This is a genomic window from Rhodovulum sp. DZ06, assembly GCF_050586345.1.
GTDB lineage: Bacteria > Pseudomonadota > Alphaproteobacteria > Rhodobacterales > Rhodobacteraceae > JBOCEF01.
On sequence record NZ_JBOCEF010000010.1, the window covers coordinates 1 to 105,450 of the forward strand.

Sequence of the window (105,450 nt, forward strand, 5' to 3'; positions counted from 1 at the left end):
CCCGCGCTCCCCACCCGAGCGCCTTCGCGGCCAATGGCTTACCGCAACCTCCCGAAAGCCTATCGGAGTCGCCACCCCGCCTGCCTGGAAAATTGTTTCCCCTCGGCCGGTCAGGCGAATTCCCGCTTGCCTGACCCAGCTCATCGCCTCCTGCCTGGCAGCCGGAGCAATGCGCGCAGACCGCGCGCGGTTGGCAGAATTCAACGCTGCCCCCTGCACCGAAGCGCCGTTCCCATGCGCGCAACCCCACCAGGCCGCCCCCTTCGCCCTGAACGGCTTCCGCCCATGCCGGTCGCCGCGCTGCGTGCAGCGACGCCGCTACGGGCTTCGGCCGGGCTGCCCGCCGCGGCGTGATCCGCCGTCCGAGCGGCGCCGTCACTCGGAGAAGCAGCGCTCGATCCAACGGGTGAACAGGGCGATGGCCCGGCTGCGCCGCCGCTCGGGCAAGGTCAGCAGCGTGTAACGAAGACCCGGGACCGCCGCGCCCTCGCGCCAGGGGGCCAGCAGCCCGCGCCCGGCCAGGTCGGAGGCGAGGACGTCGCTCAGGAACGCCAGCCCCTGCCCCGCGATGGCGCAGTGCACGGCGTGATGCTCCTGGTCGAACCACCGGATCTGCGGCGCGGCGCCCGGCGCGAACGCCTCCAGCCAGTCCTCCGGCGCGACCGGCGCGCGGCCGGTCCGCCGCCAGGCGGTGGCCAGCACCGTCGCCGCGCCCAGGTCGCCCGTCCGCGCGACCAGCTCCGGCGCGCCGTAGAGCCCGAAGCCCTCGCGGCGCAGCGGGGCGGCGTGCAGGCCCGCGCCCTCCTCCGCGCCGTAGCGGATCGCGAGATCGATCCGGCGGTCGCGATGCAGATCCACCGGCTCGACCCCCGCGTCGACCTGGATCCGGATCTCCGGATGGGCGTCCTGGAAACCCTGCAGCCGGGGCGCGAGCCACAGCGCGGCGAAGGCCGGCGTGGTCGCGATGCGCAGCGCGTGCGCCTCGGTCTCGACCTCCTCCAGCGCCGCCTCGATCTCGCCGAACGCCGCCGTCAGGCGCAGGGCGAGGCGCCGGCCCGCCTCGGTCAGGCGCACCGCGCGCACGTCGCGCGTGAAGAGCGGGACGCCCAGGGCCTGCTCCAGCCCGCGGACGTGGTGGGACACCGCCGTCGGGGTGACGGAGAGCCGCTCGGCCGCCTCCTTGAAGCTGCCGAGCCGGGCGGCGGCCTCGAAGGCGCGCAGGGCGGGAAGGGAGGGCATCGCGCGTTTCATGCCGTTTTGTACATGAGCCATGCTTGCGTTGGAAAGCGGGAGCCGCGGCGGGGCGGCATTCCGTCCGCCCATTTTGCAGGGGTTCAAGGCGAGCCTTCCGCCGCGCCCGCAGCCGGACAGATGAATTTTCCGCATCCATGGATGCGATATCCGCTTTTGCGGTCGCTCCGGCCCGTCCGTACATCTGCCCTGCGACCCGACCCCTCCCGCCACCCCCCCACTCAACGACGGAGACCACAGCCATGACCACCCTTCTGCATATCGACGCCAGCGCCCGCCCCGGCCGGTCCGACGCGGCGCGCCACGGCTCTCACACCCGCCGCCTGAGCGCCCGGTTCGTCGAGGCCTGGGCCCAGGCGCGCCCCGATGACCAGGTCATCCGCCGGGATGTCGGCCTGGCCCCGCCGGCGCCGGTCACCGGCGACTGGATCCACGCCGCTTTCACGCCGCCCGAAGCGCGCGAGCCCTGGATGGCCGACGCCCTGGCTGAAAGCGACCGGCTGGTGGACGAGCTGCTGGAAGCCGACGTGATCGTCGCCGGGGTCCCGATGTACAACTTCAGCGTCCCCGCCCAGTTCAAGGCCTGGATCGACAATATCGTCCGCGTCGGGCGCACCTTCGGCTTCGACCGCAGCCGCGACGGCGCGCCCTACTGGCCGATGGTCCCCGCGGGCAAGACGCTGGTGATCCTCTCCTCCCGCGGCGATTTCGGCTACGGGCCGGGCGAGCGACTGGCCGCCCAGAACCATGTCGAGGCGTCGATCCGAACCGCCTTCGCCTATATCGGCGTCACCGAGGTGCACGAGATCGCGGCCGAATACGACGAGTTCGCGGACGCCCGCCTCGAGGCGTCGCTGCGCGCGGCGGAAGACGAGGCGGTGCGGCTCGCCCGGGCCCTCGCCGCCGCAAGCGCGGGCCGCGGCGCCCCGGCGGCGGCCTGAGCGGATGGCGAGGACGCCTGTCGCCGCCCCCGTGATCGAAGATGCGGCGCGGCTGGAGGCGCTGCTGCGCCGCGCCGTCGCGCTCGCCGCGCGCAACGCCGCCGAAGGGGGCGCCCCTTTCGGCGCGCTGGTGGCGGCCCCCGACGGGACGATCCTGGGCGAGGGGGTCAACACGGTCCGGCGCGATCACGACCCGCTCGCCCATGCCGAGGTCGAGGCCCTGCGCGACGCCGGGCGGCGGCGGCGGTCGAGCGACCTGTCGGGGCTGATCCTGGTCGCCTCGGCCGAGCCCTGCGTGCTGTGCCGGGCGGCGGCCCGCGTCGCCGGGATCGGGGAGATCCGATACGCCGTCGACAGGGACGCCGCGGCGGCGCGGGGCTACGACTACCGGGACGGGTACGCCCTGCTCGCCCCGGCGGCCGAGGACATGCGGCCCACCTGCCGCCACCATCCGGTCCCGGGCGCCGAGGCGGCGCTCGGGGCCGCGCCCAAGGCGGCGTCCATGGCGGCGTCCATGGCGGCGGATCGACCCATCCGGCGGGGCCGGGGCGGCTGAGACCGGCCCCGGCCCCGCCCGGGCGGCGGCGGCTCAGGCGGCCTCCGCCAGCGCCAGCGCCCCGGCCGCGGCGGTCAGCTGCGCCAGCACCGCCCGGTCGGTGACCCGCCCCGCCCCCGCGTCGAACACCTCGTGGAAGCGGGCGACGGAGACCGCGGCCCGCAGGTCCGCGCCGAAGACCCCCGCCGAGCCCTTGGCCGCCTCCAGCACGGACCCGCCGCCGCCGGGGCCGGGCGAGGCCGCGAGATACACCGCCGGCTTGTCCTGGAACACCTTCCGCTCGATCCGGCTCGCCCAGTCGAACAGGTTCTTCCAGGCGGCGGTGTAGGAGCCGTTGTGCTCGGCGAAGGACACGACCAGCGCGTCCGCGGCGGCGATCCGCGCAAGGAACGCCCGGGCCGCAGGGGGCTGCCCGATCTCGGCCTCGAGGTCTTCGCTGAAGAGCGGCGGCTGGAACGCCCGCAGGTCCAGAAGCTCGACCTCCGCGCCGGGAACCAGCGACGCGGCGAAGCCCGCAAGGGCCCGGTTGATGGAGGCGCCGCTGGTGCTGGCGCCGAAGGCGAGGATCTTCATGGCTGTTCTCCCGTCCGGAATGGATAAGGCTCAGTCGAGCGCGCCGAGCGCGCCCGCCGCGTGGGCGGCGGTCACCGCGGCCAGCTGCGCCTCGTCGCGCATCGCGAAGGGGCCCTTCTGCACGAAGGCTTCGCGCAGGGGCGCGCCGGACAGCAGCGCGACCTGCCCGCCCCCGTCGCTGCGCAGGCGCACCTTTCGCGCGCCATGGACGGCGAGCGCGGCGGCGCCGGTCAGCTCGTGGCGGGCGCCGTCGATCTCCACCTCCGCCGCGCCGCGGATCGCGTGCAGCCAGGCCGCCGCGCCGGGCGCGAGGGCATGGGCGAAGCCGCCGCCCGCCTCCAGCGCGATGTCGAGGATGGTGAAGTCCGGCGCGGGGGGCGCGGCGCCGACGACCCCGCCGCTGCGCCCGGTCATCACCCGCACCCGGTGGCCCGGGCCTTCGATCACCGGCATCCGCGCCGCGGGAACATGCAGCGCGGCCGGCGCGTCCAGCTTGCGCGCCGCGGGCAGGTTGACGAAGAGCTGCAGCGCATGGGTGCGCGATCCGGGCGTCGGCGCCTCGTCATGCACCGCGCCGCGGGCGGCCGTCAGCCAGTAGAGATCCCCGGGGGCCAGCACGACGTCGTTCCCCAGGCTGTCCCGGTTGCGAAACCCGCCGACGCTGTCCTCGAACAGCACGCTCACGGCCGAGAGCCCGGCATGGGCGTGGGGCGGGAAGGTCGGCGCGGTCATGGTGAAATGATCGACCATGAGCAGCGGGTCCATCAGCCCGTCGAGCCGGCGGTGGGTGAAGCTCAGCGCCTCGAACCCGGCGCCGCGGGCCATCTGCTCGCCGTGCCGGATCGCGGCGACGGCGGCGTCGGCCTGCTGGATCTGTCGTCTGGTCTGTGCGGTCATGGTCGCCTCCTGTGCTGGGAAAGAACCTACTGACGGGACGCGCGGCGCAGAATATGGTGATCTTGGAACCCTTCGTTCTGAATATGGAACGATGGGCGGCATGGGAGGCGCGGGCGATGGACCTCAATCCCGCATGGCACCTGGTGCAGGTGGTGGAGAAACAGGGCTTCTCGGCGGCGGCCCGGGCGCTGGGCGTTCCGAAGTCGCGGCTCAGCCGCCAGGTGAAGGCCCTTGAAGACAGCCTCGGCGTGCGGCTTCTGAACCGGAATTCGCGGCGCATGTCGCTGACCGAGGCGGGCGAGGCCTATTACCGCCACGCCCGGAAGGCGCTGGACTGCATGGCCTCGGCCGAGGCCGCGGCGCGCGGCGACGGGCGGGCGCTGGAGGGGGCGGCGACCCTGTCCTGCTCGGTCGGGGTCGCGCAATTCGCGCTCGCCCCGATCCTGCCGCGCTTCCTGGCCGAGCATCCGCGGGTGGCGCTGCGGCTCCAGGCCTCGAACGCGTTCGCGGACCTGGTCGGCGACGGCGTCGACCTGGCCTTGCGGGGGCATTTGAAGCTGTTGCCGGATTCGGGGCTGATCCAGCGGCGCATCGCGACCGTCCCCTGGGGTCTTTACGGCGCGCCGGCGCTTGCGCAGCGCCTCGGGCCCGGGGCGACGCCGGCGGATCTCGAGGGCCTGCCGGGTCTCGCGCTCGGCTGGCGGCCCGGGGGCGATGCGTGGTCGTTGCAGGGGCCGGACGGGACCGGCGCCTCGGCGCCCTACGCGGCGCGGATGCGCAGCGACGACATGGTCAGCCTGAAGCAGGCCGCCGCCGCGGGGCTCGGGGTCGCGGCGCTGCCGCGCTATGTCTGCGCAGAGGATGTCGCGGCGGGGCGGCTGGGCCGGATCCTGCCGGACTGGACCGCCGGGACGCCGGAGATCAGCCTCCTGATGCATGAGCGGCGGGGAAATCCGCCTCAGGTCGACGCCCTGGCGGGGTTCCTGGTTCGCGAGTTGCCGGGGGTCATGGCGGGGGGCGGCTGAGACCGACGTTGCGCGCGTGCTGGTCGGCGACGGCGGCGGGCGGCCCTTTGCGGACCTTTGCGCCGGGCGGAGCGAATGTCCGCGCTGCACCTTTTGAATCCCTCTGTTTGCTCTCAATGCCACCGCGTCGCAATCGGCCTAATTTTCCGCAGAAATGCAAAGTACAAATTATTGGCCAGATATTTAAATTAATTCCTCAAAGCGTTCGCTGATCATGTTTGGTCTGAGCTTTTTCGCGCCCAAGACAGAACTTCCTGCGGCGTAAATTCCATTAGATCTTTAATTAAATCACCTGAAATGACTGCATAGAAATCACTGCTGGGGGCTTCGGAGGAGAATCCGAGCTGTTTTATGCATTTAACAACTGCATCCCCACGATTTCGGGCATCCTTTCCCCAAACGCTAACAGCTCGTCGCTTCCGAGCTTCTTCAGCCCGTTCTCCGGGCCGTTGTGTGCTCGCCAAATAATTCCAAATAGCATCCCGCAGATACCTATCGGTGTCCAGATTCCGAATCAATTCAGCATCTAGGTCTTCAATGAAGTGGTGGGCGGCATTTATCAAGGATGCCACTTCTTTAAATGTCACTGGCCTGGCGGCCTTGTAGCCTTCAAGAAGAACTTTGGAACTAAGTCCGCTAAAGCGCTCAGATAGCTCAGCGCTCCTGTCCTCCAAGACAGATACGTGCCCCTTGGACACCTCGAAGCTGGCTTCCGAGTGAGCACTTTTATTTCGCCATGAGATCATTAAGAAAATAATCGCCATCGGAAGGCGATCGAGCTCTGCATACTTGCCTTCTACAGCTAAAATTTTTTGGAAAATGCTTGTTCCGGCGCTATCTAGGTCACCTCGGAGCTTCGAGCATTGTATCAGCGCCGGCTTTCGCACTGACTCGCGAAGATATACGTCAATCGCGTCGACTGCCCTAATAAGCGCCATGTCCAGCACAAGCCTGCGACTGCGCTTTGCTGAAGCCGCAAAATTCTTTGGAGACCATGCGACTCTTAATTCAGGCGGCGCTTCCCAAATGCATCCGCGCTGCACCGCTTCGAGTCCAACCAGCGCAGTAATGATTAGATGGTTTGCATTTCCAAGGAGGGACTTAAACGCCTTCTTTGAGCGACTTTTGGAAATGTAGAGCGTCATGATTGATTCCGAATTTGGCGTGCCGGCGCGAATCGAACGCACATCATCCGCTCTAAGGAAGCCAAAGCTTTATAAAGGCGGATGCTCTACCATTTGAGCTACGAGCACTTAGCCTTGGTCTCATGGCCGTTAAGGATTTGTCAACCGCAATTTTGTCAGAGACGGGTCTCAGCGGGGGAGGCATGGCTTTTGACGATTTGGTGAATATTGAGTGGGATCTGACTCGCTGCCTGCAGGGCGCAGCGCCCTGTTGGGGTTCGTTGCGTGCGCAGCGAATGACCGCATTCCGCCCGAAGCGGACCTCCGTTCTGGACGCAGCGAACGACCGCTCTAAGCCCATCCTGCCCCCCCCCCGCTCATGTCACGGCCCCGAGCACACCTTCTCTCTCCAGCGCGTCGGAAGGCGGGTGGCCTCCCGCGGCGAAGGTCGCCACGCGGCCGCTACGCCGCCGCCAGGTGGCGCTTCAGGAACGGCCCGATTTCGGCCATCGCCTGCCCGACCGGCTCCGGCCTGTCGTAGAGATCGTCGTGCGACCCGTCCTCCAGCTCCACCATGCGCCGGTCGGCCGAGGCGGTGGCGCGTCCGTAGATCTCCGAGCCGTCCCGGCAGGCGCCGAACGCGCCGACCTTGCGGCCGATCACCACCATCATCGGCTGGGTCATCAGCATCTCGGCGTAGGCGAACGCGTCCCATGAGAGGGCCTTCTGCGCGTGAGAGAACAGCATCCGCGTCGCGCCGCCCGGCTGCGCGCCGCGCCGGGTCTTGCAGTGCTCCGTCGCCTCGGCGACGTCGCGGTCGGTCAGCCCGGCGGCCTCGGCGGGGCTTGCGGGCAGCAGCTCGTCGACACGGAGCGCGCCGCCGCGCGCCTCGGCGGTGCGCTGCGCCGCCATCGCCTGCAGGGCGCCGAGCGGATCGAAGCCGCTGAAGCTCTCGCGGAACAGGCGGCCGAGATTGACCGGGGCGATCCCGACCACGGCCTTGATCCGCTTCTCGGTCAGCGCAGCGTTCAGCGCGTAGCCGCCGCCGCCGCAGATGCCGAGCACGCCGATCCGGCCGGCGTCGACACAGGGAAGCGTGACGGCGTGGTCGATGACCCGGCCGACGTCCTCGACCCGTTGCGACGGGTCCTCGACCCAGCGGGGGCGCCGCCGGATTCGCCCTGGAACCTGCCGTCATGGGCGATGGTGACGAAGCCTTCCTGCCCCGGCGCCGCGCCGTACACGGCGCTGGAGGTCTGCTCCCAGCAGCTGCCGAACGGGTGGACGCTGACGATGGTCGGCCAGGCCCCGGTCTCGTCGACCTCCGGCGGGAACAGGACCAGGGCGGACATGTCCCAGGCCATGTCGGCGTTGCGGAAGGCCGCTTTCCGCGTGGCGGCGGTCATGGCGGTCGCTCCCGGTCGGGGGTGAATGGGGAAGGGGCGCGCCCCGCCCGGCATCGGGCGGGACGCGGGGCGGGTTCAGTCGCCCAGGTGGCGGTGGAAGAAGGGCGCGAGCTTCGCGACCGCCTCGGCCACGCAGACCTCGCCGTCGTAGAACTGCATGTGGTCAGCGCCCTCGACGACGTGCAGGTCCTTCTCGGCGCTGGCGGCGCGGGCGAAGAGGTCGTCGGACATCCACTTGCTGCCCGCCTCGGCGCCCGCCACGATCTGCAGCGGCTGGGTCAGGAACGTCTCGGCCATGGCGCAGGCGTCACAGGCGACGATCTGGTCCAGGCTGCGGGCGGTGGCGAAGCCGGGGGCGGCGGCGCACTGGGCGCGCTGGGTGTGGTGGTGCTCCCAGGCCTGCCGCAGCTCCTCGTTCGGGGCGTCCTCCTCCTTCATCGGGGCGAGCGGCATGGTCGCCGTCGGCGCGCCGGAGGCGTCGGAGGTGCGGGCGGCCGAGCCCGCCTCCAGCAGCGGGATCGCGTCCCCGGACTTCACCTCGCCGGTCCAGCCGTTGCGGAACATCGCGCCGATGTTGACCGCGCTGACCGTGCCCACCGCCTTGATGCGGCGATCCACGATGGCGGCGTCGGCGGTGCAGCCGGCGCCGGCGCAGACGCCCATGGCGCCGATGCGGTCATTGTCGACGAAGGGCAGCGTGGTGAGGTGGTCGATGACCGCGCTGACATCCTCGGTGCGGATGTGGGGGGGGGCCAGCCGGCGCAGCGCGCCGCCGCTCTCGCCCTGGCAGGAGGCGTCGCAGGCGATGGTCGCGAAGCCCGCCTCGGCCAGCCGGGCCGCGCAGGTCCCGGCGGTCTGCTCCTTCACCCCGCCGCCGGGGTGGGAGACGACGACGGCCGGGCAGGTCCGGGTCTCGTCGAAGCCGTCGGGGAAATCGATCACCGCGGAGATCTCGATCGCGGGGCTGTTCGCGTTGGTGAAGCTGATCTTCGGCATCGTGCCGTCTTCCATCCGGGGCTGCGCAGCGCCTGCGCCCGGGCCTGACGCCAGGATGGACCCCGGGGCGGCGCTTGATGATCTGCTCAATCCTGCGTTCGCCTGTAAGCAGGATGATCAATGAGACGCGAGGACCTGGCCGACCTGTCGGCGCTGGTGACGGCGGCGGAGGAGCGCAGCTTCACGAAGGCGGCGCGGCGGCTGGGCGTGTCCCAGTCGGCGCTGAGCCGGATCGTGCGGCGGCTGGAGGACCGCCTGGGCGTGCGGCTGCTGGCGCGCACCACCCGCTCCGTCGCCCCGACCGAGGCGGGCGCGCGGCTGGTCGCGCGCGTCGCGCCGATGCTGCGCGACATCGGCGAGAGTCTCGAGGAACCGGGCGAGCTGAGCGAGCGGCCATCGGGCCTGATCCGCATCACCGCCGTGGAACATGCGGCCCGGACGGTCCTGACGCCCGTGGTCTCCGCCTTCGTCGAAGAGCATCCCGAGGTGACGGTCGAGGTTGCGGTCGACTATGGCCTGACCGACATCGTGGCGGAGCGGTTCGACGCGGCGCTCAGACGGCGGGCCGACGGCTGACGCTCCGGGTTGGGGCGATGCCCGGGGGCGGCGAATTCAAACCCGCTCGGCCCGGATCATTCGGCCGTCCGCGCCGAGAGATGATTGGACCGATGCGATCCGTCGAAACGGTCCCGCGCCGGTCCGGCGGCGCAGGGCGCCGTCCCGCCCGCAGCCGCCGCCAGGAGCTTGCCCGGGATGGGACCAGCCATGGGCGGAGGCGCCCAGTGCGTCCCGGCTCCCAATCCATCGCCCTGGAAGCCTCGAGAGCGAAGCGGCTCACGGATTGGCGCGCATCCCGCGCGGATCACGCGCCACGGGGGAATTCCAGCCTTCGTTTCAACCACGTGCCGCCCGCACCGCACGCCCCGCCAAGGGGGCAGGTCATGGGGTCGAATCCTCTCGGGTGCGCCATTCCCCTTCGCAGCGCAGGCGCCGCGCCCGCCCGGGCGCGCGGGTCCTCGCCATCCGGGCGCGCGCCCGGTGGGCTGAACGACGGGTGAATACAATCCAGGGAGTCCGGCGCGGTTTATTGCACAACCGAAATGCGTTACCCTCCCTGTTCTTCACGGGCCACGCGCCAATGCTCCGAACCGGGGCGAAGGCGCCTCTGGGGATCGGCCCGCTTCTGGGGAGAAGACATGTACAGAACCACAGCCTGCGCCGCGATCGGCGCCTGCCTCGCCACCGCCGCCGCCGCGGCGCCGGTGACCTATACCGACCGCGCCGCCTTCGAGACCGCGGTCGCCGCGATCGCGGGGCATACCCAGGTCGATGAAAGCTATGAGGGCCCCGCGCTCGGCACGGTGATCCCCGATGGCGGGACGGTCGGGGGCATCACCCACAACTACGCGCTGTTCGGCGGCGCCGCCGGCGAGCTGGTGATCGCGGATCACCCCACCAGCACCGGTGCGCAGTCGGTCGGCTTCACCCTCGACGGCGGCGCCACGGCGGCCTTCCTGGGCTCCGGCGACGTGATCGATTTCAGCTTCGGGCCCAGCTTCGCCTTCGGCATCGACATCCAGATGCCGAACGATTTCGACGTGTTCGCGGACGAGATCTCGGTGAGCGCCGCGGGCGTGACGCTGAACAGTTTCGAGTCGCAGGGCCTGGGCAGCGGGACCGACGCTTTCGACGAGGCTTTCTTCGGCATCATCGACACGGCTTCGGCCTTCACCTCGGCCTCGCTGTCCTTCCCGGGCTTCGCCGGGGTGGTCTACAGCTTCGACAACGTCTCGATCACCGCGGTGGACGACACGCCGCCGCCCTCGGACGTGCCGCTGCCCGCCGCGGCGCCGCTGGCGCTGCTGGGGCTGGGGGCGCTCGGCCTCGTGGGGCGTCGCCGCCGGGGCTGAGGCCCAGTGGCAGGATCGGGCGCAGGATCGGAGCTCTGGACGGACCAGGGAGGGGCGCGCCGCCGCGGCGCGCCCCTTTTGCGCGGCCGCCCCCTTGGCCGCGCCGGCCCGCCGGGCTTGACCGCGGGCGGCGGGCCACGCCCTGATGGCCGCCATGACGCCGCCGTTCCGCATCATCGAGACCGAGGCCTGCATCGCCGAGGGCATGGCCCACCTGCGCCGCGTGGAGCCGCGCTTCGCCGCGATCGAGGCGGCGGTGCAGGCGGCGGGGCTGGAGATACCGCTGCGCCGCCGCCCGGACGGGTTCGCGGCGCTGCTCTCCGCCGTCGTCTCGCAGCAGATCAGCGTGGCGGCGGCGGCGGGGATCTGGGCGCGCCTCGAGGCGGCGGGCGCGGATGATCCCGCCCGGCTGCTGGCGATGGAGGAGGAGGCGCTGCGGGGCTGCGGCCTCTCGCGCCCCAAGGTGCGGTACGCGCGGGCGCTGGCGGCGGCGGGGATCGACTGGGACGGGCTGCGCGCGGCGCCGGAGGAGGCGGTGCGGGCGGCGCTGACCGCCGTGCCGGGGATCGGGGCGTGGACGGCCGAGATCTACCTGATGTTCTCCCTCGGGCGCGCGGATGTGTTCGCGCCGGGGGACCTTGCGCTGCAGGAAAGCGCGCGGGCGGCGTTCGGGTTGCCCGAACGCCCGAAACCGAAGGATTTCGCGCGGATGGCCGAGGCGTGGGCGCCCTGGCGGGCGGTGGCGGCGCGGGCGCTCTGGGCGTATTACCGGGTGCTGAAGGGGCGCGAGGGCCTGGGCTGAGCGCGGGCGGCGGCGCGCCGCCCTCCGGCCCGCGAACGGGGGCCCCGCCCCCCTGAGCGGACGGATCCGCCCCCGGGCGCCCCAGGGGAGGTGCGGGCGGCCTCGGGGGGCGTGAAGCCCCCGCTCGGACGCCCGCGCCGCCTGCCCCGATGCCGCGCGCCCGCCTGCCCCCGGCGCGCAGGCAGGCGGCGGCCCGGCGGCGGCCCGCCCCGCGCCTGCCGGGGGTTTCGCCGCGCCCCGGCGCGCGCTACCCATGTCCCCGACCCAAGCCGCAGCGCAGGAGGACGCCGCACCATGACCACCCTTTCCGGCCCGACCCGCGACGCCCAGTCCGGCGACGCCCAGTCCCTCGTGATCTTCCTGCATGGCTACGGCGCCGACGGGAACGACCTGATCGGCATCGGCGACGTCCTGGCCGAGCACATGCCCAACACCATGTTCATGGCCCCCAACGCGCCCGAGCGCAGCGTGATGAACCCGATGGGCTACCAGTGGTTCCCGATCCCGCGGCTCGACGGGTCCACCGAGGCGCAGATGCAGGCGGGCTTCGACGCCGCCGTCACCTCGCTCAACGATTTCCTCGACCAGGCCGAGGCCGAGACCGGCATTCCCCCGGCGCAGACCTGCCTCGTCGGCTTCTCGCAGGGCACGATGATGTCCCTGCACGTCGCCCCGCGGCGCGAGACGCCCTATGCCGGGATCGTCGGCTTCTCGGGCCGCCTGCTGGTCCCCGAGCGGCTGGAGGAAGAGGTGAAGGTGCGCCCGCCGGTGCTGCTGGTGCATGGCGACATGGACGACATGGTGCCGCCCTCGGACATGCCCAAAGCGGCCGAGGCGCTGACCGGGGCGGGGTTCCAGGTGGCGACGCACGTGTCGCGCGGGGTCGGCCACGGCATCGCGCCGGACGGGCTGGGCCTGGCGCTGCGCTTCATGCAGGACCGTCTGGGCTGAGCGCCCGGGCGGGGCGCAGCCCCCGCCGCCGCTGGCGAGACCGGATTGGGGGGGTGCAGGGCCGCGGGGCCCTGCGCCCCCTTTCCCTTTCGCGCGGCCCGCTTCCCTTGCGCGCGCCCCGATGCGCCCCCGCGCGCGCAGGCCCGCGCCGGCGCGCGCCCGGGCGCCCGCCCCGCCGCCGCCGCCCGGGAAAACCGCGCGCCCTGTCGCGAAACCGTCGTCGAACCCGGGCAGGATCGCTGCAATTCGCTGCGACCCCCACGATCATGGGAGTTGCCGTCTCGTTAACGCGAGATATAGTGGACTCATCTGGGACGGGTTCGTCCCGTCCCGCGCCGGTCAAACGTCGCCAAGGGACGGGAAGCATGCACGCCCATCACGACCCTTACGCCAGCAATTTCGTCCGGTCTCCCGCCCGATTGCGGGAGCACCCGGCGCTGGTGTTGAACGCGGATTACCGTCCGCTGTCCTATTTTCCCCTGTCGCTCTGGCCCTGGCAGGAGGCGGTGAAGGCCGTCTTCCTCGACCGGGTGTCCATCGTCGCCGAATACGACGCCGTCGCGCGCTCGCCCTCGGCCGAGTTCCGCCTGCCCTCGGTGGTGGTGCTGCGCGACTACGTGAAGCCCGGCCGGATGGCCGCCTTCACCCGGTTCAACCTGTTCCTGCGGGACGGGTTCTCCTGCCAGTATTGCGGGGCGAAGGGGGACATGACCTTCGACCACGTGATCCCGCGCGCCCGCGGCGGGCGCACGACCTGGGAGAACGTGGTGGCCGCCTGCGGACCCTGCAACCTGCGCAAGGGGTCCAAGACCCTGGCGCAGGCGGGGATGCGGCTGCGCCATCCGCCGCGCAGGCCGGGGGCGGAGGAGCTGCGCAACGCCGGCCGCCGCTTCCCGCCGAACCACCTTCACGAAAGCTGGATGGACTTCCTCTACTGGGACGCCCCGCTGGACCCGTGACCCTTCCGACCGCCCGCGTGCGGTCGTTTTTTTTGGGAGAGGGCGGCGCGATCCGGCCCGGAGAGGACCGCGCGGGGGCGCGCCGCTCCGCACGGGGACGCGCCCCCGCGCGCGCCATGGGTCGCCGCCGCGCCGGCGCCGCCGCCGCCACGGGCGCGCCGCAGACCGGCGCGGCGCGGGCGGGCGAGCGGGGGCTTCATGCCCCCCGAGGCCGCCCGCTCCCGGCGCGGACCTGCTATTCAGTGCGCGTGGCCCTGCGCGTGCGGATCGCGCCCCGAGGCGATGGCGAGGTGGTGCGGCTGGTGATGCGCGCCCGTCGCCATCAGCCCCTGCAGGCCGAGCCCGCGGATCATCGCCTCGGCCCCCTCGGGCCCGGTGACCGAGAGGGTCAGCACGCCCTCTTCCATCGCGATCCCAGCCGACACGCCCAGCTCCGCCTCGACCATCGGCATGTGCGCCGGGATCATCCGCCAGGCCGCGGCGCCGCCCGGCTCGTCCCGGTGGATGGTGAAGCGGGCGCCGCCGGGGATCGGCTCGGCGCGGGGCAGAAGCTCGGTCATCAGGGCGTCCATGTCGCGCAGGTGGGCGGCGAGGGCGGGGATGTCGACGCGGCGCCAGTCGGTGTCGGGATCGGCCTGGAGCAGGGCCACGATCTCGGCGATGGCGGCGAAGGCGCCCTGCCCGACCTCGAAGGGCAGCGCGCCCTCGGGCCGCCAGTCGTCGCCCTCGCCGTGGCCGCCGTGATCCATGCCGCCCCCGGCCATGCCGCCCGCATGGGCGCCATCGCCATGCATGCCCCCGGCGTGCGCGCCGTGGTGCATTCCCTCGCCGTGGCCGCCGTGCTGCATGCCCTCGACATGCTTCATGCCCGCGCCATGGCCGTCATGCGCCATGCCCTCGGCCAGGCCCGGCAGGGGCGCGGCGAGGATCGAGAGCGCGATGGCGGAAAACACAACGCCCCGGGGGGCGCGGGGGCGGCGTCTCATGGCTCTCTCCCGGTCAGGTCCGGGCGCAGCCTATCACGCCCCCTGCCGGGAACGCACGCCGCCGCGGGCCGCTCAGCGCCGCAGCGCCAACGCCCAGCAGGCCAGCAGCGCGAGAGAGATGATCCCGTTCCAGCTCGCCATCGACAGGCCCAGCAGCTCCCACGCCACCTCGTCGCAGCGCACGACGGGGGCGGCGAGGATCTCGGCCAGCAGGTCGTCGGCCGAGAGCCCGTTCCCCTGCCCGACCGAGCATTCGGTGATCCCTTCCCACCACTTGCGCTCGACGCCCGTGTGCAGCAGCGCCAGCCCGGCCGAGACCGCCATCGCCAGCGCCCCGAGCGCCGCGGCGGGGCGCAGCAGGGACGGGACCGCCAGCGCGGCGATGCCGAGGGCGATAGCGGCGGCGTGCGGCCAGCGCTGCCAGATGCACATCTCGCAGGGCGCGAGGCCCATGACGTGCTGGAAGAAGAACGCCCCGGCCAGCAGGCCGAGCGAGCCGCCGGCGGCGAGCTGCACGAGGATGTGGGGCGCGAGGCGCATGGGCGGCTCCTTGGCAGGCGTCAGGCTTGAACGGGCCTGGGCCCGAACGGGGTCAGAGCAGGAAGCGCGCCGCGGCGAACCCGCCGATCAGCAGCGCGATGGCGACGGTGGCGACGAGGCCGAAGCGGCGCTCGATGAAGTCGCGGATCGGGGCGCCGAACTTCCACAGCAGGGCGGCGACGATGAAGAAGCGCAGCCCCCGCGCCAGCACCGAGGTCGCCATGAAGGTCCAGAAATCGAGGCCGGTGACACCTGAAAAGATCGTGATGACCTTGTAGGGGAACGGCGTGACCCCGGCGATCAGCACCGCCCAGAAGCCCTGGTCGTTATAGGCGATGGCCAGCTCGTCGAACTTGCCGTCCTTGCCGTAGAATTCCAGCACCGGGCGGCCGATGCTGTCGAAGAACTCGGCCCCGATCCACCAGCCGAAGGCGCCCCCCGCGACCGAGGCGGCGGTGCAGACCGCGGCGATCAGCCAGGCCCGGGTGGGGGCGGCGATGATCATCGGGATCAGCATCACGTCCGGCGGGATCGGGAAGACCGAGCTTTCGATGAAGGCCACCGCGGCGAGGGTGAACAGCGCCCAGGGCTTCTCGGCCTGGTCGATCACCCAGTCATAGGTTCGGCGCAGCATGGGGGTCTCCGGCGCGGCTTCCGGCGCGGATGCTGCGCCGCGTCAGGTGATAACGCGGGGAAATGGACGAGGAAAGGCGCGTCGGGTCGCGGCCCGCCCCGGTAAACCCCGCCGCCCCGGTAAACGCCGTCTTCACCCTTCCCCGCCACCCTTGCGCCCGGGCCCGGTCCGGGACCGCGACGCGGCCCGGGACCCGGGCCGAGGGGAGGGACGCGGATGCCGACGATCGCCGTCTACGACTGGACCGTGGTGAGCCATAACGGAACCCTCACCCAGTCGCAGCTCGAGACCGACACCCACGCCAACGACCCCGCCGCGGCGGGCTATGACGCCGGCCGCTCCAGCTGGGTGAACATCACCTACACCTATACCGGCGCCCCGGCGACGCCGATCCAGATCACCGACGACGATTCGAGCTTCGACGACGCGGGCAATGACGCCGGCGTGCAGCAGGTCCTCGCCGCCGACGCCACCGTCAACGGCGTCACCTACGCCGCCGGAACCCCCGTCTACAACTCGTTCTCCCTGCTCCAGAGCGGCTGGATCGAGGTGTTCGTGCTGCGCATCGGCACGGTCAATGTCGGCTTCGTGCCCGCCGACGGCCTGCCCGCGCCCTGGGCCGGGGCGACCTACACCCCCACCCAGAGCCGCGACGGCGACCCGGTCTACAGCTTCGACGGGACCAGCAACTCCACCCCCTATGCCAGCGTCACCTGCTTCGCCGCGGACGTGCTGATCGCCGCCCCGAACGGCCCCTGTCCCGCGGGCGCGCTGCGGGCGGGGCGGCCGGTGCTGACCCTGGACGGCGGCCCGCGCAGGCTCCTCTGGGTCGGGCGGCGGGCGCTGGTCTTCGACGGGCCGGAGGACCGCCGCCGCCCGATCCGGTTCGAGGCCGGGGCGCTGGGGCCGGGGAGGCCGGCGCGGGCGATGCTGCTCTCGCCCCAGCACCGGCTGCTGCTGCGCGGGGGCATGGAGGATCGCGGCGCGGGCGGACATGGCGGGGACGCCCCCGAAGCGCTCGGCCCCGCGGTGGGGTTCCTGGGCCTGCCCGGCGTGTCGCGGGACCGGCGGCTGGGGGCGGTGACCTATGTCTCGCTGCTGCTGGCGCGGCACGAGGTGCTGATCGCGGAAGGGACGGCGTGCGAGAGCTTCCATCCCGGCCCGGTGGCGATGCGCAAGATGGCGGCGCGGGAGCGGGCGGAGATCCTGGCCCTGCGGCCCGACCTGGGACCCGACGGCGCGGACCCGGCGCAGGCCGCGCGCCCGCTGCTGTCGCGGCGCGAGACGGCGGAGCGGCTTGCGGCGGGGCGAAGCCCATGGTGCCCGGAGTGGGACTCGAACCCACATGGCCTTTCGGCCGGCGGATTTTGAATCCGCTGCGTCTACCAGTTCCGCCATCCGGGCGGGCGCGGCGACTATACGGGGCGCGCGGCGCCCGTCAACGCATCCCGCACCGCCCCGCCCCCGAAATCATCGCCCCCGCCACCCGGGCGCGCCCCCGAAAGCGCCCCGCAAGCCCCCGCAAAACGACCCCGGCCCGCCCCGCCGGGCGCCCATCGCGCCGCCGCCCCTTGCATCCGCCGCCGCACGGGCGTATATCCGCCGTCACATAGCGGCGATCCAGCCCCATCGGGCAGGGTCGACCGGACCGGGAGGGCGGGCCGCTAAGGCCCGCCTTTCGTGTTTTTCACGCCCCGCCATCGCAAGAGGGAATCGCCCGTGACCGACCTGGTCGCCAAGACCGCCATCGACCGCCGCCTGGCCGAGATCATCCAGCCCACCGTCGAGGGCATGGGCTTCGGCCTCGTGCGCGTCCGCCTCATGGCCGGCGCCAAGGACCACAAGACGGTGCAGGTCATGGCCGAGCGTCCCGACGGCTCCATGGGCGTCGACGACTGCGCCGAACTCAGCCGCGCCCTCTCGGCCGTCCTCGATGTCGAGGACCCGATCGAGAGCGCCTACAGCCTCGAGATCTCGTCGCCCGGCATCGACCGGCCGCTGACGACCCCCGAGGCGTTCGAGCGCTGGGCCGGCTGGAACGCGAAGATCGAGACCGCCGAGGCGATCGAGGGCCGCCGCCGCTTCAAGGGCGTGCTGGAAGGCTTCGAGGACGGCGAGGTGCTGCTGCGCATCCAGGAAGGGATCATCGGGCTGTCGATGGACCTGATCTCGGAAGCCAAGCTGATCCTGACGGATGAGCTGATCGCCGAGTCGCTCAAGGGCCGGGCCCCGGTTCCGGGCGCCCAGGGCGGCGAATTCGACGCGACCGCCTTCGACGCGGTCGAGGAAGACGACGAGGCCGCCGACGACGCGGACGGCGAGGATGGCGGCGACGCCGAGGACGACGGCGACCGCGCGGATGACGCGCCGGTCCGCCGGCACTGAGACGAGAGTACGGAGAGCGGACCATGGTCAGCGCCAACAGACTGGAGCTTCTTCAGATCGCCGACGCCGTCGCGCGCGAGAAGCTGATCGAGCCCGAGCTGGTGATCGAAGCGATGGAGGACAGCCTCGCCAAGGCCGCCCGTTCCCGCTTCGGCGCGGAATACGACATCCGCTGCAACATCGACCGCAAGACGGGCGAGCTGCACATGTCCCGCGCCCGCGAGGTGGTCGAGGAGGTGGAGAATCACTTCACCGAGATGAGCCTGCGCGACGCCCAGGCCCTGAACCCCGACGCCGAGCTGGGCGACGTGATGAGCGAGCCGGTGCCGACGCTGGAATTCGGGCGCATCGCCGCCCAGACCGCCAAGCAGGTCATCGTGCAGAAGGTCCGCGAGGCCGAGCGCGAGCGCCAGTACGACGAGTTCAAGGACCGCATCGGCCAGATCATCAACGGCTCGGTCAAGCGCGTGGAATACGGCAACGTGGTGGTCGATATCGGCCGCGGCGAGGGCATGCTGCGCCGCGACCAGCTGATCCCGCGCGAGATGTTCCGCACCGGCGACCGCATCCGCGCCTTCGTCAAGGACGTGCGCCGCGAGCAGCGCGGGCCGCAGATCTTCCTGAGCCGCACCGCGCCGGAATTCATGGCCGAGCTGTTCAAGATGGAAGTGCCGGAGATCTACGACGGCGTCATCGAGATCAAGGGCGTGGCCCGCGATCCCGGCTCGCGCGCCAAGATCGCCGTCATCTCCTATGACGGCGCCATCGACCCGGTCGGCGCCTGCGTCGGCATGCGCGGCTCCCGCGTCCAGGCCGTGGTGCAGGAGCTGGGCGGCGAGAAGATCGACATCATCCCGTGGAACGAGGACGCGGCGACCTTCATCGTCAACGCGCTGCAGCCCGCGGAAGTCGCCAAGGTCGTCATGGACGAGGACGCCCGCCGCATCGAGGTCGTGGTGCCGGACGAGCAGCTCTCGCTCGCCATCGGCCGCCGCGGCCAGAACGTGCGCCTCGCCTCGCAGCTGACCGGCTGGGACATCGACATCCTGACCGAGGAAGAGGAATCCGCCCGCCGCCAGGCCGAGTTCGCCGAGCGTTCGAAGATGTTCATGGACACCATGAATGTCGACGAGATGGTCGCGCAGCTGCTGGTGTCGGAAGGCTTCACCACCCTCGAGGAAGTCGCCTATGTCGAGGCCGACGAGCTGATGGCCATCGACGGCGTCGACGGGGACATCGCCGAGGACCTTCAGGCCCGCGCCCGCGAATCGCTCGACGAGATGAACGCCAAGGCGCTGGAGGAGGCGAAGGCCCTCGGGGCCGAGGCCGACCTGATCGAGTTCGAGGGCCTGACCCCGCAGATGATCCTGGCCCTGGCCAAGGACGGCGTGCTGACCCTCCACGATTTCGCCACCTGCGCGGACTGGGAGCTGGCCGGCGGCTGGACCCAGCTCGAGGGCAAGCGGATCAAGGAAGACGGCCTGCTCGAGGCCTTCGACATGTCCCTGGACGAGGCCCAGAGCCTGATCATGACCGCCCGCGTCATCGTCGGCCTGGTCGATCCGTCCGAGGTGGTGTTCGAGGGCGAAGAGGAAGAGGGCTATCTCGAGGGCGAAGAGGGCGAGGACCGCGAAGAGGCGTATGCCGACGGCGGCGCCCTGGCCGACGAGGTGTTCGGAACCTCCGCCGCCCCGGCCGACGACGACGCGGCCGATGCGCTCGCCGATCTCGGCGAGGCCGCGGCCGAAGAGGATGATTCCGACGCGGAAGAGACCCCGCGCGGCTGACCGGTTTCCGGGCCCCCGCAAGGGGTCCCGGACGCCGCCCCGCCCCCGGCTTTTCGGGGCGGATGACGAATGGACGGCGTGGACGGACGGCACATGGCCCGAGGCGGACGGACGAAGGACAGGGACGAGCCCGAGCGGCGCTGCATCGTCAGCGGCGAGAGCGGTCCCACCGAACCGATGATCCGCTTCGTGCTGTCGCCCGACGGCGTCGTCACCCCCGACCTGGCGGAGAAGCTGCCGGGACGGGGGATCTGGGTGACCGCTTCGCGCGAGGCGCTGGAGACTGCGGCGAAGAAACGCCTCTTCTCCCGCGCCGCCAGGGCGCAGGCGGTGGTTCCCGAGGATCTGGTTGATCTGACGGAGCGCCTGCTGACCCGGCGGGCGGTGGACGCGGTGGCGATGGCCCGCAAGGCGGGACTTGCAGTCACCGGGTTCGAAAAGGTAAAGGCCCGGCTGAAACAGGGCCCCGTGGGCGCGCTCGTCGCCGCCTCGGACGGCTCGGACCAGGGCCAGGCAAGGCTCAGAGGCCTCGCTGGGGACGCAACGATCATCCGTTGCCTCACAAGCGAGGAATTGGGTTTGGCTTTCGGCCGGGAATTTGTGATACACGCCGCTCTGGACGAAGGCGGCGCGACCCGGCGCGTGTTGCGCGAGGTGAACCGGCTCTCCGGTTTCAGGCCTTGTGCGGCGGATGACGCGCGGAATGATGCGGACCCCGAAGGGATCGGGGTGAGGAACGGTATATGAGCGATACGGACGGCGACAACAAATCCGGCGGAAACCAGCGCGGCGGCCGAGGCGGCGGCGGCGGGGGTCCGACCCGGGTGCGCCAGAGCTTCAGTCACGGCCGCACCAAGACGGTGGTGGTCGAACAGAAGCGTCGGCGCGTCGCGACGCCGAAACCCGCGGCGGCCGCCCCTGCGGCGCGCCCCGCCGAGGGCGAGCGCCGCGAAGAGGCGGCCCAGGCGCCGCAGCGCCGCGCCCCCAAGGGCAAGGTGCTGAGCCCGGTTTCCCGCGAGGAAGCCGAGCGCCGCGCGCGCCTGATCGCGGCCCAGAAGGCCGCGGACGCGGCGGCCGAGAAGGCCGCGGCCGAGAAATCGCGCGCCGAGGCGGCCGAGGGCGACGCCCCCGCAGCCGCCGCGCCGGAGGCCCCCGCGGCCCCCGCGCCCGAGGCTGCGCCGGCCCCCGCGGCCGAGTCGGCCCCTGAAAAGGCGCCCGAACCCAAGGTCGAGGCGAAGCCCGAGCCCGCCCCGGCGGCGCCCGCCGCCCCGGCTGCGCCCGGGCCCAGGATCATCGCCCGCGCCGCGGACGTGAAGAAGGCGAAGGCCGAGGCCGAGGCGGCGAAGCCCGCCCCCGCCCCCGCCGCCGAGAAACCCGCCCGTCCCGCGCGCGCCGAGAAACCGGCCGCGGGCGGCCGCGGCGCGCCCGCCGGGCGCGGCGCTGCGGGCGGCCGCGGCCGCGCCGCCGCCGCGGGCGGCGCCAACCAGAACCTGAGCCGCGAGGAAGTCGAGCGCCGCAAGCGCGCGCTCGAGCTGGCCAAGCGGTCCGAGGGCGCCCGCCGCGCCCGCGAGGAGGCCGAGGCCAAGGCCCGCGCCGACGAGCTGGAGCGCCTGCGCACCGAGAAGGAAGAGCGCGAGCGCAAGGAGAAGGAGGCGCAGATCCGCCGCGAGCGCGAGGAGGCCGAAGCGGCCCAGCGCGCCGAGGAGGAGAAGCGCAAGAAGGCCGCCGAGGCCGCGCGTGAGAAGCGTGCGCGTCCCGCCGCCTCCCCGCGCTCCGACGCCGCCGACCCGACCCTCGCCCCGCCCGAGCCGGGCGCGGGCGACGACCGCGCCGCGCGCCGCCGTCCCGCGGCGGCCCCGGCCGCCGACGACCGCAAGCCGCGCACCGGCCGCAACGATCGCGGCCCGGGCGGCGGCGGCGGCCGGCGCACCGGCAAGCTGACCATCTCGCGCGCCACCTCCGGCGACGAGGGCGGCCGCCAGCGGTCCATGGCCTCCATGCGCCGCCGTGCGGAGCGTGACCGGCGCAAGTCGGGCGGCAACCAGGAGCCGCGAGAGAAGGTGACGCGCGACGTGAACGTGCCCGACGCGATCACGGTGCAGGAGCTCGCCAACCGCATGGCCGAGCGCGCCGCCGAGGTGGTGAAGGCCCTGTTCAAGAGCGGCATGATGGTCACCATCAACGACACGCTCGACTCCGAAACCGCCGAGCTGGTGGTCGAGGAGTTCGGCCACCGCGTCGTGCGCGTCTCCGAATCGGATGTCGAGAACGTCATCGAGACCACCGAGGACAAGCCCGAGGACCTCAAGCCCCGCGCCCCGGTGGTGACGATCATGGGCCACGTGGACCACGGCAAGACCTCGGTCCTCGACGCCCTGCGCAAGGCCAACGTCGTCGCCGGCGAGGCGGGCGGGATCACCCAGCATATCGGCGCCTACCAGGTGAAGACCGAGGGCGGCGCGCTGGTGACCTTCCTCGACACTCCCGGCCACGCCGCCTTCACCTCGATGCGCGCCCGCGGCGCGCAGGTGACGGACGTCGTCGTGCTGGTCGTGGCCGCCGACGATTCGGTGATGCCGCAGACGATCGAGGCGATCCACCACGCGAAAGCGGCGAACGTGCCGATGATCGTGGCGATCAACAAGTGCGACAAGCCGGCCGCCGACCCGAACAAGGTCCGCACCGAGCTGCTGCAGCACGAGGTGATCGTGGAGGAGATGTCGGGCGACGTGCTCGACGTCGAGGTGTCGGCCAAGACCGGCCAGGGCCTCGATCTTCTGCTCGAGAACATCGCGATGCAGGCGGAGCTGCTGGAGCTTAAGGCCAACCCCGACCGCGCCGCCGAGGGCGCCGTGATCGAGGCGAAGCTGGATGTCGGCCGCGGCCCCGTGGCCACCGTGCTGGTGCAGCGCGGCACCCTCAAGCGCGGCGACATCTTCGTCGTGGGCGAGCAGTGGGGCCGCGTGCGCGCGCTGGTCAACGACCAGGGCGAGCGCGTGGAAGAAGCGGGCCCGTCGGTTCCGGTCGAGGTTCTCGGCCTGCAGGGCACGCCCGAGGCCGGCGACGTTCTGAACGTCGTCGAGAGCGAGGGCCGCGCCCGCGAGATCGCCGAGTACCGCCAGCGCAAGGCCAAGGAAAAGCAGGCCGCCGCGGGGTCCCGGACCACGCTCGACCAGCTGCTGGCCCAGGCCAAGGCGGACGAGAACGTGTCCGAGCTGCCGATCGTCGTGAAGGCGGACGTGCAGGGCTCGAACGAGGCGATCGTCCAGGCGATGGAGAAGATCGGCAACGACGAGGTGCGGGTCCGCGTGCTCCACTCCGGCGTCGGCGCGATCACCGAATCGGACGTCACGCTGGCCGAGGCCTCCAAGGCCCCGATCATCGGCTTCAACGTCCGCGCCAACGCCCCGGCCCGCGAATCGGCCAACCAGAAGGGCGTGGAGATCCGGTACTACTCGGTGATCTACGACCTGGTGGACGACGTGAAGTCGGCGGCCGCCGGCCTGCTGAGCCCCGAGGTCCGCGAAACCTTCATCGGCTACGCGAAGATCAAGGAGGTCTTCAAGGTCACCGGCGTCGGCAAGGTCGCGGGCTGCGAGGTCTCCGACGGCGTGGCGCGCCGTGCCGCGGGCGTCCGCCTGCTGCGCGACGACGTCGTGATCCACGAGGGCAAGCTCAAGACGCTCAAGCGCTTCAAGGACGAGGTGTCCGAGGTGCGCATGGGCCAGGAATGCGGCATGGCCTTCGAGAACTACGACGACATCCGCCCCGGCGACGTCATCGAGATCTTCACCACCGAGGAGATCGAGCGCACGCTCTGATCCGCCCGGACGGCGAAACGATCACGCGGGCCGCCCGGCGACGGGCGGCCCGTTCCCATTCACTCCCAGGGAACGACCGAGATGGGCAAGAACAAGTTCGGCGGCGCCTCCGGCCCGTCCCAGCGCCAGTTGAAAGTGGGCGAGGAGATCCGGCGCGCGCTTTCCGGCGCGCTGCTGCGCGGCGACATCCATGACGACACGCTTGCGCGCCTGTCGATCACCGTGTCCGAGGTGCGCGTGTCGCCCGACCTGCGCAACGCCACCGCCTTCGTGCTGCCGCTCGGCGGCTTCGAGGCGGAGGAGGCTCTCGCCGCCCTCAAGCGCAACAAGGGCGAGCTGCGCCGCGCCATCGCGAAGGAGGTGCGGCTGAAGTATTCACCGGATCTTAGCTTCATTCGCGATGATGCGTATGACCGGATGGACGAAGCGCGGCGCCTGCTGAATTCCGACGTGGTGCGCGCCGATGTCGAAGGCCGGGACGGGAGCGACGGGGCGTCCTCGCCCGAGGGGACGAAAGACGACTGACGACGGCCGTGCGGATGCGCGGGCCGGGGGCGCGCCCCCCTGCCCTGCGCCGCGGGTCGTCGGCTGAGCCCGGAGGCCCGACCGCATGACCCATTCCGCCCGCCCCGCGCCCCCGTTCGACGCCGGGCTCCGCCCCTCGCCGTTGCAGGAGGCGCTCGGCTCCGACGCCGTCCGCATGGCCGCCGCGACGCCCGAGGCGTCGGAGATGCAGGTCCCCGGCCTCGCCGCCATCGCCGCCGCGCTGCGGGGCCTGCGCGGCGAGGCCCCGGCCCCCGCCGCCGCCCCGCCCGAGGGGCCGCCCCCCGCGCAGGACCGGCGCGCCAGCGCCGCCGACCTGCCGCGCGACCTGCCCGCGCTGCTGCTGACCGCCCGCCGCGCGCCGGTCTACGCGCTGCCGATCGCCAAGTGCGGCTGCACCTGGCTCAAGAACCTGCTGTGGCTGCTGGACAACCCGCGCCCGCATCCGCACCCGCTCGACATCCACCGCACCCAGGACCGGGACCTGTTGCGCGCGGTCCATGTCACGCCGCTCCAGGTCGCGGCCTCGCCCTACGGCTTCGTGCTGGTGCGCGACCCGGCGGACCGGCTGCTGTCGCTCTATTTCGACAAGGTGCATTCGGACCGCGCCTTCCCCTGGCTGCGCGAGCGGCTCGGGGCCCGCGGCGCGCCGGTCCACGCGGACCCGGACGACGTCGAGGCGCATGGCGCGGTGTTCGACGCGCTGATCGAGGAGGCGGCGGCCTCGATCGCCAGGGCCCCCGGCGCGATGAAGCTGAACCCGCACTGGCGCCCGCAGGCGGCGCGGCTGCACCGGGCGCGGGCGCTGCGGCTGCTGCGCATCCCGGTGCCGGCGGCGGAGAAGATGGTGGGCGACCTGCTGGAACCCGCGATCCCCGAGATCCGCGAGATCCTCGCCCGGGTGCCGGTGCGCAACGCCGCGCCGCGCCCGGCGCCGCGCGACGCGGTGCTGACCCCCGCCCGCCGCGCCGCCATCGACGCCATTTACCCGCGCGACCGCGAATTGTATGACCACGCGCTCGAAGCGGCGCGGACGAGGTTCGGCGTCGCCTGACATTGGCGGAGGCATGAGATGGCGCGGCGCAAGAAGGGCGACCCGGTCGACGGGTGGCTGCTGGTGGACAAACCGCTCCACGTCACCTCGACCCAGGTCGTCGCCAAGGCCCGCTGGGGGCTGAAGGCGCAGAAGGCGGGGCATTCGGGCACGCTCGACCCGCTTGCCACCGGCGTGGTCGCCGTCGCCCTGGGCGAGGCGACCAAGACCGTGCCTTACGTCACCGACGCGCTGAAGGCGTATCGCTTCACCGTGCGCTGGGGCGGGCGGACCTCGACCGACGACCTGGAGGGCGAGGTGGTGGAGACGTCGGACCTGCGCCCGACCGGGGACGAGATCCGCGCCGCCCTGCCCCGCTTCACCGGCGAGATCGAGCAGGTCCCCCCCGCCTATTCCGCGATCAAGGTCGACGGCAGGCGGGCCTATGACCTCGCCCGCGCGGGCGAGGCGGTGGCGCTGAAATCCCGCCCCCTCTGGGTCGAGAAGCTGGAGCTGCTGGACATGCCGGACGCCGACCATGCCGCATTCGAGCTGGTCTGCGGCAAGGGCGGCTACGTGCGCTCCATCGCGCGGGACCTCGGGGACGCGCTCGGCTGCCTCGGGCATGTCACCGCGCTGCGGCGAATCTGGTCGGGGCCGTTCGAGCTGTCGGACTGCCTGAGCTGGGAGGAGCTGGAGACCCTGCGCGAATCGCGGGACCCGAAAGCGCGGCTTCTGCCGGTCGCCGCGGGGCTGCATGACCTGCAGGAGCACCGGGTCGACGCGGACGCGGCGGCGCGCCTGCGGCAGGGGCGGGACGTGGCCGCGACGGCGGCGGGCGCGGGGGACGATCCGCGCGATGAAACGGCCGAAGGGGCGGATGAGGACGCGGTCTGGGCCTCTCACGACGGGGAACCGGTCGCCATCGGCACGCTGCGCGCCGGGCGCATCCATCCGGTGCGCGTGTTTCCGGCCCGGACCGCGCCGGATCATTCGTAAAGGAACCGTGCAGAATCCGCTGCACCGCGGCGCCCTCTCGTTGACTTTCGCGGAACGCCAGAGTCATACTGCACAGGCATTGAGCCCAATTTTGGGGAAAGGACACTCTATGACCTTTTACAGGACTGCCATCTTTGGGGTGGTTGGCGGCCTCCTGATCGCGGGAACGTCTGCGGCGAGTCCGATCGTCGGCTATGGCGTGCCGAACGATGCGATTCTGAACGGGACCGTCGTCGATTTCGAATCGGTGGCGACGGATGTTTTTCCGACGTCCTTCCCGGCCAGCACGAACCCGGGCGATCCGCCGGGGTCCAATCCGAACTACATCGACCCGCGCGTGGGCGCGCGCACGTCCCAGACCATCGGCGACCTGACCATTTCCGGTTCGGACACGCTGAACGGCGGGGCCGCCTCGGCGCTGTACTTCACGCCTGAAGTCACGCTGGTGAAAGCCTACAACCCGGTCGACCCGACGGACTTCACCTTCGTCGACTACACCGGCCCCGAGGACTTCAACGTCTCGGGCGTCTCGATGCAGAACTGGGCCAAGCGCGTCGTCAACCAGGCGACGGGCGAGTACCAGGACTTCCAGCCGAATTACACCAACGAGTTCCGGTTCGATTTCGCGACCACCATGAACACGTTCGGGTTCAACTTCGGCGCGAACGACGCGAACTGGATCCTGCGCGCCTACGACTCGGACGACAACCTGCTCGAGGAGCTGGAGATCGGCTACGTGGCGATCGGCGAGGTGTCCGACGGCCAGTTCTACGGCATCTACGCCGAGAACATGGCCTACGTGACCCTGACCGACACCTTCGTGAACGCGATCGGCGCCGGCGGCGTCTGCGACACCGGCGTCGAGATCTGCGGCGACTGGGTGATGATCGACAACATCACCTACGGCAATGACGGCCTGCGCGGCGCGGTCGTCCCGGTCCCGGCCGCGATGCCGCTGATGCTGGCGGGCCTCGCCGGGTTCGCGGTGGCGAGCCGCCGCAAGCGCGCCTGATCGGGCCGCGCCAGCGCTGAAACGGACCACGCCGCGCCCCGACCCCGGGCGCGGCGTTTTCCTTTGCCGAAGAACCGCCCGCCGGGGCGGTTTTTGCTTTTCATCCCCCCCGATCCCGTGCATATGACGCCTTCGCGCCCTGCGACCGTGCTGGACGACATCCCGGCCCGGCCGCGCTGCGCGCGCGCCCTGGCGGCGCGTCTTCAACACCCAAGCCGAAGGAGGCCCCCGATGTCGATCACTGCCGAACGCAAGGAAGCGCTCATCAAAGAGCACGCGACCAAAGACGGCGACACCGGTTCCCCCGAAGTGCAGATCGCGATCCTGACCGAGCGGATCACGAACCTGACCGAGCACTTCAAGAGCCACAAGAAGGACAACCACAGCCGCCGCGGGCTGCTGAAGATGGTCGCCCAGCGCCGCAAGCTGCTGGATTACGTCAAGGCCCGCGACGAGGCCCGGTACAAGACCATCATCACCAAGCTCGGCATCCGCCGCTGATCCGTCCCGCGGGGGCGCGTCCGACACCGGACGCGCCCCCGCCCACGTTTCGGGGGGCCGCTGACGCCCCCCGGCCGCGCCGGGCCCAGCCCGCCGCACACCCGGGGGTCCGCCCCCGCCGCGCCCCGCCCCCGAGGGGCGGCGCGCCGACCAGGCCGGCTCCCGCCCCGAAAGGGCGCCCGGCCGCACGACCGCAGCGTTTCCTCCCCCCGGCCCCGGGGTTGAAGCCAAGGCGATACGCATCAGGGGCCCGTCTCCGGCGAGAGACGCGACACGCGGCCGAGGCCAGGGGGCCCGTCCGTGCCGAAAGGGAAAACGCATGTTCGACATCGTCAAGAAATCCATCCAGTGGGGCGGCCGCGAGCTGACGCTGGAAACGGGCCGCGTCGCCCGCCAGGCCGACGGCGCCGTCATCGCCACCTATGGCGAGACCTCGGTGCTGGCCGCCGTGACCTTCCAGAAGGCCCCCAAGCCGGGCCTCGACTTCTTCCCGCTCACCGTCCACTATCAGGAGAAGTACTACGCCGCGGGCAAGATCCCCGGCGGCTTCTTCAAGCGTGAGGCGCGCCCGACCGAAAAAGAGACGCTGACCTCGCGCCTCATCGACCGGCCGATCCGCCCGCTCTTCGTCAAGGGCTTCCAGAACGAGACCCAGGTGGTCTGCACCGTTCTGTCCCATGACCTCGAGAACGATCCCGACATCGTCGCCATGGTCGCCGCCTCGGCCGCGCTGACCATCTCCGGCGCGCCGTTCCTCGGCCCGATCGGCGCCGCGCGCGTGGGCTACGTGGACGGCGAATACGTCCTGAACCCCGACGTCGCCGACATGCAGAAGCTCTGCGAGAACCCCGAGCAGAAGCTGAACCTCGTCGTCGCCGGCACCAAGGACGCGGTGATGATGGTGGAATCGGAGGCCTATGAGCTCTCCGAGGAAGAGATGCTCGGCGCCGTCACCTTCGGCCACGCCCAGATGCAGCCGGTGATCGACATGATCATCGGTCTCGCGGAAGAGGCGGCGAAGGAGCCGTTCGAGTTCGACGTTCCGGACAACTCGGCCCTCTACGCCGCCGTCAAGGAAGCGGGCGTCGAGCAGATGCGCGCCGCCTTCGCGATCCGCGACAAGCTGGAGCGCCAGGCCGCCGTGGCCGCCGCGCGCGACGCCATCGCCGCCGCCCTGACGGAGGAGCAGCGCGAGGACGAGAAGGCCCTGAAGTCCTGCTTCAAGGCGCTGGAGTCCGAAGTGCTGCGCGGCGACGTGATCGCCACCGGCAAGCGCATCGACGGCCGCGACCTCGCGACCGTGCGCCCGATCGTGTCGGAAGTGTCGGTCCTGCCGCGCACCCACGGCTCGTCCCTGTTCACCCGCGGCGAGACCCAGGGCCTGGTGGTCACCACCCTCGGCACCGGCGATGACGAGCAGATCATCGACGCGCTCGAAGGCGAATGGCGCGAGCGGTTCCTGCTGCACTACAACTTCCCGCCCTACTCGGTCGGCGAAGCGGGCCGCATGGGCCCTCCGGGACGCCGCGAAGTGGGCCACGGCAAGCTGGCGTGGCGCGCGCTGCAGGCCGTCCTGCCCGCCGCCACCGACTTCCCCTACACCATCCGCCTGGTGTCCGAGATCACCGAGTCCAACGGCTCGTCCTCCATGGCCACCGTCTGCGGCTCCTCGCTGGCGATGATGGATGCGGGCGTGCCGCTGAAGGCCCCGGTGGCCGGCGTCGCCATGGGCCTGATCCTGCAGGATGACGGCCAGTTCGCGGTCCTGACCGACATCCTGGGCGACGAGGATCACCTCGGCGACATGGACTTCAAGGTCGCGGGCACCGAGGCGGGCGTCACCTCGCTGCAGATGGACATCAAGGTCGCGGGCATCACCCCCGAGATCATGAAGCAGGCTCTGGCCCAGGCCAAGGACGGCCGTCTGCACATCCTGGGCGAGATGGCCAAGGCGCTGACCGCCGGCCGCCAGGAATTCTCGGCCCATGCCCCGCGCATCGAGACCATGCAGATCAACCCCGACAAGATCCGCGAAGTGATCGGCTCGGGCGGCAAGGTCATCCGCGGCATCGTCGAGGAGTCGGGCGCCAAGGTCGACATCAACGACGACGGCCTGATCAAGCTGGCCTCGCCGGACGCGGCCTGCATCGAGAAGGCGCGCGAGCTGATCAACTCGATCGTGGCCGAGCCCGAGCAGGGCAAGGTCTACACCGGCAAGGTCGTGAAGATCATGGACTTCGGCGCCTTCGTGAACTTCTTCGGCAAGCGCGACGGCCTCGTCCACGTCTCCCAGATGACCAACGAGCGCGGCGCCAACCCGCGCGACCTGGTCAAGGAAGGCCAGGAAGTGAAGGTCAAGCTGCTGGGCTTCGACGATCGCGGCAAGGTGCGCCTGTCGATGAAGGTCGTGGACCAGGCCACCGGCCAGGAAATCGCCTGATCCACGCCCGGATCGCGATGATGAAGGGGCCCCGGCGACGCCGGGGCCCTTTTGCGTTTCGGGGGCCGCGGCGCTCTCACGCGCTCGTGCAGGCGCGCGCACTTGCGCCGATGCGCGCGCGCGGCCTATCAGCGGCGCTTCCCCCGCGCGCCGAGAGGAGCCCGCCGTGACGACCGTTCAACCCGTGCTGCACATGATGTGCGGCAAGATCGCCGCCGGGAAATCCACCCTCTGCGCCCGCCTCGCCGCCGATGGCGCGGTGGTGATCGCCGAGGATGACTGGCTCGCCGCCCTTCATGCCGGAGAGCTGACAAGCGTCGCCGACTACGTGCGCCGCTCCGCCCGCCTGCGCGCCGCGATGGGGCCGCATGTCGTGGCGCTGCTGCGGGCGGGGGTGAGCGTGGCGCTCGACTTCCCCGCCAACACGCCGCGGACCCGGGCCTGGATGCGCGGCATCGTGGACGAGGCGGGCTGCGCCCACGCGCTGCATGTCCTCGACGTGCCGGACGAGGTCTGCCTCGCCCGCCTGCGCGCCCGCAACGCCGCCGGGGACCACGCCTTCGCCGCGACCGAGGCGCAGTTCCACGAGATCACCCGCCATTTCACCCCCCCGGCCGCCGAGGAAGGCTTCAACACCATCCGCCACGCCCCGGACGGCGCCTGACGGCCCGAGGTTGACCGCCCCGCCCCCGCGCCCGCAGGCTTGGGGGCGTGCGCAGCGACTTCCCGGAGGCCCCCATGTCCGACGACGCCGACCTCGCCCTCTCCCGCCGCCTCGCCCCGCCCGTCCACGCCGTCTGGGCGGCCTGGTCCTCGGCCGGGGCGGTGTCGCGCTGGTTCGCCCCGCGCCCCTGGCGGGCCGAGGTGACGGCGCTGGAGCTGCATCCCGGCGGCGCCTTCGTGACCGTGCTCCACGGCCCCGGGGGCGAGCGGCAGGAGAACGCGGGCTGCATCCTCGAGGCCGCGCCCTGCTCGCGCCTCGTGTTCACCACCGCGCTCGGCCCCGGCTTCCGCCCCGCCGCGCCGGCGCTGCCGATGACCGCCGAGATCGCGATGACCGCCGACGGTCCGGGCACGCTCTATGCCGTGCGGGTGCTGCACGCCTCGGCCGCCGATCGGGACCGCCACGCGGCGATGGGGTTCGAAGAGGGCTGGGGCGCGGCCGTCGACCAGCTCGAGGAGGTCGCCGCCGGGTTCCTCTGACCCCGCCGCCGCGCGCTGCATCCGCACATTTCTTCGCATGTGCACAGTTTACGCAGGCAGCCTTATCGGTTAGCCTTCCGGTCGCGGGCGAGTCCCGTTTCCACGCCATTTCAACCCTTCGGGAGCCTTCCCATGTCCGTCCCGTCGGCCACGGGCCGCCTCCGCCTTCCCGCCCTTCCCAAGACGCCGGTCGAGCAGGGCATCTTCTTCGCGGTGGTCGCGGTGGTGATCTTCGCCGCGCAGGACGGCATCTCGAAGCACCTCGCCAGCGAATACCCCCCGATCTGGATCGTGACCCTGCGCTACTGGGCCTTCGCGGTGTTCGTGCTGGCGCTGTCGGCGCGGCGCACCGGCGGGGTGCGGGCGGTGGCGAAGACGCAACACCCCTGGCTGCAGATCGCCCGCGGGGCGCTGCTGGCCTTCCAGGTGGTGCTGGCGATCACCGCCTTCGCCCGGTTCGGGTTGGCGCATACCCACGCGATCATGGCCGCCGCGCCGCTGCTGGTCGCCGCCCTCTCGGTCCCCGTGCTGGGAGAACCCGTGGGCTGGCGGCGCTGGCTGGCGATCACCGCGGGGTTCTGCGGCATCCTGATGATCCTGCGCCCGGGGATGATCGAGCTGGACCACAACGTGTTCTGGGCCATCGGCGGCGGCATCGGCATCGGCGTCTACGGCCTGCTGACCCGCCTTGCGGGCCGCTATGACGGGGCGGAGACGAGCTTCTTCTACACCGGCGTCGCGGGCGCGGCGGCGATCACCCTGGTGGGGGTGTGGCAGGCGACCATGCTCACGCCCTCGGACTGGGCCTGGATGGCGCTCCTGTGCGTCACCGGCATGTCGGGGCACTACTTCCTGATCCGCGCGTTCGAGCTCGCCTCGGCCGTGGTGGTGCAGCCGATCACCTACCTGCAGCTGGTGCTGGTCAGCATGATCGGCATCCTGCTGTTCGGGGAAAGCGTCGACGCCTGGACCGTGATCGGCGCGGTGGTGGTGGTGGCCGCGGGGCTGTTCAACGCCTGGCGCGAGCGGCTGGCCCGCAAGCGCGCCGAGAAGGCGGCCGAGGCCGCCGCGGGCTGAGCCGCCGCCCACGCACGCCCTGCCCCTGCCTTCGCCCCCCCGGCCCCGCCCCCCCCCGCGCCCGGCCCGCCGCGGCGCGCGCGTCGCCCCCGGGCGACGCCGGGCCGAGGGGGCTCGACGCCCCCGAGGGACGCACGCCCCCCCCCGGCCCCCCCCCCCCCCCCCCCCCCCCCGCGCCCACCGCCCCCGCAAACGAAAACCGGCGGCCCCGAGGGGCCGCCGGTCTTTGCATCTCTCGTCCGTCCCGCGCCTGCGGGCGCGGCGCCGCCGTCAGCGCGCGCGGCGCGTCCGGTTGGCCGCCACCGCGCCCAGTGCCGCCAGGCCGCCCAGCAGCAGCGGGGCCGCGGCCGGCACCGGGATCGTGGTCGGCGTCGGGTTGTCCTCGGCGATCAGGGTCGCGTACTGCACGCCCGCCAGCTCCACCAGCCATTCCTCGGCGCGGTTGTAGCCGGTGTTCGCGTCATAGGCGACCACGTCGCAGAAGAAGCCGGTGGTGCAGCGCGTGTTGAAATCGCGCGGCGACTGGGTGGTGTAGTTCGGGTTGGTGTAGGTCCCGCCGTCATAGCGGTAGTCGCCCTGGGGGCCGCCGCCTTCGCTGACGTTGTAGTACTGGGACAGCACCAGCGTGTAGACGCCCGCGTCCAGGGTCTGGCGGATCTCCGGGTCCTGGTAGCGCGCATAGGCGAAACCGAGCGATTCGGAATAGGCCGTCGGCACCGACAGGTAGGTCAGCACGCCGCCGGTCGAGGGGCGGTAGGCGGTGTTGTCGTTGGAATAGATCACGTTCCCGGCGGAATCGAACAGCGTCAGCATGCCGTCGAAATTGCCGGCGCCGATGGCCGCGGTGGTCGACCCGGCCACGCCGTTCAGCTCGTCCGCGGTGAAGGACCCGCCGCCATAGCCCCAGTTGCGCAGCTCCACGTCGGCGCCGCCGACGCCCACGCCGAACTCGATCACGACCTTGTCGTTATCGTCGCCGAAGGCGCCGCTGAACCCGGCCGTGATGGCCTGGGCCGAGGTCGAGGCCCCAAAAAGGATCGCGGCTGCGGCGCACAGGCGCGCTGCGGTCGAATTCGTCATGCGTTTCACCACCCAAAAATCCCGCGCAAAATCGTTCGGCCGGCGCGCCATCCCACAGGCGCATGGCCGGGCCCGAACGCGCGACGCGGGCCCACACGCGGAAACTCTTACTAGATTCTTAGCTGTCTGTCGAGCCGCTGCGCCGCAGCACGCCCCCGGCGCCCTCCCCATGAACCCACGGAGAACGCGGCGAAAATCCGCCCTTCACAGTTGCGGCGGCCGAGGGGCCGCCGCGCTGCATCGCATCAAAGGTTCTCGGGGCGCCGCATCCCGAGGGCGTGGTAGCCGCCATCGACGAAGATCACCTCGCCCGTGGTCGAGGCCCCGTAATCCGAGCACAGCCAGGCCGCGGTCCCGCCCACGTGGTCGAGATCGGCGTTCTTCTGCATCGGCGCGTTCTGCTCGGTCTCCTTGTAGACCTTGCGCGCGCCGCCGATGGCCGAGCCGGCGAGGGTCCGCATCGGCCCCGGCGACACCGCGTTGACGCGGATCCCGTCGGGCCCGAGATCGTTGGCGAGATAGCGCACCGACGCTTCGAGCGCGGCCTTGGCCACGCCCATGACGTTGTAGTTCGGCGTCACCTTCTGCGCCCCGAGATAGGTCATCGTCAGGATCGAGCCGCCATCGGTCATCAGCGGCGCCGCGCGCCGCGCCAGGTCGATGAAGGAGTAGCAGGAGATGTCGAGCGACTTGAGGAAGTTGGCCCGGGAGGTGTTGGTGAAGCGCCCGGTCAGCTCCGACTTGTCGGAATAGGCGATGGCGTGGACCAGGAAGTCCAGCTTGCCCCATTTCTCCTCGATCCGCGCGAACACCGCGTCGAGCGAGGCGTCGTCCTGCACGTCGGCGGGGATCAGCATGTCGCCCGCGCCCACGCTTTCGGCCAGCGGGGCGACCCGCTTGCCGAACTGCTCGCCCTGGTAGGTGAAGGCCAGCTCGGCCCCCTGCGCGGCGAGCACGCGCGCGCAACCCCACGCGATCGACTTGTCGTTCGCGACGCCCATGATGAGGCCGCGTTTGCCCTGAACCAGTCCGGTCATGTCCCCGTCCTCAGCCGTGGTAACGGCTCAGCGCCAGCGTGGCGTTGGTGCCGCCGAAGCCGAAGCTGTTGGAGATGACGGTGTCGAGGCCGGCATTGTCGACCCGCTCCATCGCGATCTCCTCGGGGCGGATCTCCGGGTCCAGCTCGGTGATGTTGGCCGAGGCGGCGATGAAGTCGTTCTGGAGCATCAGCAGGCAGTAGATCGCCTCCTGCACGCCCGTCGCGCCCAGCGAATGGCCGGTCAGCGACTTGGTCGAGGAGATCGGGCAGTGATCCTCGCCGAACACCTCGCGCACCGCCTTCACCTCGGTCACGTCGCCCGCGGGGGTCGAGGTGCCGTGGGCGTTGATGTAGTCGACCTTGCGGTCGCCCAGCGTCGAGGTGGCGAGCTGCATGCAGCGCACCGCGCCTTCGCCCGAGGGCGCGACCATGTCATGCCCGTCCGAGGTGGCGCCGTAGCCGGTGACCTCGGCGTAGATCTTCGCGCCGCGGGCCTTGGCGTGCTCGAGCTCCTCGAGCACCACCACGCCCGCGCCGCCGGCGATCACGAACCCGTCGCGGGTCGCGTCGAAGGCGCGCGAGGCGGTGGTCGGGCTGTCATTGTACTTCGAGGACATCGCGCCCATCGCGTCGAAGAGGCAGGACAGGGTCCAGTCCAGCTCCTCGCCGCCGCCGGCGAAGACGATGTCCTGCTTGCCGAACTGGATCTGCTCCACGCCGTTGCCGATGCAGTGGGCCGAGGTCGAGCAGGCCGAGGTGATGGAGTAGTTCACGCCCTTGATCTTGAAGGGCGTCGCGAGGCAGGCCGAGTTGGTCGAGGACATGCCGCGGGTGACCATGAACGGCCCCATCCGCTTGGGCGAGCCCTTCTCGACCACGATCTTGTGCGCCTGGAACAGCTGCTTGGTGGACGGGCCGCCCGAGCCCATGACGATGCCGGTGCGCGGGTTGGAGACGTCTTTCTCCTCCAGCCCCGAGTCGGCGATCGCCTGCTCCATCGCGATGAAGTTGTAGGCCGCGCCGTCGCCCATGAAGCGCATGTTGCGCTTGTCGATCACCGCCGACGGATCGATGTCCGGCATGCCGTGGATCTGGGAGCGGAAGCCGTGCTCCTTGTAGTCGCCCGCAAAGGAGATGCCGGACTTGCCCTCGCGCAGCGAGGCGAGCACTTCATTGGCGTTGGTGCCGATCGAGGACACGATGCCGAAGCCGGTGATGACGACGCGACGCATTGGGACGCCTCCGTTTGTCTTCAGGTGCAGCCGTGGGGCCCGTTCACTCCTGGAACAGGCCCACGCGCATGTCGGTGGTGGTGTAGGCGAGCTTGTCGTCGACGAACATCTTGCCGTCGGCCACGCCCATCTTCAGGCGCCGGTCGATGACGCGTTTGACGTCCACCTCGTAGCGGATCAGCTTGTTGGCGGGGGTCACCATCTCGGTGAACTTCACCTCGCCCACGCCGAGCGCGCGGCCCTTGCCCTGCATCCCGAGCCAGCCGAGGAAGAACCCGGTCAGCTGCCACAGCGCGTCGACCCCGAGGCACCCGGGCATCACCGGGTCGCCGATGAAGTGGCAGTCGAAGAACCAGTTCTCCGGCTTCACGTCATATTCGGCGACCACCTGGCCCTTGCCGTGGGCGCCGCCCTCGGCCGAGATGTGGGTGATGCGGTTCATCATCAGCATCGGCGGGGCGGGCAGCTGGGCGTTGCCCGGCCCGAAAAGCTCGCCCCGGGCGCACTGCATGAGCCCCTCGAAGTCGTACGCGTTCTGTCGTTCGGTCATGGGTCTCCCCGACCGGTCGTCTGTCCCGCTGGGAAACGGGGCCTGGGCCGCCGGCGCTGTCAGGTTGCAAATCGGCCTCTCCCTATCACCCGCCCGCGCGCGGGCGCAAGCGCCGGGGGCCATTGCTGCGGCGCGAAAATGGCGCGGGACAAGCGTCTTGCAGCCGCGGGGGACGGACAAAGGGGTTGATCGAAGGACGCCCGGAACGCTAATCAGTCGCTCATGGATCCTCTTTCGACAGAAACCGGCGCAATGGCCGAGGCCCGGGCGCGCGACTGGCTGGCCCAGGGCGGGCTGCGCCCGACGCGGCAGCGCCGCGCGCTGGCCATGCTGCTGGTCGGCGACGGCCGCAACCGGCATGCCACCGCGGAGTCGCTGTTCGAAGCGTCCCGCGACGGCGAGGAGCCGGTGTCGCTGGCGACCGTCTACAACACCCTGCGCGCCTTCACCGCCGCGGGGCTGCTGTCCGAGATCACCGTCGACGGCGCCCGGACCCATTACGACACCTGCATCGAAGACCACCCGCACTATTACTGGGAAGACGATGCGCGCCTGACGGACGCCCCCGCGGGCTCGGTCAGCTTCGCCGCCCTGCCGACCCCGCCCGAGGGGCAGGAGATCGCCAAGGTCGAGGTCGTCATCCGCCTGCGCGCCGCCGCGGGCTGACGGCGCCGCGGGGCCAGCGGGGCGCCAAGGGGGGCCACGGCCCCTGCCCTGTGCGCTCGGGTCAGAGCAGGATCAGCGCCGCCGCCAGCGCCGCGCCACCCGCCGTCCAGGCATCGAAGACCAGCATCGGGTTGCGCAGCGCCGCGGCGGGGATCGCCGCGATCACAGGCGCCGACAGCACCCAGCCGCGCAGGCCGCGCGTCTCGGCCCTCATCCGCCGCCGCGCCGCCAGCCCGGCGCAGAGACCGCAGAAGCCCACGGCGAGCGCCGCCTCGATCCGCCCCGAGACCACGCCCAGCATCACCGACGCGGCCATGCCCATCGCCCAGGGGACCACGCGGCGCAGCATCGCGTCGGCCGCGTCCCCCGCCTTCGGACGCGCGTAGACCGGCGGAACCCCGCCCCAGAGCTGCAGCGCCAGCAGCATGTAGACCGCCCCGGCGATCGCGGGCGCGAGGAACCAGATCTCCATCCCAGTCCCCCTCAGTCGAACATCTCGTTGGCGTCGACGCCCCAGAGGTCGCCCTTGGCGATCCAGCCCTCGTGGCCCTCGACCTCCGCCAGGCACCACACGGCGCGGCATTCCTCGAGATGCACGATCACCCCGGTCAGAAGCTCGGCCCGCGCCTCGGCCCCCAGCTCGGGCCGCGCCAGCAGGGCGCTTTTCTCCGGCGCGGTGACGATGGCGGTGCGGGTTCCCGACAGCAGGATCGAGTGGACCCAGCCGGTCACGTCGTCCACGTCCTGGACCCGCCGCCACGGCCCGTGCTCGCCCACCACCCGCAGCGGCACGCCCTTGCGCACGAAGACCCAGTCGATGCGGTGGTCGTTGGACGGGCCGCGGCGCACGTTGGCCTCGTCCGCCTTAACGCTGACATAGCGCGGCAGCTGGAAGCCGGTGACGGGGCCCGTGCCCGCCTCTCCCGCAGCCGAGGCCGCGCCGGGAAAGCCCGCGCACAGCGCCGCCCCGAGCGCCGCGCAGACCATCGCCCCGGCCGCCGCGGCCCGCCCCGCGCCCCGCTTCGCACCCGCCATCGAAAACGTCTCCGCAATAATGTTGCTCGCCCGTGGACCCGGCCCGCGGGTTTGGCTAATCATATCGCACGAGCCGCCACGCAGGAGAACCCCATGCCCGCGCCCAAACCCCGCGTCGTCGTCACCCGCCGCCTGCCCGAGCCGGTCGAAACCCGGATGCGCGAGCTGTTCGACGTGGAGCTGAACCTGTCGGACGAGAAGATGTCCGAGGCGCAGCTGGTCGACGCCCTCCAGCGCGCGGACGTGCTGGTGCCGACCGTCACCGACAAGATCGACCAGCGCATGCTCGCCCAGGCGGGCGAGAACCTGCGCCTGATCGCGAACTATGGCGCGGGCGTCGACCATATCGACGTCGCCACGGCGCGCGAGCGGGGGATCATGGTCACCAACACCCCCGGGGTGCTGACCGAGGACACCGCCGACATGACCATGGCCCTGATGCTCGCCGTCCCGCGGCGGCTGAAGGAGGGCCTCGCGGTCATGGACGCGCCCGAATGGGACGGCTGGTCGCCGATGGCGCTGCTGGGCCACCGGATCACCGGCAAGCGGCTCGGCATCCTCGGCATGGGCCGCATCGGCCAGGCCGTCGCCCGCCGCGCCCGCGCCTTCGGGATGCAGATCCACTACCACAACCGCCGCCGCCTGCACCGCCATCACGAGGAGGGCCTCGAGGCGACCTACTGGGCGAGCATCGACCAGATGCTGGCGCGGATGGACTACATCTCGGTCAACTGCCCGGCGACGCCCGCCACCTTCCACCTGCTGAACGCGCGGCGGCTGAAGCTGCTCAAGCCCGGCGCGATCATCGTCAACACCTCGCGCGGCGAGGTGATCGACGAGAACGCCCTGGCGCGCGAGATCCAGTCGGGCGCCATCGCGGGCGCGGGCCTCGACGTGTTCGAGCGCGAGCCGGCGGTGAACCCCAAGCTCAAGGGCCTGCCCAACGTGGTGCTGCTGCCGCACATGGGCTCGGCCACCGAGGAAGGGCGGATCGAGATGGGCGAGAAGGTCATCATCAACATCAAGACCTTCGCCGACGGCCACCGGCCGCCGGACCAGGTGACCCCCTCGATGATCTGAGGCGCGGGGCGGGGACCGGGGCGCCGCCGCGGTCCCCGCGACGCCGATTCGCCCCGGTTCACGCCCGCTTTCACGACCCGGCGACGCCGATCTGACTCGCGGCCCCGCGAAAGACATGTTAACGAAACATGAATTTCGCGGAGGCTTCGCAGACCATGCCCATTTCCAAACTCGAATCGCTCGACATCGACCACGCCTATGCGCCCGATGCCGAACCGACGATGCTTGAGCGTTTCGACGCCTGGGCCTCGGCGGCCCTGTCCGACCCCCGCCTATGGGGCGGCGTGATGCTGTTGATCGTGGTCCTGTTCCTGTGGACGGCGATTTCCTCCTACACGCGCGCCCAACGCGCGAAAGCAAAAGCCGCGAAACACCTCAAGGAAGAAGAAGAGGCCGAACTTCTTGCCCGCGAACTCGCGAAATTGCGAAATGAACGGCAGTTAAAGGCGGGGTGAAGCCTCCATTTAGGCCGTGACTTAAAAGGTTAACAAAGTTGTTGCGGGTATAGATTCGCGATCATAAGATAGGCGCACGGCGACACTCGGACAGGAGGCCATCATGGTCAGCAAGTCCGTCGCCCCACCTGGGTTGATCGACCAGATCGCGGGCGACCAGTTCGCTTGGCTTATCGACAGTCCGATTTTTGAGTTGGGACTGGCAGCAATCATTTTCGCAACGGTTGCGTCTAAAATATTCAGCTCTTCTTAGGGTTGAGTCGATCCTTCCGGACGCCCCGTGAAGCGTCCGGTCGCAGACAGAGGAGCAAGGCGCGGCCGGAGCGATCCGGCCGCGCCTTACGTTTGCGCCCCCGCCTGCCGCCCCGCAGCGGGGCGCGCCGCCCGGGCGCTACAGGCCCGCCGCCGCGCAACACGCGCAGCCGTCGCGCTTTTTCACCCTGATCGTGCGGTACTCCGCGCCCAGCAGGTCGAACAGCGCCAGCCGCCCGACCAGCCCCTCGCCCGCCCCGGTGATGCGCTTGACCGCCTCGGCCGCCTGCAGCGCGCCCATGGCGCCCGCCAGCGCGCCGAGCACCCCCGCCTCGGCGCAGTTCGGGACGAGGCCGGGGGCCGGGTCCTCGGGGAACACGCATTCCCAGCAGGGCCCGCCCTCCCACGGCGCGAAGACGGAAAGCTGGCCTTCCCACTGCCCCAGCGCGGCCGAGACCAGCGGGACCCGCGCCGCGGCGCAGGCCCGGTTCACCAGCCGCCGCGTGGCGAAGGAATCGGTGCCGTCGAGCGCCAGCGTCCGCCCGTCCAGCAGCGCGGCGGCGTTGTCTTCGGTCACCCGCGCCTCGATCCGCTCGACCTCGACCTCGGGGTTGATTCGCGCCAGCGCCTCGGCGGCGCTGTCGACCTTGGGCCGGCCGATGGCGGCGGTGTCGTGGATGACCTGGCGCTGGAGGTTGGAGAGCGAGACCGCGTCGTCATCGGCGATGGCGATCCGCCCCACCCCGGCGGCGGCGAGATACATCAGCGCCGGGGCCCCGAGGCCCCCGGCCCCCACCACCAGCACGTTCGCGGCCTTCAGGCGCTTCTGCCCGGGGCCGCCGATCTCGCGCAGCACGATGTGGCGGGCGTAACGCTCCAGCTCGGCGTCGGAAAAGCTCATTCGTCCCTCTCTCGCGCCGCGCGGCGCGCCTTCGCGACCACGCGCGCATAGAAGAAGGCCGGGATGCCGAGGGCCACGGCCCAGAGCGCGGCCTCGCCCATCCGGGCCAGCATCGCGCGGTTGCCGCCGCCGGGCGGAGAGGCGAACCAGAGCGCGGCGACCAGCAGCGCGAAGGCCGCCGGGGCCGCGGCCAGCGCCGCGCGGCGGCCCAAGAAGAACCAGGCGAACCCGGCCGCCAGAAGCGGCCAGGCGAACACCTCCACCATCGCGAGTTCGGGCATGTTTCCCTGGATCCCCCGGGCCTCAGAGCCCGTCGAACAGGGTCGTGGACAGGTAGCGCTCGGCGAAGCTGGGCAGGATCACCACGATGCGCTTGCCCTTCATCTCCGGCCGCTCGGCCAGCTCCGCCGCCGCGGCCAGCGCGGCGCCCGAGGAGATGCCGACGGGGATCCCCTCGACCCGCGCGACCTCGCGCGCCGTCTCCAGCGCCGACTCGTTGCCGATGGTCAGCACCTCGTCGATCAGGCCGGTGTCGAGGATGCCGGGCACGAAACCCGCGCCGATGCCCTGGATCTTGTGCGGCCCCGGCTCTCCGCCCGACAGCACCGGGCTGTCCTCGGGCTCCACCGCCACGATCTTCACCTCCGGGTTGCGGGCCTTGAGCACCCGCCCCGTGCCGGTCAGCGTGCCGCCGGTGCCGACGCCCGAGACGAAGACGTCGACCTGCCCGCCGGTGTCGGCCCAGATCTCCTCGGCCGTGGTGGCGGCGTGGATCGCGGGGTTGGCGGGGTTCTCGAACTGCTGCGGGATGATCGCGCCGGGGATCTCGGCCGCCATCTGCTCGGCCCGGGCGATGGCGCCCTTCATGCCCTTGGCGGCGTCGGTCAGCTCCAGCTCGGCCCCCAGCAGGGCGAGCATCTTGCGCCGCTCGATCGACATGCTTTCGGGCATGCACAGGATCAGCCGGTAGCCGCGCGCGGCGCAGGCGAAGGCCAGCGCGATGCCGGTGTTGCCCGAGGTCGGCTCGATGATCGCGCCGCCGGGCTTCAGGCGGCCCTCCGCCTCCAGCGCGTCGATCATCGCGACGCCGATGCGGTCCTTGACCGAGGCGATGGGGTTGAAGAATTCGAGCTTTCCGCAGATCTCGGCGTCCAGGCCCCGGCCTTCGGCGAAGCGCGACAGGCGCACCAGCGGCGTGCCGCCGATGGTCTGGGTGACGTCGTCATAGATGCGGCCGCGCGGCGGCGTGACGTTCATCAGGGTCCCTCCCGTGGAATGGTCTTTTCGCGCGGATCGCGGCGCATGCGGCGCGCCGGCGCGCAGGTGCGGGGTCAGATTTCGAAATCGGCGCGGGCCTCGTCGGCCCGGCGCACGCCGCGCGCGGCGGCTTCGCGGCAGAGGTCTTCCATGGTCACCGCGTCGAGGCGCGAGAGCAGGTCGCCCTGCAGCTCCTCCCACAACGGGGCCACGACCTTGGAGCCGAGCTCGCCGCCCGCGACCTCCTCGTCGCCCTCGGCCTCGAGGGCGGCGACCACGCGCACCACGTCGCCCATGGTCACCCGGCGGCGTTCGCGCGCCAGGGTGTAGCCGCCGCGCGGCCCGCGCACGCCCTTCAGGACGCCCGCGCGGACCAGTTGCTGCATGACCTGTTCAAGGTAGCGCTGGGGGATGCCCTGGCGCTCGGTGATGTCGCGCGCCTGCACCGGGTTGGGGCGGGCGTTGTAGGCGACGTCGGTCACGGCCTCGATGGCCAGCATGGTCTTGCGCGAAAGCCTGATCATCAGCCCTGCCCCGTGGATCCGAAGCCGCCGATCCCGCGGCGGGTTTCGTCCAGCTCCTCGGCCTCGACCCAGGCGGCCTGGAGGCAGGAGGCGAACACCATCTGCGCGATCCGGTCGCCATGGGCGAAGGTGACGGGCGCGTCGCCGTGATTGACCAGGATCACCTTCACCTCGCCGCGATAGTCGCAGTCGATGGTGCCGGGCGCGTTGAGCACCGTGACCCCGTGCCGGGCGGCGAGGCCGGAGCGCGGGCGCACCTGCGCCTCGACCCCGTCGGGAAGCGCGAGGGCGAGGCCCGTGGGCAGCATCGCGCGGGCGCCGGGCGCCAGGGTGACCGATCCGCGGTCCTCGGCGCACAGGCGCAGGTCCATGCCCGCGGCGCCGCGGGTTTCATAGGCCGGAAGCGCCAGCGCGGGGTCGTAATGGGGCAGCTTGCGGATGCGCACCTCGATCGGCGGCAGCGCGGTGGAGATTCTCATGACGCGCCTCCCGCAGCGGCCCGGGGGGCCGGGCTGTCCTCGGTCAGGGCCGCGGCGATGCGGGCCGCGAGGCGCCGGGCCACGGCGTCCTTCGGGGCGCGCTCCCAGCTCTCGGACCCGTCCGCGGTGATGATGGTGACGGCGTTCTCGGTCCCGCCCATGACGCCGGAAGCGGGCGAGACGTCGTTGGCCACGATCCAGTCGCAGCCCTTGCGCAGGCGTTTCGCCGTGGCGTGGGCGATCACGTCGTCGGTTTCCGCGGCGAAGCCGACCACCAGCGGCGGGCGGCCCGCGTCCCGGCGCGAGATGGTGCGCAGGATGTCCGGGTTCTCGGCCAGGGTCAGCGGCGGCGGCTGGCCGGAGCCGTCCTTCTTCATCTTGCTGCCCGCCGCAGAGGCGGTGCGCCAGTCGGCGACGGCGGCGGCGAAGACCGCCGCGTCGGCGGGGGTCTCCAGCCCCGCTTCGACGGCGGCGAGCATGTCGCGCGCGCTTTCCACCTCGACCACCGTCACGCCTTTCGGGCGGCGATGGGTGGCGGGGCCGGTGACGAAATGGACGTCGGCGCCCAGCGCCGCCAGCGCCTCGGCCAGCGCCGTGCCCTGCGCGCCGGAGGAGCGATTGGCGATGTAGCGCACCGGGTCGATGGGCTCATGCGTCGGGCCGGAGGTCATCAGGATGCGCTTGCCCGACAGGGGGCGCGGGCCGCGGCGGGCGGCGATGACGGCCTCGGCGGCCTCGAGGATCTCCAGCGGCTCGGCCATCCGGCCCGGGCCGTACTCGCCGCAGGCCATGGCGCCGGTCCCGGGGCCGACCACGGTTACGCCGTCGGCCTGGAGGGTGGCGAGGTTCCGCTGCGTCGCCGGATGCTCCCACATCCGCACGTTCATGGCGGGGGCGATCAGCACCGGCGCGTCGGTGGCCATCAAGAGGGTCGAGGCGAGGTCGTTGGCCAGCCCGTGCGCCATCTTGCCCATCAGGTCGGCGGTGGCGGGCGCGACGACGATGACGTCCGAGGCGCGGGAGAGCTGGATATGCCCCATCTCCGCCTCGGCCGTCAGGTCGAACAGGTCCCGGTGGACCGCCTCGCCCGCGAGGGCCGAGACCGACAGGGGGGTGACGAATTCCTCGGCCGCACGGGTCATGACAGGGGTCACGGTCCCGCCCCGCTCGCGCCAGCGGCGGATCAGGTCGAGGCATTTATAGGCGGCGACGCCGCCGCCGATGATCAGAAGAATGCGCCCGGGTTCCGCCATGTCTCTTTCCGTAAAAGGGCTTGCAGCCCACGGGCGAAACCTTAAGAGCCGCCCCGCCGCATGGCAAGGCGCCGCGGGGTCCGCCCGGCGCACGAGGGGCGCACGGGGGGCGGCGCGGGGCGTGAGCGCCGCCGCGCCGCCGCCGCGGCCGCCCGTGGCCGTCAGTCCAGCAGCGCCACCAGCAGCGCGCCGACCACGCCGCCGCCGAGCCCCGCGCCCAGCGCCAGCCACAGCGCCGCGGCGGGCAGGCGGGCCGGGGCGGGCGGCGCCTCGGGCTCGGCCAGCTTCATCAGCGCGCGCTCGGCGATCTCGGGCAGGCGGGGGCCGAACCGGCCCAGCACCTGCGCCGTCGCCTTCATGTCCCGCAGCATCTGCGCGGGGCCGAGATTGTCGCGCATCCACTCCTCGACCACCGGCTTGGCGGTGGTCCAGATGTTGAGATGCGGGTCCAGCGTGCGCCCGACGCCCTCGACCACCACCATGGTCCGCTGCAGCAGGATCAGCTCGGTCCGCGTCTGCATCCCGAAGCGTTCCGTCACGTCGAACAGATGCGCCAGCAGCTTGGCCATCGAGATCCGGTCCGCCTGCTGGCCGAAGATCGGCTCCCCGATCGAGCGCAGCGCCTGGGCGAAGGTCTCGAGGTCCTGGTCCGCGGGGACGTAGCCCGCCTCGAAATGCACCTCGGCGACGCGGCGATAGTCCTTGCGCAGGAACCCGAGAAGAATTTCTGCGTAGACGCGCCGCGTATAGGGATCAATTCTTCCCATGATCCCGAAATCGAGCGTCACCAACTCGCCCGCCGGGGAGACCTTCAGGTTCCCCTGGTGCATGTCGGCGTGGAAAAACCCGTCGCGCAGGGCGTGGCGCAGGAAGGTCTGGACGACGAGGGCGCCCATCGCCTCCATGTCGATGCCGGTGGCGCGCAGCGCCTCCACGTCGCCCAGGGGCGTTCCGTCGACCCATTCCGTGGTCATCACCCGGCGGGCCGAGAGGGGCCAGTGGACGGCGGGGCTGCTGACGCCCTTGTCGCCCTCGGAATTGGCCCGGTACTCGGCGGCCGCGGAGGCTTCGAGGCGCAGGTCCAGCTCGGTCATCACCACCGATTCAAAGTGGCGGATGACGGCGCGGGGGCGCAGGCGGCGGGATTTGGGCGCGAGGACGTGGATCAGGTTGGCGATGAACCAGAAGGCGTCCACGTCCTTGCGGAAGGCCTTCTCGACGCCGGGGCGCAGCACCTTCACCGCCACCGCCTCGCCCGTCTCGGCCACCCGCGCGGGATGCACCTGGGCGATGGAGGCGGCGGCCACCGGCGGGCCGAATTCCGCGAACAGCTCGGAGACCGGGCGGCCCAGCTCCCGCTCCACCGCCGCTTCGGCCTCGGCCTGGCTGAAGGCGGGCATCCGGTCCTGGAGCACCCGCATCTCCCGCGCGAGGCGCGCGCCGACGACGTCGGGACGGGTCGAGAGGATCTGGCCGAATTTCACGTAAGCCGGGCCGAGCGCGGTCAGCGCGCGGACCACGGGGGGCAGCTCCGGGTCGCCCTTCAGCCCCAGCGGGCCGAGCGGCGCGAACAGCACCCGCGCGGCGAGGCGCACCGGGGCGGGGGCGTCGACCTCTCCCAGCGCGTCGGCCAGCGCGCCGGTGCGCTGGAAGGTGGCGCCGGTCCGGGCCAGCCGCCACAGGTTGGCGAAGATGCCCATGGATCAGATCTTCCAGCCCGAATGCAGCGCCGCGATGCCGAGCGAGAGGTTGCGGTACTTCACCTGCTCGTACCCCGCCGCGCGCATCCGCCGGACGACCTCTTCCTGGTCGGGGAACTTGCGGATCGATTCGACGAGATACTGGTAGCTGTCCGCATCCCCCGCGATCGCCTGGCCCATCTTCGGGATCACGTTGAAGGAGTAGAGGTCATAGAGCTTCTGCATCCCCGCCTCGGGGATGTGCGAGAACTCGAGGATCATGAACCGCCCGCCGGGCTTGAGCACCCGGTAAACCTCGGACAGGCAGTCCTCCATCCGCGTGACGTTGCGGATGCCGAAGGCCATGGTCGCGTAATCGAAGGTATCGTCGGCGAAGGGCAGGTTCATCGCGTCGCCGACGACCCAGTCGGTGCGGTCCGCCTTCCCCTCGGCCTCGGCGCGCTTCTGCCCCTCGATCAGCATCGATTCGGTCAGGTCGCACACCGTCACGTGCCCCGTGCCGCGCATCCGGTCGAGCATCCGGAACGCCACGTCCCCGGTCCCGCCCGCGAGGTCGAGCATGTGGGAGCCCGGCCGCGGGGCCAGCCAGTCGGCCATCGCATCCTTCCAGATGCGGTGAATTCCGAAGGACATGGCGTCGTTCATCACGTCGTACTTGCTGGCGACGGAGGTGAACACGCCGCGCACCAGCCCGGCCTTCTCCCGCTCGGGCACGTCGCGGAAGCCGAAATGGGTTGTGGTCTCGGGGCGGGCGCCGGTATCGGGGGCGGGATGGGTCTCGTCGGTCATGACGAGGCATATAGCCCGAGAAGGCCGCGCCCGGAACATGCCCGAACTGCCTGAAGTCGAGACAGTAAGACGCGGCCTTGCGCCGGTGATGGAGGGGAAGCGCTTCGTCGCCGTCGACCAGCGCCGCCCGGACCTGCGCTGGAAGCTGCCCGAACGGATGCCCGAGCGGCTTCAGGGCGCGGTGGTCGAACGCCTGCGGCGGCGGTCGAAATACATCCTCGCGGACCTGTCCACGGGCGAGGTGCTGCTGATGCATCTCGGGATGTCCGGGCGGCTGCTGATCGACGGGGCCGGGACCGCGGCGCATGTCCACGAGCGCGCGGCGCCCGGCAAGCATGACCACGTGATCTTCGACATGGAGGGCGGCGTGCGCATCGCCTTCAACGACGCGCGCCGCTTCGGGGCGATGGACCTGTTCGCGGCCGGGGACGAGGCGGAGCACCCGCTGCTGCGCGCCCTCGGGCCCGAACCCCTGGGCAACGCCTTCAACGCCGCGCTGCTGCGCGCGCGCTTCGCGGGGCGGAAGACCTCGGCCAAGGCCGCGCTGCTCGACCAGCGAATCGTGGCGGGCCTCGGCAACATCTACGTGTGCGAGGCGCTGTGGCGGGCGGGAATCGCCCCCGCGCGGCAGGCCGGGCGGATCTCGGCCGCGCGGCTCGAGATCCTCGCCGCCGCGATCCGAGACGTGCTGACCGAGGCGATCGCGGCGGGCGGGTCGAGCTTGCGCGATTATCGCCAAGCCGACGGAGAGCTTGGATATTTTCAGCACGGCTTCGCGGTTTACGGCCGCGAGGGGGAGCCGTGCCGCCGCGACGGATGCGCCGGATCCATCGCGAGACTTGCGCAATCGGGCCGCTCGACGTTCCATTGCCCCGCCTGCCAGAGATGAACCGGGGCTGCGGGAACAAGGCTTGAACGCCCCCCCGCGCTTCGCTACACGCGGCGCTCGCTCCTCCGCGCCCCATCGCGGGGGGACCGAATTCAAGACGCCGACGGAGGACTTCCCCCAATGGCCTACACCTCGATCATCGTCGAGACCCGCGACCATGTCGGGCTCATCAAGCTCAACCGCCCCGAAGCGCTGAACGCGCTGAACCAGGAGCTGCTGGGCGAGCTGAACGACGCCCTCGCCAAGTTCGACGCCGACGACAAGGTCCGGTGCATCGTCCTCACCGGGTCGGAAAAAGCCTTCGCCGCGGGCGCCGACATCAAGGAGATGTCGGAGCAGAGCTTCGTGGACATGTTCAAGTCGGACTTCTTCACCGACAAGCATGACGGCGTCGCGAACACCCGCACCCCGATCATCGCCGCCGTGGCCGGCTACGCCCTTGGCGGCGGCTGCGAGCTGGCGATGCTGTGCGACTTCATCCTCGCCGCCGACACCGCCAAGTTCGGCCAGCCCGAGGTCAATCTCGGCGTCATGGCCGGCATCGGCGGCACCCAGCGCCTGACCCGCGCCGTGGGCAAGTCCAAGGCGATGGAGATGAACCTGACCGGCCGCTTCATGACGGCGGAAGAGGCCGAGCGCTCCGGCCTCGTCTCCCGCGTCGTGCCGGCCGACAAGCTGCTCGACGACGCGCTCGCGACCGCCGAGAAGATCGCCGAGAAATCCCCCATCGCCACCATGGCGATCAAGGAATCGGTGAACCGGTCCTACGAGATGACCCTGGCCGAGGGCCTGCGCTACGAGCGCCGCCTCTTCCATTCGCTGTTCGCAACCGAGGACCAGAAGGAAGGCATGAACGCCTTCATCGAGAAACGCGCCCCCCATTTCCGGGGCAAATGAGCCGTTCCCGGGGGCGCCCCGGCGCCCCCGGGCTTGACGACTCCCCGCTTCGCCGGTAAGAGCGCCGCTCACACCGACAGGATACACAGAATTCACGGGACACACCCATGGCCAACTCGCCCCAAGCTCGTAAACGCGTCCGCCAGATCGAACGCCGCACCGCCGTCAACCGCGCCCGCCGCTCGCGCATCCGCACCTTCATCAAGAAGGTCGAGCGCGCGCTGGACGCCGGCGATGGCGCCACGGCCGCCGTCGCTCTCAAGGCCGCGCAGCCCGAGCTGATGCGCGGCGTGACCAAGGGCGTGTTCCACAAGAACACCGCGAGCCGCAAGATCTCGCGCCTCGCGCAGCGCGTGAAGACGCTGCAGACGGCCGCCGCCTGATCCAGGCGACACCTGTCGGATCCCGCGTGACGCGGCCCTGAAAGGGGCCGCGTTTCGTGTGACCGGGGGACGCGAACCGCGCCCCGCCGCCCGCCCCGTCCATTCGGAAACCAGCGTCACGGACCTGTCGCCCCGCCGTCATGTTCCACGTTTGGTCCGGTTGCCGGGACAAGGCGTCTGAGACTAATGTCTCCCCAGCCAGAGGAATCGCCGGATGCGAGTCCCGAGGCCCAAGCCGCACAAAAGTAAGCCGACCAAATTCCGCAAGTATTGCGGATCGCGTTTACTTGCACCTCGCACATGAAAACTTGCGCGAGCGGAGCCAAGCGGCGCAACCGCCCCGCGAATAGAGCGTTCGTTAAGAGTTCCGGTTGTCGAAACCCTCGGGTTGGGCCTATCCTCGGAGAGCGATTCCAAGGGGCCCGACCGTGACGACGGCCCGCCGGTTTCGCGTCCCGGACTGTTCCGCGCCGCCCCCGGCGCGGTGCGTCCGCCGTTGCGCGTCGCGCCCCCCGGGGCCGCGCGCGGGGTCGGCCCCGGCGACGGGCCGACGCCGTCCCGTCCCGGCCCCGCCGGCCCGCGGACGGTCCCAGGATGATCGCCGAAGGACGGCCGCCCTTCCCCGTGGGCGGCTGCAGCAGCAGGAGCGCGCATGACCGTCGAGCAGCAGAATCCCGACGAGGCTTTCAAGGGCCTGGCCGAAGGCGACTCCGCCCTGGTCGACGTGCGCACCGTCGCCGAATGGTCCTTCGTCGGTCTGCCCGACCTCTCGGCCATCGGCATCCGCCCGATCCTGATCGAGTGGGCGCGATTCCCCGACATGTCGGCGAATCCCGATTTCGTCGCGGCGCTCGACGAGGCCCTCGGGGGCGCGACCCCGAAGGCCATCTACTTCATCTGCCGGTCCGGCGCGCGTTCGATGAACGCGGCCCGCGCGGCGGAGGCCCATTTCGCGGCCGCCGGCGCACAGATCCGCTGCATCAACGTGGCCGAAGGGTTTGAAGGCGATCTTGACGCCGACGGCCACCGCGGCGGGTCCAACGGATGGAAAGCGCGCGGGCTGCCCTGGCGGCAGAACTGACGCGCCCTCAACGACGAAGAAGACCGGCGGCGCCCCTGCCCCCCCACAGGGCGCGTCAGGCCGGCAGGGAGAGACTCATGCCCGGCACTTCCGAAACGCCGCTGCCGCCCATCGGCCCAGCCTGGGTGCGCATCCGCGAGATGACTCGCGAGGAAATCGGCTCCTCCGCCTTCGAGAACTGGATCCACCCGCTGCAGCTCGAGGACGCCGACGGCCCCGTCGCCGTGCTCTCGGCCCCCACCAGTTTCATCGGCAAATGGGTCGACCAGCATTACGGCGACGTGCTGACCCGCATGATCTCGACCGAGTTCGAGCACGTGCAGCGCCTTGAATTCCGCCTGCGCCGCCGCGGCGCCGCCGCGCCCGCCGCCCCGGCCCCCGCGCCGCGTCCCGCCGCGCCCGTCGCCGCGATCCCCGACGCCCCGCGCGAGCCGCTCTCGGCCCGCGCCGCCCCGCGCCGCCGCCCGGCGCCCGCGCCCGCCTACGCCCCGGGGCAGGACGCCGCCGACATCGCCGCCGACGTGGCGCGGGACCTCGCGCGCGCCGAGCAGGAGATGGGCTCGACCCCCATGGCCGCGCAGGCCGCGGGCGAGGAAGGCGCGAATGACGATCTCGGCTCCGTCGCGCTCGACCCGCGCTTCACCTTCGACCGCTTCGTCGTCGGCAAGCCGAACGAGCTGGCGCACGCCGCCGCCCGGCGCGTGGCCGAGGACCCGAACGTGGTGTTCAACCCGCTGTTCCTCTATGGCGGCGTCGGGCTCGGCAAGACCCACCTGATGCACGCCATCGGCTGGCGGGTGCAGGAGATGGATCCGAACCGGCGCATCCTCTACATCTCGGCCGAGCAGTTCATGTACCGCTTCGTCCGCGCGCTCCGGCACAAGGACACCATCGGGTTCAAGCGCCTGTTCCGGTCCGTCGACGTGCTGATGGTCGACGACGTGCAGTTCATCGCCGGCAAGAACTCGACGCAGGAAGAATTCTTCCACACCTTCAACGCGCTGGTCGAACAGGGCAAGCAGGTGGTCATCTCGGCCGACCGCGCGCCGGGGGAGATCGAGGGGCTGGAGGAGCGGATCAAGTCGCGCCTGCAGTGGGGCCTCGTGGTCGACCTGCACCCGACGGATTACGAGCTGCGGCTCGGCATCCTGCAGGCCAAGCTCGAATCCATGCGCCCGGCGCACCCCGATGTGGACGTGCCGGACAAGGTGCTGGAATACCTCGCGCACCGCATCTCCTCGAACGTGCGGGTGCTGGAAGGCGCGCTGACGCGGCTGCTGGCCTTCGCGTCGCTGGTGGGCCGCGAGGTCGATCTCGACATGACCGAGGAATGCCTGTCGGACCTGCTGCGCGCCTCGGACCGCAAGGTCACCATCGAGCAGATCCAGCGCAAGGTGGCCGAGCACTACAACCTGCGCATGTCGGACCTGCTGTCCCAGCGCCGGTCGCGCTCCATCGCCCGGCCGCGGCAGATCGCGATGTACCTGTGCAAGATGCTGACGACCAAGAGCATGCCGGAGATCGGCCGCCGCTTCGACAAGCGCGACCACACCACCGTGCTGCACGCGATCCGCCAGATCGAGAAGCTGAAGGCCGCGGACAGCCAGATGGCCGAGGATATCGAGCTGCTGCGCCGGATGCTGGAGGCGTAAGCCGCCCCTCCGCGCTGCATGCGAACGGCCCGCCCCTCGGCGGGCCGTTTCGCGTTTCAGGATCAGCCCCGTTCCAGCCGCCGCATGCCGTTGGCGACGATCAGGTCGTGGAACGGCAGCACCAGCGGCAGGTAGAGCCGCCCGAGCCGGTTCTTGGGCCGCACCCAGGTGCCCATCAGCGCCCGCCCGTCCGCGCGCGTCACCGCCACGCGGAAATCGAGGTGCGAATCGTCCTCGCCCAGCACGATCCGGTCCGGCCTCCGCTCCATCACCCGCATGAAGCCGATGCGCTCCGGGCCGCCGGTCTCGGCGGCGAGGTCGCGCGCGGTCTTCAGGCCCAGCGGCGCGACGATGGAATCGCGAAGGTCCAGCAGGCGGCGCACCCAGTTCGGCATCCCCTCCATCACCGCGCGGGCCAGGGCGGCGGCGTCGGCACTCGGGTCGGCGGGCGCAGCCTCCCAGCAATCGAGGAAATCCTTGGGGGCCTTCAGCGCGCTCAGCGGGAAATCGGCGGGCGGGGAAATGCGGCGGACGGTCATGACGACGTTCCTTACCATTAGAGAACACCGTTCTCTTGTCACGAAAGCGCGCCCCGATCCACGGGCAAGGCGCCGCAGGGGAAAGAGGCGGGGAAAGAGGCGGGGCGAGGGGCGGGGCAAGGGACAGGCAAGCCGCCCCGGGCCCGCCGCGATTCTCCCCCTCGGCGCCGTCCCCGCCGCCCGCCTGGCGCGGCCCCGCCCCCCCCCCGCGCGCCCCTGCCGCGCCGTTTTCCGCCCCTCGCCCGCCTTTTCCCCGCGCCCGCCCCTTGCCTCGCGCCCCTTGTCGAATAGTGTGGTGCGCCCGGCGCGATGCTGCGCCGCCAGATACGAATTCGCGCCCCGCCCGCGGCGGAGCGCCATTGCAGGCGAGAGAGCGATGAAGATCAGCGTCGAGCGGGCCGCCCTTCTCCGGGCCATGAGCCGCGCCCAGGGCGTGGTTGAGCGTCGGGCCACCATCCCGATCCTCTCCAACGTGCTGATCGAGGCGGGGGGCGACAGCGTCTCCATCCGCGCCACCGATCTGGACATCGAGGCGATCGACGTGATCCCGGCGATGGTCGAACGCGCGGGCGCCGCCACCGTGCCCGCCCACATGCTGCACGACATCGTCCGCAAGCTGCCCGACGGCGCGCAGATCCGGCTCGAGGACGACCCCGAGGCGGGCCGCCTCTCGGTCACCGCCGGGCGCTCGCGCTTCCAGCTCGCGACCCTGCCCAAGGAAGACTTCCCGATGATGGCCTCGGCGGAATACGAGGCCAGCTTCGAGGCCCCCGCGCCGCTGCTGCGCCGCCTGTTCGACAAGGCGCGCTTCGCGATCTCGACCGAGGAGACGCGCTACTACCTCAACGGCGTGTATCTCCATGTCGCCGACGGGGCCGAGGGCCGGATGCTGCGCGCCGTGGCCACCGACGGCCACCGCCTCGCGCGCGTCGACGCCCCCGCGCCCGACGGGGCCGAATCGATCCCCGGCGTGATCGTGCCGCGCAAGACGGTGGGCGAGCTGCGCCGCCTGCTGGAGGATGACGAGGCGGTGATCCAGGTCTCCGTCTCCGAGACCAAGATCCGCTTCGTCGGCCCCGAGCTGACGCTGACCTCCAAGGTCATCGACGGCGCCTTCCCCGACTACACCCGCGTGATCCCGGTCGGGAACACCCGGCGCCTCGAAGTGGACGCCGCCGAGTTCGCCTCGGCCGTCGACCGCGTCGCCACGGTGTCCTCCGAGCGGTCCCGCGCCGTGAAGCTCGCCCTCGACGAGGACCGGCTGGTCCTCTCGGTCAACGCCCCGGATTCGGGCGCCGCGACCGAGGAGCTCGCCGTCGCCTACGCCGCCGAGCCGCTCGAGATCGGCTTCAACGCCAAGTACCTGACCGAGATCGCCGGCCAGGTGGACCGCGAAAACGCCGTCTTCCTGTTCAACGCCTCCGGCGATCCCACCCTGGTCCGCGAAGGCGATGACGAAAGCGCCGTCTACGTCGTCATGCCGATGCGTGTCTGAGGTCCGTGGGGGAGGAAGGGGAACCTTCCTCCCCCACACCCCCTCCATCCCTTTTCTTTTGTCGCTGGGCGTCGCGCCCGGTGAGACCCGCGCGCACCATCCCCAGCCGCCCGAGGGCTGCGGCCGGGTCAAGGATCGCGCAGCGACCCGCGCAGCGGGCTTGTCCTTGACGCGGCCGCGGCCCGACCCACGCTCGGACAAGCGACCTGCGGGAGTTCATCTCCCTCAGGCGCTTCTCAAGCAATTCAACCGCCCCGCATGACCCGCCGCGCCGTCCTCTCCCTGTCGCTCACCCTCTACCGCAGCCACCCCAAGCTGCGGCTGGAGACGGACGGCCGCCCGGTCGCCATCCATGGCCCCAACGGCGCCGGCAAGACCAACGTGCTCGAAGCCATCTCCATGCTCTCGCCCGGCCGCGGCCTGCGCCGGGCGGCGGCGGAGGAGATCGCCCGCCGCCCCGAGGCGCTCGGCTGGAAGGTCGCCGCCCGGCTCGAAACCCCCGGCGACCTGCACGAGGTCGAAACCTCCGTCGACCTGTCGAAAGGCGCCGCCCGCTCGGTGCGCATCGACGGCAAGACGGCCCCCCAGACCCGCCTCGGCGCTCTGGCGCCCGTGGTCTGGCTCACCCCCGCCATGGACAGGCTGTGGATCGAGGGGGCGGGTGAGCGGCGCCGGTTCCTCGACCGCCTCGCGCTGGCCTTCGAGCCCGACCATGCCGAGGCCGCGCTGGCCTATGAAAAGGCGATGCGAGAGCGCAACCGGCTGTTCAAGGACGACATCCGCGACCCCGCCTGGTTCGCCGCGCTCGAAGGACGGATGGCCGAGGCGGGCGCCGCCATGGCCCTGACCCGCGCCCGCACCCTGGCGCGCATCGCCCGCGCGCAGGACGGCGCCGCCACCGCCTTTCCCGCGGCCGAGCTGTCGCTCGACGGCCCGCTGGAACAGGGCTTCGCCGCGGCCTTCGCCCCCGGCGCGCCCGGCGCCCCCGACCTCGACCCCGCGCCCGACCCCGCCGAGGCCGCCGAAACCCTGCGCCGCGCCCTGCGCGACGGGCGCCCCCGCGACGCCGCCGCGGGACGGGCGCTGACGGGCCCGCACCGCACCGACCTCCTCGCCATCTACGCCGAGAAGGGGGTCGAGGCGCGAATCGCCTCGACCGGGGAGCAGAAGGCCCTGCTGGTCTCGCTCGTCCTCTCCGCCGCCCGCGCGATGGCGGCCGAGGCCGCGGCCCCCCCGGTCATCCTGCTCGACGAGGTCGCCGCGCATCTCGACGAAAACCGCCGCGCCGCGCTGTTCGACGAGGTCTGCGCCCTCGGGGCCCAGGCCTGGATGACCGGGGCCGAGGCGCGCCTGTTCGAGGCCCTCGGACCCCGCGCCGACGCCCTCGCGCTCGGCGCCGCGGCGGATCGGGGCTAAACACCGGCGCTCGGGTTTGCTAAACACGAGGTTGCGCCGCCGTCGGGTCACACGCCCGATGAACGCGGCCCTCCCCCCATCTGGGGAGGCGCCGCACTGCAGCGCAGCGTACATGCGTTTCACCGACCTTCCCTTGTGGAGAGCGAAAAATCATGCGTTTGACAGCGTATCTCGCGGCCCTCGCCGCGATGGCGCCCGCCGCCGCCGGCGCCGCCTCGGCCACCGTCGAGACCTATGACAGCGGATATTACCGGGAGAACGGCGTCCATGACCCCGAGAACCCGATCACCTATACCGGCATCTCGCTGGGCGTGGAGCTGCGCAGCTTCTACGTCTTCGACATCGCCGCCCTCGCCGGGCTCGGCCCCGTCGCCTCGGCGACGCTGACCTTCTACGGCGAGAACGGCGAGTTCCGCTCCGACACCGACACCGAGACGGCGACCCTGTACGAGGTCGCCACCAATGCCGACACGCTGACCTCCGGGACCGGCGGCCGGGCGGCCTTCGCCGATCTCGGCGACGGCGCGGTGTATGGCGAGGCGACGATCACCCAGGACAGCCGCACGCCGATGCCCGAGCTGACGGTGGACCTCTCGGCCGCGGCGCTCGACGCGCTCAACGCGCTGCTGGCGATGACCACGCCGGACGATTTCGCGGTCGGCGCCGCGCTGACCTCGATCGACGGGTTCCGCACGCAGAGCTTCTGGGGCGCGAGCTATTTCAGCCCCTCGGCCGAGCTGACGCTGAATTTCGCCGTCGCCGACGTGCCGGTCCCCGCCGCCGCGCCGCTGCTGCTGGCCGGGATCGGCGGGCTGCTGGCGCTGCGCCGCCGCCGCCGCGGCTGACGCCCGCCCCCGGGCGCGTCCCCCGGCGCCCGCCCCCGGGGCCGCGATCCCCTCGCATTCCCCGAAAAAACGCCCCGCGCCCCCCGGCGCGGGGCGTTTCTGCACGGGGGATTCACCGTGCCGTTCACCTTGCCGTGGCAATGTCGCCGCGTCGTCCCGTTTTGCGTCGCTGCGCGTTCCCCCGGAGCCTGTCCCATGATCAACGTCCTGCGCATCGCCGCGCTCGCCTCCTGCGTCGCCGCCGCCGCGCTGATCGCCGGCAGCGACACCTTCCGCCAGCCCGAGCCGAAGGCGGTGCCCGCCGCCGCGGACCGCTCCCCCGCCCTGCCGGAAATGCCGGTGCGCGCCGCCATGGCGCTGGCCCAGGCGCCCGTCGGCTCCGGCGCGCCCCTCGGGGCCCGCATCGCCCGCGCCCGGGCCTGGGACGCCGCGCTGCCCGGGGCCTGGACCTCGGCCGCCCTCGCCGCCCCGCTGCCGCGCCCGGCGACGCCCGAGGCCGAGGCCTGCACCCACCGCACCCCGACCCGCGCCGCCGGTTCGGGCGTGGTGTTCCACGACTGCGCCGCGCGCCCCTCGGCCCTGCCGATCCGCCGCTGACGCCGGGGCCGCCCCCCTCTCCACCGCCGTTCCCCGCCCCGCCGCGGCCCCGATCCGGGCCGCGGCGGCGCATTTTCGGCCCCCATCGCGCCGTTTCGACGCCCCATCGCGTGACACCCTCGCCGGGGGCGGATAAAGTGCGGCGTCAAAACAGAAACACGGGGTTGCACGCGCATGTCCGACGAGACTCAGGCCGGCGGCGAGGGCGAGAAGAAATCCGAGTACGGGGCGGAAAGCATCAAGGTTCTCAAGGGCCTGGAAGCGGTGCGCAAACGTCCCGGCATGTATATCGGCGACACCGATGACGGGTCCGGCCTGCACCACATGGTGTACGAGGTCGTGGACAACGGCATCGACGAGGCGCTGGCCGGTCATTGCGACACGGTGACCGTCACCATCCATGCCGACGAATCCGTCTCGGTCAGCGACAACGGCCGCGGCATCCCCACCGACATCCACCCCGAGGAAGGCGTCTCGGCGGCCGAGGTCATCATGACCCAGCTGCATGCCGGGGGTAAATTCGACGACAACTCCTACAAGGTCTCCGGCGGCCTGCACGGCGTCGGCGTCTCGGTCGTCAACGCGCTGTCGGACTGGCTGGAGCTGACCATCTGGCGCGACGGCAAGGAGCACATGGCCCGGTTCGAGACCGGCGAGACGGTGACCTCGCTGCACGTGGTCGGACCGGCGAACGGGCAGAAGGGCACCCGGGTGCGCTTCCTCGCCTCCACCGACACGTTCTCCAACCGCGATTACCAGTTCAAGACGCTGGAGCACCGCCTGCGCGAGCTCGCCTTCCTGAACTCGGGCGTGCGCATCGTGCTGCGGGACGAGCGCGAGGCCGAGCCGCGCGAGGAGACGATGTTCTATGACGGCGGCGTCGAGGCCTTCGTCCGGTACCTCGACCGCTCCAAGAACCCGCTGCTGGAAGGCCCCATCGTCGTGCGCGGCGAGAAGGACGGGATCGGCGTCGAGGTCGCGATGTGGTGGAACGACAGCTACCACGAGAACGTGCTGTGCTTCACCAACAACATCCCCCAGCGGGATGGCGGCACGCACCTGGCGGGCTTCCGCGGCGCGCTGACCCGCACGATCAACGCCTATGTCGGCTCCTCGGGCATCGCAAAGAAAGAGAAGATCAACCTCTCCGGCGACGATTCGCGCGAAGGGCTGACCTGCGTTCTGTCGGTGAAGGTGCCGGATCCGAAATTCTCGAGCCAGACCAAGGACAAGCTGGTCTCCTCCGAGGTTCGCCCCGCGGTCGAATCGCTGATGAACGAGAAGCTGTCCGAGTGGCTGGAGGAGAACCCGCACGAGGGCCGCGCGGTCGTCACCAAGATCGTCGAGGCCGCCCTGGCCCGCGAGGCCGCCCGCAAGGCGCGCGAGCTGACGCGGAGCAAGAAGTCCGACATCGCCTCGCTCCCCGGCAAGCTGGCCGAGTGCCAGGAGAAGGACCCGAGCAAGGCCGAACTGTTCCTCGTGGAGGGCGACTCGGCCGGCGGATCGGCCAAGCAGGGCCGCTCGCGCCACAACCAGGCCGTCCTGCCCCTGCGCGGCAAGATCCTGAACGTGGAGCGCGCGCGCTTCGACCGGATGCTGTCGAGCCAGGAGGTCGGGACCCTCATCACCGCCCTCGGCACCGGCATCGGGCGCGATGAGTTCGACCTGAGCAAGCTGCGCTACCACAAGATCATCATCATGACCGATGCGGACGTGGACGGCGCCCATATCCGCACGCTGCTGCTGACCTTCTTCTACCGGCAGATGCCCGAGCTGATCGAGGCCGGGCATCTCTACATCGCGCAGCCGCCGCTGTTCAAAGTGTCCCGCGGCAAGTCCGAGGTGTACCTCAAGGACCAGCGCGCGCTTGAAGACCACCTCGTCGCCCAGGGCGTCGAGGGCGCGGTGCTCGAGGTCGCGGGCGGCGCCCAGCTGGCCGGCCCCGACCTTGCGCGCGTGGTCGAAGAGGCGCGGCAGGTGAAGAACATCCTCTCCACCTTCCCGACCAACGTGCCGCGTTTCGTGATCGAACAGGCCGCCATCGCCGGCGCCCTCGACCGCGACGCGCTGCAGGGCGCGCCCGAGGCGCTGGCCGCCCGCGTGGCCGAGCGGCTGGACATGATCGCGCCCGAGACCGAGCGCGGCTGGGGCGGCATGGTCACCGCCGATGGCGGCCTGCGCCTGACCCGCGTGCTGCGCGGCGTGGCCGAGGTCCGCTCGGTCGACGGCCACGTGCTGGCCCTGCCCGAGGCGCGCCGCCTCGCCGCCATGGCCCCCGCCTTGCAGGAGGTCTACTCCTCGCCCGCCACCTTCACCCGCAAGGAGAAATCCGACCGCGTGCATTCCCCGCAGGAGCTGCTGGACGTGGTGATGGCCGCCGGGGAAAAGGGCTCGGACCGCCAGCGCTACAAGGGGCTGGGCGAGATGAACCCCGACCAGCTGTGGGAGACGACGCTGGACCCCGAGGCGCGCACGCTGCTCCAGGTCCGCGTGGACCACATGGACGAGGCGGACGAGATCTTCTCCAAGCTCATGGGCGACGTGGTGGAACCGCGCCGCCAGTTCATCCAGGACAACGCGCTGCAGGTCGAGAACCTCGACGTCTGACCTGGACGCCATGGGCGAACGATCCCGGGGCGGCCGCATCGCGCGGCCGCCCCGTTGCGTTTGCGGCGCCCCTCCCACGCGCCTGACGTTTTGTTAACGTCAACGCTTGCAAATTATCGCATTTGTGTGAAAGCTTCCCCGGTTCGACGGATCCTTGGGGGGATCCCCTTTCACAACCGGAGCTTTGCCATGCCCAGAGTGCAAATTCTGAGCGCGGGTCTCGCCGCGCTCGCCCTGTCGCCGCTTCCGGCGCAGGCCGTCACCGTCGACGGATGGAACACGACCAACGTCCTCGTGCCCGCCGGGCCCTACGCCGCGGACGTGACCTATGCCAGCGTGATCTACGACCGCGACGTGACCGGCGGGACCGCGGGCGCGTCCAGCAGCGGCGAGGTGATCTTCACCCCGCCCGAGGCGACCGCCCCCGGCATCGCCGTCCTTACCGGCGCGCCGGACCTGAGCGCCAGCCAGGACATCCCGAACTGCATCATGGCCTCGTCCTCGGCCAGCTGCGAAAGCTCCTTCCAGTCGGGCAAGCGGTTCAAGCTGCACTTCACCGACACCGGCGCCGTCGACCTGGTGTTCGACACCAGCGGGACGGGCGAGAGCGCCTACCAGCTCTTCACCAAGTTCACCAACGACGTGGGCGCGGGCCTGCGCGGCTTCACCATGGAGCTCGGCTTCGGCGTGGGCGACGGGTTCTCGCTGGCCGGGGACGGCGCCGGGATCGCCTTCGCCCCGGTCCCGGACATGCCCGACACCCAGTTCCCCTTCGGCCTGTTCGGCGACGCCGCCGCCAGCTCGAACCACGATCTCGACGGGTTCTTCGCGGCCGAAACCACCGGCTACCTGGCCGAGTGGACCGCGACGAAGATGCGCGCCACGACCGGCTACGGCCCTTACGGCGACCTGTTCGGCGCGTGGACCACGCTCGACGACGCGCCCTGGGGGTATTTCTGGGACCATGACGGGGATGCGGGCACCGACGCGATCCTGATGGCCTGGCAGACCGGGACCGGGGAGTGGGAGCAGCGCCGGGCCGAGGACACGGGCGAGGCCGTGCCGATCCTGCCGACCATCGTCGGCGAGGCGGACCTGATCTCGGCCGGCTACCTGCTGGGGGCGATCGAGGACGTGAGCAACCTGAACGTCAACGCCATGATCGCCTTCTCGGACGCGTTCGACTCCGGCTCGGGCTTCACCCTGCGCATCACCGCCGCCGAGGTGCCGCTGCCCGCGGGCGCGCCGCTGCTGGTCGCCGGGATCGGCGCGCTCGGCCTGCTGCGCCGCCGCCGCTGACGCCTTGCGCAGGGGCCGGGGGACGCGCGTTCCCCCGGCCCCAGCCTGCCGCCCCGCTGGACCGGGGCGCCGTCTCTGTTAACCTGCCCGTGATCGCCGCGCCGCGCGCGCGCCGCAGACACGTCCGCCAGACACGTCCGCCAGAGAACGGAGACCGACCTTGCCCCTTCCCCCCCGCATCCCGGCGGCCCGCACCCTGGCGGCCCTCGCGCTCGCGCTGCTCGGCGGGGCCGCGCAGGCCCAGACCGCGCTGTTCCCCGCCAACCCGCAGCCGGCCGAGGACGCGCTGAAACCCGGCCTCGCCGTCTGGTACGCCTACCCGCCCGAGGTGCGCGGGCTGCGCGACGTGACCTACTGGCTCGAGGACGGGAAGGAGGCCGGGCCGCCGCTGGTCGGCTTCGACTACATGGACAGCGAACCGGGCGCGCCGATCCTGACCGCCAAGCGGGCCGAGATGGTGGCGGCCGAGATCAAGGGCTACCTGCGCTTCGACGCGCCCGGGACCTGGGCGCTGGAGGTGCACAGCAATGACGGGATCGAGTTCGGCCTCGGCGGCCAGACCGTCGACAGCTACGGGACCCGCCGCGCCTGCGACACCAATGGCTGGGTCCAGGTCTCGGTCCCCCGGGCGGGCTGGTACAAGGTCGACACCCTGTTCTTCCAGCGCCTGAACACGGCCTGCCTGATGATGCGCTGGCGCAAGCCCGACGGGACCGAGGAATGGACCCCGACCGACGCCTGGGCCTATACCGACTGACGCGCGGGGGGCCGGGGGGCTTCGCCCTCAGCCGTGGCGCACGAGGTCGACGAACACCTCTTCAAGGTCCGGCTCCTCGGTCGCGATATCGAGGAGCTGCACCCCCTCCGCCGCCAGCGCCGACAGGATCGTCCCCGCGTTCAGCCGCGCGCGCGAATAGCTGACCGCCAGCGCGCCATCCGCGCGCAGCTCTCCGGTCGCGCCCTCGGGCAGCGCCGGGACCGCGGCCAGCGGCGTCGCCGGGGTGACGATCAGCGTCTTGCCGTCGAGCCGGTGCAGCAGGGCCGAGGTCTCGTCATTCGCGATCACCTCGCCATGGTTGATGACGGCGATGCGGTCGCACAGGGCCTCGGCCTCTTCCAGGTAATGGGTGGTGAGGATGATGGTGGTCCCGGCCTTGTTCAGCTCCATCACGTAATCCCAGAGCGACCGGCGCAGCTCGATGTCCACGCCCGCGGTCGGCTCGTCCAGCACCAGCACCGCCGGGCGATGCACCAGCGCCTTGGCCACCAGCAGCCGCCGCTTCATGCCGCCCGAGAGGCTGCGCGCATAGGCGTCCGCCTTGTCGGTCAGCCCGAGGCGGGCGAGGATTTCATCCGTGCGCCGTTCGCGCTTCGGCACCGCGTAAAGGCCCGCCTGCACCTCCATCGCCGCGCGGGGCGTGAAGAACGGGTCCATGTTCAGCTCCTGCGGGACCACGCCGATGGCGGCGCGGGCCTGGCGGGGGTTCTCGTCCTGGTCGAAGCCCCAGATCCGCACCGAGCCCTCGGTCTTGTTCACCAGCCCGGCGAGGATGTTGATGATGGTGGACTTGCCCGCCCCGTTCGGCCCCAGCAGGCCGAAGACCGATCCGCGCGGGATGTCGAGGTCGACGCCCTTGAGCGCCTCCTTGGCCGAGGGCCCGGAGCCGTAGATCTTGCGCAGGCCGCGGACCGAGATGGCGGCGTCGGGCTTCACGTCGGTCATGGGGGTTCTCCTGCGTCAGCGTCGGAGCCCTGACATAACCCGCCCTGCGGCGCGTGCAAGCCGAAGGATGCCGCGCGCGGACGTGCGCCCCCCCGCGGCGCCGCGCCCGCCCCCGCGCCGCCCGCCGCGCCTTGCCGCCCACGCCCGCCCCGCTATGATGCGCGCAAGCCGCGCAGTCCTTGCACGATGGAGTTCGCCATGACCCGCCCCGCCCCCGAATCCGAGACCGTCACCAAGACCCGCGTCGCCTGCGACGGCGGCGAGGGCGCGCTCGGCCATCCCCGCGTCTGGCTGTCGATCCCCGAGGCCGAGGGCTTCGTCGAATGCGGCTATTGCGACAAGCGCTTCATCCTCAAGGGCGGCCCGGCCGACGCCTCCACGGACGCCTGAGCGCCCCCGTGACCGACGCGAAAGACGCGCCCGCCGCCGCCGACGCCCTGCCCCCCATCGGTCCCGGCGACCACCTGCAGCTGGTCGACGGCTCGGGCTTCATCTTCCGCGCCTATCACGCGCTGCCGCCGCTGACGCGCAAATCCGACGGCCTCCCCGTGGGGGCCGTCTCGGGCTTTTGCAACATGCTTCACCGGCTGGTGGAGGCGCACAAGACCGACCCCGACGGCCCCACCCATGCCGCGGTGATCTTCGATGCGAAGGGCAAGACCTTCCGCAACGACATCTACCCCGAGTACAAGGCCCACCGCCCCCCGGCGCCGGAGGACCTCGTCCCCCAGTTCCCGCTGATCCGCGACGCCACCCGCGCCTTCAACCTGCCCTGCATCGAGATGGAGGGCTGGGAGGCCGACGACATCATCGCCACCTATGCCGACCAGGCCCGGGCGGCGGGCGCGCGGGTGACCATCATCTCCTCCGACAAGGACCTGATGCAGCTCGTGGGCGACGGGGTGCGGATGCTCAAGCCCGGCCTCAAGGGCAAGGATGACGAGATCATCGAGGACGAGGGCGTCATCGCCTATTTCGGCGTCGGCCCGGACCGGGTGACCGACGTTCAGGCGCTGGCCGGCGATTCCGTCGACAACGTGCCCGGCGCGCCCGGGATCGGGCTGAAGACCGGCGCCAAGCTGATCCAGGAGTTCGGCGACCTCGAAACCCTGCTGGCCCGGGCCGAGGAGATCAAGCAGCCCAAGCGCCGCCAGACCCTGATCGAGATGGCCGAGCAGATCCGCATCTCGAAACGGCTGGTGGAGCTGTCGCGCGAGGTGCCGGTCGAGGACCCGCCCGGCGCGCTGGCGCTGCGCGACCCGGACCCGGCGGCGCTGATCGGCTTCCTGAAGGCGATGGAGTTCCGCACCCTGACCACCCGCATCGCCGCGGTGCTGGACGCGGATGCGGGGGAGATCGACGCCGCCCCGGGCGCCGCCGCCGCCCCCGCGGCGAAACCCGCGCTGGATGCGCCGGCCGAGCCGGGCGGCCCCGACCCGGCGGTCACCGCCCCCATCGACCGCGAAAAATACGAGATCGTCCGCGACGCCGAGGCGCTGCGCCGCTGGATCGCCCGCGCCACCGACCTCGGGGCCGTGGCGGTGGACACCGAGACGACCTCCTTGAACGAAATGCAGGCCGAGCTGGTGGGCGTATCGCTCGCCACCGAACCGGGCGTGGCCTGCTACATCCCCCTCGGGCATACCGAGGGCGACGGCGACCTGCTGGGCGCCGCCCAGCGCGCCGCGGGGCAGATGGAGCTTGAGGAGGCGCTGGACCTGCTGCGCCCCATGCTCGCCGATCCCGCGGTGATGAAGATCGGGCAGAACCTGAAATACGACCTCAAGGTCCTGCGCCGCCACGGGGTCGAGGTCTCGCCCATCGACGACACCATGCTGATGTCCTACGCCGCCGCCGCGGGGCTGCATGGGCACGGGATGGACGAGCTGGCGAAGCGCTGGCTCGACCATGAGTGCATCCCGATCAAGGAGCTGATCGGCTCCGGCAAATCCGCCATCACCTTCGACAAGGTCTCCATCGACAAGGCCGCGCCCTATGCGGCCGAGGATGCCGACGTCACCCTGCGCCTGCACCGGCTGCTGAAGCCGGAACTGTCGCGCAACGCCGTCACCGCGGTCTACGAGGTGATGGAGCGCCCGCTGGTTCCCGTCCTTGCGACGATGGAGATGCACGGCATCCTGGTGGACCGCAACAAGCTCTCGCAGCTGTCCAACGGCTTCGCCCAGCGCATGGCGGGGTATGAGGCCGAGATCAAGGAGCTTGCGGGGCGGGACTTCAACGTCGGCTCGCCCAAGCAGTTGGGGGAGATCCTGTTCGACGAGCTGGAGCTGCCCGGCGGCAAGAAGGGCAAGAACGGCGCCTGGGGCACCGGCGCGGACGTGCTGGAGACGCTGGCCGCCGAGCATGGCTCGGAGCTGGCCGCGCGGGTGCTGGACTGGCGCTCCCTCTCGAAGCTGAAATCGACCTACACGGACGCGCTGCAGGGGCATATCGACCCCGACACCGGCCGCGTGCACACCAGCTTCAGCCTGGCGGCGACGACCACGGGGCGGCTCGCCTCGACCGATCCGAACCTGCAGAACATCCCCGTGCGCACCGAGGCGGGGCGGGAGATCCGCCAGGCCTTCATCGCGGGCGAGGGGAACGTGATCCTGTCCCTCGATTACAGCCAGATCGAGCTGCGGATCCTGGCGCACATCGCCGGGATCGACACCTTGAAAGAGGCGTTCCGCGAGGGGCTCGACATCCACGCCATGACCGCCTCCGAGGTGTTCGGCGTGCCGATCGAGGGCATGGACCCGATGGTCCGCCGCCAGGCCAAGGCGATCAATTTCGGGGTGATCTACGGCATCTCGGCTTTCGGCCTCGCCGCCAACCTGCGCATTCCGCAGAAAGAGGCGAAGGCCTTCATCGACGCCTATTTCGACAAGTTCCCGGGCATCAAGGCCTATATGGACGTGACGAAAGCGGCGGCGAAGGCGGATGGCTATGTCAGCACCCTGTTCGGGCGCAGGATCCACACGCCCGAGATCAACGCCAAGGGCCCGCGCGCCGGCTTCGCCGCCCGCGCGGCGATCAACGCGCCGATCCAGGGCTCGGCCGCCGACGTCATCCGCCGCGCCATGGTCCGCATCCCCGGCGCGATGGATGCGGCGGGGCTGACCGGGCGGATGCTGCTGCAGGTGCATGACGAACTGCTGTTCGAGGTGCCGGAGGAAGAGGCAGAAAAGACCATCGAGATCGCCCGCGGGATCATGGAGGGCGCCGCCGAGCCTGCCGTGAAGGTCGACGTGCCGCTGGTGGTCGATGCCGGACAGGGCCGGAGCTGGGCCGACGCGCATTGAGGGGTGGCCCTGGGGGAGGGAAGGCATGCATGCCTTCCCTCCCCCGTCGACGCAGTGCGTCGACCCTCCCATCCGCGCCTGGCGTTGCGCCTCACGGCAAGCGGAGCGCGTTTGATTTGAGGTTTTCCTCGGCGCAGCGCCCTATATCCGTGACATCGGACCGGAGACCGCCCATGCGCCGCGCCCTCGCCTTCGCCGCCTCCCTGCTCGCCGCCGCTCCCGCCGCCGCCAACCCGGTGGGCTTCGACGGCTGGACCGAGCAGCGCTTCTCGCTGTTCTCCTCCAACGATTTCGCGGCCGATGGCGACGCGCTGTCCGTCCGCTCCGACGGCACGGTCAGCCTGCTGTGGACCGCGCTCCCCGCCGCCTACGCCCCCGCCCGCAACGCGGCCTGGAGCTGGGCCGTCGACGCCTCGGTCCCCGCCACGGACCTGACGGCCAGGGGCGGCGACGACCGGAACCTGGCGCTCTACTTCCTGTTCCTGCCCGAAGCCGAGGCCGCGGCCGCTCGCGACAAGTCCATCAAGGCGCTGCTGGAGGCCGAGAACGCCCGGGTGCTGATGTATGTCTGGGGCGGCGACTACGCGGCGGGGCAGATCCTGCCGACGCCCTACCTTGGCGACCGCGGCCGCACCGTGGCGATGCGCAAGGCCGGGGACGGCGCGGCGCGGGAGCGGGTGGACCTCGCCGCCGATCTCGCCCGCGCCTTCGGCGAGGACCCGGGCGCGCTGGTGGGGCTGGCGGTGTCCGCCGACAGCGACGACACCGACGCGCGGATCGTGGCGCGGATCGAGGGGCTGACGGTGGAATAACGCCCCCGCCGCGCGCGCCCGCGCGCAAACTCAAAAGGCCGCGCCCCATGGCGCGGCCTTTCTCCGTCTCTCCCGGTGCCTCAGCCTTCGCCCCGCCCCTCAGCGGTTCGCCCCCGGCGTCCACAGCACGTCGGCCCGCCCCTCGTCATTGGCGATGCGCGCCGCGCAGAAGAACCAGTCCGACAGCCGGTTCAGGTACTTGAGCGCATGGGGGTTCACCCCCTCCTGCCCCGACAGCTCGACGCACAGCCGCTCCGCCCGGCGGCTCACTGTCCGGCACAGGTGCAGATGCGCCGCCAGCGCCGTGCCGCCCGGCAGGATGAAGCTGCGCAGGGGCTCGAGCCGCGCCGTCATCGCGTCGATCTCGGCCTCGAGCCGGTCCACCTGGCTCTCCACCATCCGCAGCGGCGGATACTCGCGCTCGCCGTCCTTCTCGAGGTCCGGCGTGCACAGGTCGGCGCCGAGATCGAACAAATCGTTCTGGATCCGCGCCAGCGCCGCATCCGCGTCGCCCTGCGCGTGCAGCCGCGCCATGCCGACCGTGCTGTTGGTCTCGTCCACCGTGCCATAGGCTTCGACCCGGGCCGAGGCCTTGCCGACGCGGGACCCGTCGCCGAGCGCGGTCTGCCCGGCATCGCCGGTGCGGGTGTAGATCTTGTTCAGCACCACCATGGCGCGGCCCTCCTACATGCAAACGGCGCGCGGGGGCCGCGCGCCGGGTCGGATGATAGATCGCGCGCCGCGCGGGGAAACCCCCGGCGGCGGGAGTCGCCTGCGCGCCGTCACTCGCCCATGCGGGCCAGCCACACCGTCAGCAGGATCAGCGCCACCGCGATGGCCTGCACGATGATGCGCAGACGCATGATCTTGTTGGCGTATTTGCGGTTGAACTCGCCCCCCTTCGCGAAGCTCCCGACGCCGAACAGCAGCACCAGGAGAACGGCGAAACAGGCGATGGCCGCGATGAAAAGGACGATCTTGCTCATGAGCGCGAACCTAGCGCCGGGGGGCGCGTTGTCCAGCGCGCAGATGGAGACTCCCGGCGCGGCGGAATCGCGCGCGGTCGGGGCCCGGACGCGCGCGAACCCGCCGGGGACCGAAGCGATCCGCGCGGGGCGGGGCCGGGGGGAACGCGCGGACACGCGCGGGCGGGCGGGCCGCCGGCGCCCGAAGGGCGGCAGGCCCGACGGCCCGCGCGGGCGCCCCCAGCCCCCCTCGGGCCCCCGCGCGTCACCCCTTGCGCAGCAGCCGGTCCCGCGCCCGGGTGGTCAGCAGCCGCCGCAGCGCCTCCACCCCCCAGGTCGCCACCGTCACGAAATACCGCGGCTTCGGGCGCGCGGCCTCGCAGGCATGCACCACCCGCCGCGCCACCGCCTCGGGCGGCAGGTCCACCGGCCCGCGCTTCTGCGGCATCGGCGCCCGCAGCCGCGGGATCACCTGCGCCTCGTAGACCGCCCGCCAGGCCGAGCCCTCCCACCCGATCCACTTCTCGAAATGCGGGATCGACTTCACCCGGATCGGCGTGTCGATCGGCCCCGGCTCCACCAGGCTCACGTGGATGTCCTTCGCGCCCGGCAAGTCCATCAGTTCCAGCCGCAAGGTGTCGTACAGCCCCTCCATCGCGAATTTCGTCGCCACGTAGGGCCCGCGATAGCGCATCCCCGCGATCCCCAGCACGGAGGAGCACAGCACGATCCGCCCATGCCCCTGCCCCAGCATCACCGGCAGCACCCGCCGCACCAGGTCATGCACGCCGAAGACATTGGCCTCGAAAATCTCCCGCAGCGCCGCGCGCGGCACATCCGCCACCGCGCCGGGCAAGGCATAGGCGCCGTTCACATAGACCGCGTCCAGCCGCCCCCCCGTCGCCGCCAGCACCTCCGCCAGCGCCGCTTCGATCGACGTCTCGTCCGCGTGGTCCAGAAGGGGCGCCTCGAACCCCTCAGCCGCCAGCGAAGCGCAGTCCTCCGCCCTCCGGCACGAGGCGAACACCCGCCAGCCGCGGCCGCGCATCATCCGCGCCGTGGCCAGCCCGATGCCAGAGGAACAGCCGGTGATGAGAATGGTCCGGGTCATGAAAAACGCCTCCCCCCACGCATGAAAACGGCCCGGCCATGTCGGCCGGGCCCGTGCAGATGGTCAACGCCTGCCCGCCGCGGCCCGTCGGCGCGCCCGCCTGCATCGCGGACGCCCGGCGCCGGGCCCCAAGGGGCGGGCGCGGGGGCCGAAACGCGCCCCGGAGGGGATCACGCTCTCGAAAGCGGACCCGGAGGTTTCCGTGCCCCCGGGCCAGCCCGGCGCGCCGCGTCCCCACGCGAAGCGCGCCCGGCGAGCCGCGCGCGCAACAGGTCGGCGCAGCCCGCCGCGCCCCGACCAGAGGGGACGGCCGGAGCGCATCCTCCACGCCGGGCGCACGGGGCGAGTTTTCTGGGCTGACCCGCCGGCGCCGCCAGCGTGGCGCCGCGGCCCCGGACCACGCCCGCGACCAGCGGTCATGGGGGTCCGGACCCTGCGGCGAAGCCTGTGAAACGCGGGGGCCGCGGCGCCAGCGCCGCCGATCCCGCCCGTCCAGGCTGTTCTTCAATCCTTCCTCATCATCGGTCCGCCCTCCTCTGGCTCCCGATCACGATGCAATTGGATCAGAAACGCCCGAGTCGCGCCTTGATCCAGCCCCGGATCCCGGCCTCGTCCCGCCGATTTCGCCGCCGCGACGCCCCCTCGCCACGCCGCCCCGCGCACGCCCGCTGGACGCGCCGTGAAAGCCGCGTCATAACCGTTTCCATGGCAGATACCACCGATCCCCAGCCCCCACGCGACGAGGTCCCCGAGGACGGCGTCGTGCTCGCCGAACCCCTGCGCCGCGCGCTGGGGGATCGCTATTTGCAATACGCGCTCTCGACCATCATGCACCGCGCGCTGCCGGACGCGCGCGACGGGCTCAAACCCGTGCACCGGCGCATCCTCTGGGCCATGCGGCTGCTCAAGCTCGACCCCGCGCAGGGCTTCAAGAAATCGGCCCGCGTCGTCGGCGACGTGATCGGCAAGTACCACCCGCATGGCGACGCCGCGGTCTACGACGCGATGGTGCGCCTGGCGCAGGACTTCGCCATCCGCTACCCGCTGGTCAACGGCCAGGGCAATTTCGGCAATATCGACGGCGACGGCCCGGCCTCGCTGCGCTACACCGAAGCCAAGATGACCGACGTCGCCACGGCGATGATGGACGGGCTGGACGAGGACGCGGTCGACTTCCGCGAGACCTATGACGGCGAGGACCGCGAGCCCATCGTCATGCCGGGCGCCTTCCCGAACCTGCTGGCCAACGGCGCCGCGGGGATCGCGGTGGGCATGGCGACCTCGATCCCGCCGCACAATGCAGGGGAGGTGATCGACGCCGCCCTGCACCTCGTCAAACATCCCGACGCGCGGCTGGAAACCCTGCTCGAAAAGATGCCCGGCCCGGATTTCCCCACCGGCGGCGTGCTGGTCGAGCCGCGCGAGAGCATCGTCGAGGCTTACCGCACCGGCCGCGGCGGCTTCCGCCTGCGCGCGCGGTGGGAGCGCGAGGATCTCGGCCGCGGCCAGTGGCAGATCGTGGTCCGGGAGATCCCCTACCAGGTCGCCAAGTCCCGGCTGATCGAGAAGGTCGCCGACCTGATCCAGTCGAAAAAGCTCCCCATCCTCGGCGACATCCGGGACGAGAGCGCCGAGGACGTGCGCATCGTGCTCGAGCCCAAGAGCCGCAACGTCGAGCCCGCGCTGCTGATGGACGCGCTGTTCAAGCTCACGGATTTCGAGGTCCGCGCGTCCTTGAACATGAACGTGCTGATCGACGGGCGCACGCCCAAGGTCTGCGGGCTTTCGGAGGTGCTGCGCGCCTGGCTCGACCACCAGCGCGACGTGCTGCAGCGCCGCTCCCGCCACCGGCTGGAGAAGATCGCCCGGCGGCTCGAGGTCCTGGAAGGCCATATCGTCGCCTACCTGAACCTCGACCGGGTGATCGAGATCATCCGCTGGGATGACGACCCCAAGGCCAGCCTGATGGCCGAGGACTGGGCGCAGTGGCCGGAAGGCATCGAGGCGCGCGAGGCCGGGGCCCCGCTGCGCCTCAACGAAGTGCAGGCCGAGGCGATCCTCAACATGCGCCTGCGCTCCTTGCGGCGGCTCGAGGAGATGGAGCTGCGGGCCGAGCGCGACCGGCTGATGGCGGAGCGCGCCGAGCTCGAGGCGCTGCTGGGCTCGGACGAGGCGCAGTGGGCGCGGATTTCCGATGCGCTGCGCGCCACGCGCGACAAGTTCGGCGCCCCGAAGAAGCTGCGCGGGATCACCTTCGCCGACGATCTGAACGCCGCCAAGGACGCGGCCGGAGAGGACTGGCCGCTCGGCGCCCGCCGCACCGGCTTCGCCGATGCGCCCAAGCTCGAGGACATCTCGCTGGATGCGCTGATCGAGCGGGAGCCGATCACGGTCGTCTGCTCGAAAATGGGCTGGATCCGGGCGATGAAGGGCCATATCGCCCTGGACCAGGAGCTGAAGTTCAAGGATGGCGACGGCCCGATGTTCGCCTTCCACGCCGAGACGACGGACAAGCTTCTGCTGATGTCCGGCGCGGGGCGGGTGTTCACGCTGGGCGCCGACAAGCTGCCCGGCGGGCGCGGCATGGGCGAGCCCGTGCGCCTGATGATCGAGCTTCCGAACGAGGACCAGATCCTCGCCTTCATGGTCCACAGGCCGGGCGCGAAGGCGCTGGTCGCCTCGACCGCCGGGGACGGCTTCGTCTGCGCGCTCGACGACATGGTGGCGCAGACGCGCACGGGTCGGCAGGTGCTGAACGTGAAGGCCCCCGCCGCCGCCGCGCTGATGAAGGTGATCCCGGAGGGCGCGGATTCCGTCGCCGTGATCGGCGAGAACCGCAAGATGCTGGTCTTCGGGCTGGACGAGCTTCCGCAGCTGGGCCGCGGCAAGGGCGTGCGGCTGCAGAAGTACAAGGACGGGGGCCTCTCGGACGCCATCGCCTTCAAGCGTGAGGACGGGCTGAAATGGCTCGACGGCGGCGGGCGCACGCGGCACGTGACCTCGGACGACCTGCGGGAGTGGGAGCTGAAGCGCGCCGGCGCCGGATGGATGGCCCCGCGCGGCTTCCCTCGGGACAACAAGTTCCCGGGCTGAGGCCGGTCGGGGACGGCGGGGAGGCATGCTCTGCGCGCCGTCCCCCTACCCCCTTGCTGGACGGCGCGGGGGCGCGTCGGGCCGGGTCCTTCCGGCAAAAGCGGGGGCGCCTCGGGCCGACATGGACGCCCGACAGGCGGGCCGCGCGGCTGTCCCGCCAAGGCGACGCGACGCGGACCTCACCGAACCAAGCCTGACAATGCCCCCCGGGGCGGGGGGAGACCGCCGGATCGCGTTTCCCCCGTCCGGCGCGGGCCAAGGCGGTCGTCATTCTCCCCACCGGACGGCATGGTCGCACTTGGCGAAAACCACGCGCACCCGCGGTGATCCGCGAAACACCCGCACCGCCTCCCCCCCTCAACCCGCCGCTTCCCGCACGCCGCCCGCCCGACGCCGGAGGGCTGCATCCGGGTCAAGGATCGCGCAGCGACCCGCGCAGCGGGCTTGTCCTTGACGCGGGTGCAGGCCGACCGACGCTTGGGCGGGCGACCTGGGGGAGGCCCTCCCCCAGGCGCTTCAAAGCAGCATCCCTCCGCCCGAAACCCGCCCCGCCGCCGACCGTCCCGGGCGCAACAGACGCGCATCGGGGGCGTTCGAGGGGGCATGGCCCCCTCGAGCGGGGGCTCCGGGGGCGGCAGCCCCCGCCATCCCGCCGAAGGACGGCGCAGCCGCCCGGAGCCCCCGCCATCCCCCTCCCTCAGCGCCCCCCGGCCACGTCCAGCAGCGCGCCGGTGACATAGGACGCCTCGTCCGAGATCAGCCAGAGCACGCCGTTCGCCGTCTCCTCGGCCGTGCCCGCGCGCCCCAGCGGCGCCTGGGGGCCGAGCTGCGCCGCGCGGTCCGGCTCCCCGCCCGAGGCATGGATGTCGGTGTCGATGATCCCCGGCCGCACCCCGTTCACCCGGATCCCCTCGGGGCCGAGCTCCTTCGACAGCCCGTTCACCATGGTGTCCATCGCCCCCTTGGAGGCCGCGTAATCCACGTATTGCCCAGGCGAGCCGAGCCGCGCGGCGGCCGAGGACAGCACCACCATCACGCCGCCCGACCCGCCGCGGGACCGCGACATGCGCCGCGCCCCCTCGCGCGCCGTCAGGAAGGCGCCGAGCACGTTGGTGTCGAAGATCTTCTTCATGCGCGCGGCGCTCATGTCCGCCAGCGCCGAGGTCTCGCCCACCACGCCCGCGTTGATCACCACCGCGCCGATGGGGCCGAGGGCGGACTGCGCCTCGTCGAACAGGCGCAGCACGTCTTCCTCGCGGCCCATGTCGCCCTGCACCACGCAGGCGCGGGCCCCGGCGGCGCGCACCTCGGCGGCCACCGCCTCGGCGGCCTCGCGGGCGCCGAGGTAATTCACCGTCACGTCCCAGCCGCGGGCCGCGGCCCCGCGCGCCACCGCCGCGCCGATGCCGCGGCTGCCGCCCGTCACGATCACATGCATGTCCGGTCTCCTCCCGTGCCGGCGCCCTCATCACGGGGCGCATCGGACAGGAGCCTGCGACGGAGCGCGGCGGCGGGGCAAGCGCGACGCGCGACCGGGGGCGATGCGGGCGCCCCCGCCCGCCCGGGGGGCGAGCCCCCCGCCCCCCCGAAGCCGGGCGCCCGGACCGGCGGGCGACGGCTTCGGGGAGGGGACGGCTCAGGCGTATTTCGCCGGACGCCCCTGGAGCTGCGCCATCACCGTCTCGATCTGGTCCGGGGCGCCGATCAGGTCCTTCTGCAGGCGAGATTCCGCCAGCAGCACCTCGTCCTCGGTCGCATCGCCCTCGGCGATGTTCAGCAGCGCCTTGGCCGAGCGCATGGCCGAGGGCGAGCGCCCGGCGATGTCGGCGGCGAGGGCGCGGGCGCGGGCCAGCGGGTCCTCGGCCACCTCGGTCACCAGGCCGAGCTGCTGCGCCGCCTCCGCCTCCAGCACCTCGGCGGTGTAGACGAGGCGGCGCAGCACGTCGCCGCGCACCAGGTGGCGCAGGGTCACCATGCCGGACATGTCCGGCACCAGGCCCCATTTCATCTCCATCACCGACAGCTTCGTGCCCGGCGCGGCGATGCGGATATCGGCCCCGAGCGCGATCTGGAGGCCCCCGCCGAGGCACACCCCGTGCAGCGCCGCGATCACCGGCACCGGCAGGTCGCGCCACATCATCCCGGCATGCTGGAACAGGTTCGACGCGCCATGGGTGCGGTCCATGATGTCGCCCCCGCCGACGCTGTCGGGCCCGCCCTGCACCATCTTCGAGAAATTGCCCTTGTCGAGCCCGGCGCAGAAGGCGCGGCCCTCGCCCGACAGGATCACCACGCGCACCGAGGGGTCGGCGGCGACCGCGGCGGCGGCCTCGGCCATCGCCTCGATCAGCTCGGTGGTGATGGCGTTCATCTTGTCGGCCCGGTTCAGGCGGATCTCGGCGATGCCGTTCTCGATGGTGGTCAGCGTCAGCGCTTCGCTCATGGCGCGCTCTCTCCCTGTCAGCGTCTCGTCTGCATGTCTGCGTGCGGATCCCGCGGGCCGCGCCCCTCCCGGATGCGGCGCGCGGACGGCGCGCGGATTGCGGCATGCCCTTTCGCAGGGCGGTCCGGGCGCAGCCTGACCGCAGCGCCCCGGCGGCGCAAGGGGAACGCTGCGGCGCCCCCCTCGCCGCCCCCCCCGCGCCGCGCCCTTCGCCGCCCCACACGCCGCCCCACACGGCGGCGTGACCGCGGGCGCCGCGCGCCCGCCGCGTTTCGGGTGCAGGATCGGGGGCATGAGACACCCGATTCGCCTTCCCCTGCTCCTCGTCCTCGCCGCCGCCGGGGCCGCCGCCTGCACCGCGCCCGGCGCCCCGCCCGCGCCGCCGCCGCCGGGAAGCTGCCCCGCCGCGCCCGCCCCCGCGGCCTGGCGCGACGCGGGGCTGGTCCTCGGGGCCTCGGGCGTGCCGGCGGCCGAGGCCGAGGCGCGGCTGTCGGCCTGCGCAGAAGGGACGCCCGCGCTGCTCGACGCCGCCCTGTCGGGCCATGCCGAGGGCGTCGGGCTGTACTGCACGGCCGAGAACGGCGCGCGGCTGGGGCGGGCGGGCCTGACGCCGACCCTCTCCTGCCCCGGGGCGCTCGGGGCGCGGTTCTCCGAAGGCTACGCCCTCGGGGCCGCGGGGATGGCGCCGCGGGCCGCGGGCCGGGCCGTGGACGGCGACGCCGCCGGGGGCGCGGCGGAGCGGGACGCCGCGGATGACGGCCTGCTCGGCCTGCCCACGCCGACCCTGCGGCCCTCGATCGGGATCGGCATCGGCTCGGGCGGGCGGATCAGCACGGGATTGGGGATCGGGCTATGGTTCTGAGGATCTGCGCGGGCGCGCTGCTGCTGGCCGGGCTTGCGGGCTGCGTGCAGACGCCCGCGGCGGACTGCCCCGCCGACTGGCGCGCCGCGGGCGCCGCGGACGGCGCCGCGGGGCTGGCGGATGACCGCTACGAGACCCGCGCCGCCGCCTGCACCGCCGCCGGCGCCCCCGCCGGGCCCGACGCGCGGCCCGCCTTCCTGGACGGGCTGGCCGAGGGGCGCGCCGCCTTCTGCAGCCCCCGCGCGGCGCTGGAGCGCGGCCGCCGCGCCCGCCCCTTCGGCACGGTCTGCGGGGGCGCGCATCGCGACCTCTACCGCGCGGGGCTCGACGAGCACTGGCTGCGGGTCGAGATCCGCGACGCGCACGAGGCGCCGTATGACGACGCCCTCCACCCGTTCGGCTTCGCGATGGCGATGGCGCGGGTGCGGATGCTGGAGGACCGGCTCGCCTACCTGCACGACCAGAACGAGGCCCGCCTTCGCGCGGTCCTGGACGCCGCGCCCGCCGCCGAGTGACGCGCGCAAGGGCGCCCCGCCGGGAGGAAGGGGGGGCGCCCGGCGCGCGCCCTCAGCCCCGCCCGGGCTGGTGGCGCCCTGTGACCGGCTTGGTCGTGCCCGCCAGCCCCTCGAGCACCCCGAGCGGCGAGCGCGCGCGCTCGGGCGTGCCGCGCCGCGGCAGCGCCCAGGCCCGCGTCGCCTCGACGATCACCGCGCCCGCCAGCCGGTCGGCGCCGATCCTGCGCCCCAGCCGCTCCCACATCCGGTTGGTCTTTAGCCAGAAGCGCCGGTGGCTGGGCGGGCCCCAGAGGGCGGCCTCGCGCCGCTCCACCTGGAAGTCATGCTGCACCAGCAGCCGCTCCAGCTGCCCCGAGGAATAGGGCCGGCCATAGCCGAACGGGGTGATGTCGCGCCGCGCCCAGACGCCGGACCGGTTCGGGGCGATGAAGATCGCCCGCCCGCCGGGGGCCAGCACGCGGTGGATCTCGTCCAGCAGCGCCGAGGGGCGCTCGCAGCTCTCGAGGCCATGGGCGACGATCATCCGGTCGGCGAAGCCCGCGGGCAGCGGCCAGAACGTCTCCTCGGTCAGAACCGACACGTTGGGCCCCTCGGCGGGCCAGCGGCACACGCCCTGGGGCCCTGGCATCAGGCAGACGGTGCGCTCCGCCTCGGCCATCATCGGGCGCAGGAACGGGGCGGCGAAGCCGTAGCCCACCAGCGACAGCCCCGAGACGTCGTCCCACAGCCCCCGGACCGCGCCCTGGATCGACCGCTGGACCGCCCGCCCCAGCTGGGTGCGGTAATAGAACTGCCGCAGATCGGTCACGTCGAGATGCATTGCGCCTGCCTGCCGGTTCGGACATCGTTCCGGGAAACCTAACAGAAGCCCCCCGCAGGCCGGAAGGCGCATCGCGAGCGGCGGGAGCCACAGGGAGAGACAGATGGCCCTCGAGATCCAGATCATCCCGTGCCGGAGCGACAATTACGGCTACCTGCTGCACGAGACGGAGGCGGACGTCTGGGCCGTGGTCGACGCGCCCGAGGCCGGGCCGCTGATCGACTCGATCGAGGCCGCGGGCGGACGCCTCGACCTGGTGCTTCTGACCCATCACCACGGCGACCACGTGGAGGCCGTGGGGCCGCTGGTGGACCGCTACGGCGCGAAGGTGATCGGCGCCGCGGCGGATGCGCGCCGCCTGCCGAAGCTGGACCAGCCCGTGGTCGGCGGCGACGTGGTGAAGGTCGGCGCCCAGGACGCCGAGGTGATCGAGGTCTACGGCCACACCGTCGGCCACATCGCCTTCCACTTCCCCGGCGCCAAGGCCGCCTTCACCGCCGACAGCCTGATGGCGCTCGGCTGCGGGCGGCTGTTCGAGGGGACGGCGGCGCAGATGTGGGACAGCCTCTCGCGCCTCGCCGCCCTGCCCGGCGACACGCTGATCTATTCTGGCCATGACTATTTCGACGCCAACGCCCGGTTCGCCCTTTCGGTCGACGGCGACAACGCGGCGCTGAAGGACCGGATCGCCCGCAAGGAGAGCGGCGAGGCGGTGATGCCGGTCGCGCTGTCCGAGGAGCTGGCGACCAACCCCTTCCTGCGCGCCTCGGCCCCCGAGGTGAAGGCGGCGGTGGGCCTGCCCGAAGCCGACGACGCCGCGGTCTTCGCCGAGGTGCGCCGCCGCAAGGACGATTTCTGAGCCGCAGGCTGACGTTAGCGGCAGGGCCCCGCGCCCTGCCCGCGCCGCCCGGCCCCCGTTCCCCGCGCCCGTCCGGCGCGGCCCCTCGCCCCCGTCGCCCCGCCTGCATGCAACCGCGGATCGTCTCCGATCCGTGGACGATGCACGTGGAGGTGATTCTACCCACGCGGGACTTCGGCCGCGGCGCGCCCGGATTTTCGCTTCAGCGCACCTGAATCCCGGCGGCCGGATTCCGGGACTGCCAAAATTCAGGCATTTTTGATGCACATTTGCTGAAGAAATATTCATAATACTGTCGCACCCCGCCGCCCTGCAGGGAAAAAGAGACGCACCCGCGGCGGCCCGCGTTGCAGTCCAACCGCCAATCAGTAATCTCCTGTTTACGTTTTCGCGCGACACAATTTCTTAACCGCCGGAAACGTGACCAACGCCGGTCGCCTGGGGAAGGGCGATGCGTGACGCGGCGTGCATCGTCATTCACCGAAGACTTCGGGAGCGTACCGAAAATGACCGACCTGACCTCCAAGCCCACGGCGCTTCGCCTCGCGCGCCGCGACGTGATCGCGGGCGGCGCCGCGCTGGCCCTTTCGGCCCCGGCCGCCCATGCCGCGAAGGTCATCATCAAGGAGGCGCCGGACCCCGCGCAGGCCGCGGCCGACGCCCAGGCCGCCAAGCGCAAGATCAACCTCGCCGGCCGCCAGCGGATGCTGAGCCAGCGCATGGCCAAGGCCGCCGCCTTCGTGCGCCTCGGGATCGAGCCGGAGCGGCACCTCGAGATGATGAAGGGCGCGTACGAGCTGTTCGACGTCACCCTCAAGGGCCTGCATCACGGCAATGCCGACCAGGGCCTGACCCCCGAGGGCGACGCGAAGGTGGTCGAGGCGCTGAACGTGGTCGAGGGCCTCTGGTACGGCTACGGCGCCGCGGTGAAGCACGCGATCGAGAGCGGCGCGGTGACCGAGGCCGACATGGACGCCATCGCCCGCCTCAACGGCCCGGTGCTGGTGACCATGAACGCCGCGGTGAAGGAGTTCGAGACCGCCTATGGCAACAACTCGATCTCGCTCGGCCTCGCCATCGCCATCAACGTCTCCGGGCGCCAGCGGATGCTGAGCCAGAAGATGTCGAAGGAGGTCGCGCTCTGCGCCCTCGGGATGAACCCGGAGGAGACGAAGGAGGCGCTGGCCAACACCATCCGGCTGTTCGACCTGTCGCTGACCGCGCTGATCGACGGGCTGCCGACGGTGTCGATCATCAAGCCGCCGACCGAGGAGGTGGACGCCAAGCTGCGCGAGGTCCGCGCGCTGTGGACATCGTTCAAGCCGGTGGTGGATTCGGTCGCCGCCTCGGGGCAGCCGACGCTGGGCGAGCTGGCCAAGGTGGCGGCGCAGAACGACCCGCTGCTGAAGACCATGAACGAGGCGGTGTTCCTCTACGAGAACGCCTGATCGCGGACCGCCGCGGCGCCCCCCGGGCGCGCGGCGGCATCGCGCGGAGAAATGCGAGGGGCGCGCCGGGGACGGCGCGCCCCTTTCGCTTTTGCGGCCGGAACGCCGCCCCGCCGGACCGGCGCGGCCCGCGCCCGCGTCTTCTCTCCTGACGCGACGTCCCGCGGGTCGATTTCTTGACTTCGCGTTTACGGCGCTAGCTCATCCCACGTCACGAAAGCGAATTTCAAAGCAAGGAGCGACAGATCATGGGCAATGGTTTTCTTGGCGGCGCGCCGATGGGCATCGGCGGCCTGATCCTTCTGGCCCTCGACATCTGGGCGATCATCTCGGTGGTGAACTCCGGGGCCTCGACCGGGGGCAAGGTGCTGTGGGTGCTGCTGATCCTGTTCCTGCCGCTGCTCGGCTTCATCCTGTGGCTGCTGTTCGGCCCCCGCGGCCGGGTCTGAGCCAGGCGGGGGGCGGATCGGCGCCGCAGGCGCCGCGCGCACTCCTGGGATCACAGGCGGGCGGTCCCCCGGGGGCCGCCCGTTTCGCGTTCCGGCAGGTGTGGGGCGCTTATTCCACCCGCAGCGGCCGGGCCATCAGCGCGGCGATGGCCTCGCCCAGGTCGAACCGGCCCTCGAGCACCGCGCGCACCGTCTCGCAGATCGGCATCTCGACGCCGTGCGCGCGGGCGAGATCGGTGACCGAGGCGGCGTTCTCGGCCCCCTCGGCCAGCGGCGCGCCCCCTTCTCCGAGGGCCCCGCGCGCCTCGGCCAGCGCCGCCATGCTCCCGGCCTGCCCGAGGGCGATGCCGAAGGACATGTTGCGCGACCGCGGCGAGGTGCAGGTCAGCACGAGATCCCCGAGCCCCGCCAGCCCCGCCACGGTTTCGGGCCGCGCGCCCATGGCCGCGCCCAGCGCCCCGATCTCGGCCAGCCCGCGGGACACCAGCGCGGCGCGGGCATTGGCCCCGAGGCCGAGCCCCTCGGCCGCCCCGCAGGCGATGGCGATGACGTTCTTGGCGGCGCCCCCCAGCTCCGCCCCCACCGCGTCGCCGCCCGCATAGGGCCGGAAGGCGCCATGGGCGAGGGCGGCGCAGGCGGCCCGCGCCCGCGCGACCTGCGCGCAGGCGATCAGCACGGCGGTGGGCAGGCCGTCCGCGGCCTCTCCGGCGAAGGACGGCCCCGAGAGGGCGGCGACGTCGCGCCCCGGCGCGGCCTGCTCCGCCACCTGGGTCATCAGCAGGCCCGTCCCCCGCTCAACCCCCTTGGCGCAGGCGATCAGCAGCGCGTCCGGCGCGGCATGGGGGTGGAGGCGCGCGCAGGTCTCGCGCAGCGTCTGCGAGGGGGTGACCAGGAGCACCGCCTGCGCCCCGGCCAGCGCCTCCTCCGCATCATCGGTGACCGACAGGCCCTCCGGGAAGGCGCGGCCCGGCAGGCGGCGGGCGTTTTCGCGCAGGTCCTGCATCTCCACCGCGTGGGCGCGGCTGCGGGCGAGCAGCCGCGTCTCGCGCCCCGCGCGGGCGGCGAGGATGGCGAGCGCGGTGCCCCAGGCCCCGGCGCCGATGATTGCGACGCGGTCGATGGCGGCGGGTTGGGCCATGCGCGGATCCTCCGGGCTCAGGCGCCGCCCTGGGGGGCGCGAGGGGCGTTGCGCCCCCTCCTACCCCGCGCGGCGGCTGGAGGCGAGGGGCGCGGGGCAGCGAAGCGAAACATGGTCAAGACTTGCCGAAGCCCGCCCGCGCCCCGCCCGCGCCCCGGTTTCGCCGCCTTCGCCGCCGCGCCGCCGCGATCCGCCGCGGAAACACCGTTTGCGCCGCCCCGCGCGGGAACCTATAAGCGCCGAAGAGCCCCAGCGGGCCCGGCGCCCGGGCCCCCGTCCCGCGGCAGCACGGAAACGCAGATGTTCGGCAGACTTTTCGGCGCCTTCTCCTCCGACATGGCCATCGACCTCGGGACGGCGAACACGCTCGTCTACGTCAAGGGCCGGGGCATCGTGTTGAACGAGCCGTCGGTGGTGGCCTTCGCGACCAAGGACGGCAAGAAGGACGTGCTCGAGGTCGGCGAGGACGCCAAGCTCATGCTTGGCCGCACCCCCGGCTCGATCCAGGCCATTCGGCCCATGCGGGACGGCGTCATCGCCGATTTCGAAGTGGCCGAGGAGATGATCAAGCACTTCATCCGCAAGGCCCAGAAGCGCAAGTCCTGGATCTCGCCCAAGGTGATCGTCTGCGTGCCCTATGGCGCGACCCCGGTGGAAGAACGCGCGATCCGCGATTCGGTGATGAAGGCGGGCGCCTCCAAGGCCGCGCTGATCCCCGAACCCATCGCCGCCGCCATCGGCGCGGGGATGCCGATCACCGAGGCCACCGGCTCGATGGTCGTCGATATCGGCGGCGGCACCACCGAGGTCGCCGTCCTGTCGCTGGGCGACATCGTCTATGCGCGCTCCGTCCGCGTCGGCGGCGACAAGATGGACGAGGCGATCATCTCCTTCCTGCGCCGCCAGCAGAACATCCTGATCGGCGAGGCGACGGCCGAGCGGATCAAGACCACCATCGGCACGGCGCGGATGCCCGCCGACGGGCGCGGCATGTCGATGGACATCCGCGGGCGCGACCTTCTGAACGGCATCCCGAAGGAGATCGAGGTCACCCAGGCCCAGATCGCCGAGGCGCTGGCGGAACCCGTCATGCAGATCAAGGAAGCGGTGATGAGCGCGCTGGAGGCGACGCCCCCGGATCTCGCCGCCGACATCGTGGACCGCGGCGTGATGCTGACCGGCGGCGGCGCGCTGCTCGGCGATCTCGACCTTGCGCTGCGCGAGCAGACGGGGCTGGCGATCACCGTGGCCGAGGACCCGCTCTCCTGCGTCGCGCTCGGCACCGGCAAGGCGCTGGAGCACGAGAAGGACCTGCTGCATATCTTGAGCTACAAGGACTGACGCGCCGCGATCCGCGAGGCGCAAGGGCCGTCCCCGCCAGGGGCGGCCCTTCGCATTCACCCCTTTCAGCACTTCATTGACCCTTCGCCGCTATGTGTCGGCCCGATGGCTGAAGACATTCGGGGGCGCAGGGACATGGACGCGATCGCGGCACGCTGGCAGGCGGAGTGGACGGAGCTGGGCAAGTCCCTGGCCACGCGCATGGACCCGTATTTCGAGGAAGGGATCCGCACCGTCTACCATCACGTCCTCGGCGTCCCCATGGACGGCCTGCCGGACGAGGTGGTGGCGCTGGAGCGCGCCAAGTTCCACCTGATCATGCGCGGCGAACTCGGCGCCCCTTACCTCGAGATCATGGCCAAGCTCGTCCCCCAGATCATGGCCTCGGGGATCAGCTGGCAGCAATACATGATCGGCTACCACGATTTTCAGTACGAGATGACGCGCGCCTATTACCGCTGCCGCAAGCGGTTCGAGGGCGATCCCCTGCCCGCGCTGCGGGTCATCCAGCTCGCCACCCTCGGCGACACGCTCAAGCCGGTGAGCGCCTTCTTCGAGAAGATGGAGGCCGAGGGCCGCGCCCATCGCGACGCCCTGACGGCGGAACTGGCCGAGGCGATCGGCGACGTGGCGGGTCGGGCGGCGGCGGGCGACCTCTCGGCCCGGGTCGACCGGCGCTTCGGCGACCCGCGGCTCGACAGCATCGCCGAGCGGCTCAACGCCCTCTTCGCCACGACGCAGGAGGTGATCGGCTCCGTCGGCAAGGCCATGCACGCGCTGGCCGAGGGCGACCTGTCGGCCGCGCTGAGGGCCGAACATGGCGGCGATCTCGGCCGCCTGCGCGATGATTTCAACCAGTCCGCCGGCGCGCTGCGCAGCCTGGTCGACCAGGTGAAGACCGCCGCCGCCGACATCCAGTTCCGCGCGGGGGAGATCGCCGCGGGCGCCGCCGACATCTCCACCCGCGCTTCGAGCCAGGCCGCCTCGCTGGAGGAGACCAGCGCCGGGATGGCGGAGCTGAACGACTACACCCGCGCCAACGCCGCGGCCGCCGACCAGGCCGCGCAGCTGGCCGACACCGCCTCGGCCCGCGCGGCCCAGACGCACGAAGCGATCGAGGCGAACCTCGCCTCGATGGGCCGGATCGAGGACGGGGCGCGGCGGATCGCCGACATCGTGACGCTGATCGACGGGATCGCGTTCCAGACCAACCTTCTGGCGCTGAACGCGGCGGTCGAGGCGGCGCGGGCGGGCGAGGCCGGGAAGGGCTTCGCGGTGGTCGCGTCCGAGGTGCGCAACCTCGCGCAGCGGGCCTCCGATTCGGCCAAGGACATCCGCGAGCTGATCGCGAGTTCGGAGCAGGAGGTCGCCCGCGGCGTGGCCCAGGCGGGCGACACCAAGTCGGCGCTGGACGCGCTGGCGAGCTCGATCCAGGAGGTGAAGGCGGCGGTGCGCTCGATCTCCTCGGCGACGCGGCAGCAGGCGGACAACCTGGCGGCCATCGCCGGGTCGGTGGACGAGGTGGACCGCCTGACCCAGGACACGGCGCGGCTGGTGGAGAGCAGCGCGGCCGAGGCGGCGCAGCTGCGCGGCGCGTCGGACCAGCTCGAGGAGCTGGTGCGGGTGTTCCGGGTGGATGGCGGCGGCGCGGCGGCGCCGATGCGCAGGGCGGGGTGAGAGGCCGCCGCTCCTTGTCCGCCCGCCGCCCAGGCGCCCAGCAGCGGCCAGGAGGAAAAGAAGGCGCGGCGCCGTCGCATGGCGGATCTTCTTTCCGGGGAACCGGAGCGCCCCCCTTGACGTGACCCCGCCGCGGCGCACGGTCAAACCCGGTTCGCGTTTCGGCGCCCCGTCCCGCCCGACGGCGCCGCGCCGGACTCGCCCCCATTCGCGCCCCGTGGCATAACCCGCGCCTTGCCCCCGCCATCGGCCCGAGTCACCATTCGCCCATGTCCCAGGATCGCACCGCCCGCGCCGAGGAGATGCGCCGCGCCGTCGGCCGCATCCTCGTCTTCGCGCTGAGCCTCCTCTGCCTCGCGCTGTTCGCGCTCTGGCGGCTCGACAACCCGCGGGCCGAGGCGATCCGGATGCAGGTGGTGGACGGCCTCGCCCCCGCCATGGAATGGACCAACCGCCCGGCCCGGTTCGCCTCGGACATGGTCACCGATTTCCAGAACTTCACCCGCGTCTATGAGCAGAACGCCGAGCTGCGCCGCGAGATCCAGCGCCTCCATGCCTGGCGCGAGGCGGCCCAGCAGCTCGAGCAGGAGAACGCGCGGCTGCGGGCGCTGAACAACGTGCGGCTGGCGCCCTCGGCCGGGTTCGTGACCGGAGAGGTGATCGCTGATTCCGGCGGGCCGTTCCTGCAGACCGGCCTTGCGAATGTGGGCTCGGCCGACGGGGTCAGGGACGGCGCGGCGGTGATGGACGGCGCCGGCCTCGTGGGCCGGGTCGTGGGCCTTGGCCGCCACGCCGCGCGGGTGCTGTTCGTGACCGATTATTCCAGCCGCGTGCCCGTCATCATCCGCCCCTCGGGGCGGCGCGCGATCCTGACCGGGGACGGCGCCTCGGCCCCGCGGCTCGAATTCCTCGAGGCGCCCGAGGGGGTGTCGCCGGGCGACCGCGTGGTGACCTCGGGCGACGGCAAGGTGTTCCCGCCGGACCTGCCGGTCGGGGCGGCGCTGCTCGGGCCCGGGGCGCAGCCGCGGGTGCTGCTGGCCGCCGACCTGCCGCGGCTCGAATTCGTGCGGGTGATGCGCTACGAGCCGGACACGGCCCTCGACCAGGAGGGCGGGCTGGTGGGGGCCGAGCCGGAGGCGCCCGCCGAGGCGCCCGAACCGGCACCGGAAGACCCCGATGCGCCCATCGTCGAGGGGGCCGCGCGATGAGCCGCCCCGGCGTTCCGCGCCCCTCGCCGCCCGGGCTGGCGGGGGTGGCCGAGCGGTTGGCGACCCTTGCCGCCGTCACGCTGGCCGTGCTGGCCGCCCTGCTGGTGCAGATGGCGCCGCTGGGCCTCGCGCCCGGCGCCTGGCCCGCGCCCGACCTGGTGTTCTGCGCCCTGGCCTGGACCGCCACGGCGCGGCCCGACGCGCTGCCGGTCCCGGCGGTGTTCGGCTTCGCGCTGCTGCGCGACTTCGCGGTCGGCGGCGCCACGGGGGCCGAGGCGCTGGCGCTGGCGCTCTCGATCGAGGCGCTGAAGGCCCAGGCCCGGTTCCAGGACCGGCCCGCGCCGATGTCCGACCTGGCCGCCGCCGCGCTGGCCGCCGCCGCCACGCTGCTGGTCCCGTGGCTGCTCCTGAAGCTCAGCTTCGCCGGGACGCCGCCGCTTTCGGCCCTGGCGCCGCGCTGGCTGGCGACGATGGCCGCGCTGCCGGTGGTGGCGGCGCTGATGCGCTACGGCCTGCGCATCCGCCGCCCCGCCGCCGCCGATGACGATGCGCGCAGGAGGCTGCTGTGACCTTCGGCAAACGCAAATCCACCAAGGACCGGCGGCTGACCCGCCGCGGGCTGCTGCTGCTCGGGGCGCAGACCGGGATGATGGGCCTGCTGGCCTGGCGCATGCGCCAGCTGCAGGTCGAGCAGTCCCATGAATTCCTGCTGCTGGCCGAGGAGAACCGGATCAACATCCGCCTCCTGCCCCCCGCGCGCGGGCGCATCTTCGACCGCAACGGGCGCCCCCTGGCCGAGAACCGCTCCAATTACCGCGTCGCGATGATCCGCGAGCGGGCGCGGGACCCGGAGGCGGTGCTCGACCGGCTCGCCCGCCTGATCCCCATATCCGAGCGCGAGCGCGAGCGGGCGCTGACCGAGATGCGGCGCAAGTCGGCCTTCGTGCCCGTGACCGTGGCCGAGCACCTGGAGTGGGAGGATTTCGCCCGCGTCGCCGTCAACGCCCCCGCCCTGCCGGGGGTGGAGGTCGAGGCCGGCCTGACGCGCTTCTACCCCGAGGGGCAGGATTTCGCGCATATCGTCGGCTATGTCGGCCGGGTGAACGAGCGCGAGCTGGAGGCCGATGGCGGCCGCACGCCGCTGCTCCAGATCCCCGATTTCCAGATCGGCAAGTCGGGGGTGGAGCTGCGCCAGGAGACCGCCCTGCGCGGCGCCGAGGGGGCGAGCCGGATCGAGGTCAACGCCCTCGGCCGCGTGATCCGCGAGCTCGACCGCAAGGAGGGCGACCCGGGCGAGGACCTTCAGCTGACCGTCGATCTCGACCTTCAGCATTACGCGATGGAGCGGTTGAACGGCGAGAGCGCGGCGGCGGTGATCCTCGACACCGAGACGGGGGACGTGGTGCTGCTCGCCTCCTCCCCGGGGTTCGAGCCGAACCAGTTCGTGTTCGGCATCTCCTCGAAGAACTGGAAGGCGCTGCTGGACGATCCCTACCGGCCGCTGGCCAACAAGACCGTGTCGGGGCAGTACCCGCCGGGCTCGACCTTCAAGATGGTGGTCGCGCTGGCGGCGCTGGAGGCCGGGGTGCTGGACCCGGCCGAGAAGGTGTTCTGCAACGGGCGCTACAAGCTCGGCGACCGCTATTTCCATTGCTGGCGGCGCGGCGGGCACGGGCACGTGGACCTGGACCAGAGCCTCGAGCAGTCCTGCGACGTGTTCTATTACGAAATCGCCAAGCGGGTCGGGATCGACGCGATCTCGGACATGGCCAACCGGCTCGGCATCGGCGTGCCGCACGACCTGCCCCTGCCCGCGGTCCGGTCGGGGCTGACGCCGACCAGGGCGTGGAAGAGGCGCGCGCATGACCAGGCCTGGCTGATCGGCGACAGCCTCAATGCCGGGATCGGCCAGGGCTACGTGCTGGCCACGCCGCTGCAGCTGGCGGTGATGACCGCGCGGATCGCGACCGGCCGGGCCGTCAGCCCGCGCCTGGTCCGCGGGCGCAGGGGGCTGCCGCTGCCCGACCCGGTCGCGCCGCCGCTCGACGTCAACCCGGCGCACCTGCGGATGGTGCGCGAGGGCATGAACTCGGTGGTCAATTCGCGCCGCGGCACGGCGCGCAAGAGCCGCATCGCCGACGAGGCGAACCGGATGGCGGGCAAGACCGGCACCAGCCAGGTGCGCCGCATCACCAAGGCCGAGCGCGCCGCGGGCGTGATCCGCAACGAGGACCTGCCGTGGGAGCGGCGCGACCACGCGCTGTTCGTCAGCTACGCGCCCTATGACAAGCCGAAATACGCCTGCGCGGTGGTGGTCGAGCATGGCGGCGGCGGGTCCACCGCCGCGGCGCCGATCGCGCGCGACCTGATGATGCGCGCGCTGTGGGGCGAGCTTCCGCCCCTGGCCGCCTATCCGCCCGAGGAGCGCCGCGAGATCATGGAGGAGCGGATGCGCCCCCCCGCCCCGCGGCCGGACCGGCCCGCGGGCGCGGCGGGCGAGGGCGGCGGCGAGGGCCCCGCGCCGGACGCCGCCCCCGTGAGCGCGCCGGACGCGCCGCCGGGCGAGGCCCCGCCGCGCGGGCCGCGCCGGGCATGAGGGGGCGGGCATGAGCTATTACCAGGCGGATGAAAAGCCGCTCGGCCTCGTGCAGAAGGTGCTGCGCTTCCACTGGGCCGTGGCGATCCTGGTCTCGGCCGTCTGCGGGGTCGGGTTCCTGATGCTGTACTCGGTCGCCGGGGGCGACTGGGACCCCTGGGCCAGCCGCCAGATGGTGCGCTTCGCCATGGGCATGGCGGTGATGGCCGTGGTGGCGATGGTGCATGTGAAGGTCTGGCGGGCGCTGACGCCGATCGCCTACCTGGTCGGCCTCGGGCTGCTGGTGGCGGTGGAGGTCGCGGGCGTCACCGGCATGGGCGCGCAGCGCTGGATCGATGTCGGGTTCATGCAATTGCAGCCCTCCGAGGTGATGAAGATCGCCCTCGTGATGGCGCTGGCGCGGTATTACGACTGGCTCGGGCGGGACCGGGTCTCGCACCCGTTGTGGCTGATCCCGCCGCTCTTGCTGATCGCCGTGCCGATGCTGCTGGTGCTGAAACAGCCCGACCTCGGGACCGCGCTGCTGCTGGCCGGGGGCGGCGTGGTGGTGATGTGGCTGGCGGGCGTCTCGATCTGGTATTTCATCGTCGCGGGCGGCTCCGCCGCGGGCCTCGTCTGGGCGGTGTTCGAAAGCCGCGGGACGGACTGGCAGATCATCAAGGACTACCAGTTCCGGCGCATCGACGTGTTCCTCGACCCGTCCAAGGACCCGCTGGGGGCGGGCTATCACATCACCCAGTCGAAGATCGCCTTCGGCTCGGGAGGGGTGTCGGGGCGCGGCTTCATGCAAGGGACGCAGGCGCGGCTCGACTTTTTGCCGGAATCCCACACCGACTTCATCTTCACCGCGCTGGCCGAGCAGTTCGGCTTCGCGGGCACGGCGACGCTGCTGGGGCTCTACGGGCTGATCATCCTGTTCTGCACGATCTCCATGATCTCCAACCGCAACCGGTTCGGGGCGCTGATGACCGGCGGGCTGACGGCGACGTTCTTCTTCTTCTTCGCGGTGAACATGGCGATGGTGATGGGGCTGGCGCCCGTCGTCGGCGTGCCGCTGCCGCTGGTCAGCTATGGCGGCTCGGCGCTGCTGGTGCTGCTGCTGGCCTTCGGGCTGATCCAGTCGGCCCATGTCCACCGCCCGCGGCAGGGCTGAGGGGCGCGTCCCCACCGCCCCGCGCCCTGCCCTCCCGCTCCCCCCCACGAAAGGCGATCCGATGACCCTGACCATCCTGTTCGGCGGAACCGAGGCCGAGCGCGCGGAATGGGGCCCGTCCCTGGCCGCCGCCATCGCCGCGCAGGGGGTGGACGCCGAGCTGGTGATGGACCCCGCGCTGGCGAACCCGGAGGAGGTCGACGCGATCCTCTACAACCCCGAGGGGCCGGTGGAGGATTTCGCGCCCTTCACCCGTCTCAGGGCCGTGCTGTCGATGTGGGCGGGGGTGGAGAAGATCGTCGGCGATCCCGGCATCAAGGTCCCGCTGACGCGGCTGGTGGAGCCGGGGCTGACCCTGGGGATGCGCGACTGGGTGGCCGCCCACGTGCTGCGCCGCCACGTGGGCCTCGACCGGCACCTCGCGATGGGGCCCGCGGACTGGCCGCGCGACCACCCGAAGCTGGCGCGCGAGCGCAAGGTGGTGATGCTGGGGCTGGGCGAGCTGGGCCGCCCGGCGGCCGAGGCGCTGGCGGGGTTCGGCTTCGACGTGACCGGCTGGTCGCGCGGCCCGAAGGACGTGCCGGGGATCGACTGCCTGTCGGGGCCCGGGGGCCTGCGCGCCGCGCTGGCGCGGGCCGAGTTCCTGGTGACCCTGCTGCCGCTGACGGCCGAGACGGAGACCCTTCTGAACGCCGAAACCCTCGCCCTGCTGCCGCGGGGGGCCGAGATCTTCAATCCCGGCCGCGGCGCGCTGATCGACGATGACGCGCTGCTCGCGGCGCTGGAGGACGGGCAGGTCGGGCACGCCACGCTCGACGTGTTCCGGCAGGAGCCGCTGCCCGCCGATCACCCCTACCGGACCCATCCGCGGGTGACGGTCACGCCGCACATCGCCTCGGCCACCCGCGCGTCGACGGCGGCGCCCGAGCTGGCGGCCCAGGTCGGGCGCCTCGCGGCAGGCGCGCCCTTGCGGCACGTTGTAGACCGGACCCGCGGCTACTAGGTTTTGCGGCGACGCAGCGAAAGAAAGACGACCCACATGGCGCCTCCCCCCCGGAACGGCAGGAAACGCACGCGACGCCGCCAGAGATTCGTGCCGCGCTGGCGGGCGAACTTCCTGACCGGCCTCGTGATCGTGGCCCCGGTCGCGCTGACCATCTACCTGATCTGGACGGTGATCGAGTTCATCGACGCCAAGATCGTCCCCTGGGTGCCGGCGGTCTACAACCCGTCCTCCTATCTCGGCGTCAACGTGCCGGGATTCGGCGTGCTGGTGTTCCTGATCTTCACCGCGGCGGTCGGCACCTTCACCCGCAACGTGTTCGGCCGGCAGCTGGTGCTGCTGGGCGAAAGCTGGGTCGACCGGATGCCGCTGGTCAGCTCGCTCTACGCCGCGTTCAAGCAGATCATCGAAACGGTGCTGAGCCAGTCGAAGACCAGCTTCCAGAAGGCCTGCCTGGTGGAATACCCGCGCAAGGGCATCTGGGCGGTGGCCTTCGTGTCGACCGAGGCGAAGGGCGAGGTCGCGGCCCGCGTGGACGGGGATGGCGAGCCGCTGATGAGCGTGTTCCTGCCGACCACGCCGAACCCGACCTCGGGCTTCCTGCTGTTCGTGCCCGCCAGGGACGTGGTGGAGCTGGACATGACGGTCGAGGAGGCGGCGAAGCTGGTGATCTCGGCCGGCCTCGTGACCCCGCCGACGGCCGAGGAGAAGGCCGCCGCCGCCCGCCGCGCCGCCGCCATGGCCCGCCCGCGCACCCAGACCGGGCGCAACGGGCGGAACGGGCGCCGCACGAAGGCCTGAGCCGCGCGCGGGGCGCCGGGGCGGGCCGCGGCGCGCCCCGGCCCCGCGCGCGGCCCCCCGGCGCGACCGCCCCGCGCGCCGCCGCCTGCGCCCCCGGCCCCGTCCCCAGCCCTCCGGCGCGCCGCCTTTCCGTCCCCGTTCATGCGCGTCTTGCCACTGTGCGCGCGCCTTGCGTGCGGCACGTCCCCGCGCGCCGTTGACCGACGGGCGCCGCGCGACGATGCTGCGCGCGCCCTGCCTTGCGTTTTCCGGGATGTTCAGCCGATGCGTATCCGTCGCCACCTGCGCGAAAGCCTCCGCGGCCTCGCGCTCTCCCTCGCCATCATCCTCACCCTCGGGGGCGCCTGGGCGGCGCTGACCGGGGAATGGCGCACCCTCGCCCTCTCCGCCCTGCACCGCACCGCCCCCCCGCCCGCCGAGGGCGTCGCGGCGCTGGTCGCGCATTACGGCTGGCTGGAGATGCACGAGGACCCGCATGACCGCGACGCGTTCCGCATGTTCTGGGGCCAGGCCGCGATGGACGCCCTGCCCGCCGACGCGCGCATCGTCAGCTTCGGCTTCGACGACCCGCGCAAGCGGATCCTGGTGGTGCATGACGGAACCAACGTGATCCTGAACTGGGCGCGCTTCAACTGAAGGCCCGGGCGGCAGGCCAGCCCGCCGCCGCCGGACCCGGCCCTTGCGCCCCGCGGCGACTCGTGGCGCCCCGCGGCAGGCGCTTGCCCTCGCGGCTGCGCGCAGGGCTAATGGCGGCCCCGCGCAGGCCCCCGGGACTGCGCTTTCCCGCCCGGAGCCCGCATGTCCGCCGCCACCTTCGTCCCCGCAGCCCTGGCCGGGTTCGCCACCGGCTTTTCGCTGATCCTCGCCATCGGGGCGCAGAACGCCTTCGTGCTGCGCCAGGGGCTGGCGCGGACGCACGTGTTCTGGGTGTGCCTGACCTGCGCCGTCTCGGACGCGGTGCTGGTCATCGCCGGGGTCGCGGGGATGGGGGCGCTGATCGCGGGGAACGAGACCCTGCGGCTGGTGATGACCTGGGGCGGGGCCGCCTTCCTGCTGGCTTACGGCGCGCTGCGGCTGCGCGCGGCATGGCGGGGCGAGGCGATGGCGATGCAGGGCGCGGCCGAGCAATCCCTGCGCGCGGCGCTGCTCGCGACGCTCGCCTTCACCTGGCTGAACCCGCATGTCTACCTGGACACGCTGGCGCTGATCGGGGCGATTTCCACCGATTTCCCGCCCGCGGATCGCCCCGCCTTCGCCGCCGGGGCGGTGACCTCAAGCTTCGTGTTCTTCTTCGGCCTCGGGTACGGCGCGCGGCTGCTGGCGCCGCTCTTCGCCCTTCCGGCGGCATGGCGGGTGCTGGACGTGCTGATCGCCGCGGTGATGTGGACCATCGCCGCGACGCTGATCCTCGGCTGACGTCCGCAAGGGGGATGGGAGGGAGCGCGAGGGAGGGAAGGGGCCCTCAGGCCCCTTCCCTCCCTCGCAAGCGGCGCGCAGCGCCGCAGCGCCGCCCCTCACTCCGCCGGCGCCGCCCGCCACACGTCCGGCAGCCAGCCGGTCCAGTCGCCGTAAAGCGGCAGTTTCTCGGGCCAGGAATACCCCTCCCACACCGCGATGCGCGAGGCCGGCGCATGCCAGAGCGGAATCGCCTGCACCTCCCAGGTCAGCGCGCGGTCGAGGGCGCGGGCCGCGGCCTCGAACCCCTCGCGCTCCCGCGCCGCCAGCAGCGCGTCGATGGCGGCGTCCACCGCAGGGCTGTCGATCCCGGCATAGTTCCGCGTGCCCGGCTGGGTGCGCCCCGCGCCGTCCCAGTAGAAGCGCTGCTCGTTGCCCGGGCTCAGCGACATCGCCCAGGTGCGCACCACCATGTCGTAGTCGTACTCGTTCACGCGGGCCTGGAACTGCGCCGAATCCACGGTCCTGATCCGCGCCTCGATCCCCAGCGGCCTGAGCCCGTCGACGAAGGTGGCCGCCGCCGCCTCCCACGCGCCGCCGCCGAGGAGGATCTCGAAGCGGAAGGGCTCCCCTTCCGCCGAGGTCAGCACCCCGTCCACCACCTTGAACCCGGCGCTTTCCAGCAGCTTCTTGGCCTTGCGCAGGTTGCGCCGGTTGCGGCCCGAGCCGTCCGAGGCGGGCCACTCCATCGCCGCCTCCAGCGCCCCCTCGGGCAGCTCGGCGGCGAAGGGCGCGAGGATCTCGCGCTCCCGCCCCTCGGCCTTGCCCGCGTGGCCCAGCGGCGAGCCGCCGAAGAAGCTTTCGATCCGCGCGTAGCCGCCGCGGTTCATGGTCTTGTTGATCCACTCGAAATCGAAGGCATGGGCGAGCGCGAGGCGCACGCGCCGGTCATCGAAGGGCGCGCGGCGCATGTTGAACACGAAGCCGGTCATGCCCGAGGGGCGGCCATGCGGGATCTCGGCCTTGCGCACCCGGCCGTCCCGGGCGGCGGCGAAGTCATAGCCGTCCTGCCAGCGGCCCGGGTCGCCGTCGCGGAACATGTCGACCTGCCCGGCCTTGAACGCCTCCCACACGCCGGCGGCGTCCTTGTACCATTCGTGCCGGATCTCCTCGAAGTTCCAGCGCCCGGCATTGAAGGGGAGGTCCGCGCCCCACCAGTCGGGGTTCTTGCGGAAGGTCACGTAGCGGCCCGGTTCCAGGTCGGCGGCGATGTAGGGGCCGCTGGTGACCATCGGCTCCAGGATCGTGTCGCCGAAATCGCGCCCCTCGAACCAGGCCTTCTGCATGATCGGGCGCAGGCCGAGGATCAGCGGCATCTCCCGGTCCGGGGCGTTGAACGTGAAGCGGATGCGCCCGCCGCCGAGGTCCTCGGCCTTCGCCACCTTCTTCCAGGAGGACCGGAAGCCCGGCAGGCCCTTTTCCGCCAGAACCTCCATCGACCAGATCACGTCCTCGGCCGTGACCGGCGAGCCGTCGGAGAACCGCGCCTCGGGGCGCAGCTTGAATTCGACCCAAGTGCGGTCCTCGGGCGTCTCCACCGTTTCGGCCAGCAGGCCGTAGAGGGCGAAGGGCTCGTCCCAGTTGCGGCCCAGCAGGGTTTCGAAGGAGAGGGACCGGATCGCCCAGGGCGCGCGGCCCTTCACGATCCAGGGGTTGAGCGAATCGAAGCCCCCCACTTCCCCGAGGGTGAGTCGCCCGCCCTTCGGCGAGTCGGGGTCGGCATAAGGCAGGTGCGCGAACCCTTCGGGCAGCGCCGGGGCCCCGTGCATGGCGATTCCGTGGGCCGGGTCGGCCGCTGCGGAATTGGTTAAAATTGTAAGAAATACGGCTGAAACCGCCACAATTGGCGCCTTGCGCGCCGCGCTCCCCAATCGGCGCCCGAGTCGCCGAAGGCCCGCGCCGGGGGCGCGCAGAACGCCCCCCCGCGCAAGGGCGCAGGCCCGATATGTCATTGAAAAGAATCGCTTGCGAGTCGGAGCTGCCATTCCGTATCTTCGCCTCACTGCTCGATAGGTTTCTTGCCTGTATGAAACCTGCCTCAACGACTTAACGCCCTCGCTTGCGGGGGCGTTTTTTTTGCGCCTTCCCCGGGGCTGGCGCGCAGCCTAACGGGCCGCGCCGCGCGGGGCCAGAGAAGGCGCCCGATGCGTCCGCAAGATGGCGGCGCACGGCCCCGCCCCCCATCGTCACCCCATCGTGAACCTGCGGCGAAAACGCTCCCGCGGCGCCGCCGGGCATTCGCCTTCGCAGCCGCAGCACCTATTCTGTGTTGCGACACATGCCTGCCCGCCCCCCAAGACGGGCGCGTCAGAAAGGAAGGCCCCCCATGTCCCTCAAGGGCAAATCCGCCGTCATCACCGGCTCCAACTCCGGCATCGGCCTCGGCGTGGCCGAGTACCTCGCCTCGCAGGGCTGCAACGTCGCCCTCAACTCCTTCACCGACAACGCCGAGGACCACGACCTGGCCGAGAAAATCGGCAAGGAGCACGGGGTGAAGGCGGTCTACATCAAGGCCGACATGTCCAAGGGCGAGGAGTGCCGCGCCCTGGTCGAGACGGCGAAGGAGAAGCTCGGCTCGGTCGACATCCTGGTGAACAACGCCGGCATCCAGCACGTCGCCGCGATCGACGAGTTCCCGCCCGAGAAATGGGACGCGATCATCGCCATCAACCTCAGCTCCAGCTTCCACACCACCGCCGCCGCGCTGCCGATCATGCGCGAGGCGGGCTGGGGCCGCGTGGTCAACATCGCCTCGGCGCATGGCCTCACCGCCTCGCCCTTCAAATCGGCCTATGTCGCGGCCAAGCACGGCGTCGTCGGGCTGACCAAGGTGACGGCCCTTGAGACGGCGAAGGAGCCGATCACCTGCAACGCGATCTGCCCGGGCTATGTCCTGACCCCGCTGGTCGAGGCGCAGATCCCCGACACGATGAAGAAATACGGGATGGAGAAGGACGAGGTGATCGAGAAGGTGATCCTCGAGCGCCAACCCTCGAAGGAGTTCGCCACCACCGCCCAGCTCGGCGGCTGCGTGGCCTTCCTGTGCTCGGATTCGGCCGAGCAGATCACCGGCACCACCCTGTCGGTCGACGGCGGCTGGACCGCCCTCTGACGCCCCGCGCGCCGGGGGGCCGCGCAGGCCCCCCGGACGCACGGCGCGCGCTTGCGGCGGGGAGGCCGCCTGCGCCCCCTCCCCCCGACCCTGATCGCCGCAACGCCCGGAGCATTCCCATGACCTCCCCGGAAACCTGCCCCGTTCCCGCCGTCCATGGCGGGACCAAGACCATCAACCTCGCCCTCCAGGGCGGCGGCGCGCACGGCGCCTTCACCTGGGGCGCGCTCGACCGGCTGCTGGAGGAGGAGCGGGTGGAGATCGAGGCGATCTCCGGCACCTCCGCCGGGGCGATGAACGCCGCCGCCTTCAAGTCGGGCTATGCCGATGGCGACCGGAAGGGCGCCGGGCAGGCGCTGGCGCACCTGTGGGGCAGCATCGGCGAGATGGCGCGGCGGTCGTCCTTCAACCCGGTGCTGGAATGGGTCAAGGCGATCCACCCGACGCTGACCACCGTCTCGGCCGCCATCGACGCGGCGCCGCAGAACCTGATGAACGCGCAGGTGGCGCAGTTCTTCTCGCCCTATGACCTGAACCCGTTCGACATCAACCCGCTGCGCGACCTGCTGGCGGACGACCTCGATTTCGACCGGGTCTGCGCGGCCTGCCGCCCCCATCTCTATATCGCCGCCACCAATGTGCGCACCGGCAAGATCCGGGTGTTCGAGGGCGAGGAGATCAGCGTCGACGCCATCGTCGCCTCGACCTGCCTGCCCTCGCTGTTCCAGGCGGTGGAGATCGACGACCCCACGACCGGCCGCAAGGAGGCGTTCTGGGACGGCGGCTTCACCGGCAACCCGGCGCTGTTCCCGCTCCACCGCGGATCGCAGGCGCGGGACGTGGTGATCGTGCACATCAACCCGATGGAGCGCGACGAGGTTCCGCGCACGGCGAAGGAGATCGAGAACCGGGTCAACGAGATCAGCTTCAACTCGAGCCTGAATTTCGAGCTCAGGGCGATCAACATGGTCCGGCGGCTGATCCGCGAGGGCAAGCTGCACGAGGGGGAGTGGAAGGACGTGCTGATCCACTCGGTCGCCGATGACGAGACGATGCGGCGGCTGGGGGCGAGCACCAAGGTGAACCCCGATCCGTTCCTTCTGGAGAAGCTGCGCGAGGCCGGGGCGGCGGCGATGGACCGGTTCCTCTCGGCGCATTGGGACGATCTCGGGACCCGGGCGACGGTGGACCTGGAGAAGATGTACGGCTGAGGGGGCGCGCCGCCCTCGGCGGCGGCCCGGGCGGGGGCGCGCGGGCGCTGCGGGCCGCCGCCGCCGGGGCGCGGCAGGGGCGCGGGCGCTCCCGCGGCGATTGCGCGCCCGGGCCTGCCCATGCATGCCTTGGGTTTGACCCCGGGGCGCACGCGGCCGCGCGCCGGGCACGGGAGGCGCGCATGGACATGCGGATGATCGGCGAATGCAGCACCTGGCTGTCCATCGTGGGCCAGCTCTTCGGCGCGCGCATGGGCAAGCTGCTGGAGCCGCACGGGTTGACGATGGGCCAGTTCAGCGTGCTGCACCACCTCGTGCGGCGGCGCGACGGGGGTGGCGAGCGGGTCAGCGACATCGCCGCGGCGGTGGAGATGGGCCAGCCCGCGGTGACCAAGACCCTGGCCAAGTTCGAGACGATGGGCCTGGTGCGCATGACGCCCGACCCGAAGGACCAGCGCGCGCGGCGCATCGAGGCGACGGAGAAGGGCGCGGCGCTGCTGGAGGAGATCCGGCAGGCGATGGGCCCGGACCTGGCGCAGGTCCTGGGGCGGTACCCGCCGGAGGAACTGGCCCGTTTCACCGAGACGCTGGTGGATCTCGGCCGCTGGCTGGACCGCAACCGCCTCTGACGGGGGCGGAGGCCCGCGCCCAAGGGGGCGGGGAGGGGGCGAGCCCCGCCGCTTTCGCTGGAAGGCGGCGCGGCGCGCCGCCGGGCGCGCGGGCAGGCGGGCAGGCGGGCAGGCGGGGGCCGCCATAACCCCGCGCGATCCCCCCCATCGCGCGATTCCATCTGTCCGCCCGCCCCCCCGCGCGCTATCCATCCCCCATGACACAGCCCGCCAAAGACGCGCCCGGCGTCCCGCCCCTCTCGGTCTCGCTCTTCGATCTCGGCCCCTTCGCGGCGCCGCCCGAGCACATGAACCTCGCGGCCCACGCCCTCGGCCACGACGCGCCGGACGACAAGATCTGCCTGACGGTCGTCGGCGATGACGGGACCCGCCGCTGGACCTATGGCGAGATGCGCGACGCCGTCCTGCGCGCCGCCGCGGGCCTGCAGGTCGCGGGCGTGATGCCCGGCGACCGGGTGATCCTGCGCATCGGCAACGAGCCGCGCTTCCCCATCCTGTTCTTCGGCGCCGTCGCCGCGGGGGCCGTCGCGGTCCCGACCTCGACCCTGCTCACCGGCCCGGAACTCGCCCGCCTCGTCGAAGACGCCGACCCGGCGCTGGTCCTGTGCGCCGATGACGAGCGCCCGGCGGGGTTCGACGCGCCCGGGCGCCTCGCGGGCGACGCGCGGATCGCCGAGATCATGGGCGAATCCCCCGCCCCCGATTTCGGGCCGACCCATGCCGAGGACCCGGCCTTCCTGATCTACACCTCCGGCACCTCGGGGCGGCCCAAGGGCGTGCTCCACGCCCAGCGCAGCGCCTGGGCGCGGCGGATGATGTGGGACGGCTGGTACGGGCTGACCGCCGACGACGCGGTGCTCCATGCCGGGGCGTTCAACTGGACCTACACCCTTGGCGCGGGCCTGCAGGACCCCTGGGGGGCCGGCGCCTCGACCACCATCTATACCGGCCATCGCGATCCCGGCATCTGGCCGCGCCTCGTGGCCGAAAGCGGCGCCACCATCTTCGCGGGCGCGCCCGGCGTGTACCGCCAGATGCTCAAATCCGGCGCCGACCTCGGCCCCCTCAAGCAGCTGCGCCACGGCATCACCGCCGGGGAACGCACGCCCCAGCCCCTGCGCGAGGCGTGGGAGGCGGCCACCGGCAAGCCCCTGTTCGAAGCCCTCGGCATGTCCGAGATCTCCACCTACATCTCCTGCTCCCCCTCCGTGCCCGTGCGCCCCGGCTTCGCGGGCCGCCCGCAGAAAGGCCGCCGCATCGCGCTCCTCGGCGATGACGGCGCCCCCGTGCCGGTCGGCGAGATGGGCCGCATCGCGGTCGACGCGCGCGATCCGGGGCTGATGCTCGGCTACTGGCGGCAGGACACGGAATACGAGGGCGACTGGTTCGTCACCGGCGACGTCGCGGTGATGGACGAAGACGGCTATGTGCGCCACGAGGGCCGCGCGGACGAGGTGATGAACGCGCTCGGCTATCGCGTCAGCCCGGGCGAGGTCGAGGCCGCCCTCGCCCAGGCCCCCGGCGTGGCCGAGGTCGCCGTCGCCGCCCTGCCCGTGCGCGCGGACCTCGAGATCATCGCCGCCTTCGTGGTGCCGAAGGAGGGGGCCGAGATCCACCCCGCCGCGATCCTGGCCCACGCGGAAGAGGCGCTGGCCAAGTACAAGCGCCCGCGCGAGGTGATCACCGTCGACGCCCTGCCGCGCACCCCCAACGGCAAGGTCCAGCGCAAGGCGCTGGTCGAGGCGCACCGCAAGGACCGCGGCTGAGGGCGGCGGGGCCGCGCCCCGCCCGGGCCGCCCCGCGCCTGCCCCGCCCGGCGACCGCCCCGCCCAGCGCCCCTGCCCCGCGCGGCGCCGCCGCACCGCCGCGATACGACGCAGCCGCCCGGCATCCACGCGCCGGACGGCCGCCCCCGCGCCCCCTCCGGGCGCCCGTCCCCACGCCCCGGCCGTCCACGCCCCGCCCGTCCCCACGCCCCTGCCGTCCAAGCACCAGCCGTCCACGCACCGGCCATCCACGCCCCGCCCGTCCACGCGCCAGCCGCGCCCCCGGCGCCAAGACCATTGATCCGACCCGCCCTTCCCCGCCATCCTTGACCCCGAGGATGACGGGGAAGGGCGCGGGCATGACCGAGGCGACGCAGACCTGCACCGGGGTCGAGGCGCTCGGCTGGTGCCTGCCCGGGGATCCCGCCCTCGTCGCCATCTACACCGTGGTCATGCCCAGCGCGCTGGCCTTCTTCCTGCGCGCGCTCGGCGGGCCGAAATGGCGCGCCCGGGTGCGGATGTGGCTCTATGGCGGACGCTGGAGCGACGCCTATGCCGGGCTGCTGGACGGCACGCTGGCGCGGCTCGACCGCGCCTTCGGCCCGCCCCTCGGGGCACGGGCGCTGGCGGTGTGCTTCCGCCTCGCGGTGCTCTACGCGCCCTGCCTGTGGATCCTGCAGGTGGCGCTGACCGACCCGTCCGGCGGCGCGGGCGAGCGCGCGGCGGTGGCGGCGGTGATGTTCCTCTCGACCTTCCTGCCCGCGTTCTCCGCCTGCCGCTGGGTCGCCCGCCGCCACGCCGCGGCGCGCGCCGGGGCGGGCCGGGCGCGGGCGGCCCGGCTTACGGCGCAGGAGCTGGTCCTGACCGCCGCCGCAGGGGCCGCCGCGGCGCTGGTCGGGTTCGGCCCGGCCGTCGTGCTGCTCGGCCTCGCCTCCGGCTGGGACCGGCTGGACGCGCTGCTCGACCCCGCCTCGATGGCCGCGGGCGCGGGGCTGATCGCGGGGGTGGGGACGACGATCGGCATCGGCGCGGCGGGGCTGGCCGCCGCCCTCGCCGCCGCGTCGCTGGCGGTCGGAGCGGTGGCGCCGGCGGCCTCGGTCGTGGTGATGATCGGGCTGCCGATGATCAACGCGCTGTTCGACCTGCCCTCCTGGGCGGCGAGCCGCTGGCTGATGGCGCGGCTGCTTGCCGACGCGCGGGGGCCGCGGCTGGCGGCGCGGCTGGGGGCGCTGGCGGCCCATGCGGCGGCGGATGTCGGGCTGGCGCTGGTCTGCATGTTCGGGCTGGCCGCGGCGCTGGCCAACGCGCTCCACGCGGTGGAGGGGGACGGGTCCTGGCAGGACCTCGCCGCCGCGGCCGGGGACCCGTTCGGCGGGCCGGGGCTGGCGATGACGGTGATGCTGCTCTCGACCCTCGCGCCCACGGCGCTGCACCTGTTCTTCGCGGTGTTCGCGCTGGCCACGCTGCGCCCGCCCTTCGCCGCGCGCACCGCCTTCTGGATCCAGGAGGACCAGGAGGCGGAGGAGAAGGCGACGCAGTGGCTGGTGGCGACCTACCTGTCGGTCTGCGCGGGATTCGCGGCGCTGGTGCTGTGGGGGGCGGGGCGGCTGGCGCTCTTCGCGCTCGACGGGCTGGTGGGGGGCGCGGGGATCTGGCCCTGGATCTTCGCGGCGGCGGAGCGGGCGGTGATCTTCTGACCCGGCGGGGGCCGCCCGCGCGCCGCGGCCCGGCCCCGCCGCCCACCGCCTGGCACGGCCCGAAACCGACATCCCGGCGCCGCGATCCGGCGCCCCGTTCCCGCCCCCGCCCGGTCGGGAACCGGCGAGACGGCGGCGCCGCGCAGCGCCATGCTGCCGCCCTCGCCCCTCCCAGCCCACGAGACGCCGGTGAACATGCCCCTTCCCGCCGCGGCGAGCGCCGCCCGCGGCCATTCCCTCGCCCCCCTGTTCCTGCCCGCCCTGTTCAGCCCTTCGGAATGCGCGCGGATCTGCGCCCATGCCGCCGCCGCGGGCTATGCCGAGGCGGGGCTGGTGCGCGGCGCGACCGACCCGGGCCAGCGCCGCGCGCGCATCGCCTGGCCGGACGAGGAAGGCGACGCCGCCTGGGTCTTCACCCGGATCATGGAGGCGGCGGCCGAGGCCAACCGGACCCATTTCGACTTCGCCCTCGACCAGTTCGCGGAACGCATGCAGGTGGCCGAGTACGACGCCGGGGACCTGGGCCATTTCGACTGGCACATGGACCTCGGGGCCGGTCAGTGGGCGGCCAAGCGCAAGCTGACCTTCGTGGCCCAGCTCTCGGCGCCGGACGCCTATGAGGGCGGGACGCTCGAGCTCAATGACGGCAATACCGTCTCGCTCGACCGCGCCATCGGCTCGGCCGTGCTGTTCCCCAGCTTCATGCTGCACCGGGTCACGCCGGTGACCGCCGGGACGCGGCGGTCGCTGACGCTCTGGGTCCACGGGCCCGCGTTCCGGTAAGGGGCGCGGGGGCGCGGGGGCGCCTCAGAACGTCTCCAGCTTCGCCTCCAGCGCGAAGGCCTCCGGCTCCTCGCCATGGGCCTCGACCAGCGCTTGGGTGATCTCGTATTGCGAGGACGCGCTTTCGAGATCCCACAGGTCGAGGAAGCGCAGGTAATGCGCGAGGAAGTCCGGCGCGCCCAGCGCCAGGACCGCGAGGGCGGCCTCGCAGAACTGCACGCCCTCGGCCTCCCACAACCCTTCGGCGCCCGCATCCGGGCCCCAGCGCTGCAACAGGTCCCCGGCGGCGAGGAACAGGAGTTCCGCCGTGGGGTGCAGCGACTCGGTCTTCGCCACCAGCTGCCAGAAGGCCTGGACCTCCTCGGCCCAGGGATCGAAGACCTCGACCTCGTAATCCTCGCCGCGCGGGTTGAGGGCGAAGAACGCCGCGCCGTTCGGGCGGGCGGCCTCGTCCTCCACCAGCCGCTCCAGCGGCTCCAGCGCCTCGCGCAGGGCCTCGAGCGTGCGCAGCGCCGCGTCTTCATCCGCCAGCCCGTCGATGGGCGAGGAGATGATCCACTGCCCGGAGGCGGCGAGGTGGTCGTAGATGCAGGACATGGCAGGCCCTTTTCGCAGCGGCGCCCCCGGCGCGGGGGCCGGGGGCGCGGGAGGGGTCGGGGGGCGGCGGGCGGTCAGCCCTCCGCCGCCTCCATTTCCGCCAGCGTCTGCTTGACGATCTTCAGCGCGTGGTTGGCGGCGGGCACCCCGGCATAGACGGCGACATGCATCATCGCCTCCTGGATGTCCTTCGGCGTGGCCCCGGTGTTCTTCGTGGCGCGCACATGCATCGCCACCTCGTCCCAGTGCCCCAGCGCGGCCAGCAGCGCCAGCGTGATCATCGAGCGTTCGCGCTTCGTCAGCCCGTCGGACTTCCAGACCGTGCCCCAGGCGCCCTCGGTGATGAAGTCCTGGAACGGCTCGTCGAACGCGGTCTTGGCGGCCTCGGCCCGGTCCACATGGGCGTCCCCGAGGACCGAGCGGCGCACCGCCATCCCCTCGGCGTGGCGGGCGGATTTCGGGGCCGCGTCAGACATGGCCGACTTCCTCGAGGAAGGCCGAGATCAGCGCCGCGGTCTCCCCCGGCTTCTCGACGCAAGGCAGGTGGCCCGCGCCGCGGATCAGCTCGAACCGGGCCCCGAGCACGAGGTTCGCGGTCTCCCGCACCAGGTCGGGCGGGGTGGAGCCGTCCTCGTCCCCGCCCATCGCCAGCGTCGGCAGGGTGAGGCGCGAGGTGCTCTCCATCAGGTCGCAGTCGCGGATCGCGCCGCAGCAGCCGGCATAGCCCTCGACCGTCGTGCGGGTCAGCATCGCGCGCCACATGGCCAGCTCGCCCGGCTTTTCCTCGCGGAACGCCCTGGCGAACCAGCGCTCGAGGATGCCCTCGGCCATCGAGGCGATGCCCTGGGCCTGCACCTGGTCGATGCGGGCGTTCCACATGTCCTCGGTCCCGATCTTGGCGGCGGTGTCCATCAGCACCATCGCCTTCACCAGGTCCGGGCGCTCGGCCGCGAGGCCCTGCGCGATCAGCCCGCCGATCGACAGGCCCACCACCACGGCGTCCTTGACCTTGAGGTGGTCGAGCACCGCGGCGGCGTCGTGGACCAGCTCCTGCATCCCGTAGGGCGGCTCGGGCGCCTCGGACAGGCCATGCCCGCGCTTGTCGAAGCGGATGATGCGCAGCCCCGCGGGCAGGCGCGGGATCAGCGCATCCCAGACCCGGAAATCGGTGCCCAGCGAATTGGCGAACAGCACCGGCGCGCCGTCCGGGTCCCCCTCGTCGGCGTAGTGGATGTAAACGCCGTTGGATCGCAGCGCCTGCATGGCCCCGGCCCTCCCTTGCACGGTTGAATTGCGGCCCGCGCCGGGCCGCCGGGGGCGGCGCGGAACGGGCCGCCACACTCGCCCGCCCCGCGGGGCGGCGCAAGGCCCCGCGCGGGGGCGGGTAGCTTTCCACCCCTCGGTGTCGAATCCGGCAGGCGGGCGCTTTCCTCCCGGATCTTTTGCACTACCTGAACGCGCCAGCAGAGATGTTTTCGCGGGAGAGCACATGACGAGCAAGGAAGCTGACGGTCGCGCCGGGCAGGTCAGGTCGATCACCCGGGCGCTGACGGTGATGCGCGCGCTGTCCGAGAGCGCCGACGGCCTGACCTTGTCCGAGACCGCGGCCAAGGCGGGGCTCGCCGCCTCCACCGCCCACCGCATCCTGACGACGCTGGAGGCGGAGCGTTTCGCGCGCTTCGACGGCGCGGCGGGGGTGTGGCACGTGGGCGTGTCGGCCTTCACCGTCGGGGCCGCCTTCGCGCGCACCCGCGACGTGATCGCCCTCGCCCGCCCCTACATGCGCCGACTGATGGAGCAGACCGGCGAGACGGCCAACGTGTTCCTGGAATCGGGCGGCGAGGCGGTGTGCATGGCGCAGATCGAATCGCGCCATTCCATGCGGGCGCTGACCCGCGTCGGCGGGCGCGTGAAGATGCACTGGTCCGGCGCCGGAAAGGCGATCCTGGCGCATATGCGCGAGGAGCAGGCCCGCGCGATCCTGGCCGAACACGGGATGCCGCGCGCCACCTCGCGCACGCTGGTGACCGAGGACGCGGTGCTGGCCGAGCTGGAGCGGATCCGCGCCGCCGGGATTTCCATCGACGACGAGGAGAACGCCGAGGGCATGCGCTGCGTCGCGGCGGCGGTTCTGAACGAACAGGGGCTGCCCGCGGCGGCGATCTCGGTCTCGGGCCCGAAGGCCCGGATCGGCGAGGACAAGCTGCGCGCCATCGGCGAGACGGTGAAGCGCATCGCCGGGGAGATCACCCGCGATTACGGCGGCCGCCGGGGCTGAGCGCGCCCGCGCGGCGGCCCCCGGGGGGCGCCGCGCGGAGATAATCGGGGGCGGGCGAAAAAAGTTTGAAATTCGCTCTGGACGCCGCTCCGCCCCGTGGGTATACGACGCCCCGCAAGCAGCTCTGATCCGGCGTAGCTCAGTGGTAGAGCATCGGACTGTTAATCCGCTGGTCGTAGGTTCGAATCCTACCGCCGGAGCCAGCTTGCCCCAACCTGCTGATATTGTTTTGGTTTGCTTTTCTTCCCGCTCCGGGGAGGCCCGATGGCGCCGCGACGTGCACTCCGCTCTGCACATTGGAGTCGCGCATGCCTCGTAAAACCCCTCAGGCACATCTCGAATATCGTCCCTCCGGCTGGCACTGGCGCCGTCGGTGGCCGAAAACGGTGCGCCGCCGTTACGGCGATCATTTCCCACAAAACGCGTTCTTGTGCCTCTCGTTGCGGACTCACGACCTCTCCGCCGCGAAAATCACCGCACAACGCCTCTCAGCCATGAGCGACCTTGCGTTCGCCGCCATGACGGAGACGACGATGCCGATCGACCCAGCGTCAGCCGAGCGGATTCTCATCGAACTTGCACGTTTTGAAGTCGAAGCCGCCGCGCAGCAGCGCGCGCGGGCCCCGATCCGCGATGCGATCGCCGCCGAAGCCGAGATCGCACGTGAAATGGCGCTGCAACAGACGCTGCGCGCCGCCCTCTACGCCCGAGATCGCGAGAGCGCCCGCGCGCCCCTGCGCGAGGTGGCCCGACGACTGGGAATCACCCTCGACGAATCCTATCCCGACTGGCTTTGGCTCGCTTACGAAGCCACACGCGTCCTCCTCGACGTGAGCGAGGAGCGCGTTCGCTGCGACCGCGGCCACTACACGTCGCCCTCCCCCTGGTTCACCGCAGCCACCGCCGCCCCGCCGCCTACGCCGTTCATCGCCCCTTGGCTCCAACATCCGCCGACGCAGCTTGCCGCAGCCCACGCGGCGCCGGCGACATTTGCAAGCGCTGCTCCGCCCCACTCGGCGCCCAGCCGCACCCATGCGCCGGTCGATTCGCCGGCCGCCCGCGCGGCGGATACGCAGGCGCCCTCTGAACGCCACCCCCTCCCCGCGGAGCAGACCGGCGCGCTTGGCGGCTCCCCTACCCCTATCCACACCGCTCCGACCGCGCCTGCGCCGAGGACGAACGGCGCGCCTCTGCCCGCCCCCACGCCGCGCGTCGCGGTTCGGGAGAAATCGGCGAGCCGGGCTCAAAGCCGCAAGGGGCGACGGTTCGCCGAGGCAGCCCGCGCCTACATCGAAGCGCGATGCGCCGGCAAAGAGGGCAAGACCCGGGACGAAGTAGGAAACCCCGGCAGGGGAAGCTCCTGGCGCAAGAACTCTCGCGCCAACGCCGAGGCGACGATCAAGCTGCTCGACAGCTTGCTTCCGAAGCTCCCGACGGAGCAGCTTGAGCGAAAGCACTTCGTCGACGCGTTCGACATCATCACCCGCCTGCCGCGGACACATGGCAAGTCTCAGCACCAGCCCGAGGACCTGCGCGGCTTCGTCGAACGCCTCGATGCCGAGGAAGCCGCCGCGCGCGAAGCCGCCCGCCGCAAAGCGATCAACGCCGGCGAGAGCGCCGGCAACGCAGAACTTGCCTGGCACAACGCCGCCGTCCCTCGCCTGAGCGTCGCGACCGTCTACCGTCACATGCAAGACGCGCAGCGCGTCGTCCGCTACCTCGTCGCCCTCGGCCAGATGACGTCCAACGTGATGGAGGGCGTGATCTGGAGAGGCGCCGCCGTCGAAGAGATGAAGCTTCGCGAGGCGGACGAGGGCCGCGAAATCTGGGGCGAGCATCTCGGCGCGCTGTTCCGCACGCCGGTCTTCCAGGGGCAGCTCGATGACCCCGGCGACCCTTTGTTCTGGACGCCGCTGATCTCGCTCCACGCGTCGCTGCGTGCGGAAGAGGCGCTCCAGCTCTCGCCCGAGAACATTCGCGAAGACGACGGCATCCCGTATTTCGACATCACTCAAGGCCATGGCCAGCGGCTGAAATCCTCCGCCGCGCGCCGCCGCATTCCCGTGCACCAGAGCCTCATCGACCTCGGCTTGCTCGACCTCGTCGCGCTGCGGCGACGAGAAGGCGAGAACCGCCTGTTTCCGCATGTGGAGCGCGGCAAGACCCGCGAGGCTCTCTCAGAGCCCGACTCATAATTCGATGGGCGGGGCGTGGAAGCGAGCCAAGCGTCTGACAAGAATGCGGATATGGGCAACG

At 71.9% G+C, this 105,450-nt stretch carries 100 protein-coding genes, 3 tRNA genes and 1 pseudogene; 65 read left to right on the forward strand and 39 right to left on the reverse strand.

The annotated features are described in order from the left end of the window. Nucleotides 1-375 precede the first annotated feature (375 nt). A complete protein-coding gene (locus ACQ5SO_RS06580; RefSeq protein ID WP_430940790.1) occupies nucleotides 376-1,239 on the reverse strand; it encodes a LysR substrate-binding domain-containing protein in 864 nt (287 codons plus the stop codon). A 254-nt stretch (nucleotides 1,240-1,493) separates the two neighbouring features. Here ACQ5SO_RS06580 and ACQ5SO_RS06585 point away from each other — a divergent pair, with 254 nt between their 5' ends. Together ACQ5SO_RS06585 and ACQ5SO_RS06590 are read left to right on the forward strand one after the other, a co-directional pair. Further along, the gene (locus ACQ5SO_RS06585; protein WP_430940791.1) at nucleotides 1,494-2,192 is read left to right on the forward strand and encodes an FMN-dependent NADH-azoreductase; all 699 of its coding nucleotides are present in this window, start codon (nucleotides 1,494-1,496) and stop codon (nucleotides 2,190-2,192) included. A gap of 4 nt (nucleotides 2,193-2,196) precedes the next feature. Then, entirely contained in the window at nucleotides 2,197-2,748 is a 552-nt protein-coding gene (locus ACQ5SO_RS06590; protein WP_430940792.1) for a nucleoside deaminase, read from the forward strand. Between the two features lie 33 nt (nucleotides 2,749-2,781). On the opposite strand, the gene ACQ5SO_RS06595 is transcribed toward ACQ5SO_RS06590, so the two are convergent. Together ACQ5SO_RS06595 and ACQ5SO_RS06600 are read right to left on the reverse strand one after the other, a co-directional pair. Further along, entirely contained in the window at nucleotides 2,782-3,321 is a 540-nt protein-coding gene (locus tag ACQ5SO_RS06595; protein WP_430940793.1) for an NADPH-dependent FMN reductase, read from the reverse strand. 30 nt (nucleotides 3,322-3,351) lie between these two features. After that, nucleotides 3,352-4,218 (reverse strand): pirin family protein, encoded by an 867-nt coding sequence (locus ACQ5SO_RS06600; protein ID WP_430940794.1) that lies wholly within the window; start codon nucleotides 4,216-4,218, stop codon nucleotides 3,352-3,354. A 116-nt stretch (nucleotides 4,219-4,334) separates the two neighbouring features. On the opposite strand from ACQ5SO_RS06600, the gene ACQ5SO_RS06605 reads away from it, so the two are divergent. Further along, nucleotides 4,335-5,243 carry a LysR substrate-binding domain-containing protein gene (locus ACQ5SO_RS06605; RefSeq protein ID WP_430940795.1) on the forward strand — a complete coding sequence of 303 codons (909 nt, stop codon included), beginning with the start codon at nucleotides 4,335-4,337 and terminating at the stop codon, nucleotides 5,241-5,243. A gap of 212 nt (nucleotides 5,244-5,455) precedes the next feature. Here the strand turns inward: ACQ5SO_RS06605 and ACQ5SO_RS06610 are convergent, their stop codons facing one another. From ACQ5SO_RS06610 to ACQ5SO_RS06630, 5 genes are all read right to left on the reverse strand, one after another. Further along, nucleotides 5,456-6,388, reverse strand: a complete 933-nt coding sequence (locus tag ACQ5SO_RS06610; protein WP_430940796.1) for a hypothetical protein — start codon at nucleotides 6,386-6,388, stop codon at nucleotides 5,456-5,458. 15 nt (nucleotides 6,389-6,403) lie between these two features. Beyond that, a tRNA-OTHER gene (locus ACQ5SO_RS06615) sits at nucleotides 6,404-6,496 on the reverse strand. A 333-nt stretch (nucleotides 6,497-6,829) separates the two neighbouring features. After that, nucleotides 6,830-7,432, reverse strand: coding sequence for an alpha/beta hydrolase (locus ACQ5SO_RS06620; protein ID WP_430940797.1), 603 nt, complete (start codon nucleotides 7,430-7,432; stop codon nucleotides 6,830-6,832). Beyond that, a complete protein-coding gene (locus tag ACQ5SO_RS06625) occupies nucleotides 7,396-7,773 on the reverse strand; it encodes a hypothetical protein (protein ID WP_430940798.1) in 378 nt (125 codons plus the stop codon). The genes ACQ5SO_RS06620 and ACQ5SO_RS06625 overlap by 37 nt, the downstream gene beginning before the upstream one ends. A gap of 75 nt (nucleotides 7,774-7,848) precedes the next feature. Further along, entirely contained in the window at nucleotides 7,849-8,769 is a 921-nt protein-coding gene (locus ACQ5SO_RS06630; protein ID WP_430940799.1) for an alpha/beta hydrolase, read from the reverse strand. A gap of 120 nt (nucleotides 8,770-8,889) precedes the next feature. Between ACQ5SO_RS06630 and ACQ5SO_RS06635 the strand changes: the two genes are divergently transcribed. From ACQ5SO_RS06635 to ACQ5SO_RS06655, 5 genes are all read left to right on the forward strand, one after another. After that, a complete protein-coding gene (locus ACQ5SO_RS06635; RefSeq protein WP_430940800.1) occupies nucleotides 8,890-9,345 on the forward strand; it encodes a LysR family transcriptional regulator in 456 nt (151 codons plus the stop codon). A gap of 620 nt (nucleotides 9,346-9,965) precedes the next feature. After that, nucleotides 9,966-10,679, forward strand: coding sequence for a PEP-CTERM sorting domain-containing protein (locus ACQ5SO_RS06640; RefSeq protein WP_430940801.1), 714 nt, complete (start codon nucleotides 9,966-9,968; stop codon nucleotides 10,677-10,679). Between the two features lie 145 nt (nucleotides 10,680-10,824). Then, nucleotides 10,825-11,481 (forward strand): DNA-3-methyladenine glycosylase family protein, encoded by a 657-nt coding sequence (locus ACQ5SO_RS06645; protein ID WP_430940802.1) that lies wholly within the window; start codon nucleotides 10,825-10,827, stop codon nucleotides 11,479-11,481. 294 nt (nucleotides 11,482-11,775) lie between these two features. After that, nucleotides 11,776-12,432 carry an alpha/beta hydrolase gene (locus ACQ5SO_RS06650; RefSeq protein WP_430940803.1) on the forward strand — a complete coding sequence of 219 codons (657 nt, stop codon included), beginning with the start codon at nucleotides 11,776-11,778 and terminating at the stop codon, nucleotides 12,430-12,432. Between the two features lie 365 nt (nucleotides 12,433-12,797). After that, the gene (locus tag ACQ5SO_RS06655) at nucleotides 12,798-13,391 is read left to right on the forward strand and encodes an HNH endonuclease (protein ID WP_430940804.1); all 594 of its coding nucleotides are present in this window, start codon (nucleotides 12,798-12,800) and stop codon (nucleotides 13,389-13,391) included. A gap of 239 nt (nucleotides 13,392-13,630) precedes the next feature. On the opposite strand, the gene ACQ5SO_RS06660 is transcribed toward ACQ5SO_RS06655, so the two are convergent. From ACQ5SO_RS06660 to ACQ5SO_RS06670, 3 genes are all read right to left on the reverse strand, one after another. Next, complete coding sequence (locus ACQ5SO_RS06660; protein WP_430940805.1) at nucleotides 13,631-14,377, reverse strand: hypothetical protein; 747 nt, start codon at nucleotides 14,375-14,377, stop codon at nucleotides 13,631-13,633. Nucleotides 14,378-14,449: 72 nt separating this feature from the next. Further along, on the reverse strand, nucleotides 14,450-14,917 hold the full coding sequence (locus ACQ5SO_RS06665; protein ID WP_430940806.1) for a disulfide bond formation protein B: 468 nt from the start codon (nucleotides 14,915-14,917) through the stop codon (nucleotides 14,450-14,452). Between the two features lie 52 nt (nucleotides 14,918-14,969). Next, entirely contained in the window at nucleotides 14,970-15,551 is a 582-nt protein-coding gene (locus ACQ5SO_RS06670) for a YqaA family protein (RefSeq protein WP_430940807.1), read from the reverse strand. Between the two features lie 216 nt (nucleotides 15,552-15,767). Here ACQ5SO_RS06670 and ACQ5SO_RS06675 point away from each other — a divergent pair. Continuing rightward, nucleotides 15,768-16,700: pseudogene (locus ACQ5SO_RS06675) on the forward strand (Hint domain-containing protein); the annotation flags it as partial. Between the two features lie 168 nt (nucleotides 16,701-16,868). Here ACQ5SO_RS06675 and ACQ5SO_RS06680 read toward each other — a convergent pair. Continuing rightward, nucleotides 16,869-16,955: transfer RNA gene (locus tag ACQ5SO_RS06680), tRNA-Leu, on the reverse strand. Nucleotides 16,956-17,270: 315 nt separating this feature from the next. Between ACQ5SO_RS06680 and rimP the strand changes: the two genes are divergently transcribed. The 13 genes from rimP (at nucleotide 17,271) to ACQ5SO_RS06745 (ending at nucleotide 32,352) form a co-directional block, all read left to right on the forward strand. Continuing rightward, the gene (gene rimP / locus ACQ5SO_RS06685; RefSeq protein ID WP_430940808.1) at nucleotides 17,271-17,936 is read left to right on the forward strand and encodes a ribosome maturation factor RimP; all 666 of its coding nucleotides are present in this window, start codon (nucleotides 17,271-17,273) and stop codon (nucleotides 17,934-17,936) included. Between the two features lie 23 nt (nucleotides 17,937-17,959). Continuing rightward, nucleotides 17,960-19,723, forward strand: a complete 1,764-nt coding sequence (nusA, locus tag ACQ5SO_RS06690) for a transcription termination factor NusA (protein WP_430940809.1) — start codon at nucleotides 17,960-17,962, stop codon at nucleotides 19,721-19,723. Nucleotides 19,724-19,792: 69 nt separating this feature from the next. Next, complete coding sequence (locus ACQ5SO_RS06695) at nucleotides 19,793-20,470, forward strand: RNA-binding protein (RefSeq protein ID WP_430940810.1); 678 nt, start codon at nucleotides 19,793-19,795, stop codon at nucleotides 20,468-20,470. Next, nucleotides 20,467-23,544, forward strand: a complete 3,078-nt coding sequence (gene infB / locus ACQ5SO_RS06700; RefSeq protein ID WP_430940811.1) for a translation initiation factor IF-2 — start codon at nucleotides 20,467-20,469, stop codon at nucleotides 23,542-23,544. Before ACQ5SO_RS06695 ends, infB begins: the two co-directional genes overlap by 4 nt. 81 nt (nucleotides 23,545-23,625) lie before the next feature. Then, nucleotides 23,626-24,069, forward strand: coding sequence for a 30S ribosome-binding factor RbfA (gene rbfA / locus ACQ5SO_RS06705; protein ID WP_430940812.1), 444 nt, complete (start codon nucleotides 23,626-23,628; stop codon nucleotides 24,067-24,069). A gap of 85 nt (nucleotides 24,070-24,154) precedes the next feature. Beyond that, complete coding sequence (locus ACQ5SO_RS06710; protein ID WP_430940813.1) at nucleotides 24,155-25,141, forward strand: sulfotransferase family 2 domain-containing protein; 987 nt, start codon at nucleotides 24,155-24,157, stop codon at nucleotides 25,139-25,141. A gap of 18 nt (nucleotides 25,142-25,159) precedes the next feature. Further along, nucleotides 25,160-26,119, forward strand: coding sequence for a tRNA pseudouridine(55) synthase TruB (truB, locus tag ACQ5SO_RS06715; protein WP_430940814.1), 960 nt, complete (start codon nucleotides 25,160-25,162; stop codon nucleotides 26,117-26,119). 139 nt (nucleotides 26,120-26,258) lie between these two features. Beyond that, nucleotides 26,259-27,131 carry a VPLPA-CTERM sorting domain-containing protein gene (locus tag ACQ5SO_RS06720; RefSeq protein ID WP_430940815.1) on the forward strand — a complete coding sequence of 291 codons (873 nt, stop codon included), beginning with the start codon at nucleotides 26,259-26,261 and terminating at the stop codon, nucleotides 27,129-27,131. A gap of 231 nt (nucleotides 27,132-27,362) precedes the next feature. Beyond that, complete coding sequence (gene rpsO / locus ACQ5SO_RS06725; RefSeq protein WP_430940816.1) at nucleotides 27,363-27,632, forward strand: 30S ribosomal protein S15; 270 nt, start codon at nucleotides 27,363-27,365, stop codon at nucleotides 27,630-27,632. A 319-nt stretch (nucleotides 27,633-27,951) separates the two neighbouring features. Then, a complete protein-coding gene (pnp, locus tag ACQ5SO_RS06730; RefSeq protein ID WP_430940817.1) occupies nucleotides 27,952-30,072 on the forward strand; it encodes a polyribonucleotide nucleotidyltransferase in 2,121 nt (706 codons plus the stop codon). A gap of 193 nt (nucleotides 30,073-30,265) precedes the next feature. Next, nucleotides 30,266-30,736, forward strand: coding sequence for an AAA family ATPase (locus ACQ5SO_RS06735; protein ID WP_430940889.1), 471 nt, complete (start codon nucleotides 30,266-30,268; stop codon nucleotides 30,734-30,736). A 74-nt stretch (nucleotides 30,737-30,810) separates the two neighbouring features. After that, nucleotides 30,811-31,275, forward strand: a complete 465-nt coding sequence (locus tag ACQ5SO_RS06740) for an SRPBCC domain-containing protein (RefSeq protein ID WP_430940818.1) — start codon at nucleotides 30,811-30,813, stop codon at nucleotides 31,273-31,275. 132 nt (nucleotides 31,276-31,407) lie between these two features. Next, a complete protein-coding gene (locus ACQ5SO_RS06745) occupies nucleotides 31,408-32,352 on the forward strand; it encodes a DMT family transporter (RefSeq protein WP_430940819.1) in 945 nt (314 codons plus the stop codon). 270 nt (nucleotides 32,353-32,622) lie between these two features. Here the strand turns inward: ACQ5SO_RS06745 and ACQ5SO_RS06750 are convergent, their stop codons facing one another. The 4 genes from ACQ5SO_RS06750 to fabA all read right to left on the reverse strand — a co-directional run bounded on the left by ACQ5SO_RS06750 (nucleotide 32,623) and on the right by fabA (nucleotide 36,253). Continuing rightward, on the reverse strand, nucleotides 32,623-33,432 hold the full coding sequence (locus ACQ5SO_RS06750; RefSeq protein ID WP_430940820.1) for a DVUA0089 family protein: 810 nt from the start codon (nucleotides 33,430-33,432) through the stop codon (nucleotides 32,623-32,625). A 245-nt stretch (nucleotides 33,433-33,677) separates the two neighbouring features. Further along, nucleotides 33,678-34,469, reverse strand: a complete 792-nt coding sequence (locus ACQ5SO_RS06755; protein ID WP_430940821.1) for an enoyl-ACP reductase FabI — start codon at nucleotides 34,467-34,469, stop codon at nucleotides 33,678-33,680. 10 nt (nucleotides 34,470-34,479) lie between these two features. Further along, on the reverse strand, nucleotides 34,480-35,703 hold the full coding sequence (fabB, locus tag ACQ5SO_RS06760) for a beta-ketoacyl-ACP synthase I (RefSeq protein WP_430940822.1): 1,224 nt from the start codon (nucleotides 35,701-35,703) through the stop codon (nucleotides 34,480-34,482). A gap of 43 nt (nucleotides 35,704-35,746) precedes the next feature. Continuing rightward, complete coding sequence (gene fabA / locus ACQ5SO_RS06765) at nucleotides 35,747-36,253, reverse strand: bifunctional 3-hydroxydecanoyl-ACP dehydratase/trans-2-decenoyl-ACP isomerase (protein ID WP_430940823.1); 507 nt, start codon at nucleotides 36,251-36,253, stop codon at nucleotides 35,747-35,749. A gap of 252 nt (nucleotides 36,254-36,505) precedes the next feature. Between fabA and irr the strand changes: the two genes are divergently transcribed. Further along, nucleotides 36,506-36,919, forward strand: coding sequence for a Fur family transcriptional regulator Irr (gene irr, locus ACQ5SO_RS06770; RefSeq protein WP_430940824.1), 414 nt, complete (start codon nucleotides 36,506-36,508; stop codon nucleotides 36,917-36,919). A 61-nt stretch (nucleotides 36,920-36,980) separates the two neighbouring features. Here the strand turns inward: irr and ACQ5SO_RS06775 are convergent, their stop codons facing one another. After that, nucleotides 36,981-37,391, reverse strand: a complete 411-nt coding sequence (locus ACQ5SO_RS06775) for a hypothetical protein (protein WP_430940825.1) — start codon at nucleotides 37,389-37,391, stop codon at nucleotides 36,981-36,983. 11 nt (nucleotides 37,392-37,402) lie between these two features. Beyond that, complete coding sequence (locus tag ACQ5SO_RS06780) at nucleotides 37,403-37,954, reverse strand: SH3 domain-containing protein (protein WP_430940826.1); 552 nt, start codon at nucleotides 37,952-37,954, stop codon at nucleotides 37,403-37,405. Nucleotides 37,955-38,047: 93 nt separating this feature from the next. Between ACQ5SO_RS06780 and ACQ5SO_RS06785 the strand changes: the two genes are divergently transcribed. After that, nucleotides 38,048-39,034 (forward strand): 2-hydroxyacid dehydrogenase, encoded by a 987-nt coding sequence (locus ACQ5SO_RS06785; protein ID WP_430940827.1) that lies wholly within the window; start codon nucleotides 38,048-38,050, stop codon nucleotides 39,032-39,034. Between the two features lie 155 nt (nucleotides 39,035-39,189). Beyond that, entirely contained in the window at nucleotides 39,190-39,489 is a 300-nt protein-coding gene (locus tag ACQ5SO_RS06790; protein ID WP_430940828.1) for a hypothetical protein, read from the forward strand. Between the two features lie 391 nt (nucleotides 39,490-39,880). Here the strand turns inward: ACQ5SO_RS06790 and ACQ5SO_RS06795 are convergent, their stop codons facing one another. The 8 genes from ACQ5SO_RS06795 to ubiE all read right to left on the reverse strand — a co-directional run bounded on the left by ACQ5SO_RS06795 (nucleotide 39,881) and on the right by ubiE (nucleotide 46,644). Then, entirely contained in the window at nucleotides 39,881-40,642 is a 762-nt protein-coding gene (locus tag ACQ5SO_RS06795; protein ID WP_430940829.1) for a HesA/MoeB/ThiF family protein, read from the reverse strand. After that, complete coding sequence (locus ACQ5SO_RS06800; protein ID WP_430940830.1) at nucleotides 40,639-40,923, reverse strand: hypothetical protein; 285 nt, start codon at nucleotides 40,921-40,923, stop codon at nucleotides 40,639-40,641. Before ACQ5SO_RS06800 ends, ACQ5SO_RS06795 begins: the two co-directional genes overlap by 4 nt. A gap of 22 nt (nucleotides 40,924-40,945) precedes the next feature. Next, on the reverse strand, nucleotides 40,946-41,899 hold the full coding sequence (gene cysK / locus ACQ5SO_RS06805; RefSeq protein ID WP_430940831.1) for a cysteine synthase A: 954 nt from the start codon (nucleotides 41,897-41,899) through the stop codon (nucleotides 40,946-40,948). Between the two features lie 74 nt (nucleotides 41,900-41,973). Further along, nucleotides 41,974-42,423: an RrF2 family transcriptional regulator gene (locus tag ACQ5SO_RS06810; RefSeq protein ID WP_430940832.1), complete on the reverse strand. Its 450-nt coding sequence runs from the start codon at nucleotides 42,421-42,423 to the stop codon at nucleotides 41,974-41,976. Further along, nucleotides 42,423-42,902 carry a dUTP diphosphatase gene (gene dut / locus ACQ5SO_RS06815; protein WP_430940833.1) on the reverse strand — a complete coding sequence of 160 codons (480 nt, stop codon included), beginning with the start codon at nucleotides 42,900-42,902 and terminating at the stop codon, nucleotides 42,423-42,425. The genes ACQ5SO_RS06810 and dut overlap by 1 nt, the downstream gene beginning before the upstream one ends. Next, the gene (coaBC, locus tag ACQ5SO_RS06820; protein WP_430940834.1) at nucleotides 42,899-44,155 is read right to left on the reverse strand and encodes a bifunctional phosphopantothenoylcysteine decarboxylase/phosphopantothenate--cysteine ligase CoaBC; all 1,257 of its coding nucleotides are present in this window, start codon (nucleotides 44,153-44,155) and stop codon (nucleotides 42,899-42,901) included. Before coaBC ends, dut begins: the two co-directional genes overlap by 4 nt. 161 nt (nucleotides 44,156-44,316) lie before the next feature. Next, nucleotides 44,317-45,855 (reverse strand): 2-polyprenylphenol 6-hydroxylase, encoded by a 1,539-nt coding sequence (gene ubiB, locus ACQ5SO_RS06825; protein WP_430940835.1) that lies wholly within the window; start codon nucleotides 45,853-45,855, stop codon nucleotides 44,317-44,319. 3 nt (nucleotides 45,856-45,858) lie between these two features. Further along, nucleotides 45,859-46,644, reverse strand: coding sequence for a bifunctional demethylmenaquinone methyltransferase/2-methoxy-6-polyprenyl-1,4-benzoquinol methylase UbiE (gene ubiE / locus ACQ5SO_RS06830; RefSeq protein ID WP_430940836.1), 786 nt, complete (start codon nucleotides 46,642-46,644; stop codon nucleotides 45,859-45,861). Between the two features lie 37 nt (nucleotides 46,645-46,681). Between ubiE and mutM the strand changes: the two genes are divergently transcribed. The 5 genes from mutM (at nucleotide 46,682) to dnaA (ending at nucleotide 51,546) form a co-directional block, all read left to right on the forward strand. Continuing rightward, nucleotides 46,682-47,533, forward strand: coding sequence for a bifunctional DNA-formamidopyrimidine glycosylase/DNA-(apurinic or apyrimidinic site) lyase (mutM, locus tag ACQ5SO_RS06835; protein ID WP_430940837.1), 852 nt, complete (start codon nucleotides 46,682-46,684; stop codon nucleotides 47,531-47,533). 120 nt (nucleotides 47,534-47,653) lie between these two features. Further along, nucleotides 47,654-48,430, forward strand: coding sequence for an enoyl-CoA hydratase (locus tag ACQ5SO_RS06840; RefSeq protein ID WP_430940838.1), 777 nt, complete (start codon nucleotides 47,654-47,656; stop codon nucleotides 48,428-48,430). Between the two features lie 107 nt (nucleotides 48,431-48,537). Then, complete coding sequence (gene rpsT, locus ACQ5SO_RS06845; RefSeq protein WP_430940839.1) at nucleotides 48,538-48,813, forward strand: 30S ribosomal protein S20; 276 nt, start codon at nucleotides 48,538-48,540, stop codon at nucleotides 48,811-48,813. Nucleotides 48,814-49,465: 652 nt separating this feature from the next. Next, the gene (locus tag ACQ5SO_RS06850) at nucleotides 49,466-49,894 is read left to right on the forward strand and encodes a rhodanese-like domain-containing protein (RefSeq protein WP_430940840.1); all 429 of its coding nucleotides are present in this window, start codon (nucleotides 49,466-49,468) and stop codon (nucleotides 49,892-49,894) included. Nucleotides 49,895-49,971: 77 nt separating this feature from the next. Further along, nucleotides 49,972-51,546 carry a chromosomal replication initiator protein DnaA gene (dnaA, locus tag ACQ5SO_RS06855; RefSeq protein ID WP_430940841.1) on the forward strand — a complete coding sequence of 525 codons (1,575 nt, stop codon included), beginning with the start codon at nucleotides 49,972-49,974 and terminating at the stop codon, nucleotides 51,544-51,546. 62 nt (nucleotides 51,547-51,608) lie between these two features. Here the strand turns inward: dnaA and ACQ5SO_RS06860 are convergent, their stop codons facing one another. Further along, nucleotides 51,609-52,085: a DUF2867 domain-containing protein gene (locus ACQ5SO_RS06860; RefSeq protein ID WP_430940842.1), complete on the reverse strand. Its 477-nt coding sequence runs from the start codon at nucleotides 52,083-52,085 to the stop codon at nucleotides 51,609-51,611. A 376-nt stretch (nucleotides 52,086-52,461) separates the two neighbouring features. Here ACQ5SO_RS06860 and dnaN point away from each other — a divergent pair, with 376 nt between their 5' ends. From dnaN to ACQ5SO_RS06895, 7 genes are all read left to right on the forward strand, one after another. Beyond that, the gene (gene dnaN / locus ACQ5SO_RS06865) at nucleotides 52,462-53,580 is read left to right on the forward strand and encodes a DNA polymerase III subunit beta (protein ID WP_430940843.1); all 1,119 of its coding nucleotides are present in this window, start codon (nucleotides 52,462-52,464) and stop codon (nucleotides 53,578-53,580) included. Between the two features lie 258 nt (nucleotides 53,581-53,838). Continuing rightward, entirely contained in the window at nucleotides 53,839-54,996 is a 1,158-nt protein-coding gene (gene recF / locus ACQ5SO_RS06870) for a DNA replication/repair protein RecF (protein ID WP_430940844.1), read from the forward strand. Nucleotides 54,997-55,148: 152 nt separating this feature from the next. Further along, nucleotides 55,149-55,841, forward strand: a complete 693-nt coding sequence (locus ACQ5SO_RS06875) for a VPLPA-CTERM sorting domain-containing protein (protein WP_430940845.1) — start codon at nucleotides 55,149-55,151, stop codon at nucleotides 55,839-55,841. Between the two features lie 195 nt (nucleotides 55,842-56,036). Beyond that, nucleotides 56,037-56,438 (forward strand): hypothetical protein, encoded by a 402-nt coding sequence (locus tag ACQ5SO_RS06880; RefSeq protein WP_430940846.1) that lies wholly within the window; start codon nucleotides 56,037-56,039, stop codon nucleotides 56,436-56,438. Nucleotides 56,439-56,612: 174 nt separating this feature from the next. Continuing rightward, entirely contained in the window at nucleotides 56,613-59,045 is a 2,433-nt protein-coding gene (gene gyrB / locus ACQ5SO_RS06885) for a DNA topoisomerase (ATP-hydrolyzing) subunit B (RefSeq protein WP_430940847.1), read from the forward strand. Between the two features lie 189 nt (nucleotides 59,046-59,234). Continuing rightward, complete coding sequence (locus tag ACQ5SO_RS06890; protein WP_430940848.1) at nucleotides 59,235-60,344, forward strand: choice-of-anchor F family protein; 1,110 nt, start codon at nucleotides 59,235-59,237, stop codon at nucleotides 60,342-60,344. A 160-nt stretch (nucleotides 60,345-60,504) separates the two neighbouring features. Beyond that, nucleotides 60,505-61,101, forward strand: coding sequence for a hypothetical protein (locus tag ACQ5SO_RS06895; RefSeq protein WP_430940849.1), 597 nt, complete (start codon nucleotides 60,505-60,507; stop codon nucleotides 61,099-61,101). 27 nt (nucleotides 61,102-61,128) lie between these two features. Here the strand turns inward: ACQ5SO_RS06895 and ACQ5SO_RS06900 are convergent, their stop codons facing one another. After that, nucleotides 61,129-62,067, reverse strand: a complete 939-nt coding sequence (locus tag ACQ5SO_RS06900) for an ABC transporter ATP-binding protein (protein ID WP_430940850.1) — start codon at nucleotides 62,065-62,067, stop codon at nucleotides 61,129-61,131. A gap of 198 nt (nucleotides 62,068-62,265) precedes the next feature. On the opposite strand from ACQ5SO_RS06900, the gene ACQ5SO_RS06905 reads away from it, so the two are divergent. From ACQ5SO_RS06905 to ACQ5SO_RS06915, 3 genes are all read left to right on the forward strand, one after another. Then, nucleotides 62,266-62,457, forward strand: a complete 192-nt coding sequence (locus ACQ5SO_RS06905) for a zinc-finger domain-containing protein (protein WP_430940851.1) — start codon at nucleotides 62,266-62,268, stop codon at nucleotides 62,455-62,457. Nucleotides 62,458-62,465: 8 nt separating this feature from the next. Next, nucleotides 62,466-65,372: a DNA polymerase I gene (gene polA / locus ACQ5SO_RS06910; protein ID WP_430940852.1), complete on the forward strand. Its 2,907-nt coding sequence runs from the start codon at nucleotides 62,466-62,468 to the stop codon at nucleotides 65,370-65,372. 173 nt (nucleotides 65,373-65,545) lie between these two features. Then, entirely contained in the window at nucleotides 65,546-66,184 is a 639-nt protein-coding gene (locus tag ACQ5SO_RS06915) for a DUF3047 domain-containing protein (RefSeq protein ID WP_430940853.1), read from the forward strand. 99 nt (nucleotides 66,185-66,283) lie between these two features. Here ACQ5SO_RS06915 and ACQ5SO_RS06920 read toward each other — a convergent pair whose 3' ends face one another. The 3 genes from ACQ5SO_RS06920 to ACQ5SO_RS06930 form a co-directional block, all read right to left on the reverse strand. Continuing rightward, nucleotides 66,284-66,856 (reverse strand): cob(I)yrinic acid a,c-diamide adenosyltransferase, encoded by a 573-nt coding sequence (locus tag ACQ5SO_RS06920; protein ID WP_430940854.1) that lies wholly within the window; start codon nucleotides 66,854-66,856, stop codon nucleotides 66,284-66,286. Between the two features lie 110 nt (nucleotides 66,857-66,966). After that, nucleotides 66,967-67,170, reverse strand: coding sequence for a twin transmembrane helix small protein (locus tag ACQ5SO_RS06925; protein WP_430940855.1), 204 nt, complete (start codon nucleotides 67,168-67,170; stop codon nucleotides 66,967-66,969). A 244-nt stretch (nucleotides 67,171-67,414) separates the two neighbouring features. Then, nucleotides 67,415-68,260 (reverse strand): SDR family NAD(P)-dependent oxidoreductase, encoded by an 846-nt coding sequence (locus ACQ5SO_RS06930; protein WP_430940856.1) that lies wholly within the window; start codon nucleotides 68,258-68,260, stop codon nucleotides 67,415-67,417. 705 nt (nucleotides 68,261-68,965) lie between these two features. Between ACQ5SO_RS06930 and parC the strand changes: the two genes are divergently transcribed. Beyond that, nucleotides 68,966-71,353, forward strand: a complete 2,388-nt coding sequence (gene parC, locus ACQ5SO_RS06935; protein ID WP_430940857.1) for a DNA topoisomerase IV subunit A — start codon at nucleotides 68,966-68,968, stop codon at nucleotides 71,351-71,353. A 697-nt stretch (nucleotides 71,354-72,050) separates the two neighbouring features. On the opposite strand, the gene ACQ5SO_RS06940 is transcribed toward parC, so the two are convergent. Together ACQ5SO_RS06940 and ACQ5SO_RS06945 are read right to left on the reverse strand one after the other, a co-directional pair. After that, nucleotides 72,051-72,791 (reverse strand): SDR family oxidoreductase, encoded by a 741-nt coding sequence (locus ACQ5SO_RS06940; protein WP_430940858.1) that lies wholly within the window; start codon nucleotides 72,789-72,791, stop codon nucleotides 72,051-72,053. Between the two features lie 198 nt (nucleotides 72,792-72,989). After that, nucleotides 72,990-73,796, reverse strand: a complete 807-nt coding sequence (locus tag ACQ5SO_RS06945; RefSeq protein ID WP_430940859.1) for a crotonase/enoyl-CoA hydratase family protein — start codon at nucleotides 73,794-73,796, stop codon at nucleotides 72,990-72,992. A gap of 292 nt (nucleotides 73,797-74,088) precedes the next feature. Between ACQ5SO_RS06945 and ACQ5SO_RS06950 the strand changes: the two genes are divergently transcribed. Together ACQ5SO_RS06950 and ACQ5SO_RS06955 are read left to right on the forward strand one after the other, a co-directional pair. Continuing rightward, nucleotides 74,089-74,658 carry a DUF2799 domain-containing protein gene (locus tag ACQ5SO_RS06950; RefSeq protein WP_430940860.1) on the forward strand — a complete coding sequence of 190 codons (570 nt, stop codon included), beginning with the start codon at nucleotides 74,089-74,091 and terminating at the stop codon, nucleotides 74,656-74,658. Then, nucleotides 74,649-75,173 carry a DUF2799 domain-containing protein gene (locus tag ACQ5SO_RS06955; protein ID WP_430940861.1) on the forward strand — a complete coding sequence of 175 codons (525 nt, stop codon included), beginning with the start codon at nucleotides 74,649-74,651 and terminating at the stop codon, nucleotides 75,171-75,173. Before ACQ5SO_RS06950 ends, ACQ5SO_RS06955 begins: the two co-directional genes overlap by 10 nt. Before the next feature lie 52 nt (nucleotides 75,174-75,225). Here the strand turns inward: ACQ5SO_RS06955 and ACQ5SO_RS06960 are convergent, their stop codons facing one another. Next, nucleotides 75,226-75,993: a class I SAM-dependent methyltransferase gene (locus tag ACQ5SO_RS06960; protein ID WP_430940862.1), complete on the reverse strand. Its 768-nt coding sequence runs from the start codon at nucleotides 75,991-75,993 to the stop codon at nucleotides 75,226-75,228. Nucleotides 75,994-76,096: 103 nt separating this feature from the next. Between ACQ5SO_RS06960 and gloB the strand changes: the two genes are divergently transcribed. The 3 genes from gloB to ACQ5SO_RS06975 all read left to right on the forward strand — a co-directional run bounded on the left by gloB (nucleotide 76,097) and on the right by ACQ5SO_RS06975 (nucleotide 78,749). Beyond that, nucleotides 76,097-76,852: a hydroxyacylglutathione hydrolase gene (gene gloB / locus ACQ5SO_RS06965; RefSeq protein ID WP_430940863.1), complete on the forward strand. Its 756-nt coding sequence runs from the start codon at nucleotides 76,097-76,099 to the stop codon at nucleotides 76,850-76,852. A gap of 506 nt (nucleotides 76,853-77,358) precedes the next feature. Further along, nucleotides 77,359-78,300, forward strand: a complete 942-nt coding sequence (locus tag ACQ5SO_RS06970; protein WP_430940864.1) for a type IV pili methyl-accepting chemotaxis transducer N-terminal domain-containing protein — start codon at nucleotides 77,359-77,361, stop codon at nucleotides 78,298-78,300. A gap of 248 nt (nucleotides 78,301-78,548) precedes the next feature. Then, the gene (locus tag ACQ5SO_RS06975; RefSeq protein WP_430940865.1) at nucleotides 78,549-78,749 is read left to right on the forward strand and encodes a PLDc N-terminal domain-containing protein; all 201 of its coding nucleotides are present in this window, start codon (nucleotides 78,549-78,551) and stop codon (nucleotides 78,747-78,749) included. A 109-nt stretch (nucleotides 78,750-78,858) separates the two neighbouring features. Here ACQ5SO_RS06975 and ACQ5SO_RS06980 read toward each other — a convergent pair whose 3' ends face one another. Further along, nucleotides 78,859-79,887, reverse strand: coding sequence for an NAD(P)H-dependent glycerol-3-phosphate dehydrogenase (locus ACQ5SO_RS06980; RefSeq protein ID WP_430940866.1), 1,029 nt, complete (start codon nucleotides 79,885-79,887; stop codon nucleotides 78,859-78,861). Between the two features lie 300 nt (nucleotides 79,888-80,187). On the opposite strand from ACQ5SO_RS06980, the gene ACQ5SO_RS06985 reads away from it, so the two are divergent. The 10 genes from ACQ5SO_RS06985 (at nucleotide 80,188) to ACQ5SO_RS07030 (ending at nucleotide 91,082) form a co-directional block, all read left to right on the forward strand. Next, nucleotides 80,188-81,228, forward strand: a complete 1,041-nt coding sequence (locus ACQ5SO_RS06985; protein WP_430940867.1) for a rod shape-determining protein — start codon at nucleotides 80,188-80,190, stop codon at nucleotides 81,226-81,228. A 135-nt stretch (nucleotides 81,229-81,363) separates the two neighbouring features. Then, complete coding sequence (locus ACQ5SO_RS06990; protein ID WP_430940868.1) at nucleotides 81,364-82,905, forward strand: methyl-accepting chemotaxis protein; 1,542 nt, start codon at nucleotides 81,364-81,366, stop codon at nucleotides 82,903-82,905. 269 nt (nucleotides 82,906-83,174) lie between these two features. Beyond that, nucleotides 83,175-84,113, forward strand: a complete 939-nt coding sequence (gene mreC / locus ACQ5SO_RS06995; RefSeq protein WP_430940869.1) for a rod shape-determining protein MreC — start codon at nucleotides 83,175-83,177, stop codon at nucleotides 84,111-84,113. Then, nucleotides 84,110-84,682: a hypothetical protein gene (locus ACQ5SO_RS07000; RefSeq protein ID WP_430940870.1), complete on the forward strand. Its 573-nt coding sequence runs from the start codon at nucleotides 84,110-84,112 to the stop codon at nucleotides 84,680-84,682. The genes mreC and ACQ5SO_RS07000 overlap by 4 nt, the downstream gene beginning before the upstream one ends. Further along, complete coding sequence (mrdA, locus tag ACQ5SO_RS07005) at nucleotides 84,679-86,709, forward strand: penicillin-binding protein 2 (RefSeq protein ID WP_430940871.1); 2,031 nt, start codon at nucleotides 84,679-84,681, stop codon at nucleotides 86,707-86,709. Before ACQ5SO_RS07000 ends, mrdA begins: the two co-directional genes overlap by 4 nt. A 10-nt stretch (nucleotides 86,710-86,719) precedes the next feature. After that, on the forward strand, nucleotides 86,720-87,862 hold the full coding sequence (gene rodA, locus ACQ5SO_RS07010) for a rod shape-determining protein RodA (protein ID WP_430940872.1): 1,143 nt from the start codon (nucleotides 86,720-86,722) through the stop codon (nucleotides 87,860-87,862). 61 nt (nucleotides 87,863-87,923) lie between these two features. Further along, nucleotides 87,924-88,865: a 2-hydroxyacid dehydrogenase gene (locus ACQ5SO_RS07015; protein WP_430940873.1), complete on the forward strand. Its 942-nt coding sequence runs from the start codon at nucleotides 87,924-87,926 to the stop codon at nucleotides 88,863-88,865. A gap of 36 nt (nucleotides 88,866-88,901) precedes the next feature. Next, the gene (locus tag ACQ5SO_RS07020) at nucleotides 88,902-89,666 is read left to right on the forward strand and encodes a DUF502 domain-containing protein (protein WP_430940874.1); all 765 of its coding nucleotides are present in this window, start codon (nucleotides 88,902-88,904) and stop codon (nucleotides 89,664-89,666) included. A gap of 264 nt (nucleotides 89,667-89,930) precedes the next feature. Then, complete coding sequence (locus ACQ5SO_RS07025; RefSeq protein ID WP_430940875.1) at nucleotides 89,931-90,302, forward strand: hypothetical protein; 372 nt, start codon at nucleotides 89,931-89,933, stop codon at nucleotides 90,300-90,302. A gap of 162 nt (nucleotides 90,303-90,464) precedes the next feature. Continuing rightward, nucleotides 90,465-91,082 carry a LysE/ArgO family amino acid transporter gene (locus ACQ5SO_RS07030; RefSeq protein WP_430940876.1) on the forward strand — a complete coding sequence of 206 codons (618 nt, stop codon included), beginning with the start codon at nucleotides 90,465-90,467 and terminating at the stop codon, nucleotides 91,080-91,082. Nucleotides 91,083-91,180: 98 nt separating this feature from the next. Here ACQ5SO_RS07030 and ACQ5SO_RS07035 read toward each other — a convergent pair whose 3' ends face one another. Further along, nucleotides 91,181-92,890, reverse strand: a complete 1,710-nt coding sequence (locus ACQ5SO_RS07035; RefSeq protein ID WP_430940877.1) for an extracellular solute-binding protein — start codon at nucleotides 92,888-92,890, stop codon at nucleotides 91,181-91,183. Between the two features lie 557 nt (nucleotides 92,891-93,447). Between ACQ5SO_RS07035 and ACQ5SO_RS07040 the strand changes: the two genes are divergently transcribed. The 6 genes from ACQ5SO_RS07040 to ACQ5SO_RS07065 all read left to right on the forward strand — a co-directional run bounded on the left by ACQ5SO_RS07040 (nucleotide 93,448) and on the right by ACQ5SO_RS07065 (nucleotide 100,319). After that, on the forward strand, nucleotides 93,448-94,233 hold the full coding sequence (locus tag ACQ5SO_RS07040; protein ID WP_430940878.1) for a 3-hydroxybutyrate dehydrogenase: 786 nt from the start codon (nucleotides 93,448-93,450) through the stop codon (nucleotides 94,231-94,233). A 119-nt stretch (nucleotides 94,234-94,352) separates the two neighbouring features. Further along, nucleotides 94,353-95,444 (forward strand): patatin-like phospholipase family protein, encoded by a 1,092-nt coding sequence (locus ACQ5SO_RS07045; RefSeq protein WP_430940879.1) that lies wholly within the window; start codon nucleotides 94,353-94,355, stop codon nucleotides 95,442-95,444. Between the two features lie 182 nt (nucleotides 95,445-95,626). After that, on the forward strand, nucleotides 95,627-96,073 hold the full coding sequence (locus ACQ5SO_RS07050) for a MarR family winged helix-turn-helix transcriptional regulator (RefSeq protein WP_430940880.1): 447 nt from the start codon (nucleotides 95,627-95,629) through the stop codon (nucleotides 96,071-96,073). Nucleotides 96,074-96,270: 197 nt separating this feature from the next. Continuing rightward, on the forward strand, nucleotides 96,271-97,839 hold the full coding sequence (locus tag ACQ5SO_RS07055) for an acyl-CoA synthetase (protein ID WP_430940881.1): 1,569 nt from the start codon (nucleotides 96,271-96,273) through the stop codon (nucleotides 97,837-97,839). 359 nt (nucleotides 97,840-98,198) lie between these two features. Beyond that, nucleotides 98,199-99,536, forward strand: a complete 1,338-nt coding sequence (locus ACQ5SO_RS07060; protein WP_430940882.1) for a hypothetical protein — start codon at nucleotides 98,199-98,201, stop codon at nucleotides 99,534-99,536. 195 nt (nucleotides 99,537-99,731) lie between these two features. Continuing rightward, nucleotides 99,732-100,319, forward strand: coding sequence for a 2OG-Fe(II) oxygenase (locus ACQ5SO_RS07065; protein WP_430940883.1), 588 nt, complete (start codon nucleotides 99,732-99,734; stop codon nucleotides 100,317-100,319). A gap of 24 nt (nucleotides 100,320-100,343) precedes the next feature. Here ACQ5SO_RS07065 and ACQ5SO_RS07070 read toward each other — a convergent pair whose 3' ends face one another. From ACQ5SO_RS07070 to pcaD, 3 genes are all read right to left on the reverse strand, one after another. Then, nucleotides 100,344-100,916 (reverse strand): hypothetical protein, encoded by a 573-nt coding sequence (locus tag ACQ5SO_RS07070; RefSeq protein ID WP_430940884.1) that lies wholly within the window; start codon nucleotides 100,914-100,916, stop codon nucleotides 100,344-100,346. A 74-nt stretch (nucleotides 100,917-100,990) separates the two neighbouring features. Continuing rightward, complete coding sequence (pcaC, locus tag ACQ5SO_RS07075) at nucleotides 100,991-101,392, reverse strand: 4-carboxymuconolactone decarboxylase (protein WP_430940885.1); 402 nt, start codon at nucleotides 101,390-101,392, stop codon at nucleotides 100,991-100,993. After that, nucleotides 101,385-102,179, reverse strand: coding sequence for a 3-oxoadipate enol-lactonase (gene pcaD, locus ACQ5SO_RS07080; protein WP_430940886.1), 795 nt, complete (start codon nucleotides 102,177-102,179; stop codon nucleotides 101,385-101,387). Before pcaD ends, pcaC begins: the two co-directional genes overlap by 8 nt. A 226-nt stretch (nucleotides 102,180-102,405) precedes the next feature. Here pcaD and ACQ5SO_RS07085 point away from each other — a divergent pair, with 226 nt between their 5' ends. The 3 genes from ACQ5SO_RS07085 to ACQ5SO_RS07095 all read left to right on the forward strand — a co-directional run bounded on the left by ACQ5SO_RS07085 (nucleotide 102,406) and on the right by ACQ5SO_RS07095 (nucleotide 105,389). Then, nucleotides 102,406-103,194, forward strand: coding sequence for an IclR family transcriptional regulator (locus ACQ5SO_RS07085; protein WP_430940887.1), 789 nt, complete (start codon nucleotides 102,406-102,408; stop codon nucleotides 103,192-103,194). A gap of 128 nt (nucleotides 103,195-103,322) precedes the next feature. Then, nucleotides 103,323-103,397, forward strand: a tRNA-Asn gene (locus tag ACQ5SO_RS07090). Nucleotides 103,398-103,502: 105 nt separating this feature from the next. Further along, complete coding sequence (locus ACQ5SO_RS07095; protein ID WP_430940888.1) at nucleotides 103,503-105,389, forward strand: DUF6538 domain-containing protein; 1,887 nt, start codon at nucleotides 103,503-103,505, stop codon at nucleotides 105,387-105,389. Nucleotides 105,390-105,450: the final 61 nt, after the last annotated feature.

Coding starts and splice junctions, on each gene's coding strand:
- ACQ5SO_RS06645 (WP_430940802.1), top strand. CDS start 10,825: ATGGCCGCCATGACGCCGCCGTTCCGCATCATCGAGACCGAGGCCTGC.
- ACQ5SO_RS07060 (WP_430940882.1), top strand. CDS start 98,199: ATGACCGAGGCGACGCAGACCTGCACCGGGGTCGAGGCGCTCGGCTGG.
- ACQ5SO_RS06600 (WP_430940794.1), bottom strand. CDS start 4,218: ATGACCGCACAGACCAGACGACAGATCCAGCAGGCCGACGCCGCCGTC.
- ACQ5SO_RS06950 (WP_430940860.1), top strand. CDS start 74,089: ATGAGACACCCGATTCGCCTTCCCCTGCTCCTCGTCCTCGCCGCCGCC.
- fabA (WP_430940823.1), bottom strand. CDS start 36,253: ATGACCGAACGACAGAACGCGTACGACTTCGAGGGGCTCATGCAGTGC.
- ACQ5SO_RS07055 (WP_430940881.1), top strand. CDS start 96,271: ATGACACAGCCCGCCAAAGACGCGCCCGGCGTCCCGCCCCTCTCGGTC.
- ACQ5SO_RS06660 (WP_430940805.1), bottom strand. CDS start 14,377: ATGAGACGCCGCCCCCGCGCCCCCCGGGGCGTTGTGTTTTCCGCCATC.
- ACQ5SO_RS06735 (WP_430940889.1), top strand. CDS start 30,266: ATGATGTGCGGCAAGATCGCCGCCGGGAAATCCACCCTCTGCGCCCGC.
- coaBC (WP_430940834.1), bottom strand. CDS start 44,155: ATGGCGGAACCCGGGCGCATTCTTCTGATCATCGGCGGCGGCGTCGCC.
- ACQ5SO_RS06945 (WP_430940859.1), bottom strand. CDS start 73,796: ATGAGCGAAGCGCTGACGCTGACCACCATCGAGAACGGCATCGCCGAG.
- fabB (WP_430940822.1), bottom strand. CDS start 35,703: ATGCGTCGCGTCGTCATCACCGGCTTCGGCATCGTGTCCTCGATCGGC.
- pcaC (WP_430940885.1), bottom strand. CDS start 101,392: ATGTCTGACGCGGCCCCGAAATCCGCCCGCCACGCCGAGGGGATGGCG.
- dut (WP_430940833.1), bottom strand. CDS start 42,902: ATGAGAATCTCCACCGCGCTGCCGCCGATCGAGGTGCGCATCCGCAAG.
- ACQ5SO_RS07085 (WP_430940887.1), top strand. CDS start 102,406: ATGACGAGCAAGGAAGCTGACGGTCGCGCCGGGCAGGTCAGGTCGATC.
- ubiB (WP_430940835.1), bottom strand. CDS start 45,855: ATGGGCATCTTCGCCAACCTGTGGCGGCTGGCCCGGACCGGCGCCACC.
- ACQ5SO_RS06605 (WP_430940795.1), top strand. CDS start 4,335: ATGGACCTCAATCCCGCATGGCACCTGGTGCAGGTGGTGGAGAAACAG.
- ACQ5SO_RS07065 (WP_430940883.1), top strand. CDS start 99,732: ATGCCCCTTCCCGCCGCGGCGAGCGCCGCCCGCGGCCATTCCCTCGCC.
- ACQ5SO_RS06840 (WP_430940838.1), top strand. CDS start 47,654: ATGGCCTACACCTCGATCATCGTCGAGACCCGCGACCATGTCGGGCTC.
- ACQ5SO_RS06630 (WP_430940799.1), bottom strand. CDS start 8,769: ATGCCGAAGATCAGCTTCACCAACGCGAACAGCCCCGCGATCGAGATC.
- dnaA (WP_430940841.1), top strand. CDS start 49,972: ATGCCCGGCACTTCCGAAACGCCGCTGCCGCCCATCGGCCCAGCCTGG.
- parC (WP_430940857.1), top strand. CDS start 68,966: ATGGCAGATACCACCGATCCCCAGCCCCCACGCGACGAGGTCCCCGAG.
- pcaD (WP_430940886.1), bottom strand. CDS start 102,179: ATGCAGGCGCTGCGATCCAACGGCGTTTACATCCACTACGCCGACGAG.
- ACQ5SO_RS06875 (WP_430940845.1), top strand. CDS start 55,149: ATGCGTTTGACAGCGTATCTCGCGGCCCTCGCCGCGATGGCGCCCGCC.
- ACQ5SO_RS07020 (WP_430940874.1), top strand. CDS start 88,902: ATGGCGCCTCCCCCCCGGAACGGCAGGAAACGCACGCGACGCCGCCAG.
- ACQ5SO_RS06860 (WP_430940842.1), bottom strand. CDS start 52,085: ATGACCGTCCGCCGCATTTCCCCGCCCGCCGATTTCCCGCTGAGCGCG.
- ACQ5SO_RS06590 (WP_430940792.1), top strand. CDS start 2,197: ATGGCGAGGACGCCTGTCGCCGCCCCCGTGATCGAAGATGCGGCGCGG.
- pnp (WP_430940817.1), top strand. CDS start 27,952: ATGTTCGACATCGTCAAGAAATCCATCCAGTGGGGCGGCCGCGAGCTG.
- ACQ5SO_RS06810 (WP_430940832.1), bottom strand. CDS start 42,423: ATGATCAGGCTTTCGCGCAAGACCATGCTGGCCATCGAGGCCGTGACC.
- ACQ5SO_RS06695 (WP_430940810.1), top strand. CDS start 19,793: ATGGACGGCGTGGACGGACGGCACATGGCCCGAGGCGGACGGACGAAG.
- infB (WP_430940811.1), top strand. CDS start 20,467: ATGAGCGATACGGACGGCGACAACAAATCCGGCGGAAACCAGCGCGGC.
- ACQ5SO_RS06595 (WP_430940793.1), bottom strand. CDS start 3,321: ATGAAGATCCTCGCCTTCGGCGCCAGCACCAGCGGCGCCTCCATCAAC.
- ACQ5SO_RS06920 (WP_430940854.1), bottom strand. CDS start 66,856: ATGGTGGTGCTGAACAAGATCTACACCCGCACCGGCGATGCCGGGCAG.
- ACQ5SO_RS06750 (WP_430940820.1), bottom strand. CDS start 33,432: ATGACGAATTCGACCGCAGCGCGCCTGTGCGCCGCAGCCGCGATCCTT.
- ACQ5SO_RS06610 (WP_430940796.1), bottom strand. CDS start 6,388: ATGACGCTCTACATTTCCAAAAGTCGCTCAAAGAAGGCGTTTAAGTCC.
- nusA (WP_430940809.1), top strand. CDS start 17,960: ATGGTCAGCGCCAACAGACTGGAGCTTCTTCAGATCGCCGACGCCGTC.
- ACQ5SO_RS06625 (WP_430940798.1), bottom strand. CDS start 7,773: ATGACCGCCGCCACGCGGAAAGCGGCCTTCCGCAACGCCGACATGGCC.
- ACQ5SO_RS07095 (WP_430940888.1), top strand. CDS start 103,503: ATGCCTCGTAAAACCCCTCAGGCACATCTCGAATATCGTCCCTCCGGC.
- ACQ5SO_RS06780 (WP_430940826.1), bottom strand. CDS start 37,954: ATGGCGGGTGCGAAGCGGGGCGCGGGGCGGGCCGCGGCGGCCGGGGCG.
- ACQ5SO_RS06785 (WP_430940827.1), top strand. CDS start 38,048: ATGCCCGCGCCCAAACCCCGCGTCGTCGTCACCCGCCGCCTGCCCGAG.
- ACQ5SO_RS06740 (WP_430940818.1), top strand. CDS start 30,811: ATGTCCGACGACGCCGACCTCGCCCTCTCCCGCCGCCTCGCCCCGCCC.
- ACQ5SO_RS07050 (WP_430940880.1), top strand. CDS start 95,627: ATGGACATGCGGATGATCGGCGAATGCAGCACCTGGCTGTCCATCGTG.
- ACQ5SO_RS06930 (WP_430940856.1), bottom strand. CDS start 68,260: ATGACCCGGACCATTCTCATCACCGGCTGTTCCTCTGGCATCGGGCTG.
- ACQ5SO_RS06665 (WP_430940806.1), bottom strand. CDS start 14,917: ATGCGCCTCGCGCCCCACATCCTCGTGCAGCTCGCCGCCGGCGGCTCG.
- ACQ5SO_RS07035 (WP_430940877.1), bottom strand. CDS start 92,890: ATGCACGGGGCCCCGGCGCTGCCCGAAGGGTTCGCGCACCTGCCTTAT.
- ACQ5SO_RS07000 (WP_430940870.1), top strand. CDS start 84,110: ATGAGCCGCCCCGGCGTTCCGCGCCCCTCGCCGCCCGGGCTGGCGGGG.
- recF (WP_430940844.1), top strand. CDS start 53,839: ATGACCCGCCGCGCCGTCCTCTCCCTGTCGCTCACCCTCTACCGCAGC.
- ACQ5SO_RS07045 (WP_430940879.1), top strand. CDS start 94,353: ATGACCTCCCCGGAAACCTGCCCCGTTCCCGCCGTCCATGGCGGGACC.
- ACQ5SO_RS06790 (WP_430940828.1), top strand. CDS start 39,190: ATGCCCATTTCCAAACTCGAATCGCTCGACATCGACCACGCCTATGCG.
- ACQ5SO_RS06655 (WP_430940804.1), top strand. CDS start 12,798: ATGCACGCCCATCACGACCCTTACGCCAGCAATTTCGTCCGGTCTCCC.
- ACQ5SO_RS07030 (WP_430940876.1), top strand. CDS start 90,465: ATGTCCGCCGCCACCTTCGTCCCCGCAGCCCTGGCCGGGTTCGCCACC.
- ACQ5SO_RS06640 (WP_430940801.1), top strand. CDS start 9,966: ATGTACAGAACCACAGCCTGCGCCGCGATCGGCGCCTGCCTCGCCACC.
- ACQ5SO_RS06955 (WP_430940861.1), top strand. CDS start 74,649: ATGGTTCTGAGGATCTGCGCGGGCGCGCTGCTGCTGGCCGGGCTTGCG.
- gloB (WP_430940863.1), top strand. CDS start 76,097: ATGGCCCTCGAGATCCAGATCATCCCGTGCCGGAGCGACAATTACGGC.
- gyrB (WP_430940847.1), top strand. CDS start 56,613: ATGTCCGACGAGACTCAGGCCGGCGGCGAGGGCGAGAAGAAATCCGAG.
- mutM (WP_430940837.1), top strand. CDS start 46,682: ATGCCCGAACTGCCTGAAGTCGAGACAGTAAGACGCGGCCTTGCGCCG.
- cysK (WP_430940831.1), bottom strand. CDS start 41,899: ATGAACGTCACGCCGCCGCGCGGCCGCATCTATGACGACGTCACCCAG.
- ACQ5SO_RS06890 (WP_430940848.1), top strand. CDS start 59,235: ATGCCCAGAGTGCAAATTCTGAGCGCGGGTCTCGCCGCGCTCGCCCTG.
- irr (WP_430940824.1), top strand. CDS start 36,506: ATGGCCGAGGCCCGGGCGCGCGACTGGCTGGCCCAGGGCGGGCTGCGC.
- ACQ5SO_RS06670 (WP_430940807.1), bottom strand. CDS start 15,551: ATGCTGCGCCGAACCTATGACTGGGTGATCGACCAGGCCGAGAAGCCC.
- ACQ5SO_RS06990 (WP_430940868.1), top strand. CDS start 81,364: ATGGACGCGATCGCGGCACGCTGGCAGGCGGAGTGGACGGAGCTGGGC.
- ACQ5SO_RS06850 (WP_430940840.1), top strand. CDS start 49,466: ATGACCGTCGAGCAGCAGAATCCCGACGAGGCTTTCAAGGGCCTGGCC.
- ACQ5SO_RS06960 (WP_430940862.1), bottom strand. CDS start 75,993: ATGCATCTCGACGTGACCGATCTGCGGCAGTTCTATTACCGCACCCAG.
- ACQ5SO_RS07070 (WP_430940884.1), bottom strand. CDS start 100,916: ATGTCCTGCATCTACGACCACCTCGCCGCCTCCGGGCAGTGGATCATC.
- ACQ5SO_RS06905 (WP_430940851.1), top strand. CDS start 62,266: ATGACCCGCCCCGCCCCCGAATCCGAGACCGTCACCAAGACCCGCGTC.
- ACQ5SO_RS06585 (WP_430940791.1), top strand. CDS start 1,494: ATGACCACCCTTCTGCATATCGACGCCAGCGCCCGCCCCGGCCGGTCC.
- ACQ5SO_RS06880 (WP_430940846.1), top strand. CDS start 56,037: ATGATCAACGTCCTGCGCATCGCCGCGCTCGCCTCCTGCGTCGCCGCC.
- ACQ5SO_RS06795 (WP_430940829.1), bottom strand. CDS start 40,642: ATGAGCTTTTCCGACGCCGAGCTGGAGCGTTACGCCCGCCACATCGTG.
- rodA (WP_430940872.1), top strand. CDS start 86,720: ATGAGCTATTACCAGGCGGATGAAAAGCCGCTCGGCCTCGTGCAGAAG.
- ACQ5SO_RS06940 (WP_430940858.1), bottom strand. CDS start 72,791: ATGCATGTGATCGTGACGGGCGGCAGCCGCGGCATCGGCGCGGCGGTG.
- ACQ5SO_RS06975 (WP_430940865.1), top strand. CDS start 78,549: ATGGGCAATGGTTTTCTTGGCGGCGCGCCGATGGGCATCGGCGGCCTG.
- ACQ5SO_RS06580 (WP_430940790.1), bottom strand. CDS start 1,239: ATGCCCTCCCTTCCCGCCCTGCGCGCCTTCGAGGCCGCCGCCCGGCTC.
- ACQ5SO_RS06915 (WP_430940853.1), top strand. CDS start 65,546: ATGCGCCGCGCCCTCGCCTTCGCCGCCTCCCTGCTCGCCGCCGCTCCC.
- ACQ5SO_RS06650 (WP_430940803.1), top strand. CDS start 11,776: ATGACCACCCTTTCCGGCCCGACCCGCGACGCCCAGTCCGGCGACGCC.
- ACQ5SO_RS07040 (WP_430940878.1), top strand. CDS start 93,448: ATGTCCCTCAAGGGCAAATCCGCCGTCATCACCGGCTCCAACTCCGGC.
- ACQ5SO_RS06925 (WP_430940855.1), bottom strand. CDS start 67,170: ATGAGCAAGATCGTCCTTTTCATCGCGGCCATCGCCTGTTTCGCCGTT.
- mreC (WP_430940869.1), top strand. CDS start 83,175: ATGTCCCAGGATCGCACCGCCCGCGCCGAGGAGATGCGCCGCGCCGTC.
- truB (WP_430940814.1), top strand. CDS start 25,160: ATGGCGCGGCGCAAGAAGGGCGACCCGGTCGACGGGTGGCTGCTGGTG.
- ACQ5SO_RS06745 (WP_430940819.1), top strand. CDS start 31,408: ATGTCCGTCCCGTCGGCCACGGGCCGCCTCCGCCTTCCCGCCCTTCCC.
- ACQ5SO_RS06970 (WP_430940864.1), top strand. CDS start 77,359: ATGACCGACCTGACCTCCAAGCCCACGGCGCTTCGCCTCGCGCGCCGC.
- ACQ5SO_RS06775 (WP_430940825.1), bottom strand. CDS start 37,391: ATGGAGATCTGGTTCCTCGCGCCCGCGATCGCCGGGGCGGTCTACATG.
- ubiE (WP_430940836.1), bottom strand. CDS start 46,644: ATGACCGACGAGACCCATCCCGCCCCCGATACCGGCGCCCGCCCCGAG.
- ACQ5SO_RS07015 (WP_430940873.1), top strand. CDS start 87,924: ATGACCCTGACCATCCTGTTCGGCGGAACCGAGGCCGAGCGCGCGGAA.
- rpsO (WP_430940816.1), top strand. CDS start 27,363: ATGTCGATCACTGCCGAACGCAAGGAAGCGCTCATCAAAGAGCACGCG.
- ACQ5SO_RS06800 (WP_430940830.1), bottom strand. CDS start 40,923: ATGCCCGAACTCGCGATGGTGGAGGTGTTCGCCTGGCCGCTTCTGGCG.
- ACQ5SO_RS06980 (WP_430940866.1), bottom strand. CDS start 79,887: ATGGCCCAACCCGCCGCCATCGACCGCGTCGCAATCATCGGCGCCGGG.
- dnaN (WP_430940843.1), top strand. CDS start 52,462: ATGAAGATCAGCGTCGAGCGGGCCGCCCTTCTCCGGGCCATGAGCCGC.
- ACQ5SO_RS06755 (WP_430940821.1), bottom strand. CDS start 34,469: ATGACCGGACTGGTTCAGGGCAAACGCGGCCTCATCATGGGCGTCGCG.
- ACQ5SO_RS06635 (WP_430940800.1), top strand. CDS start 8,890: ATGAGACGCGAGGACCTGGCCGACCTGTCGGCGCTGGTGACGGCGGCG.
- rpsT (WP_430940839.1), top strand. CDS start 48,538: ATGGCCAACTCGCCCCAAGCTCGTAAACGCGTCCGCCAGATCGAACGC.
- ACQ5SO_RS06900 (WP_430940850.1), bottom strand. CDS start 62,067: ATGACCGACGTGAAGCCCGACGCCGCCATCTCGGTCCGCGGCCTGCGC.
- rbfA (WP_430940812.1), top strand. CDS start 23,626: ATGGGCAAGAACAAGTTCGGCGGCGCCTCCGGCCCGTCCCAGCGCCAG.
- ACQ5SO_RS07025 (WP_430940875.1), top strand. CDS start 89,931: ATGCGTATCCGTCGCCACCTGCGCGAAAGCCTCCGCGGCCTCGCGCTC.
- ACQ5SO_RS06710 (WP_430940813.1), top strand. CDS start 24,155: ATGACCCATTCCGCCCGCCCCGCGCCCCCGTTCGACGCCGGGCTCCGC.
- ACQ5SO_RS06985 (WP_430940867.1), top strand. CDS start 80,188: ATGTTCGGCAGACTTTTCGGCGCCTTCTCCTCCGACATGGCCATCGAC.